The sequence below is a fragment of the uncultured Amnibacterium sp. genome, assembly GCF_964244015.1.
GTDB lineage: Bacteria > Actinomycetota > Actinomycetes > Actinomycetales > Microbacteriaceae > Amnibacterium.
The window spans coordinates 1-80,853 of the sequence record NZ_CAXTHO010000001.1 but is presented as its reverse complement, the minus strand read 5'-3'; the positions used below and the strand labels follow the sequence as shown (position 1 = coordinate 80,853).

Annotated in this window: 72 protein-coding genes, 1 tRNA gene, 1 other RNA gene and 3 pseudogenes; 30 read left to right on the top strand and 47 right to left on the bottom strand. The window is 67.0% G+C overall.

Annotation, left to right across the window (positions count from 1 at the left end; translation table 11 throughout):
* Window positions 1-986 (bottom strand): hemolysin family protein (locus tag ACFE67_RS00385; protein WP_375404887.1); only part of this gene is annotated, 986 nt, incomplete at its 3' end.
* Entirely contained in the window at window positions 983-2,326 is a 1,344-nt protein-coding gene (locus ACFE67_RS00380) for a hemolysin family protein (RefSeq protein WP_375404886.1), read from the bottom strand. The genes ACFE67_RS00380 and ACFE67_RS00385, both read right to left, overlap by 4 nt.
* Window positions 2,327-2,506: 180 nt before the next feature.
* On the opposite strand from ACFE67_RS00380, the gene ACFE67_RS00375 reads away from it, so the two are divergent.
* Window positions 2,507-6,316: a multifunctional oxoglutarate decarboxylase/oxoglutarate dehydrogenase thiamine pyrophosphate-binding subunit/dihydrolipoyllysine-residue succinyltransferase subunit gene (locus ACFE67_RS00375; protein ID WP_375404885.1), complete on the top strand. Its 3,810-nt coding sequence runs from the start codon at window positions 2,507-2,509 to the stop codon at window positions 6,314-6,316.
* Window positions 6,317-6,330: 14 nt separating this feature from the next.
* Here ACFE67_RS00375 and ACFE67_RS00370 read toward each other — a convergent pair whose 3' ends face one another.
* Both ACFE67_RS00370 and ACFE67_RS00365 read right to left on the bottom strand, forming a co-directional pair.
* The gene (locus ACFE67_RS00370; RefSeq protein ID WP_375404884.1) at window positions 6,331-6,570 is read right to left on the bottom strand and encodes a zf-HC2 domain-containing protein; all 240 of its coding nucleotides are present in this window, start codon (window positions 6,568-6,570) and stop codon (window positions 6,331-6,333) included.
* A 5-nt stretch (window positions 6,571-6,575) separates the two neighbouring features.
* Entirely contained in the window at window positions 6,576-7,331 is a 756-nt protein-coding gene (locus tag ACFE67_RS00365; RefSeq protein WP_375404883.1) for a sigma-70 family RNA polymerase sigma factor, read from the bottom strand.
* Between the two features lie 128 nt (window positions 7,332-7,459).
* Here ACFE67_RS00365 and aroA point away from each other — a divergent pair, with 128 nt between their 5' ends.
* The 6 genes from aroA (at window position 7,460) to ACFE67_RS00335 (ending at window position 13,047) form a co-directional block, all read left to right on the top strand.
* Window positions 7,460-8,770 (top strand): 3-phosphoshikimate 1-carboxyvinyltransferase, encoded by a 1,311-nt coding sequence (gene aroA / locus ACFE67_RS00360; RefSeq protein WP_375404882.1) that lies wholly within the window; start codon window positions 7,460-7,462, stop codon window positions 8,768-8,770.
* Window positions 8,767-9,846, top strand: coding sequence for a ribosome small subunit-dependent GTPase A (rsgA, locus tag ACFE67_RS00355; RefSeq protein ID WP_375404881.1), 1,080 nt, complete (start codon window positions 8,767-8,769; stop codon window positions 9,844-9,846). Before aroA ends, rsgA begins: the two co-directional genes overlap by 4 nt.
* 99 nt (window positions 9,847-9,945) lie before the next feature.
* On the top strand, window positions 9,946-10,761 hold the full coding sequence (locus ACFE67_RS00350) for an inositol monophosphatase family protein (protein ID WP_375404880.1): 816 nt from the start codon (window positions 9,946-9,948) through the stop codon (window positions 10,759-10,761).
* Between the two features lie 6 nt (window positions 10,762-10,767).
* Window positions 10,768-11,232, top strand: a complete 465-nt coding sequence (locus ACFE67_RS00345) for an RNA polymerase sigma factor (RefSeq protein ID WP_375404879.1) — start codon at window positions 10,768-10,770, stop codon at window positions 11,230-11,232.
* Window positions 11,229-11,819 (top strand): methylated-DNA--[protein]-cysteine S-methyltransferase, encoded by a 591-nt coding sequence (locus ACFE67_RS00340; protein WP_375404878.1) that lies wholly within the window; start codon window positions 11,229-11,231, stop codon window positions 11,817-11,819. Before ACFE67_RS00345 ends, ACFE67_RS00340 begins: the two co-directional genes overlap by 4 nt.
* Window positions 11,820-11,871: 52 nt before the next feature.
* On the top strand, window positions 11,872-13,047 hold the full coding sequence (locus ACFE67_RS00335; RefSeq protein ID WP_375404877.1) for an alcohol dehydrogenase catalytic domain-containing protein: 1,176 nt from the start codon (window positions 11,872-11,874) through the stop codon (window positions 13,045-13,047).
* A gap of 10 nt (window positions 13,048-13,057) precedes the next feature.
* Here the strand turns inward: ACFE67_RS00335 and ACFE67_RS00330 are convergent, their stop codons facing one another.
* The 6 genes from ACFE67_RS00330 to prfB all read right to left on the bottom strand — a co-directional run bounded on the left by ACFE67_RS00330 (window position 13,058) and on the right by prfB (window position 18,081).
* Window positions 13,058-13,612, bottom strand: coding sequence for an AAA family ATPase (locus ACFE67_RS00330; protein ID WP_375404876.1), 555 nt, complete (start codon window positions 13,610-13,612; stop codon window positions 13,058-13,060).
* Between the two features lie 42 nt (window positions 13,613-13,654).
* Window positions 13,655-14,027, bottom strand: a transfer-messenger RNA (tmRNA) gene (ssrA, locus tag ACFE67_RS00325).
* Window positions 14,028-14,164: 137 nt separating this feature from the next.
* Window positions 14,165-14,641, bottom strand: a complete 477-nt coding sequence (gene smpB / locus ACFE67_RS00320) for an SsrA-binding protein SmpB (protein WP_375404875.1) — start codon at window positions 14,639-14,641, stop codon at window positions 14,165-14,167.
* 77 nt (window positions 14,642-14,718) lie between these two features.
* Window positions 14,719-15,630, bottom strand: a complete 912-nt coding sequence (gene ftsX / locus ACFE67_RS00315; protein ID WP_375404874.1) for a permease-like cell division protein FtsX — start codon at window positions 15,628-15,630, stop codon at window positions 14,719-14,721.
* Window positions 15,627-16,826: a cell division ATP-binding protein FtsE gene (gene ftsE, locus ACFE67_RS00310; RefSeq protein ID WP_375404873.1), complete on the bottom strand. Its 1,200-nt coding sequence runs from the start codon at window positions 16,824-16,826 to the stop codon at window positions 15,627-15,629. The genes ftsX and ftsE overlap by 4 nt, the downstream gene beginning before the upstream one ends.
* Before the next feature lie 139 nt (window positions 16,827-16,965).
* The gene (gene prfB, locus ACFE67_RS00305) at window positions 16,966-18,081 is read right to left on the bottom strand and encodes a peptide chain release factor 2 (RefSeq protein WP_375404872.1); all 1,116 of its coding nucleotides are present in this window, start codon (window positions 18,079-18,081) and stop codon (window positions 16,966-16,968) included.
* A gap of 55 nt (window positions 18,082-18,136) precedes the next feature.
* On the opposite strand from prfB, the gene ACFE67_RS00300 reads away from it, so the two are divergent.
* Window positions 18,137-19,417: an MFS transporter gene (locus ACFE67_RS00300; RefSeq protein WP_375404871.1), complete on the top strand. Its 1,281-nt coding sequence runs from the start codon at window positions 18,137-18,139 to the stop codon at window positions 19,415-19,417.
* A gap of 29 nt (window positions 19,418-19,446) precedes the next feature.
* Here the strand turns inward: ACFE67_RS00300 and ACFE67_RS00295 are convergent, their stop codons facing one another.
* The 4 genes from ACFE67_RS00295 to ACFE67_RS00280 are packed head-to-tail and all read right to left on the bottom strand — an operon-like array spanning window position 19,447 to window position 20,878.
* Window positions 19,447-19,875 carry a hypothetical protein gene (locus ACFE67_RS00295; protein ID WP_375404870.1) on the bottom strand — a complete coding sequence of 143 codons (429 nt, stop codon included), beginning with the start codon at window positions 19,873-19,875 and terminating at the stop codon, window positions 19,447-19,449.
* Complete coding sequence (locus tag ACFE67_RS00290; protein WP_375404869.1) at window positions 19,872-20,321, bottom strand: hypothetical protein; 450 nt, start codon at window positions 20,319-20,321, stop codon at window positions 19,872-19,874. Before ACFE67_RS00290 ends, ACFE67_RS00295 begins: the two co-directional genes overlap by 4 nt.
* Complete coding sequence (locus ACFE67_RS00285) at window positions 20,296-20,679, bottom strand: TadE/TadG family type IV pilus assembly protein (RefSeq protein WP_375404868.1); 384 nt, start codon at window positions 20,677-20,679, stop codon at window positions 20,296-20,298. The genes ACFE67_RS00290 and ACFE67_RS00285 overlap by 26 nt, the downstream gene beginning before the upstream one ends.
* A 10-nt stretch (window positions 20,680-20,689) precedes the next feature.
* Complete coding sequence (locus tag ACFE67_RS00280; protein WP_375404867.1) at window positions 20,690-20,878, bottom strand: hypothetical protein; 189 nt, start codon at window positions 20,876-20,878, stop codon at window positions 20,690-20,692.
* Between the two features lie 97 nt (window positions 20,879-20,975).
* Between ACFE67_RS00280 and ACFE67_RS00275 the strand changes: the two genes are divergently transcribed.
* Window positions 20,976-21,371, top strand: coding sequence for a tautomerase family protein (locus tag ACFE67_RS00275; protein WP_375404866.1), 396 nt, complete (start codon window positions 20,976-20,978; stop codon window positions 21,369-21,371).
* 390 nt (window positions 21,372-21,761) lie between these two features.
* Here ACFE67_RS00275 and ACFE67_RS00270 read toward each other — a convergent pair whose 3' ends face one another.
* The 3 genes and pseudogenes from ACFE67_RS00270 to ACFE67_RS00260 form a co-directional block, all read right to left on the bottom strand.
* Window positions 21,762-22,694, bottom strand: a complete 933-nt coding sequence (locus ACFE67_RS00270) for a type II secretion system F family protein (protein ID WP_375404865.1) — start codon at window positions 22,692-22,694, stop codon at window positions 21,762-21,764.
* Window positions 22,691-23,554, bottom strand: coding sequence for a type II secretion system F family protein (locus ACFE67_RS00265; protein ID WP_375404864.1), 864 nt, complete (start codon window positions 23,552-23,554; stop codon window positions 22,691-22,693). The genes ACFE67_RS00270 and ACFE67_RS00265 overlap by 4 nt, the downstream gene beginning before the upstream one ends.
* Window positions 23,551-24,174 (bottom strand): annotated as a pseudogene (locus ACFE67_RS00260) (ATPase, T2SS/T4P/T4SS family); the annotation flags it as partial. The gene ACFE67_RS00265 and the pseudogene ACFE67_RS00260, both read right to left, overlap by 4 nt.
* Before the next feature lie 582 nt (window positions 24,175-24,756).
* On the opposite strand from ACFE67_RS00260, the gene ACFE67_RS00255 reads away from it, so the two are divergent.
* A complete protein-coding gene (locus ACFE67_RS00255; RefSeq protein WP_375404863.1) occupies window positions 24,757-24,918 on the top strand; it encodes a hypothetical protein in 162 nt (53 codons plus the stop codon).
* 10 nt (window positions 24,919-24,928) lie between these two features.
* Here the strand turns inward: ACFE67_RS00255 and ACFE67_RS00250 are convergent, their stop codons facing one another.
* The 8 genes from ACFE67_RS00250 to ACFE67_RS00215 all read right to left on the bottom strand — a co-directional run bounded on the left by ACFE67_RS00250 (window position 24,929) and on the right by ACFE67_RS00215 (window position 34,543).
* On the bottom strand, window positions 24,929-25,489 hold the full coding sequence (locus ACFE67_RS00250) for a hypothetical protein (RefSeq protein ID WP_375404862.1): 561 nt from the start codon (window positions 25,487-25,489) through the stop codon (window positions 24,929-24,931).
* Window positions 25,486-26,535, bottom strand: coding sequence for a hypothetical protein (locus ACFE67_RS00245; protein ID WP_375404861.1), 1,050 nt, complete (start codon window positions 26,533-26,535; stop codon window positions 25,486-25,488). Before ACFE67_RS00245 ends, ACFE67_RS00250 begins: the two co-directional genes overlap by 4 nt.
* Window positions 26,536-26,599: 64 nt before the next feature.
* Window positions 26,600-26,731, bottom strand: coding sequence for a hypothetical protein (locus ACFE67_RS00240; protein ID WP_375404860.1), 132 nt, complete (start codon window positions 26,729-26,731; stop codon window positions 26,600-26,602).
* A 687-nt stretch (window positions 26,732-27,418) separates the two neighbouring features.
* Entirely contained in the window at window positions 27,419-29,890 is a 2,472-nt protein-coding gene (locus ACFE67_RS00235; protein ID WP_375404859.1) for a hypothetical protein, read from the bottom strand.
* Between the two features lie 990 nt (window positions 29,891-30,880).
* Window positions 30,881-31,240: a hypothetical protein gene (locus ACFE67_RS00230; protein ID WP_375404858.1), complete on the bottom strand. Its 360-nt coding sequence runs from the start codon at window positions 31,238-31,240 to the stop codon at window positions 30,881-30,883.
* A 279-nt stretch (window positions 31,241-31,519) separates the two neighbouring features.
* Window positions 31,520-32,209 (bottom strand): HNH endonuclease, encoded by a 690-nt coding sequence (locus tag ACFE67_RS00225; protein WP_375404857.1) that lies wholly within the window; start codon window positions 32,207-32,209, stop codon window positions 31,520-31,522.
* A gap of 173 nt (window positions 32,210-32,382) precedes the next feature.
* Window positions 32,383-34,053, bottom strand: a complete 1,671-nt coding sequence (locus tag ACFE67_RS00220) for an AAA family ATPase (protein ID WP_375404856.1) — start codon at window positions 34,051-34,053, stop codon at window positions 32,383-32,385.
* A 49-nt stretch (window positions 34,054-34,102) separates the two neighbouring features.
* A complete protein-coding gene (locus ACFE67_RS00215; protein WP_375404855.1) occupies window positions 34,103-34,543 on the bottom strand; it encodes a hypothetical protein in 441 nt (146 codons plus the stop codon).
* Between the two features lie 29 nt (window positions 34,544-34,572).
* On the opposite strand from ACFE67_RS00215, the gene ACFE67_RS00210 reads away from it, so the two are divergent.
* Together ACFE67_RS00210 and ACFE67_RS00205 are read left to right on the top strand one after the other, a co-directional pair.
* Window positions 34,573-35,025, top strand: a complete 453-nt coding sequence (locus tag ACFE67_RS00210; RefSeq protein WP_375404854.1) for an IS3 family transposase — start codon at window positions 34,573-34,575, stop codon at window positions 35,023-35,025.
* Between the two features lie 715 nt (window positions 35,026-35,740).
* Complete coding sequence (locus ACFE67_RS00205; RefSeq protein ID WP_375404853.1) at window positions 35,741-36,127, top strand: hypothetical protein; 387 nt, start codon at window positions 35,741-35,743, stop codon at window positions 36,125-36,127.
* A gap of 220 nt (window positions 36,128-36,347) precedes the next feature.
* Here ACFE67_RS00205 and ACFE67_RS00200 read toward each other — a convergent pair whose 3' ends face one another.
* Both ACFE67_RS00200 and ACFE67_RS00195 read right to left on the bottom strand, forming a co-directional pair.
* Complete coding sequence (locus tag ACFE67_RS00200; protein ID WP_375404852.1) at window positions 36,348-37,922, bottom strand: deoxyguanosinetriphosphate triphosphohydrolase family protein; 1,575 nt, start codon at window positions 37,920-37,922, stop codon at window positions 36,348-36,350.
* Window positions 37,903-38,289, bottom strand: coding sequence for a hypothetical protein (locus ACFE67_RS00195; protein ID WP_375404851.1), 387 nt, complete (start codon window positions 38,287-38,289; stop codon window positions 37,903-37,905). The genes ACFE67_RS00200 and ACFE67_RS00195 overlap by 20 nt, the downstream gene beginning before the upstream one ends.
* A gap of 898 nt (window positions 38,290-39,187) precedes the next feature.
* Here ACFE67_RS00195 and ACFE67_RS00190 point away from each other — a divergent pair.
* A pseudogene (locus ACFE67_RS00190) lies at window positions 39,188-39,840 on the top strand (IS30 family transposase); the annotation flags it as partial.
* 207 nt (window positions 39,841-40,047) lie between these two features.
* Complete coding sequence (locus ACFE67_RS00185; RefSeq protein ID WP_375404850.1) at window positions 40,048-40,182, top strand: hypothetical protein; 135 nt, start codon at window positions 40,048-40,050, stop codon at window positions 40,180-40,182.
* A 131-nt stretch (window positions 40,183-40,313) separates the two neighbouring features.
* Here the strand turns inward: ACFE67_RS00185 and ACFE67_RS00180 are convergent, their stop codons facing one another.
* From ACFE67_RS00180 to ACFE67_RS00170, 3 genes are all read right to left on the bottom strand, one after another.
* A complete protein-coding gene (locus tag ACFE67_RS00180) occupies window positions 40,314-45,125 on the bottom strand; it encodes a DEAD/DEAH box helicase (protein ID WP_375404849.1) in 4,812 nt (1,603 codons plus the stop codon).
* Window positions 45,126-45,448: 323 nt separating this feature from the next.
* Window positions 45,449-46,396 carry a hypothetical protein gene (locus ACFE67_RS00175; protein WP_375404848.1) on the bottom strand — a complete coding sequence of 316 codons (948 nt, stop codon included), beginning with the start codon at window positions 46,394-46,396 and terminating at the stop codon, window positions 45,449-45,451.
* Complete coding sequence (locus tag ACFE67_RS00170) at window positions 46,393-47,835, bottom strand: hypothetical protein (RefSeq protein WP_375404847.1); 1,443 nt, start codon at window positions 47,833-47,835, stop codon at window positions 46,393-46,395. Before ACFE67_RS00170 ends, ACFE67_RS00175 begins: the two co-directional genes overlap by 4 nt.
* Window positions 47,836-48,088: 253 nt before the next feature.
* Here ACFE67_RS00170 and ACFE67_RS00165 point away from each other — a divergent pair, with 253 nt between their 5' ends.
* The gene (locus ACFE67_RS00165) at window positions 48,089-48,433 is read left to right on the top strand and encodes a hypothetical protein (protein ID WP_375404846.1); all 345 of its coding nucleotides are present in this window, start codon (window positions 48,089-48,091) and stop codon (window positions 48,431-48,433) included.
* A gap of 44 nt (window positions 48,434-48,477) precedes the next feature.
* Here the strand turns inward: ACFE67_RS00165 and ACFE67_RS00160 are convergent, their stop codons facing one another.
* Window positions 48,478-48,813, bottom strand: coding sequence for a hypothetical protein (locus ACFE67_RS00160; protein WP_375404845.1), 336 nt, complete (start codon window positions 48,811-48,813; stop codon window positions 48,478-48,480).
* A 374-nt stretch (window positions 48,814-49,187) separates the two neighbouring features.
* On the opposite strand from ACFE67_RS00160, the gene ACFE67_RS00155 reads away from it, so the two are divergent.
* Window positions 49,188-52,901 (top strand): DUF4365 domain-containing protein, encoded by a 3,714-nt coding sequence (locus tag ACFE67_RS00155; protein ID WP_375404844.1) that lies wholly within the window; start codon window positions 49,188-49,190, stop codon window positions 52,899-52,901.
* Window positions 52,902-53,456: 555 nt separating this feature from the next.
* Here the strand turns inward: ACFE67_RS00155 and ACFE67_RS00150 are convergent.
* Window positions 53,457-53,801 carry an Lsr2 family protein gene (locus tag ACFE67_RS00150; protein ID WP_375404843.1) on the bottom strand — a complete coding sequence of 115 codons (345 nt, stop codon included), beginning with the start codon at window positions 53,799-53,801 and terminating at the stop codon, window positions 53,457-53,459.
* A 540-nt stretch (window positions 53,802-54,341) separates the two neighbouring features.
* Here ACFE67_RS00150 and ACFE67_RS00145 point away from each other — a divergent pair.
* Window positions 54,342-55,526, top strand: a complete 1,185-nt coding sequence (locus ACFE67_RS00145; protein ID WP_375404842.1) for an HNH endonuclease family protein — start codon at window positions 54,342-54,344, stop codon at window positions 55,524-55,526.
* Window positions 55,527-56,290: 764 nt separating this feature from the next.
* On the top strand, window positions 56,291-56,611 hold the full coding sequence (locus tag ACFE67_RS00140) for a helix-turn-helix transcriptional regulator (protein ID WP_375404841.1): 321 nt from the start codon (window positions 56,291-56,293) through the stop codon (window positions 56,609-56,611).
* Window positions 56,612-57,431: 820 nt separating this feature from the next.
* Here the strand turns inward: ACFE67_RS00140 and ACFE67_RS00135 are convergent.
* Complete coding sequence (locus ACFE67_RS00135; protein ID WP_375404840.1) at window positions 57,432-58,082, bottom strand: hypothetical protein; 651 nt, start codon at window positions 58,080-58,082, stop codon at window positions 57,432-57,434.
* 405 nt (window positions 58,083-58,487) lie between these two features.
* Between ACFE67_RS00135 and ACFE67_RS00130 the strand changes: the two genes are divergently transcribed.
* The 5 genes from ACFE67_RS00130 (at window position 58,488) to ACFE67_RS00110 (ending at window position 63,760) form a co-directional block, all read left to right on the top strand.
* Entirely contained in the window at window positions 58,488-58,745 is a 258-nt protein-coding gene (locus tag ACFE67_RS00130) for a hypothetical protein (RefSeq protein WP_375404839.1), read from the top strand.
* Window positions 58,745-59,704, top strand: a complete 960-nt coding sequence (locus tag ACFE67_RS00125) for a hypothetical protein (protein ID WP_375404838.1) — start codon at window positions 58,745-58,747, stop codon at window positions 59,702-59,704. Before ACFE67_RS00130 ends, ACFE67_RS00125 begins: the two co-directional genes overlap by 1 nt.
* Before the next feature lie 349 nt (window positions 59,705-60,053).
* Entirely contained in the window at window positions 60,054-61,565 is a 1,512-nt protein-coding gene (locus ACFE67_RS00120) for a Dyp-type peroxidase (protein ID WP_375404837.1), read from the top strand.
* Window positions 61,566-61,646: 81 nt separating this feature from the next.
* Window positions 61,647-62,243, top strand: a complete 597-nt coding sequence (locus ACFE67_RS00115) for a hypothetical protein (protein ID WP_375404836.1) — start codon at window positions 61,647-61,649, stop codon at window positions 62,241-62,243.
* Between the two features lie 299 nt (window positions 62,244-62,542).
* A complete protein-coding gene (locus ACFE67_RS00110; protein WP_375404835.1) occupies window positions 62,543-63,760 on the top strand; it encodes a hypothetical protein in 1,218 nt (405 codons plus the stop codon).
* A 712-nt stretch (window positions 63,761-64,472) separates the two neighbouring features.
* On the opposite strand, the gene ACFE67_RS00105 is transcribed toward ACFE67_RS00110, so the two are convergent.
* From ACFE67_RS00105 to ACFE67_RS00095, 3 genes and pseudogenes are all read right to left on the bottom strand, one after another.
* Entirely contained in the window at window positions 64,473-65,543 is a 1,071-nt protein-coding gene (locus tag ACFE67_RS00105; RefSeq protein ID WP_375404890.1) for a recombinase family protein, read from the bottom strand.
* Window positions 65,520-65,843 (bottom strand): annotated as a pseudogene (locus ACFE67_RS00100) (recombinase family protein); the annotation flags it as partial. The pseudogene ACFE67_RS00100 and the gene ACFE67_RS00105, both read right to left, overlap by 24 nt.
* Entirely contained in the window at window positions 65,755-66,597 is an 843-nt protein-coding gene (locus tag ACFE67_RS00095; protein WP_375404834.1) for an ATPase, T2SS/T4P/T4SS family, read from the bottom strand. The pseudogene ACFE67_RS00100 and the gene ACFE67_RS00095, both read right to left, overlap by 89 nt.
* Before the next feature lie 209 nt (window positions 66,598-66,806).
* On the opposite strand from ACFE67_RS00095, the gene ACFE67_RS00090 reads away from it, so the two are divergent.
* Window positions 66,807-66,886: transfer RNA gene (locus ACFE67_RS00090), tRNA-Leu, on the top strand.
* 28 nt (window positions 66,887-66,914) lie between these two features.
* On the top strand, window positions 66,915-67,589 hold the full coding sequence (locus tag ACFE67_RS00085) for a DedA family protein (protein ID WP_375404833.1): 675 nt from the start codon (window positions 66,915-66,917) through the stop codon (window positions 67,587-67,589).
* A 4-nt stretch (window positions 67,590-67,593) separates the two neighbouring features.
* Here the strand turns inward: ACFE67_RS00085 and rdgB are convergent, their stop codons facing one another.
* Genes rdgB through ACFE67_RS00065 form a run of 4 tightly spaced genes read right to left on the bottom strand, consistent with a single transcriptional unit; the run spans window position 67,594 to window position 69,956 of the window.
* Complete coding sequence (gene rdgB / locus ACFE67_RS00080) at window positions 67,594-68,181, bottom strand: RdgB/HAM1 family non-canonical purine NTP pyrophosphatase (RefSeq protein ID WP_375404832.1); 588 nt, start codon at window positions 68,179-68,181, stop codon at window positions 67,594-67,596.
* Window positions 68,178-68,912 (bottom strand): ribonuclease PH, encoded by a 735-nt coding sequence (gene rph / locus ACFE67_RS00075; RefSeq protein ID WP_375404831.1) that lies wholly within the window; start codon window positions 68,910-68,912, stop codon window positions 68,178-68,180. The genes rdgB and rph overlap by 4 nt, the downstream gene beginning before the upstream one ends.
* Window positions 68,909-69,769: a glutamate racemase gene (murI, locus tag ACFE67_RS00070; protein ID WP_375404830.1), complete on the bottom strand. Its 861-nt coding sequence runs from the start codon at window positions 69,767-69,769 to the stop codon at window positions 68,909-68,911. Before murI ends, rph begins: the two co-directional genes overlap by 4 nt.
* A 34-nt stretch (window positions 69,770-69,803) precedes the next feature.
* Window positions 69,804-69,956 (bottom strand): hypothetical protein, encoded by a 153-nt coding sequence (locus ACFE67_RS00065; RefSeq protein WP_375404829.1) that lies wholly within the window; start codon window positions 69,954-69,956, stop codon window positions 69,804-69,806.
* A 242-nt stretch (window positions 69,957-70,198) separates the two neighbouring features.
* On the opposite strand from ACFE67_RS00065, the gene ACFE67_RS00060 reads away from it, so the two are divergent.
* On the top strand, window positions 70,199-71,452 hold the full coding sequence (locus tag ACFE67_RS00060; RefSeq protein ID WP_375404889.1) for a nicotinate phosphoribosyltransferase: 1,254 nt from the start codon (window positions 70,199-70,201) through the stop codon (window positions 71,450-71,452).
* Between the two features lie 67 nt (window positions 71,453-71,519).
* Here ACFE67_RS00060 and ACFE67_RS00055 read toward each other — a convergent pair whose 3' ends face one another.
* Genes ACFE67_RS00055 through ACFE67_RS00045 form a run of 3 tightly spaced genes read right to left on the bottom strand, consistent with a single transcriptional unit; the run spans window position 71,520 to window position 74,277 of the window.
* Window positions 71,520-71,783: a DUF3039 domain-containing protein gene (locus ACFE67_RS00055; RefSeq protein ID WP_375404828.1), complete on the bottom strand. Its 264-nt coding sequence runs from the start codon at window positions 71,781-71,783 to the stop codon at window positions 71,520-71,522.
* 51 nt (window positions 71,784-71,834) lie between these two features.
* Complete coding sequence (locus tag ACFE67_RS00050; protein ID WP_375404827.1) at window positions 71,835-73,403, bottom strand: ABC transporter permease; 1,569 nt, start codon at window positions 73,401-73,403, stop codon at window positions 71,835-71,837.
* A gap of 19 nt (window positions 73,404-73,422) precedes the next feature.
* The gene (locus ACFE67_RS00045; RefSeq protein ID WP_375404888.1) at window positions 73,423-74,277 is read right to left on the bottom strand and encodes an ABC transporter ATP-binding protein; all 855 of its coding nucleotides are present in this window, start codon (window positions 74,275-74,277) and stop codon (window positions 73,423-73,425) included.
* 164 nt (window positions 74,278-74,441) lie between these two features.
* On the opposite strand from ACFE67_RS00045, the gene ACFE67_RS00040 reads away from it, so the two are divergent.
* Together ACFE67_RS00040 and ACFE67_RS00035 are read left to right on the top strand one after the other, a co-directional pair.
* A complete protein-coding gene (locus tag ACFE67_RS00040; RefSeq protein ID WP_375404826.1) occupies window positions 74,442-75,263 on the top strand; it encodes an ABC transporter permease in 822 nt (273 codons plus the stop codon).
* The gene (locus tag ACFE67_RS00035; protein WP_375404825.1) at window positions 75,263-75,997 is read left to right on the top strand and encodes an ABC transporter ATP-binding protein; all 735 of its coding nucleotides are present in this window, start codon (window positions 75,263-75,265) and stop codon (window positions 75,995-75,997) included. The genes ACFE67_RS00040 and ACFE67_RS00035 overlap by 1 nt, the downstream gene beginning before the upstream one ends.
* A gap of 10 nt (window positions 75,998-76,007) precedes the next feature.
* Here the strand turns inward: ACFE67_RS00035 and ACFE67_RS00030 are convergent, their stop codons facing one another.
* Window positions 76,008-76,457, bottom strand: a complete 450-nt coding sequence (locus ACFE67_RS00030; RefSeq protein WP_375404824.1) for a hypothetical protein — start codon at window positions 76,455-76,457, stop codon at window positions 76,008-76,010.
* Between the two features lie 93 nt (window positions 76,458-76,550).
* On the opposite strand from ACFE67_RS00030, the gene ACFE67_RS00025 reads away from it, so the two are divergent.
* On the top strand, window positions 76,551-77,285 hold the full coding sequence (locus ACFE67_RS00025; RefSeq protein WP_375404823.1) for a hypothetical protein: 735 nt from the start codon (window positions 76,551-76,553) through the stop codon (window positions 77,283-77,285).
* Window positions 77,286-77,314: 29 nt separating this feature from the next.
* Here ACFE67_RS00025 and ACFE67_RS00020 read toward each other — a convergent pair whose 3' ends face one another.
* Together ACFE67_RS00020 and ACFE67_RS00015 are read right to left on the bottom strand one after the other, a co-directional pair.
* On the bottom strand, window positions 77,315-77,485 hold the full coding sequence (locus tag ACFE67_RS00020; RefSeq protein WP_375404822.1) for a hypothetical protein: 171 nt from the start codon (window positions 77,483-77,485) through the stop codon (window positions 77,315-77,317).
* Window positions 77,485-78,879, bottom strand: a complete 1,395-nt coding sequence (locus ACFE67_RS00015) for a S1C family serine protease (protein WP_375404821.1) — start codon at window positions 78,877-78,879, stop codon at window positions 77,485-77,487. Before ACFE67_RS00015 ends, ACFE67_RS00020 begins: the two co-directional genes overlap by 1 nt.
* 103 nt (window positions 78,880-78,982) lie before the next feature.
* On the opposite strand from ACFE67_RS00015, the gene ACFE67_RS00010 reads away from it, so the two are divergent.
* A complete protein-coding gene (locus ACFE67_RS00010) occupies window positions 78,983-80,185 on the top strand; it encodes an aminotransferase class I/II-fold pyridoxal phosphate-dependent enzyme (RefSeq protein ID WP_375404820.1) in 1,203 nt (400 codons plus the stop codon).
* A 21-nt stretch (window positions 80,186-80,206) separates the two neighbouring features.
* Here the strand turns inward: ACFE67_RS00010 and ACFE67_RS00005 are convergent.
* Window positions 80,207-80,853: nitrilase-related carbon-nitrogen hydrolase (locus tag ACFE67_RS00005; RefSeq protein ID WP_375404819.1), on the bottom strand; the 647-nt coding region annotated here is incomplete at its 5' end.

Here is an 80,853-nt window from a genome sequence, read left to right as displayed (position 1 = left end):
TCCTCGAGGAACAGGATGCCGCGCACCTCGCCGTCCTCGCCGATCACCCTCGCCAGGTGCTGGCGGCTGCGGCGCAGCACGGCGAGCGCGTCCTCGAGCTCGGTGCCGGCCGAGACGCTCGCCAGCCGGCGGATGAACTTCGCGGGGATGGGCTCCTCGACCTCGTCGTCGTCGAGCTCGAGCACGTCCTTCAGGTGCAGGTAGCCCGTCGGGTTCCCGTCCGCGTCGACCAGCAGGTAGCGCGAGAAGCCGCTCTGCGCGACCGCGCGCTCGAGGTCGGCCGGGGTCGCACCCTCCTGCAGGGAGACGATCTCCCGCAGCGGCACGGTCACGTCGGCGACCTGCTTCTCCGTGAACTCGAACGCCGCGGTGAGGGTCCCGGAGGCGTCGTCGAGCGTGCCCTCGCGCCGCGAGGTCGCCACGATCGTCTCGACCTCGTCAAGGGTGAACGAGCTGTTCGCCTCGTCCTTCGGCTCGACACCGACGAGGCGCACGAGCGCGTTCGTCGTGCCGTTCAGGGCGAAGATCAGCGGCCGGAACACGCGCTCCACGAACACCAGCGGGGTCGCGAGCAGCAGCACGGCGCGGTCCGGCACGGAGAACGCGACGTTCTTCGGCACCATCTCGCCGAACACCACGTGCAGGAACGTGACGATCAGCAACGTCATCACGAACCCGACGATCTCGAGCGCCTCGGCCGAGAGCCCGGCGAGGTGCAGCGGCCCCTCGAGCAGGTCGTGGATCGCCGGCTCGCTGACGTTCAGGATCAGCAGCGACGCGACCGTGATGCCCAGCTGCGTCGTGGAGAGCATCAGGGTCGCGTGCTCCATGGCGCCGAGCGCGACGCGCGCGGAACGCCTCCCGTCCTCCGCCAGCGGCTCGATCTGCGAGCGCCGCGCGGAGATGACGGCGAACTCGCTCGCCACGAAGAACCCGTTGACCGCCAGCAGCACGATCAGCCAGCCGATACCCGCCCAGTCGTTCACGGTGTCACCACCGACGTCTCGACGCGGTTCGCGGGCGCCTCGGGATCGGCACGGAACCGGAGGCGGTCGATGCGGCGGCCGTCGAGCCGCAGCACCTCGAGGGTCCCCTGCTCGGTCCGCACGCTGTCCCCCACCCTCGGCAGCCGGCCGAGCTCGCTGACGACGAAGCCGGCGACCGTCTCGTAGAGCCCCGACTCCGGCACACGGAGGCCCGCCTGACGGCGCAGCTCGTCGGGCCGGAGGATGCCGGGGAACGTGAGCGAGTCGGTGCCGCGCACCACACCGGCGCGGGTGCGGTCGTGCTCGTCGACGAGATCGCCGACCAGCTCCTCCACGCAGTCCTCCAGCGTGGCGACGCCCGCCGTCCCGCCGTACTCGTCGAGCACGACCGCCATCTGGTAGCCGCGCCCGCGCAGCTCGCCGAGCAGGGCGTCGAGGGTCATGGTCTCCGGCACGCGCAGCGCCTCCGACTCCAGGGCGCCGACGGGCACGTCCGCCCGCCTGCCGCGCGGCACCGCCATCGCCTGCTTCACGTGCACGAGCCCCACGACGTCGTCGACCCCGTCGTCACCCGTGACGGGGAACCGCGAGAAGCCGGTGCGACGGGCCATCGTCAGCACGTCGTCGGCGGAGGCGGACCGCGCGATGGTGCTGAGGCGGGGCCGCGGCGTCATCACGTCGGCCGCGGTGTGGCCGGAGAAGGTGAGGGTGCGCTCGAGCAGGGTCGCGGTCTTGCTGTCGAGCGCGCCCTCGAGCGCGCTGCGCCGCACCAGCGAGGAGAGCTCCTGCGCGGTCCGCGCACCCGACAGCTCCTCCTTCGGCTCGATCCCGATCACGCGCATGACGCCGTTCGCCGAACCGTTCAGCACCCGGACCGCCGGCCGGAACACCGTCGTGAAGCCGGTCTGGAACGGCATCACGAACCGCGCGACCCGCATCGGGCCGGCGAGCGCGAGGTTCTTCGGCAGCAGCTCGCCGAGGATCATGCTGATCACGGTCGCGATCAGCAGGCCGAGGATCACGCCGATCGGGCCGAGCACCCCCTCCGGCACCCCGACCGCTCGCAGCGGCACGTCGATGAACGCGGACAGCGCCGGCTCGAACGTGTAGCCGGCCAGCAAGGTCGTCAGCGTGATGCCGAGCTGGGCGCTGGACAGGTGCGTCGAGGTGATCTTCAGGGCCGAGATCGTGAGGTCGAGGCCCTTCTCGCCGCCGCGCTGCCGCGACTCCAGGTCGGCGCGGTCGAGGTTGACGAGCGCGAACTCGGCCGCGACGAAGAGACCCGTGCCGAAGGTGAGCACGACACCGAGGCCGAGCAGGAGGAGGTCGATCCAGAGCATCTAGCGGACCGGAGGGCAGGGCGAATGATCGTCCATCAGGCGGGCGAGTCTACCGGCCGCCCCGTCGGCATCGACGCGTGCGGCATCCGTCCCACCCATCCGCATGGACGGCGGGCGTACCCTCGGTCCTGCGACTGCAGGGAGCGAAACGACGTGGGCGAAGAATCGGTAGCGAACCAAGTGACGGGTACCGAGGAGGGCGCCGCGACCGAGTTCGGCGCCAACGAGTGGCTGGTGGACGAGCTCTACGAGCGCTTCATGGCCGACAAGGACTCGGTCGACAAGTCCTGGTGGCCGGTGCTGCAGAGCTACCACCCCGTCGACTCGGACGCGGTGATCCACCCGCATCCGGAGGTCCAGGCGCCCGGGAGCGACGCGCCGGGCAACCTCCCCGAGGACACGACGCCGCGGGAGGCGCCCGCGGTCCCCGCTCCGGTCGCACCGGCACCCGCCGCCCAGGCGCCCGTCACTCAGGCGCCCGCCGCACCGCCGGCCGCGAAGCCCGCGCCGCAGGTGACCCCGGCGACGTCGACGAAGCCCGGTTCCGCCAGGCCGATCCCCGCCGACGCGCCCGCCCAGCGGGTGCAGTCCGGCGCGGCGAACGACGACACCGTCACGACGCTGCGCGGGATGGCGAAGGCCCTCGCGACGAACATGGACCTGTCGCTGTCGATCCCGACCGCGACGAGCGTCCGCACGATCCCGGCGAAGCTGATGATCGACAACCGGATCGTCATCAACAACAGCCTCCGCCGCGCTCGCGGCGGCAAGGTCAGCTTCACGCACCTGATCGGCTGGGCGCTGGTCAAGGCGCTGATGGAGTTCCCGAGCCAGAACGTGCACTACGCGGAGATCGACGGCAAGCCGTCCGTCGTGCAGCCCGGCCACATCAACCTCGGCCTCGCGATCGACATCCCGAAGCCGGACGGCACCCGCGCCCTGCTCGTGCCGTCGATCAAGCGCGCGGAGACGATGCACTTCGCGGAGTTCGTCGCCGCCTACGACGACCTCGTCGCGAAGGCGCGCGCGAACAAGCTCACCGTCGACGACTTCGGCGGCACCACCATCTCGCTGACCAACCCGGGCGGGATCGGCACGGTGCACTCCGTGCCGCGCCTCACGGTCGGCCAGGGCGCGATCATCGGCGCCGGCGCGCTCGAGTACCCCGCGCAGTTCCAGGGCGCGAGCGAGAAGACGCTGATCGACCTCGGCATCTCGAAGACGATCACGCTCACCTCCACCTACGACCACCGCGTCATCCAGGGCGCCGGGTCGGGCGAGTTCCTCCGGATCGTGCACCAGCTGCTGATCGGCGAGCAGCACTTCTACGAGGAGGTCTTCGCCGCGCTGCGGATCCCCTCCGACCCGATCCACTGGGCGCAGGACATCAACGTCGACCTCGCCGACCACGTGTCGAAGACGTCGCGGGTGCAGGAGCTGATCAACGCCTACCGGGTCCGCGGCCACCTGCTCGCCGACACCGATCCGCTCGTCTACCAGCAGCGGATGCACCCGGATCTCGACGTCCGCACGCACGGCCTGACCTTCTGGGACCTCGACCGCGACTTCGTGGTCGGCGGATTCGCCGGCAAGCGGTCCATGCACCTCCGCGACGTGCTCGGGCAGCTGCGCGACAGCTACTGCCGCACCGTCGGCATCGAGTACATGCACATCCAGGACCGCGATCAACGGACCTGGTTCCAGGAGGCGCTCGAGCGTCCCTACGCGAAGCCGACGCACTCCGAGCAGATGCGCATCCTGGGCAAGCTGAACCAGGCGGAGGCGTTCGAGACCTTCCTGCAGACGAAGTACGTCGGGCAGAAGCGGTTCAGCCTGGAGGGCTCCGAGAGCCTGATCTCGCTGCTCGACACCGTGCTGCAGCGGGCGACGGAGGAGGACGCGCTCGACTCCGCCGCGATCGGCATGGCGCACCGCGGGCGCCTCAACGTGCTCACGAACATCTGCGGCAAGACCTACGGCCAGATCTTCCGCGAGTTCGAGGGGACGCAGGACCCGAAGCTCGTGCAGGGCTCCGGCGACGTGAAGTATCACCTCGGCACCGAGGGCGAGTACGTGTCGGCCGTCGGCCACACGCTGCCCGTGACCCTCGCGGCGAACCCGTCTCACCTCGAGACCGTCGACGGCGTGCTCGAGGGCATCGTGCGCGCGAAGCAGGACCGCGACCCGATCGCGACGTATCGCGTGCTGCCGATCCTGATCCACGGCGACGCGGCGATGGCCGGTCAGGGCATCGTCGTCGAGACGCTGCAGATGTCGCAGCTGCGGGCGTACCGCACGGGCGGCACGGTGCACATCGTCGTGAACAACCAGATCGGGTTCACCACGCCGCCGTCCGACGGCCGCAGCTCGATCTACGCGACCGACGTCGCGAAGACGATCCAGGCGCCGATCTTCCACGTGAACGGCGACGACCCTGAGGCGGTCGCCCGGGTCGCCGAGCTGGCATTCGCGTACCGGCAGCGCTTCCACCGCGATGTCGTCGTCGACCTCGTCACCTACCGCCGCCGCGGGCACAACGAGGGCGACGACCCATCGATGACGCAGCCGGTGATGTACAACCTGGTCGAGGCGAAGCGCAGCGTCCGGAAGCTGTACACGGAGGCGCTCGTCGGCCGCGGCGACATCACGCAGGAGCTGTACGACGAGGCGCACCGCGACTTCCAGTCCCGCCTCGAGCAGGCGTTCCTCGAGACCCACGAGGCGCAGACCTCGAGCGTCCCGGTGATCGCGCCCGAGCCGGACGCGGACTCCGACCAGGTCGCCGACCTCGAGATGCCGTCCGCGCAGCGCGACGAGGGCAGCCCGGAGCAGCGTCCCGTCGACGCCGCGGTGCTGCAGCGCATCGGCGACCGGTTCGCGAACCCGCCGGAGGGCTTCACGGTCCACCCGAAGCTGCAGCCGCTGCTCGCGAAGCGCGCCGAGATGACCCGCACGGGCGGAATCGACTGGGCCTGGGGTGAGCTGCTCGCGTTCGGGACGCTGCTGCTCGACGGCACCCCCGTGCGCCTCGCCGGCCAGGACTCGGGCCGCGGCACGTTCGTGCAGCGCCACGCGGTGCTGCACGACCGGGAGACCGGTGCGGAGTGGACACCGCTGGCGCACCTCGACGACGAGCAGGCGAAGCTCTGGATCTACGACTCCCTGCTCAGCGAGTACGCGGCGCTCGGGTTCGAGTACGGGTACTCCGTCGAGCGTCCCGAGGTGCTCGTGGCGTGGGAGGCGCAGTTCGGCGACTTCGTCAACGGCGCGCAGATCATCATCGACGAGTACATCTCCGCGTCGGAGCAGAAGTGGGGTCAGCGCTCGAGCGTCGTGCTGCTGCTGCCCCACGGCTTCGACGGGCAGGGCCCCGACCACTCGTCGGCGCGGATCGAGCGCTTCCTGCAGCTCGCCGCGCAGGACAACATGACGATCGCGCAGCCGTCGACACCCGCGTCCTACTTCCACCTCCTGCGCCGCCAGGCCGTCGCCCGGCCGCGTCGCCCGCTGATCGTCTTCACGCCGAAGTCGATGCTGCGGCTGCGCAGCGCGACGAGCGCCGTGGAGGACTTCACCGAGGGCTCGTTCCGGCCCGTGATCGACGACGTCCGCATCGAGGACCCGTCGGCGGTGACCCGGGTCGTGCTGCACGCCGGCAAGATCCACTACGACCTGCTGGCGGAGGCGGACAAGCGGAACGATCTGACGACCGCGCTCGTGCGGGTGGAGCAGTACTACCCGGTGCCGCGGGCCGAGATCGCCGAGGTGCTCGGGCGGTACCCGACCGCCGAGGTCGTCTGGGCCCAGGACGAGCCGCTGAACCAGGGAGCGGCCCCGTTCGTGCAGCTCGAGATGCTGCGCGGCCGGTCCACCGACGGCCGGGACGTGCGCGTGGTCTCCCGCCCGTCGACCGCCTCACCGGCGGCCGGCTCGGCGAAGCGGCACCAGGCGGAGCAGGCCGATCTGGTCGAGCGCGTCTTCCAGCGCTGAGTCCCGACCGGTGGTCAGTGGGTGATCGCGAGTCGGAGGCTCGTGATCACCTGAAGGCGCAGCTCCTCCGGCGCGGCGTCCTTGCAGGCCCGCTGCACGGCTTCTGTCAGCACCATGCCGATGTGCGCCTCGTCTGAGCAGTCCCTGCACGTCGCCAGGTGCTCGGCGATGTCCACGTACTCGGAGGGGTCCAGTTCGTGGTGCAGGTACTCCTCGAGATCCTGCTTGGCCTTCGCGCAGCCGCAGTCCGTCATCGGTCTCAGACCCCTTTTCCGGCGGGGGTGGTGCGACGCGACACTGCGCCCATCGCGATCCCGCGTTCCTGTGCGTACTCGGTCAGCCGTTCGCGAAGCAGGCGGCGGCCGCGATGGAGGCGGCTCATCACCGTCCCGACGGGCGTGTGCATGATGTCGGCGATCTCCTGGTAGGAGAACCCCTCGACGTCGGCGAGGTACACGGCCATCCTGAAGTCCTCGGAGATCGACTGGAGCGCGTCCTTGACCGTCGAGTCCGGGAGGTGGTCGATCGCCTCCGCCTCGGCCGAGCGGGAGGTGCGCGATGTGGAGGTCGTGGACTGGGCATCGCCCAGCTGCCACTCCTCGAGATCGTCGGTGCTCGACTTGTAGGGGTCGCGCTGCTTCTTGCGATAGGTGTTGATGTAGGTGTTGGTCAGAATCCGGTAGAGCCAGGCCTTCAGGTTCGTGCCCTGCTGGTAGGACCGGAACGCGCCGAACGCCTTCCCGAACGTCTCCTGCACCAGATCCTGCGCATCGGCGGGGTTGCGAGTCATCCGCATCGCGGCGCCGTACAGCTGGTCGAGGAAGGGCAGCGCCTGCTCCTCGAACAGCGCCCGCAGCTGAGCCTGGTCGAGCGGGGCTGCCTCGACGGTTTCCTCCTCCGCGGTGGTCTGCTCCTCCGCGGCGTCGTCGGTCGCCTCGGCCTGCACCTCGTCGGCCTGCACCTCGGCCTCGACCTCGTCGGCTTCGGGGCGGACCGGCTCGGGCAGGGAGGACATGCCGCAGGAGTGTAGACGGGCCCGTGATCGGGACCCCCGGGACCGAGTGGGCAGGTCGGCGGCCAGGGCGGTCGGTGCGGTCACGGCTGCCCCTCTCTGACTCGTGGCTCGGACCTAGGCTGAAACCTGTGGCGCCCGCGACCTATTCCGCCGACGTCTGGCCGGCGCCGACCGCGCAGCGACCGCTCGAGGCGACGGTGCACCTGCCGGGCTCGAAGAGCATGACGAACCGCGAGCTGGTGCTCTCCGCACTCGCCGACGGCCCGTCCCGCCTGCGCGGAGCGCTCATCGCGCGCGACACCGAGCTGATGATCGCGGCGCTCGAAGCCCTCGGCGTCGGGATCGAGCGGCGCGACGACGCGGTGCTGGTGACGCCGGCGCCGCTCACCGGGGGGACCGCCGTCGATGTCGGGCTCGCAGGCACGCTGATGCGGTTCCTGCCGCCGGTCGCCGCGCTGGCGCAGGGCGACGTGCGGTTCGACGGCGACGAGCGCGCTCGGCTGCGCCCGATGGCCACGACGATCCTGTCCCTCCGGTCGCTCGGCGTGACGGTCGACGACGACGCTCGCGGCGCGCTGCCGTTCACGGTCCGCGGTGCGGGCGGCGTGCAGGGCGGCTCCGTGCAGCTCGACGCGTCCGGGTCGAGCCAGTTCGTGTCCGGCCTCCTGCTCTCCGGCGCGCGGTTCGACGACGGGTTGGAGGTGGAGCACCTCGGCGCCCGCCTGCCGTCGCTCCCCCACATCGGCATGACGGTCGATGCGCTCGTGCGTCGCGGGGTCGCAGCCGAGGCCGACGTCACGGACATGCACGCCCGGTGGCGGGTGCCGGCGCACCCGATCGCGGGCCGCGACCTCGTGCTCGAGCCGGACCTCTCCAACGCGGCACCGTTCCTCGCGGCCGCGCTGGTGGCAGGCGGGCGGGTGAGCGTGCCCGACTGGCCCGAGCAGACGACGCAGGTGGGCGACCGCCTCCGGGCGTGGCTGGCCGCGTTCGGCGGAGAGGTCGAGCTGCGCCGCGGCACGCTGACCGTCGCCGGGCGGGGTGTCGCGGCCGGCCCGCTCCACCCGGTCGATCTCGACCTCGGCGAGGGCGGCGAGCTCGCGCCGACGCTCGTGGGGCTCGCCGCGTTCGCGGGCGGCACCTCCACGTTCACCGGCATCGGCCACCTCCGAGGTCACGAGACCGACCGCCTGGCCGCCCTCGTGAGCGAGCTCGGCGCGGTCGGGATCGCGGCGGAGGAGACGGAGGACGGGCTCGTCGTGCACGGCGGGCGTCCTGGTGCCGGCGATCGGCCCTGGCGGAGCTACGCCGATCACCGCATGGCGACGACGGGTGCGCTGCTCGGGCTCGCGACGCCGGGGCTGGCGGTCGAGGACGTCGCGACGACGGCGAAGACCCTGCCCGGGTTCGTCGAGCTGTGGACGCGGATGCTCCCGTGAGCTGGATGACGGAGGAGGACGAGCCGTACGAGGACTACGACGAGTCCGACGTCCGGGTGCGCCCGAACCGGAAGGGCACGAGGGCGCGCACGAAGCAGCGGCCCGCTCACGAGGCGGCCGTGTCGGGCCGCGTGTTCGCGGTGGACCGCGGCCGGATGCAGGTCCTCGTCGACGAGGACGGCGACGACGAGCGCGCCGTGCTCGCGACCCGCGCCCGCGAGCTCGGCAAGGAGGGCGTCGTCGTCGGGGATCGGGTCGACATCGTCGGCGACCTGACCGGCGAGACGGGCTCCCTCGCCCGCATCGTGCGGATCACGCCGCGCGAGACGGTGCTGCGGCGCAGCGCGGACGACACCGACGAGGTCGAGCGGGTCATCGTCGCGAACGCGGACCAGCTGCTCACCGTCGTCGCGGCCGCGAACCCGGAGCCGCGGCCGGCGCTCATCGACCGGTACCTCGTGGCGGCGTTCGACGCGGACATCGCGCCGATCCTGCTGATCACGAAGACCGACCTCGCCGACCCGGCCGCGCTGATCGCCGAGTTCGCGCCGATCGACCTCGCGATCCTGACCACGGCGTTGGGCTCCGGGCTCGACGAGATCCGGGCAGCGCTGCTCGGCCACACGACCGTCGCCGTCGGGCACTCCGGCGTCGGCAAGTCGACGCTCGTCAACGCGCTCGTCCCCGACGCGCTGCGCGCCGTCGGCGACGTGAACGCGGTCACGGGGCGCGGGCGCCACACCTCCTCCTCCTCGGTCGCGCTGCGGCTCTACGCGACGGAGGAGGAGCGCGCGGCGGGCCTGCCGGCGGCGGGCTGGGTCATCGACACCCCGGGGATCCGCTCGTTCGGGCTCGGGCACGTCGACCCGGCCAACATCCTCCGGTCGTTCGCGGCGCGATCCCATCCGATCGCCGAGCCGCCGGGCGGCATCCGGCTCGCCGACGCGCACGACTGGGAGATCGTCGACCGCGTCGCCGCGGGCGAGCTCGGCGAGGCGGGCAAGCGCCGCCTGGAATCCCTCCAGAAGCTGCTCGACGCCCAGGGCGGCCGGATCATCGGCGCCGACGAGGCCTGACCGGACTCTCCGTTTTGTAGGCAGAACCTGCCTACAAAACGAAGAGTCGGGCGGAGACGGCGCGCAGGGCCGCGGCACCCGCGCCAGAACTCCTGAAAGATGAAGCTCGTGCTGGACCTCGCCGACGACCTCGCCCTCGCGCTCCGCCTCGCGGACGCCGCCGACGTGCAGAGCAGCGCTCGGTTCCGCGCCGCGGATCTGGCGGTCGAGACGAAACCGGATCGGACGCCCGTCACCGACGGGGACCAGGCGGTGGAGCGCGCGATCCGCGACATCCTGGCCACCGAGCGGCCGGACGACGCGATCCTCGGCGAGGAGTACGGCGGCGAGCGCGCCGACGGCCGGCAGTGGATCGTCGACCCGATCGACGGCACCACGAACTTCCTCCGCGGCCAGAGCGTCTGGGGCTCGCTGATCGCGCTCGCGATCGACGGGGAGCCCGTGATCGGTGTCGCCTCCGCGCCCGCACTCGGCCGCCGGTGGTGGGGTGCGATCGGGCAGGGCGCGTGGGCCGCGGCGCTGCCGGCGGGCGAGCCGGAGGCGATCGAGGTGTCCGGCGTCCGGCGTCTCGAGGACGCGTTCATCAGCTACAACGCGATCCAGGGCTGGGACGACGCCGGCTGGCTGGACCCGCTGCTGGCACTCACCCGAGCGTCGTGGCGGGCGCGGGCGCTCGGCGACTTCTGGGCCTACATGCTCGTCGCGGAGGGGCAGCTCGACATGGCGGGCGAGCACGACCTGAAGGTCTACGACATCGCGGCGCTGATCCCGATCGTCACGGAGGCGGGCGGGCGCTTCACCGCCCTCGACGGGACGGCCGGACCCTGGAGCGGCACCGCCCTCGCGACGAACGCGCTCGTGCACGACGAGGTGCTGCAGATCCTCTCCTCACATCTGCCCCCCTCCGCCCGTTGACCTGATGTGAGGGAACCCTTCGAGCGGATCGTCGCCGAGCACGGCGACGTCGTCTGGCGCGTCTGCCGCGGCCTGCTGCCAGAGCACGACGCGGAGGACGCGTGGAGCGAGACGTTCCTCGCCGCGTTGCACGCCTGGGACCGCTTCGAGGGCGACCGGGTGCGCGGCTGGCTCGCGACGATCGCGCACCGGAAGGCGCTCGACGTGCTGCGCGCCTCCGCCCGCATCGTGATCCCGGAGGAGGGCGTGCCCGACTCCCCGGTCCCCGAGCGCGGACGCGATCTCGACCTCTGGGCGGCACTGGCACGCCTGCCGGACGGTCAGCGCGCCGCGGTCGTCCACCATCACCTCGCCGGCCTGCCGTTCGACGAGGTCGCGCTCGTCACCGGGACCACCCCGGCCGCCGCGAGGAAGGCCGGCTCCGACGGCATCCGCACGCTCCGCACGCTGCTCGTCCTGGAGGACCGATGACCCTGCTCACGCCCCCGACCGACCCGGCCCTGCTGACCCGCCTCCACGAACGGCTCGAGTCCCGAGCGACGGAGCTCGACGTGCACTACCGGACCGTCGACTCCCCCGTCGGCACGCTGCTGATCGCGGCCACCGAGGTCGGGGTCGCGCGCGTCGCGTTCGAGCGGGAGGGGCTGGAGGCGGTGCTGCAGTCCCTCGCGGATCGGATCGGACCCCGGATCCTCCGCACGCCCGCGCGGCTGGACGACGCCGCCCGCTGGTTCGACGCCTACTTCGCCGGCGCGCACGACGCCTTCGGACTGCCGGTCGACACCCGTCTCGCCCGGGGGTTCCGGCTGGAGGTACTGGGCCGCCTCCGCGCCGTCCCCTACGGCGAGCGCGTCAGCTACGCGGCGCTCGCGGCGCGGACGTCCTCTCCGAACGCGGTCCGCGCGGTCGGCACGGCCTGCGCGACGAACCCGCTGCCGCTCGTGATCCCGTGCCACCGGGTCACCCGCTCCGACGGCACGGTCGGCGCCTACCTCGGCGGCCCGGAGACGAAGGTCCGCCTCCTCGCCCTCGAATCGACCGGCTCGCTCCCGGGCTGAGCACACAGCGGACGCCGGTCTCGCGTCCAGACGCGACCGCTGTGATGTCGGCATGCGCGCACTCACCTGGCAGGCCACCACGACCGTCTCGGTGGAGGAGGTACCGGATCCGACGATCCTGAAGCCGACCGACGCGATCATCCGTGTCACCTCCGCCGCGATCTGCGGCTCCGACATCCACCTCTTCGACCTGTTCGGCCCGTTCCTGAACAAGGGGGACGTGCTGGGCCACGAGACGATGGGCATCGTGGAGGAGGTCGGCGCCGGCGTGAACCGGGTCAAGGTCGGCGACCGGGTGGTCATCCCCTTCGTGATCGCGTGCGGCGCCTGCTTCATGTGCGACCGCGGGCTCCACTCCCAGTGCGAGACGACGCAGGTGCACGAGCACGGGACCGCTGCGGCGCTCTACGGCTACACCGAGCTCTACGGCGAGATCCCCGGCGGCCAGGCCGAGCGGCTGCGGGTGCCGCTCGCGGACTTCAACGCGACGGTGATCGGCACGGACCTGCCCGACCTGCGCTACCTCTTCCTGTCCGACATCCTCCCGACGGCATGGCAGGGCGTGCAGTACGCGGCGGTACCGGAGGGCGGGACGCTCGGCGTGCTCGGGCTCGGCCCGGTCGGCCAGTTCGCCGCCCGGATCGGCCGGTACCTCGGCTACCGCGTCGTCGCGACGGACCCGGTGCCCGAGCGCCGCGCGCTCGCGGCGAAGTGGGGCGCGGAGGTGTTCGACATCGACGGCGACGTCGTCGCGAAGCTGAAGGACGCCACAGACGGCCGCGGACCGGACGGCATCGTCGACGCGGTCGGCATGGAGTCGCACGGCCAGGGCGCGGTCGGCCTCGTGCAGAAGGCGGTCGGCCTGCTGCCCGATCCGATCGCGCAGGCGGCCATGACCACGGTCGGCGTCGACAAGCTCGTCGCGCTGAACACCGCCTACGACGCGGTCCGCCGAGGCGGGACGGTCTCTCTGTCCGGCGTCTACGTCGGGACGGCGGACCCGACGCCGCTGATGACGCTCTTCGACAAGCAGGTCAGCATCCGGATGGGCCAGTGCAACGTGCAGCGCTGGCTCGGCGACCTGCTGCCCCTGGTCGAGGACGACACCGACCCGCTTGGCACCATGGACCTCGTCACCCACGAGGTCGGGCTGAACGCGGCGCCCGAGATGTACGAGACCTTCCGCGACAAGAAGGACGGCTGCATCAAGGTGGTTCTCCACCCGTAACCGACGTCGCTCACGCTTCGTGCCGCCCGGCAGCGGGTCGGGCGGCACCAGGCGTGAGCACGTCGAGCTCGGCGAGCAGGGAGGTCGCGAGGTCGGCCGGGGTGCGGGTGGCGTCGAGGCGCAGCACCTCTGGGCCCCACGGCTCGGTCTGACGGATCAGCGCCTGCACCGCTGGCCACTCCGGCTCGGGGATGCGGGAGAACGGCCTCGTCCTCCCCTCCAGCCGTGCGCGGTGCAATTCGGGGTCGGCGATCGCGAGCACCGCCATCAGCAATCGGGCGCCGGTCGCATGCGCCGCTCGGGACCAGGTCTCGCGTGCCGGCGCGGAGTCGTTCACCGCATCTACGATCACGTCCTGCCCGATCGCGAGGTTCTGCTCCGCGGCGGCGCGGACGACCTCGTAGGCGGCGACGCCGGTGTCGGCGAACGCGATGCCGGAGGCGCGCATCGCCTCCTCGACGTCGTCGATGGACAGCCGCGCAGCCGGGTGGACCGCTGCAAGCGCGTCGCCCGCGCTGGATTTGCCGACGCCCGGAGGACCGGACAGCACGATGAGGACCGTCATAGTGCGGATCCTGCTCCTGCAGTGCGACAGTGACTCGGCGATTCGTGGAGATGGGGGGAATCGAACCCCCGTCCACTGCTGTGGAACCACGTTTTCTCCGGGCGCAGTCTGCGTGTGTCGTTCTACTCGGCCCCGATCCTTACCGCAGACGGACTGCGATCGACAGGCCCAGCCCTGGTTGAAGTCCCACGGTGCCCCAAGGCGGAGCATCCGCAGCAAGCCCCCTAGCTGACGCCGGCTACCGGGTCGGAGGCGACACCCGGGCCGACGGCGTCACACTGGCTTAGGCAGCGAGCGTGAACGCGGTGCGAGACTTACTGGCACCTGTTGTTTGCGTGCGTCGTTAACGAGATAAGCACGCATCCTCGGCCCGCTTTCCGTCGTTGAACAGGCAATGTCGAAACCGATCATCCCCTGGCGGAAACACGAAGCCACTGTCGCACTGTGGAGTTGTCACCCCTCTCGGGGCTCGACGAGTGTAACCACGACCGCCGACGTCGTGTTCCGATCCGATCGGTCGTGTCGGGTGCGAAGGGTCGCAGTGCGCGACCTTCACTCGCCGAGGTGCCGCCGCGACGACATCGCGCGCTGGGCCTCGCGGTTGTCCTGCCGCTCGCGGAGCGTCTGCCGCTTGTCGTACTCGCGCTTGCCCTTCGCGAGCGCGAGCTCGACCTTCGCGTTCCCGTCCGAGAAGTACAGCGACAGCGGCACGAGCGTGTAGCCGCCCTCCCGCACCTCGGAGTACAGCTTCAGGATCTGCTGCTTGTGCAGCAGCAGCTTCCTGGTCCGCCGCGGCGGGTGGTTCGTCCAGGTGCCCTGGTTGTACTCCGGGATGTGCACCGAGTCGAGGTACGCCTGCCCGTTGTCGATGTAGGCGTAGCCGTCGACGAGGGAGGCACGGCCCTGCCGCAGCGACTTCACCTCGGTGCCAGTCAGCACGAGGCCGGCCTCGTACGTGTCCTCGATGGTGTAGTCGTGGCGCGCGCGACGATTCGTGGCGACGACCTTGCGACCCTGCTCCCTGGGCATGCGACACCTCCTGAAGACCGTTCGACCTGCGATTCGCAGCCCGTCAGCCTACCGCCGCTCAGACCCGCAGATACCGCCTACACCCGGAGGTAGCGACTGATCGCGACGTTCGCGGAGACCGCGGCGAGCACGACCCCGGCGCCGATCAGGATCGGGACGACGACGATCGCCTCCGAGATCGTCACGAAGTTGATGTCGCGCTGCGCCGTCTGCAGGTAGCCCTGGATGAAGAACTGCACGATCCCGATCGTCGCGGCGGCGGCGAGCACCGATCCGATGAGCGACGCCAACACGCCCTCCAGGATGAACGGCGTCTGGATGAACCGGTTCGAGGCGCCGACCAGCCGCATGATGCCGATCTCCCGCCGTCGAGAGAACGCGGAGAGCCGGATCGTCGTCGAGATGAGCAGCGCCGCGGCGACGAGCATCAGCGCCGCGATGGTCGCAGCGGTGATGGAGGCGGTGTTCAGCACCGCGAAGATCTGGTCCAGCAGCCGTCGCTGGTCGGTGACCGCGTCGACCCCGGGCATGCCGCTGATCGCCTCGGAGATCACCGCAGACTGGTTCGGATCGTTGAGATTCACCCAGAACGCCTCGTTCAGGATGTCCGGCGTCACGTAATCGGCGACCGGATTGCCTTTGAACTGCTTCTTGAAGTTCGTGTAGGCGAGCTGGTGGTCCTCGAAGCGGAACGACTTCACGAAGGTCTTCACCGGGGCGCTGGAGAGCGCCGTCTTCACAGCCGCGATCTCGTCCGTCGTCGCGGCACTCGGGCAGTTCGAGTTCTGCACCGCGTCATTGCAGAGGTAGACCGCGACCTGCGCCTTGTCGTACCAGAAGCCCTTCATCTGGCCGATCTGCAGCTGCATCAGCGCCGCGACGCCGACGAAGGTGAGCGACACGAAGGTGACGAGCACGATCGAGACGACCATCGAGAAGTTGCGGCGGAGGCCGCTGCCGGCCTCGCTCAGCACCAGACCCAGCCTCATGAGGACGGCCCCACCTCGTCGTCGTGACCCGTCCTGCCGCGCAGGCCGAGCCCGGTGATGAAGTCGAGGTGATCGGGCAGCTGGTCGCGGTGCCGCGCGACACCGCGGAGGTCGCCGTCCCCCGTGGCGGCGAGATCCTCGTCGGTCAGGCCAGGCTCGGTCTGCGCGATCGGCACGGCGCCCGTCCCGGCGTGCTGCGCGGCGACCGGCGCGGCGAAGAACAGGGAGCGGCCGTCGGCGTCCGGCTGCTCGGCGGGCGGCGCGACGGGAGCGGCCCGCCATGGCGCGTGCTCGCCGGGCAGCAGCACCGGGCCGGTCTCGGCCCGCACCCAGATCGGAGCGGGCTGAGCGGCAGGAGCGGGCGGCGCGACGGGAGCCGGTGCGGACTCGACGGCGGGCTGCGCACCGGTCGCGGCAGCGGAGGACTGCTGCCCGCGCCTGGCCCAGAGCGGCACCGCGCCGTCGCGCTGCACCGGCGTCGCCGCGGTCGACAGCTTCGGCAGCTTGATCGAGCTGGTGACGTAGGTCGCCTCGTGCTCGTCGCGGATGATCCTGCCCTGCACCAGCTCGACGACGCGCTTCTGCGCCCGGTCGACGATGGTGACATCGTGGGTCGCCATCACGACGGTGGTGCCCTGCTGGTTGATGCGCTCGAGCACCTGCATGATGCCCTCGCTGGTGCGGGGGTCGAGGTTGCCGGTGGGCTCGTCGGCGAGCACGATCGACGGCCTGTTCACGACGGCGCGCGCGATCGCGACGCGCTGCTGCTCGCCTCCGGAGAGCTCGTTCGGGAAGTTCGCCGACTTCTCCGCGAGCCCGACCGTCTCGAGCACGTCCGGCACGGTGGTCTGGATGAAGCCCTTGGACTTGCCGATGACCTGCAGGGTGAACGCGACGTTGTCGTAGACCGTCTTGTTCGGCAGCAGCCGGAAGTCCTGGAAGACCACGCCGAGACTGCGCCGGAAGTACGGCACCTTGCGGGTGGAGATGGAGGTGAGGCGCTGGCCCAGCACGTGGATCTCGCCGGACGTCGGCTTCTCCTCCCGCAGCATCAGGCGCAGCAGGCTCGACTTGCCGCTGCCCGACGCACCCACCAGGAAGATGAACTCTCCGGCGCCGATCTCGAGCGTCACATCGTCCAGCGCGGGGCGCGGGGCGCCCCGGTATCGCTTGGTGACGGACTCGAATCGGATCATGACGGCAGCCACCATAGGTGCCCGACTCGCAGCCCCGGCTCCGACAGGCGAAGTCCATCGCCGACGTTCATGTTCCGCAGCGGCGTCCCTGCGACGTCGGAGGAACCCGCCGGAGCCCGCCCGCGCGGACCGATCCGGGTCAGGCCGTGCTCCGCTTCCGCCAGCGGATGCCGGCCGACAGGAAGCCGTCGAGCGCGCCGTCGAACACGCTCGAGGGGTTGCCCTCCTCGTGCTCGCTGCGCAGATCCTTGACCATCTGGTACGGCGCGAGCACGTAATTGCGGATCTGATCGCCCCAGCTCGCGGTGATGACCCCGGCGAGCTCCTTCTTCTTCGCCGCCTCCTCCTCCCGCTTCTGGATCAGGAGGCGGGACTGCAGCACCCGCATCGCGGCCGCCCGGTTCTGGATCTGGCTCTTCTCGTTCTGCATCGAGACGACGAGACCGGTCGGCAGGTGGGTGATGCGGACGGCGGAGTCGGTCGTGTTGACGCTCTGCCCGCCGGGACCGGAGGAGCGGAACACGTCGACGCGGATGTCGCTCTCCGGCACCTCGATCTCGCCGCTCTCCTCGAGCAGCGGGATCACCTCGACCGCCGCGAAGCTGGTCTGCCGCTTGCCCGCGGAGTTGAACGGGCTCATCCGCACGAGGCGGTGCGTCCCCGCCTCCACGGAGAGGTTGCCGAACGCGTACGGGGCGTCGATCTCGAAGGTCGCGGACTTGATGCCCGCCTCCTCCGCGTAGGAGGTGTCCATGACCGTGGCCGTGAACCCGTGCTGCTCCGCCCAGCGCAGGTACATCCGCATCAGCATCTCGGCGAAATCCGCGGCGTCGACACCGCCGGCGCCGGCGCGGATGGTGACGACCGCCGGCAGCGGGTCGTACTCGCCGTTCAGCAGCGTCTGCACCTCGAGCTCGCCGACGGTCCGCTCGACCGCCTTGAGCTCGGCCTCCACCTCCGTGGCGGACTCGGCGGCCTGCTCTTCGTCCGTCTCCGCGTCGACGAGCTCGGCCAGCACCTCGAGGTCGTCGAGCCTGGCCTCGACCCCGATGACGCGCGCGAGGTCCGACTGCGCATGGCTGAGCTCGCTCGTCACCTTCTGCGCGGCGTCCGTGTCGTCCCAGAGGTCGGGGGCGGATGCCTGCGCCTCGAGTTCGACGATGCGAGTGCGGAGCGCGTCCACGTCCACCACCGCGACCACGTCGCCGAGGGTGGAGCGGAGGGCCGCGATGCGGGGGCCGACGTCGAGTTGCACGGGCCGACAGCGTACTCGGCGGACGCGCGGAAGCGCGGGCGTACCGTGCTGGGCGATGACGACCGCCGGCAGCTTCCGTCTCGGATCGGTCGCGCTGCCCGTCTACCTCCCGAGCCTGCTGTTCGCGATCGGCGAGGGCGCGATCATCCCGATCATCCCCGTGGACGCCGTTCGGCTCGGCGGATCGCTCGCGCTGGCGGGCTTCGTATCGGCGCTGATCATGATCGGCACCCTGATCGGCGACATCCCGAGCGGCTGGATCGTGGCCAAGGTCGGTGAGCGCACCGCGATGCTCGGGTCCGCCGTCGCCGCGCTCGCCGGTCTGGTGCTCTGCCTCCTCGCGACCACACCGGCGGTGCTCGGACTCGGGGTGCTGCTGATCGGCATCGCGACCGCATCGTTCGCGCTCGCCCGCCAGGCGTTCATGACCACCTTCGTCCCCGTCTCCCACCGGGCGAGGGCGCTGTCGCTGCTCGGCGGGATGTTCCGCGCCGGCTACTTCCTCGGCCCGTTCCTCGCCGCGCTGGTGATCGGCATCACCGGGAGCACGCGGGCCGTCTTCCTGGTCGACGTCGTCGCCTGCGTGCTGGTCGCGATCATCCTGCTGGTGCTGCCCGACCCCGCCGCGGCGCTGGCCGAGCGCCGCTCCGCCCTGCAGACACCGACCGCGGCGATCCGCATCGTGGAGGGGGATGTGGTGCGGGAGGGGCTGTTCCGGACGATCGGCCGGCACCGGAAGGTGCTGGCGCGGATGGGGCTCGGCGCAGCACTGATCGGCGGGCTGCGATCGAGCCGGCAGGTGATCCTGCCGCTGGCCGGGGTGAGCCTCGGCCTGCAGGAGGGCTCGATCGCGCTGATCATCGGCATTGCCGGCGCCGTGGACCTCGCGCTGTTCTTCACCAGCGGGCAGATCATGGACCGGTTCGGCCGGCTGTGGAGCGCTGTGCCATCGATGATCGGGCTGGGACTCGGGCACATCGCGCTCGCGGTCGTCGTCGGGCTCGCGCTCGCCACAGGCGGATCCGGCGCGGCCACCTGGTTCGTCGCCGTCGCGATCGCGATGTCGCTCGCGAACGGTATCGGCAGCGGCATCCTGATGACCTTCGGCGCTGATCTCGCACCGCGGCACGACCCGGCACCGTTCCTGGGCGCCTACCGGTTCACGGGCGACGTCGGCAACGCCTCCGCGCCGCTGGCGCTCTCCGCGCTCACGGCCGTGTTCTCGCTCTCCGTCGCGGCCGCGACGCTCGGCGTGGTCGGGCTGCTCGGCGCCGGCCTGCTCGCCCGCTGGGTGCCCCGCTTCATCCCGCGCCCGGCCCGACCCTCCGTTTTGTAGGAAGGACCTTCCTACACAACGGAGCGTCGTCAGCGGAAGCGGGCTGCCGCGGTCGAGGTGACCGTGACCGGGAGGCCGTCCGGCAGCAGCGGGCCGACCAGCGGAGGGCGCCAGGTCGCCCGCAGCTCGACCGTGGCGCCGCGGCCGTCGGCGGTGGCGGCCTGGACGACCGTCAGGTCCTCGAGTCCAGGAGCCGCCGCGTCCGCGACGTAGGCGTCGACCGCCTCCCGGACCGCGGAGGAGGTCAGCGCCGGGATCACCTCGTTCCCGCTGACCGAGACGTCGGCGACGCGGAACGACTCCGCGCCCGCGAGCGCCGCGCCGTCCGCGACGGTCAGCAGCCGGAGGCGGTCGAGGTGCAGGCTCGTCGCTCCAGCGGCGATCACGACGAACGCGAGGGCGATCGCGAACAGGCCGACGATCAACGGGACCGCTGCGCCCTCCTCCTGCCGCCTCATCGGGCGATCGCGAACATCGAGACGCGCTGGACGGACCGCGCCTCGATCGGGATCGCGCCGGGTGCGCCCAGCCCGAGCGCCGGCGGCAGCAGCGGAAGCGCCACGGCGACCCGCACCCGCACGTCGACCGTGCCGCGCGCCGTGATGCAGTCGCCGGGGTCGGGCACGCAGCGCACCTCGACGCCGGCCGCGGAGGGGTCGACGTGCCAGTCGGCGAGCGCCACGGTCGCCGCCGCGTCGGCCGCGCGCCGTCCCTCGGCGTCGGTCGCCGCGAGCGCGATGCTCCTGGCAACCTGTCGCGCAGCGCCCTCCGCGGCGAACGACGCGCCCTGGAGGGCCGCGATGGTCAGCACGAGGTAGACGAGCGGGACGAGCAGCAGCACGCCGAGCACGAGCACCTCGACCGCTGCGGATCCGTCGTCAGGGCTCGGGTTCGAGTGCGGCATGCCCGGTCACCTCGATCGCGGCCGGCGGCCCGAACAGGCCGATGACGGGCAGCGGGATCCGCGCGCTGACCACGGTCGCGGGCTGCTGCTGCCACACGGTCCTCGACGCCATGACGCCGGACGCGTACGCAGGACCGAGGCTGTCCGTGAGCACCTGCTGCGCCCGGGCGACGCCGTCCGCATCCGAGTTGCCGACGATCGCGGACCACCTCGCCCCCTCCGCGACGGCGTCGAGCGCGGTGTTCCGGACGAGCAGGACCGCGCCGACCTGCAGCACGCCGAGCACCAGCGCGAGCAGGAGGACCGTCGTCATCACGAACTCGGCGGGCGCGCTGCCGCGCTCCGCCGCGTCGTTCACAGGCCGGGGTTCACAAGCCACTGACGCTCGTGATCGCCTGGTTGAACAGCCCGGTGAGCGCCGGCCCTGCGACACCCCAGAGCAGCACGACGAGACCGGCGGTCATCATCGTGACGAGCACCCAGCCGGGCACGTCGCCGCGCTCGGGGTCGTCATCGACGACCAGGTCGGTTCGGGGAAACGTGGGCTGCGTCCGCATCGGGGCCTCCATGGGTAGCGACGTCGCGCCAGTGTGACGATTTCGCAGCTATGGCGTCGAAAGTTGTCCACAGGGGTCAGCGGACCAGACTGGGCATGTGCCGAGTTCCCTCGTCGAAGTTCGCCGTCAGTACAGCCCAGCGGACGAAGCCGCGATCATCGACGCGGTCCATAACGCGCTCGTCGCGAGCTTCAGAATTCCTCCAGGCGACAAGCATGTTCGCCTCGTCGCGCACGAGCCGCACCGCTTTGCGACTGCCCCGCATCTGACTCAGCCCGAGTTCTACACGCTCGTGACCATCGACTGCTTCATCGGCCGCTCGATCGATGCCAAGCGGAACCTCTACCGCGAGATCGTGAGTCGGCTCGATCGGTTCGGTGTGCCGAAGGACCACGTCACGATTGTGTTGCGCGAGAGCCCAGCAGAGAACTGGGGCATCGGAGGCGGGCAGGCCGCATCCGACACCGATCTTGGTTTCGACGTCAACGTCTGATCGTGTCCTGCGTGAGGCCTCGGACCAGCTGTCGTGATGCTCGCCTGCGACCGGACCGCACTGCACCGATCCTGATCGGCCGAGTACGCCTCAGAGGTCATCGAGACCGAGGCCGCCCGTTTACCCGACCGTGCAGGCGATCGCCGAGGGTCTCGGCGGCGAGGTCGACGTGACCTCGCTCCCGCTCCACTGGAGCGACGGATTCTCCGAGGCGTACTCGTCGAGGAGTCGCGGGCACGAGGGGTGACGGAATTGCAGTTCTTCGCAGCCCGCGAGCGGCGAGCAGTTGACGAACGGAACGGATTTCAGGCACGGTCCTCCGACGGCCCAGACAAGGACCTCGCCTGATCGGACCGATGACCTTCCTGCGTCAGGCCCAAGGCTGGAAGCTCAGAGCTGCGTCTGCAGCACCAGGATCCCCGGGAACACCGCGAAGGCCACGGTCACCGGGAGGATCAGGAAGACGAGCGGGACCATCATCCCGATCTCCTTCTTCCCCGCCGCCTCGAGCAGGCCGCGGCGGGCGTGATCGCGGGCGTCGGAGGCCTGGACACGCAGCACCTCAGCGAGCGGTGAGCCGCGCTCGAGGGCCGCGACCAGGTGGGTCAGGCTCCGCGTGAGCGAGGGGATCTGCAGCTCGTCGGCCAGCGCCGTCAGCGCGACCGGGAGGGATACCCCGACCGCGGACTCGTCGACGACGCGTTGCATCAGGTCCGCCAGCGTGCCCGAGCCGACGCGCGCGACCCGGCGCAGCGCGTCGCGGACCCCCTCCCCCGCGCTCAGGCTCAGCGCGAGGAACTCGAGCACCGTCGGCAGCTCGCTATCGATCCGCGCGGCGCGACGCGTGCCCTCCGCGATCAGGAGGCGGTCCCTCAGGAGCGGGCCGAGCATCACCCCGACGACCGGTGCCGCGACGAGTGCCGCGGGGCTGCCGTTCGCGGCCGCCAGCGCACCGAGCGCGGTACCGGCGAGTCCGCCGCCGACTGCCCAGAGCAGCTGCCGCAGCCGGTACCCCTCCACGGTCCAGGTCCTGCCCGCCCGGGCGATGCGCACCGCGGCGCCGCCCGAGCTGCCGAGCAGAGCGCCGAACGCGCGTTGGAACACCTCGAGCGCCGGTGTGGCCATCAGGCCGAGCACGGGGACGGGATCGACGACCGTGGGTCGCTGCAGGCGGCGCGCCTCGGCGGACACGTCGAGGAGGTAGGGCGCGATCCGGGTCGCGAGGCGCGGCCGGCCGAGCGCCGGGAGGCGGGTGCTGACGCTCCAGAATCCGACGCCCGCGGTGAGGCCGAGCGCGAGGGCGAGCCACAGCTCGGGCGTCACCGGAACCACCGTCGGTCCTCGGGCAGCCGCCCGATGGCGAGCATGACCCGGTAGGCGACGAGCGTGACGACGGCCGCGGCCAGCAGCAGCAGCGTGCCCTGCGGCGTCGCGTACGCCTGCGCCGCCTCCGGTCTGGTGCAGAGCAGCCCGAGCACGATCCACGGCGCCGCGAGCCCGAGCTTGCCGGCGTTCGTGACCCAGCTCTGCCGCGCCTCCACCTCCGCGCGCAGGGCGAGATCCTGCCGGAGGTGGATCGCCAGGTCCCGCAGCACGCTCGGCAGCTCGGTGCCGCCGACCTCCCGCGCCATCCGCAGCACCTCGATCAGGCGGTCGGAGGTGGGGTCGGCGAAGTGCTGCTTCAGGTCGTCGAGCGCAGGGCCGACCGTGCCCGTTCGCCGCCACCGGTCCTCGAAGCGGCGGAACCCGGGCCGCAGCGGGGCGGGGCCGCGCTCCGACAGCGATGCGAGCGCGTCGGGCAGCGGCATGCCGGCGCGGATGGCGGCGACGAGGTGGTCGACGACCTCGGGCCAGAGGCCGCGGGCCGCATGCTGCCGGCTCCGGGCGCGCCATCCGGCCACCGTCCACGGGGCGAGGGCGCCGACGATCAGCGTCAGCACGGCGACCGCGGTCAAACCGGTGAGTGCGAGCACCACTGCGGCGCCGGCCAGCCCGATCACGAACGACATCGCGACGAAGACGCCGGGCGCCGTGCCGGGGAACCCCGCGCGCCCGAGGCGGTCCTCGACGGACGACGACCAGCGGTTCGAAGCGGGGACCACCCGGGTGCGCCGCGGCCACAGCCACGGCGATGCCACGAGTACGACCCCGGTGCCGCCGACCGCGCCGAGCAGCGGGATCACGCGGCGCTCCCGACCAGCCGAGCCGGGTCGAGCCCCACGGCGAGGAACTTCTCCTGCTTCGGCGGCAAGCCGCCCGTCGCCCGGAGGACGTCGCCGTCGAGCGCGAACAGCCGCGTCGCCTCGATCACCCCGCCCTCGACGGCGGGAGCGCTGAGGGCCCCGGTCGGCGCAAGGATCTCCTTCACCCGCCGCCGCCCGCTGCGCTGCAGCTCGCAGTGCACGACGAGGTCGACCGCGGACGCCACCGTCGGCACGACGAACCCGGCGTCGATGTTCCTGCCCGCCAGCAGCGGCAGCGTGCAGAGCTTCACGAGCGCGTCCCGCGCCGAGTTCGCATGGATGCTGCACGCCCCCGGGACACCGCTGTTCAGCGCGATCAGCAGGTCCAGCGCCTCCGCCTCCCGCACCTCGCCGACGACGATGCGGTCCGGCCGCATGCGCAGCGCCTCCTTGATCAGGCGCCGCAGGGTGATCTCGCCCGTCCCTTCGAGGCTCGGCTGCCGGCACTGCATCGCGACCGCGTCGCGGCCGGGCAGCTTCAGCTCGAAGGTCTCCTCCACCGTCACGACCCGGTCCGTCGGCCTGCCGGCGGCGAGCAGCGCGTTCAGCATCGTGGTCTTTACCACCTGTCGCGTTTGACACCAGTGGCAGCGAAGCTGACGCTCTGAAGACCAGACAGACAGAAGCTTGCGGAACTACTGATCATTGCGGAATTTGGGGTCCGTGCAGTCGCCACGACACACGGTGGTTGCAAACCCCAGACCTCTCGAAATTTCAATCCGCGGGTCGTGGGTTAGAGCCCCACGGGGCCCACCCGTAACTACGCGGATCGCGGCCGATCGGCCTAGGCGCTGGCACGACAGATCCCAGCCAAACCCCGCGGCTCCGGCTTGACGATGTCCCCCGCCTGACGGACAATCGGGGTACAGCAGCAGCAAAACCCCTAATGCGTCGAGAGCCTCTGAGTGCCGGTACGCGCTGCAGGAGCCGATTCAAACGAACAGAGCGACAGTGGCCACCGAACGGCTGCTCCTCCGGCCCGAGCGGAATCAGGAGCAGAACGCGGTGACCCCTCCACCAGTCGCCATCAGCGCCGTACCCGCGGTGCTGCTGAACGATGGTGGAAACAAGTGGCTTCGGAACCTCCGGCTTTTCGCCGACCGCAGAACCCTCACTCGCTCAAGACGCGCCGTGCGACATGGATGCACCGCCTGCTCCGCTACATGTGGCGCGCGTCGAGCAGTGACTGGGCGACGACCGTACGTTTCGGCTTTCTGATGGTGCTCGCGGCGATACTCGTCGCCACTGCCGTCGGCGGCACGGTATTGGTAGGCGTCGTCGTCAGATCCCTGCTGCTTCGCTGAACGGCTTGCGTCAGCGTCGGCCGCGATGCGTCCCGCTCAGCTCCTTGCGGACGCCGTTGGTGTGGGCGTAGGCGTTGTAGAGGCGCGGAATCGCGATAGCGAACACGATCAGCACGTGCAGCCCGGTGGCGACAGCGAGCGCACCCCACCAGCCGACGACGCCACCGTGCTTGTCCTCGGAAACGTTCGTCGCGATCACGAGGACGAGCGCCGTGATACCCGACATGTACGCGGCGACGAGCAGATGCGCGGCGGTCTCATCCAGGGAGTCGCGGTCGGCCCGCTCGGCATCGGGCATCATCTCGGCGCGCTCAGTCAGCCGAGCACGGAACGTGGCGACCTGGCTGAACGCCGCCAAGAAGCCGCCTGCCAGCAGCGACACGGCAGCCAGGAGCGCGTCTGGCGCTCCGAGCCGACCGCCGAGCAATCCGAACAGCACGCCAGCCACGACAGGCATCGCGACGACCAGGGTGCGCGTGGTGCGGTCCGGCACGATCTTGTCGCCGCGGTAGTCGCTCAGCGCCTTCCAGTGCGCGCGGAACACCTGCGTGGGGACGAGGCGACTGCTCATGCGCCCTCCTCCTCGGCATCCGTCGCGACCTGCGAGTTCAGGTTCGCTGCGATCCGTTCGATGATGGGCCCTGCCACCGACTTCAACTTGCTCGCGCTTGGACGGTCGGAGCCCAACGGGTAGATGAACAGCTCGTCCACGGTCTCTGACGTCACGGTCTGCTTCTTGCCGTTCTCATCGAACGACATCTCGGCGTCAGTGAACTCGACCTTCGTGATATCGGGCTCCACGAGCGTCAGCACATCCGCCGCCGCCGCGACGCGTCGCTGCGCCTCCGTTCCGGAATGTTTGCGCGATGACAGCTTCATCAAGACGTTGAGCACCGCCTCGACCGGAGTCTTCTTGAGCCCGTACTGAACCACCTCGATGTCGTAGCTCTTGCGCTCTCCGGTCGAGCTCACAGCCTCACGTCGAAGGGTGAAGGAGAAGTTTGACGAGCGTTCCAGAATGCCGTCGAGCCGCTCGCCATCGATTCGCGGGGTGGGCTTCCAGTTGAGCCATGGCAGTTCGGTCCGTATGCCACCTTCGTCGTACGACACGGCCGCGCGCTGCGCCAGCCGAGTGACCCAGTCCATCAGCAGGACCCCAGCAGAGCCGCGCCCGCGGACCTCTGAAACCATGAACGCGTGCTCCCCTGCGGTCGGGAACACGAGCAACACAGTGCTAGTGCGGATCGCCGCCCGACCACGGGCGTCCTCCAGGGAACCGTCGCGACGACGAATGCCGTCATGGTCGGACTCCCTGCCCGTCTCCACCAGTACCTCGATCGTTCGGCCGAGCCGCGAGACATCCAGCACCGTGAAGTACGCCAGATTCTCCGCCGCTTCCTGCGCAGCGAGCCGGACAGCTTCCTCCGGAGGCGTCGTCATGTAGGTCGGGGTGCCGAACTTCGTGTCGCCGCGCATCGCGATCAGCTGGTTGTAAACCTGATTGAGCGAGTCCGGCTCGCCGCCCGCCCTCGACACGTCCTCCACGTTCAGCAGCGTCTTGTAATGCCGCTGTAGGTAAGGCGTCAGGGTGTGGATGCGGAAGCCGTAGGTCGCCATGAGGCACAGCCGTTCAGAGAGGGATGGCTGAACGTAGCAGCGCCCTCCGACGCGGCTGAAACCTTTACCCGGACAGCCCCGGGCGCGCCTCGAACACCTCGAACCGGGCCAGATCGTTGCTGTAGTCGCACGGGCACAGGTGCGCGTAGATCGCGGCCGTGGTGTCGGTGTTCGCGTGGCCGAGGCGGCGGGACACCGGGAACGTCGAGAACCGCCCGGTCGGTGTCGGTCAGGGCTGCCGGAGCTCGTTCTCGCTCAACTGCTCCTCGATCCGCTTGGCCCTCGAGTTGTCGTCGGCCTGCACAATTTAGACGGGAGTCGTGGCGACCTGCGCCTACCGAGCGCCGAGGGTGCGGCGCTGGCCGCACGAACGAGCACCACCCCGTCGGTCTCGCGCCAGCCCAGAACCGGGACGACCGCGCCATGGATGTAGACGCAGTCGACGAAATCGGCGCCGAGGACGAGGCCCTCGGTGCGGACATTGGTCTCAACGACCAGCGCGGCGGGGTCGAGGTGTTGCAGTAAGCCCGCCTCGTGCTGAACGGGTGCGGTGCTGGTGGGGTGGTGTCGGTCATGGTCTCCCTCTCTCGTCGCTTTGCCGTGAAGGCACGAAGTGTCATCAAGGAGACGCAGCGGAGCACAACTCGAAAGGCGGCAGAGGAGAGAAGGTCGACGCGGAACAAGGGAGCGCAGCGACCGCGCGCGGCGGCTTGTCGGAGGAGCCGGCCGCGCAGCTGCTTATACGCAGCAGCGCCGACCGTACGACGCCGCGCACTTCGCCGCGCAGAAACGAACAACCGCGAGGGCGTGGGCACAGCCGGCCACCGGCCGACCTCATGACCCCGCAACTCGAGCGACTGGCCAGAGATCGAAGACCAGAGCGCTACTCGGCGGTGTCGTCGCTCAGAAACCTCAGCAGACTTGCCGACACATCGCTTCCCGCTATCCGCTCGATCTGTCGACTAGTTTCCGCAAGGAGCTCGGTGCGAGTCTCGTCAGAGAACTCGTCAATAAGCTGGACAGCAAAAAGACCGGCCAAACCCTCGGCCAAACTCTGCATTCCGGCCCGCGAGAGAGCCGCATAATTCGCCGCAGAGTAGCTCCGCCGGCGCTGACCCCACGCCTCGGCGCCGAGAAGCGCGGCCACAGCAAGTACTTCAGCGGCACGCTTTATCCGCCCAGCACGCAACCATGTCAGCGCCGGGCGCCACAAGTTTCCTACCAGTCCATCACGAGTATCGGTCCTCTGAGCACGACGAACAGCTCGGCTCAACTCCCGGTCAAAACGCTTGTACTCAGGAATACGCGCCAGCGCTTCTAATATGAACGCCTCTCGTTCTCCGGGGTCGGCCGTCGCATCAGCCGCCATACTGCGCCGCCAGAGATCCGCCGCTCGCCCGAACTCTCCTTGGGCGAAGTTCACGCTGGCTTGAAGGGACAGCGCGTCGCCCACGAGGCGATCGTCCCTCAATTCAATCGCGGACTTCTCAGCGTTGCTCCCTATCTCGTAGGCACCTTTTAAATCTTTCTCTTCGATCAAATCACAAATGCCAAGCTCAATCTCACACTCAATTGCCTGCTCGCGTATCCCCACACTTAGTGACATTTGAGCTGCGTCGGAAAAGCCGCGCCGCGCCTCCGCAATGCGACCCTCGCGACGATCAAGATGAGCAAGATTGAACACTACGAGGGCCCCAAGCACGCGGTCACTTTGCTCCTCAGCAAGAACTCGCGCTCGCTCTAGGCGCGATCGCGCATTGACTGGGTCCATTGCACGTTCCGCCATCAGCGCCGAGTCATTTAGCGCGTTGCCGAGCGACGTCAGCGCACGCGTCTCAGCGAACAAGTCGATTGCCCGATCTGCCAGAGCCATCGCCTCGCGAGGGCGACCGAGGCGGCCATCGACTTCCAGCGCGAGTTGCCATAGGTCCTCTGCGATAAACTGCGCGTCGTCCTCCTCCAATTGAGCGGATTCTTCAAGGCGAGCCACACCCTGGGATGCCTGCTCGTCTTGTATTAGCAGCAGGCCCGCACCGCGGAGTAGCGCCTTTCGGTACTCGGGTTCGAGCGCGGCGGCGGCACCGTTCGCGCGCTCACCAAGCAGAGCCGCTCCTTCCCCCTGCGCCTCCTTGAAAATCCAGGCAACTTGCAGATTCCTGACGATGCGAGCCGCCCACACCACGTCGCGTCGGGCCTCGAGCAAGTCGAGCGTTCCCAGCAGAGGCGAAATAACCTTAGTGTCGAACTCCGCGCGAACCTCCTCCGCGGAAGTAGCACCAGCGCGCTGCAGTTCTGCGCCGAGCAGAGCAGCAAGAGCATCTGCGCGGTCGTGCAGCGCGCCTGCTGTGTCGCCCGACCGGGCACTGAGTTCCGATGCTTCGCCGAACAATTGCTCAGCCTGTTCAAGATTGTCCTCTTCGACCGCCAGAAACGCGAAGCTGCGCAGAACTTCGGCTTCGTCTTCTTGAAGTCTGGCGCTTTGAGCCATCTCCCGCGCGCGCTGCCACCAGTGCCTTGCCCACCGGCGCTGACCCCGATTTGCGTAGAAGGTTCCCAGATCTCGGCGGATGAGAATCCGCAATTCCTCGTCGTACGATAGATCAGCTAGACGGAGTGCTCGACGAAAATATTCACGGGCCTCACTCGAACCAGGCTCGGTGGTCTGCCAAAGCGCTTCGAAGCGAGCCATCACGGCAGCGCCATAGGCAGGCAGATTGATGTCAGAAAGTTCATCGAGACGAGATCGTAAGATACCTGGCTCGCCGGAGGAGTAGGCATACTGGAGCCGATTTAGCGCGACGCCGAGTGCATCCTCGGTCTGACCGTGGGCAGCGTATAGATCTCGCGCGTGCGCGCTTAGCCGATCCGCTTCTCCAAGGTCTTTCTTCTCGAAGGCTATGATAGCCGCTAGTTTCAGCGAATCTGCAACCCTTAGGTGCTCATCGAGGGCTAAGAAGATTTCGACTGCTCGCCTCAGCGCATCTAGCGCTTGGTCACGTTCGCTGCGCGCGCGCTCTAGTTCCGCTAGTGAGAAGAGAAGCTCAGCCTTGAGCTGAGACGGATCGACATCGTTTTGGGTCAGAGTACGCCTGACGCCCTCAACCGACACGTTTGCATCGTCGAATCCCTTCAAGTCGCCGCGCCAGCGAGCCGTCCCTAAGCCGATGATAGAGAGCGCAAAGCCTTCAAGATTACCTCGTGCAAATTCGGCGGCGAGATGAATAAATCCGATAAGTTCCGAGGGATCATCCCTTAGTGCCGCTTCAACGAGATCTTGGCCAAAGCTCTCAAAGTCGCGGTCGGCTACTTCCCCAGAGCCGAACAGCTCGTCCCACTGGGTTGCACTTCGGTTCATTTCGACCTCTTCCGCGAGCGTCTGCGGACGAGCTGCTCTCGAGCGTTTCGTACGAGTATTAGCGTCAATGCTCGGTAGAGGTGGGTCTCGAGTTCAGCAGTGTTCTCAAATTCGCGATAGACTACGTGGTCCCGTTCGCGAGCCAGAAAGTCGACTACGTCCGGTGGCCTGTGAATGTTCCCCCGTGCGAATAAGTATCGCTCGGCTCCGCCTTGTGATGCGGCCTCGTACTCGGCGAGCACGATCGCAGACAATTCGTCTCCCACTATGAGCACGATGCTGTCGCTCGATCGTGCGTAACTTGTGCATTCGCGCTCGGAGTGAAGAACCCCCATAGGCGCGTCGCGCTCCCAGTACCACGCGCGGTGCCCATGTAGCGCTTCTATTGCTTTAGCTGCAACGACGCGTTCAGCGTCCAAAGTGCCGTTCATTTTTGAGCTGACGAAGACGCGCAAGTGACTCGAATCGCGTCCATAAACGATCTCATCCTGAAGGCTACGAAGCGTGGTCACTTCGGAAGTCCGTTTGTTGGACGGATGGAGGATGGCGCGGCGCTGCGATGCGCACAGCGGCCGTGCTTGCCGCGCCCCTCGTGGTTCACGTGCTCATCCTGCCGTCTTCGCCCCGAATGCAGCGGACCGAAGGCTATCCTTGTTGAACTTCATAGTCGAGGTGCCCAGTGAGACGACTGCGGGGTCAGAAGCGCCCTGATCGAGCGCCCCGCGATCCTGTCTCGCAACCGATGCTTTCGCCGAAATTCGCGATGCATAACCGGACGGTACAGCTGACATCGGACGTCCGAGCGCCAGCTCTTGCCCCCCGACTTGCGTGGAGCGCAGCCTCCTCGCGATCAGCACACCCTCCGGCGCGTCAGATCGACGCCGCAGGGACGACGAGATGCGCGGCCGCACCTCGTCCGACACTGAAACAGGCGCCCGCGAAGCGGGCGCTCGGTCGGTGGGCGCAGCGCCAACGAAGCGAGGGTCGGGGCTATTCCTTCGCCCATCGCATGACGTCGTTGGCGGCGCGCGCGGCACGGAGGGCCTCGCCGGCATGGTCGAGCGCGTCCGCGGCTGCTTCGAGCTGCGCGGCAGCTTCAAGGGTGCCGGTGACGCCGTCGCCGTTCTCGTCCTCCCCGCGGTACTCCCGCCCGTCGACGACCCGGCCGTGCCAGGCGCTCGGTTGCCGGACCGTCTGCTGCAAGTGGTCCGCGACCCGGCCGAGCTCGGCGAGGAGCAGGGAGGAGTCCGTCGGCGTCAGGACGTCCCGGGTCGAGTGCGCGAGCGTGCGGGCGGTTTCCTCGAGCTCGATGGCGACCTCGACCTGGCGACGCTCCTCGTTGCGAGCCACCGATTGCTCCGTTCCACCGCGACGATGTCGCTCCTCATCGCTGCACGAAGCGTGCCCACATTTTGCCCACATTCCGGTGAGAAACCGTGCGATCCGCCGCAGTCCAGTGATCAGGAAAGTCCTGGTCAGAAGGGTCTCTCGAGGCCCCCTTCGATCTCCTGATTTGCCTCTGATTTATTTCGAGCCCCAAGGGGCCCACCCGGAACTACGCGGATCGTGGCCGAGTGACATCAGCGGTCCGGCGGCCGATCCCCGCTAAAACCCCGCTCTCCGCTTGGTTCAGTAATCATCGTCGAGCAGTAATTCCAGCTCGACCATGATCAGACCCCGCCACCTGCACTCACAGAACCACTCGCTCTCAGCCCAGGCCATCAACAGGGCAAACTTCCACGGCTCGGCATGGCCCTCGACTACGAGCTCGGCCTCCTCTAGCAGGTAGTCCTGCACTGCGAAGACTCCGCTAGCCCGGTATATGCGCAGCAGACGCGCCCACACCGTTGAGAAGTAGACCGCAGCGCTTCCGGACCAAAATTGGCCGAGCTTCATCACTTCGAAGTGGTTCTCAACCCTCTTTCGAGTGTCCTCATCCCACGGCGCAGGGACATTGACATAAAACGTAGTGACGAAGTTGTCCTCGTCGAGCGAGCTTCCGATCCATTGCTCGGACTCAGCGAAGTCGAAGTAGGGATGCAGCAGCGGAGGACGACTAGGGGACGGAGCGTAATTGAGCTTCTGCTTATTGCAGCCGTGACAAAGGGGCACGAGATTGAGAGGAACAACTGCCAAGCGCGCAAAGGAACTCCTGGGAAGGTAATGATCTATCTCTGACACTTGACGGTCGTAGCAGTACGGGCAACGCCGGAGGAGCGGAGCCTTCATCAGGCGGTTGTAGTAGCGCCTTGCACCGCCTTCCTTGCGCCGGAGCTTCGCGTAGCCGGACTTGAAGTCGTCCTCCTGCTGCGCCGTCATCCCCGGGAAGCGTGGTACCACAGTCGCGATCGCCTCAGCAGCGCCCGCGTTTGCGAGATCCCGTTCCGCTTGCACAGCCTGTGCACTCATACCCTGCAGACGCACCGTCTTCGTCGACGTCCGCAAGGAGCTGAGAATGTCGACTACGCCGAAGTCTGGGGCAGGAAGCCTCCTCAACCTTCTGCACGGTCATTGTGCGACCGCCGCTGGCGAAAAGGAATTCTCGGCTCGATCCGCCCTGGGAGAATGGACTTAAGCAAAGCCCTTCCCTCAAACCCGACCTGCGAGTCGAATCGTTGTAGAACTTCAGCGTAGACCCCGAGTTCTTTTGCAGCATCCACTAGGAGGGTATAGAAACCGGAACTCGTTACTTCCAATCCAAATACGGAGTGAGTAAGAACTCCGACATTCTCGGCGAACGTTTCAATGTCGACCCGGTCAGCGCTCTGCTCGTCGCCCTCACGATTGATTACGTAGACCGAACGTCGAGGGACCTCCTGCAGAACAACCGGCGAATGGGTTGCAACTACGGCTAAACCATTACGTTCCTTCATCAAGTAGGACAGCGCCCTCATCCACGCCGACAGCAGAGGCGGGTGAAGATGACCTTCAGGTTCATCAATGAGTACCAGGGTGCGCTCGGTTACCGTCTGAACCAGGCGAGTCATAGCAAGAAGGACTATTTTGTGCCCAGAGCTAAGGTTACGACGGAATAGGTTCTCCGCCCTATTCTTGTACGTTTCCTCATCCTCACCTTCGAGAGATGGCCGCGCTAGATCCGCCACTTCGGCAGACTTGAAGTTCTGGTCTGATTCGAGCAGCTCGAGTGCGACTTGCCATAGTTCGAGAGATGAGGGCTGCTGTCGCACCACCCATGCACTTCGGGCGAACTCGCCGCCTAGCTCACCGGCCGCGCGCGTCACCTTCTTCGCATCTGGCTTTTCAGGGGTCCGTGGATCTGGGGTCTCTGGCTCCCAGGACCAACTGTTGTCACCCTCGTCTTCACTCAGGTATTGAAGCCCGATGTAGGAGTACGGCCGGTCATACGCGACCGAGTTATCAAGCACAGGCACATCTACTTCATCAAATGCACTGAACGAGACATATACAAGACTCGCGATCGAAAGGCCAGAACCCGCATCCGCCAACTCGAAACTGCCGTCTCCTGGCCGCACAAAAGGCTTGCCAATAATAGATCGCGCCATCGCCTTCAACAGAGTCGTTTTACCGGACCCGTTTCGACCAATCAACGCATGTACGTTCGTCGGTGGCATCGATTCGGGGTCAACTTCAAAATCAAGAAGCGGAGCAGTTGACGAGTGCCAGGGGTCCGAGGGTTTTGCCTGGAACTTGAGATGGAAATTAGCCGACTCGACCAAGTCCCCCTGGGCTAGACGCGCGAAGGACCCCCTAACCACCGCGACATTCAAGTCTCGAAACAGTGATTTTCGTACGAGTGGGATTCCACGCAACTCTTCAAAGCGCGACGGATTGATAGCGAGATCGCCTAGCGCGCGGAGCACGGCACGCATCTGACTGCCACCGAGCACTTCGAGCAGCCGCTCATAGTAGGAATCGCCCTGCCCAATAGAGATAAACCGAGGGGGCAACTCATCGAACGCAGGCGGTAGTGGCGTCTCAGCGCCATCAACGTTCTTGTACTCATGTTCGAGATCGCCAATTTTCACACTGCCAATGTTCACTTCGACGCCGCGTTCGTCGACGTAGACCAATTCGAAGAGGGTCCGAAACTCGAACCAGTCATTCCAGTTGAGCGAACGGAGAAGCAGGCTGCCCGCCTGTCTGACAGCTTTGGTACCTGGTGCCGCGTAGAAAATCTTCATCGGATGACCTCCTTGCCGCTCGTCAGTATGACCGGGCGGGACCAAACGGTCACCCCCTACTTCTGAGCGCATCGAAATTTGCGATGTCGTCGCTGTAGTCGCTCGGGTACAGGTGCGCGTAGATCGCGTCCGTGGCGTTGGTGTTCGCGTGGCCGAGGCGGCGGGACACCTGCCACGTGCTGAACCCGGCTGCGAGCCACAGCGACGCCGCGGTGTGGTCGGAGGTCGTGGAACCGCATGTCGGGCAGGCCGAGCTCGCGCAGTGCGGGCCGGAAGTAGTTGCGGCGGAAGCTGCCGACGTCGAGGACGCCGCCATAGTCGAGCGCGTGCGACCCCACTCCCCTACCCGGCCAGAACAGCGCGTCGGGTCGCCGGAGTTCGGATGAGTGAGCAGGTAGCGGCGCAGCTCGGCAATCAGCCCGCGGTCCACGAGCGGCACGTTGCGGGTGGAGTGGCCTCGATTTTCTTCGCGAGGGAACTCGACCCTCACCAGCGCTGCTCGTCCGCTTAATCGATCAGATGCGCGAGGCCGGCCATGGCGTCGAGTCGACGAGCGATGTCCTGCGATCGCAGGGCGTCGCCGTCGCTCCAAGGTCATACCGCGCGCGGCGCCGCCGCGCACCGTCGGGACGGGCGGTCGACGATGCCGCGATCATCGACGTGTTCCGGCAGCTGCGGCAACGCGACGCCCGAGGTCTGCAACGTCCCGAGGTGCTCTACGGGCGCCGGAAGATGACCGCCTCGCTGGCCCGCAAGGGGTTCCCGGATGTGTCGAAGCACACCGTCGACCGATTGATGCGGGACGAGGGCATGGCCAGCGTGATCCGGGGCCGGAAGACCACGACCACGATCCCGGCCAAGGACGGCAAGCGCGCCCGTGACCTCCTGAACCGGGACTTAACCGCACCGTTCGCGAACCACTTCTGGGTCACCAACTTCACCTACGTCGCGACGTGGTCCGGGTTCGTCTAGGTCGCGTTCGCGATCGACCTGTACTCCAGAATGATCGTCGGTTGGGAGGTCTCAACGGTCAAGGACACCGCGTTCGTCGAGGCCTGCTTGAAGGTGGCGCGCTGGTGACGCGACCACTCCGGACGCCCTGTCGCGGCCGGATTGATACGTCACGCCGGATCGCAATACACATCCATTCGCTTCACTGAGACAGTCGCCCTCGCAGGGCTTGTCGCGTCGATCGGATAGGTCAGTGACGCATATGACAACGCCGCCGCGGAGACGGTCATGGGGCTGTTCAAGGACGAGGCGATCCGCACGGGATCACCGTTCCGCCCGGCCGCCTTGAAGGGCCCTTTCCGACGTCGAAGCAGTGACCTTCGGCTGAGTCGATTGGTACAACACGTCCCGGCTGCACTCGACCCTCGGCAACATCCCGCCAACCGAGTTCGAGGCCAACTATTACGCTCAAGAAACCGGCCCGTCAGCCGACGAAGCCGCCAGCAACGAAGCGGCCTGAAACCCGGGACGGTTCAGTCATACGGTCGGCGCGCTTCCGCGGCCGCATGGCTAGGACCCTTCGAACGGACAGTCGATCGCTTTTGGCCAAGGCGCTCCAACAAAATCAACGCCGCCTCCGCGAGCGCAGTGCTGGAAACGTCAACTCAGGATCCCGCCACACCTCGTTTTGGGATGTTTCAATGAGCTGGCGAGCGACCAAAATGAGCGTATGAAAATGCTCATATTCGGACCCGCAAGTCCACCGGTCGATCGTGTCCTCCGCATCGTGAGGGCGGTCATCGGCGTCGCCATCGCGGTAGTGACAATTGTGCTTAGCGCCAGTCCCGCGTTTTTACCTGGTGAGGCCGGAACATTCCTCGCCTCGGTTGCCCCCGTGCTGGCGGTCTACGTCACATTCGTTCTCGTACGGAAGACGAGCTGGTGGACGGTGTTTGAAGTCGGACTCGTCGTCCTAAACATTTGGCTCTTACAACAGGCGTTTCTATTCATCGACACCCCCTTCTGGCCAATCTCGGCCGCCGTGTGCGGCGTCACCGTTGTGGTCGTACCGTTTCTTGTGGGCATCGACGTTACGCCCATCTGGCGCAGGACGACGAGCTGAAAAGCTACTGCGACGAATCGACTGCACGCAGGCACATTTGAAACTCTTCCGCTCTCAGCTGAGGCCGCTCTCGCTATTCGCGCAGCCCACTTCAGGGCCGACATACTCGTCGAACGCATTACCTGACGTCGCATGAGAACTTGCGCAGCCTCGACAGCTCACCAAAGCGAACAAGTGGAATACGAAACGGCGACGCTACGTTCTAGTCAAATCTGCGGTGTCAGAATTGAACCCAGTTGTCGAGTATCGCCACACTCGAAGCGCCATTCAAACGAATGTGCAGGTCCAGAGCTTGCTTCTCAGTAAGACTTGAGATGTAGTCGCAGACAGCACGAGCAACTCTCTCTCGTTCAGATCTGTACCCGCCGGTGTCGGGCTGTTGCCAACTCGTGACATCTAGGTAGTCAATCAGTCGAGGCGGAAGCCCGCCAACATTATATTGAGTACGCGACACGCCCGAGGTCTTGTACTGGGGGCCGGGATACTCCCTCTCAGACCACTCGCACAACCATACGAAAAGCTCACGAATCATTTTCGCTTGACCACGTTGCGTCGATCCGAGCGCGGGCCGCTCTATAACGAAGTACCACGTCAGCTTCTTCAGGATCTCGACCTCGACGAGAGGCCGCAATGCAATATCTAGAAATCCTGTGTCGGGTAGAACCTGGATGCCCTGGGGTCGCGGGGACGTGTAGAACTCGATACGCTCCGAAGACCACTTGCGAAATTCTTCACGTTCAAGCCTCGTCGCCTGAGTAGACCCAGGAAGTCCACGAAGTACACCTAAGAAGATAGCTCGCAAAGCCGGCTCAATCGAGTCCTGACCGCCATCAATTTTCGACAAGATAAGGGAATTGTCTAACAGGCGGGCGAGACAATACTGCCAAAACCCTTGAATCAATGGAGCATCGAATTCAGAGAGGCTGAGCAAATCGGCTGGAATCAGCCTTGCCCTGCAGAAGTCTTCGACATCATGCACGGCATACGTGATGTCATCTGCCCAATCCATCGCTTGCGCCGTCACCGACCGCCACTCAAGCGAACCGTCCGGCCTCTCGCGTCGTACTGAATCGTCGATGGCGTCAGTTGCCCACTCCAAGACGTCCGCTTCAGAGTCGTACGCACCCCACTTTTCCTTCCTGAGGTCAACCTCGGAGGGACGCGCGTTTCGGCGCCACGGGTATTTGAGCACAGCTGATGTCGTTGCTCGGGTCAGATTTAGGCCGGCACCTGACTGCAGAACTCCTGAAAGGCGGCCAAATGCCAGACGAGTCACTATTCGAAGACTCTGCGCATTTCCTTCGAAAGAGTCGTCTAGCGAAAACCCTTCAGGTACCGGAAGCAGTTCGTTTTGGTTAGGAGTTTTGCCGAGCGCTTTTTGGAGAACCTGCTCAGCTATGTGACCGAAGGGGGGATGCCCCAGGTCGTGCGCCATCCCTGCGGCTTCAAGAACCCACGGGTCAATCGCCTCTCGACGGTCTGCGTTGAAAGGAACTCCAGTAAATTTTCGGATTGCTTGCCGTACGGGCTCACTCTTGTTTGCCTGGAAATTTATGGAGGCCGCAATTTTCCGACCAACCTGTCCGACTTTTAAGGAGTGCGTGAGCCTGTTGTGCAGCAGAGCAACTTCGCCTGCGGATGCAACCTGCGTCACTCCGTCAAGTCGACGGAACGCGGTTGAGTAAAGCAGACGATCGGCGTCACGCTCCGCCTCGGATCTCCAGACGAGCTCCGCATCCTCCGCATAGAACCGTGTCTTCAGGGCGTCCTGATCATCACTGGCTGATGAGTTCACGCTGGAGCTGCTCTTCGTCCGGTGCCTTGGCGTATCCGCTTCCAACGTACGCAGCCGTGCCATCCTCGATGAGAATGCCGACTACGCGATTAAGTTGCCCTTTTGTCAAAGCATGCAATTTCCGTATCTCGTCGAGCTCATCAAAAGAGACAACCTCTTTCGCGTCGAGCGCACTTGATATATCGAGACTTGCTTGCTCTTGTGATTCAAGGATGCGAGCCGTTTCGGCAGCTCGAACATCATCAAGCTCTATGCCCATGATCGCGATTGCGCGTTCAGCGAGACGGCGACGAGAAGAGGGTGGCGGAAGATTCAATATCTCTCCGCGCATTTGCAGCAGGGCCAGTGTTTTGAGTTCTGTGTTCATTTCTGGCCTTATTGAACAAAATATCCCCGATCATGTCAATAGCGCCTGCCGGACGGGAAGGTCGCGCTGGATGAGCGCAGGGTAGCGGAGCGAGGCGTCGTTGTCACGCAACTCACAGGCTCACTCAGCATGTCGCTTCATCACAATCTTGTTGCGAAGCGCAGCGTGCTTGGTGCCGCTCTCCCGAAGGACACGGGGTAGCTCATGAGTTGGGCCTTCACGCGTGCCGACGACGCACTCGATGCGCATCGGCGCGAGCCAACGTCTAGCTGATCACGTAGCAGCGTTATTCTCCAAACGACCGGGTCGCGATGAAGCGAGGCACCATGACACTGTTCGTATACGTCGACAATTCGAATCTCTGGATCGAGGGGATGCGCATCAGTGCGGTGCGCAAGGCCTCTCGGGCGAGGAGTACGACGAAATTTAACCCCTGCGCCAGGACCGGCTTTGCATGCAGCCTGAGTGGAGCCTGAAAAGACGTCATTCCGCCAGTCGATTTGCTCCACTGGCCCGGCGCACTAGCACTTTGGATGTAAGCGGTGCGCGCGGCTCAGGGAGCTTCCAGACTCAATGACGACTGGGACCAGGCGCTAGAACGTCCGGAAGGCGGTCACCCATCAGTGAACACTGAGTGTCTCGTAGCCAAGCCGGCTGGGACCAATCCTGAGCGACGCTGAGTCAGTGCCTTGGTCGGGCAGCCCTGGCCTCGAGCGGCAGGACGACTTGCGCAGCCGCTTGAGCTCCCACATGAGTGCCCTGCATCGTCGGCAGCTCCTGGCAGCATGAACGGTCCCTGTTTTCAGGCCGCTGTTTTCCTTGGAAGGATGCAGCATGCCGAAGCAGTACCCGAGCGAGGTTCGGGAGCGCGCGGTCAGGATGGTGCTCGATCGGCTCGACGGGTCGAGCGCTGCGGATCCCACGCACCCGATCCCGGAACCAGCCACAAGGTCACGTCACCGCCGCGGTCGTTATCAGCGAGCGTCCCGCTGAGGCCGACGACGGAGCCCTGCCCGGCCATTGGGAAGGCGACCTGATCGTCGGCACCGAACGGTCCGCGATTGGGACCCTCGTACCGGAACACGCGATCCACGATCGCTCGTCCACCTACCTCGGCTCGACGGCTGGCTCGAGACTGCGCCAGTGAAGGGCGGGCCGCCGTTGGCTGGTTACGGGGTCGAAGCAATGACAAGGGCGCTGATCGCCTCGCTCGGCCAGCTGCCGCTGCAACTGCGCAAGACTCTGACCTGGGACCGGGGCGAGGAACTCCCCGGGCACGCCGCGTTCACCCTCGCGACGGGCACGAAGGTGTTCTTCGCAGACCCGCACTCGCCCTGGCAGCGCCGCACGAACGAGAACACGAACGGGCTCCTGCGGCAGCACTTCCCGAAGGGCACCGGCCTCTCCAGATGGTCAGCCGGTGACCTCGCTGCGATCGCCGCGACCCTAAACAACCGACCACGCAGGACGCTCGGATGGAAGACACCCGCCGAAGCCCTCGCCGACCATCTAGCCTCGCCACAAGAGCCCGGTGTTGCGACGACCGGTTGATTTCGCCCAGTACACATCGATCCGCTTCACCGAGACCGTCGCGCTGGCGGGCCTGGTGGCATCGATCGGGTCCGTCGGTGACGCGTAGGACAAAGCGGCCGCGGAGACCGTCATGGGGCTGTTCAATACCGACGCGATCCGCAAGGGCTCACCGTTCCGACCCGGGCCACTGAAGGGCCTGCCGGACGTCGAGGCGGTCACCTTCGCGTGGTCGATTGGTACAACACGTCCCGCCTGCATTCGACCCTGGGGAACATCCCGCCCGCCGAATACGAGGCTGACTATTACGCCCAAGAAACCGGCCCGTCAAACGACGAAGCCCCCAGCAACGAAGCGGCCTGAAAACAGGGACGGTTCACAAGTCGGATGCGAAACTGATGGCGATCATCGGGTCGAGCTTCCCATCGGATCGTCGGGGCAAGGGGCAAGGGGCAAGCGGCGGATCGTCGATGTGGAGAGCCAGGGACGCACGTCTAGGGAAGCCACATCCAGATGTCTCCGCCGCCGTGCGCGTCGATGTGCCGCTCGGTTCCCCGGTACTCGTGTTCCCGCTCAGCGACCGGTCTGAGCTCTGCGCGATGGGCGCCCGCGGCGACGCGGAGGCGATCGTTCTGAAGGTCGATGTCAGCGGACCAGCTCTCTCGATTGTCACGAGCAGCATCGAGGGCTGCGCACTCTCTCGCAGCCCCGGCGTCGAAGGTAAGCACGAAGGAACTCCCTGAGGAGACCACCTTCACTATCCGCGTAACCTGCCCGGCGCCGAGAGGGACGGCGACGGCCCTCCGCGGCTCGCCCGACCAGGTGACGGTGACTGCCGACGGCTCGCCGCCGACCGGGCGCGTTAAGTGAAAGGCCCCGAATTCGAGAACGTTGCCGTCGCTGCCGAGGCACCGCCACGTCGAGCCGTCCAGGGGGTCGCGTGCGACGAAGTCGCCGCGCGCCGCCTCCTCTACCAATAATCGCCGCCCGCCGTCGACGACTACGAAAAACGGTGTCGCGGTGCGGTTTGACCCGTGCGGGGTGGCGTATCCGACCTGGAGCTCGTGCGAGGTCGTCTGCTCGATCGCGGTGACCTCGACGCGCTCACCGCGACCGACGGAGAATTGCACGGAAGACGCCGCACGCCGGAACCGGGCGACCACCTCGTTCAGCACCGAACCGTCGTCTGCACGGATCAGCCAGGTCGATCCATCCGCGAGAACCTGGCGGGTCACCGCGAGGCCGGCGCTGACCTGCTCCCAGCGCTCCTTCTTCTTGAACGCGTAGAAGCCCCGCGGTTCCGCGAAGGTCAGCACGTCGTAAAGCCCGTCGTTCTGGGCCCTCAGGGCAGACTCGATGACAGAAGCGTCGGCATACCAACCCGGCACCCACACGTTGCGGCCCCGAACCCAGGATGCGACCTGGCCCGGCTGGAGCGACGCATCGGCAGCAACGAGGGCGGCGACGACCTCCTGAGCAGCGGGCCACCGGCCACCGGGAGCGGGGAGTTCGAAACCTCGCCGCGTGAAGGACAACTCGTCGTTGATCGCCGCCATCGCTCGCTCGACGGCCTCGCCGGAGCCCGCCATCTGAAGCCTGCCCCCGGGCCGCCGCACGATCCCCACACCAAACTGCTTGCGGAAACGCGACAACTTCTCGTCAGTGATGCTACGCCGTGCAGAAGCCGGCAGCTCGGCGTCGACGATCCCCTGGACGCCCAGCGGTCGCAGCCAGCGGGTGGTCGACCAGAGGCGCCAGATGTTCGCTTCGCTATCCGGGTCGCCACGGACGGAGGCCAAAAGATCGTCACGCTCGGCACCCGTGAGCGCGACGCGAGGCTCGAACCGCAGCCTGCGTCCACCTTGCGACGAGAACAGGTGCGGATAGCGGGTCACGAGCCGCTCGATCTTCCCCTCGCGCCATGCGCCCGTCCTCCGCGCCCCGAGGTTAAATCCGACGGAGAGCTGCACACGCGCGCCCTCTTCCATCGCGATCCCTGCCTCGTCAATCAGCGTGCGCGGCACGAGGATGCCGGGGCGCACGGGGCTGGACGGAAGGTCGAGGTGGGCGAGCACCGACTCCGTGCCCTGGTAGTTGCGGAACACCCGACTAGTGAGGGTCGCCGGGACACCGCGCTGACCCGTCATCTGCTCGGCGACAAAGCCCGCCAGGGTCGGCACGACGGCCTGCCCCTGCCCCTGTACCGGCACTGCGACAAGATCGAGCTCCGCCCCGATTGGCAGGCTGTCGGCGTCCGCGCGGAGGGCCGCGTCGGCCATAGGTTCGAACGAGATGACTTCGTCGCCAACGATTCCTCCTGCGCCGTCGATGCGTCGCAGGACGACTCCGCGTCCGAGGTGCGTCCGCACCTCGGAAGTCACGGCGACTCGGACCCTGGCGCCCGGTTCGAGGTCGTCCACCATCGCCGGGCGCGCTATCACGCGGACGGCGACCCCGTCTGCGGTGGACTGGTATCCGGTCACAAGGGCGCGAGCCGCGATACCGTCAGCGATTCGACCCCCTTCGAGTATGAACGAGAGCTCGACCATCGGATCGTCTTGCGGCCGGGATTCCAGTTCGACGTTGTCGAAGGCCTCAATCTCCGGGTTCTCAAGCTCGCGGATCGGCACCGGAGTGAGGTGCAACTCTTCTTCCGGGATCTCTGCGACCCCCAGCACGACATCGCCGGCGAGGTCCCACTCGACCTCGTCTGCGCCATCCGTCCCGTCCCCGGAATCGGACGCTCCCTCAAAATCCGCCGACCCGGCCGGAGTCGTCGTTCCGACTGAGGTCGAGGTCGAGGTCGAGGTCGAGGTCGAGGTCGAGGTCGAGGTCGAGGTCGAGTAGACCAGCGGGTCACCGGGCGCGCCAGGCTCCTGCTCGGCGACCTCCCTGCGACCAGGTAGCTGAAGGCCATCGGAGAGTTTCGTCACAGTCAAGCGCGGCCCCAGGGACCAGTTATCGAAGTCGAGGAGCGCTCCCACCGGGAATCGTTCGCGCGCCGTCCGGAACGGGTCGATCGGAGTCTCGACGGCCTCGACGCGAGCGCGGAGGATGAGGTCGAGCTCGTCGAGTTCGCCCTCCGCTGCCCACGCGCGCACGGCGACGATCCCGAACGCCTGACCCACGGCGGAGACCCAACCGCGCGTCGTCGGCCGAAGTCGCCCGAGCGCGATCACGTCGCCCGTGGGCTGCACGAGGTGAAGCGGTGACACGGCCAGCGGCGCGATGGCTCCGGTCGTGGGTTCCCAGACGACCTTGCCGTCCTCGAGCGAGCGACGTGAGTAACGCAGACCTGGGAGCGCGCGGGACACTGCCGCGCGCGCGCGTTCGAGCAGTCTCAGATCGAGGGCGCGGTCCGCCTCGTGAGCCATCCCAGGCGCGAGCGACTCGATGAGCTTCAGCGCCTTCTGTCGAGCCCTCTCTAGCGCCGGAAGATCGATCCACCACTGACGTGCCCAGCGCTCGGGATCGGACTGTGCCCTCCATTCCGCGAAAATCCGCACCATGAGCTCTAGGTCGTCGTCACACCCCTCGGCGAACGCCTCGTGGCAGCGGCGGGCGTGCACCGCCCATTCGTCCGGCCACGACTTCTCAGTCGCGAGGATCCCGCCAGGGCCCGCTAAAGGAGAAGTCAGGACGACGAGCGCTGTCGCTACCTCGGGCACGCATGCCAACCGGTCGGCGAACATGAGCGCCGTCGCTTGGTCGGCGGGGAGCCGGGACCTCGCCAGCTCCGCGCCACGCGCGCTCAGGCTCTCACCCCCGGCGGTGAGGGCTCCCGCCGCCTGCAATGCCGCGAGCGCGCGTGCACGCTCACGCGTGAATCCCGCCGCGACCTCCTGACCCTGCGCGTCGCGCGAGATGTCCTCGGACGCGAAATCCACTGGGAAGTCGAGGTTCCGTGGGTCCTCACCGGCAGCGAAGAGCTTGAGCATCATGCTCTCGAGGTTCACCTGCGTCGACCCAGCCGGGGTGTCTCTCGGCATCGCCCGGAACTGAGCGAGGGTGTAGAGCGGAAACACCCAACCATGCGTCTTGCGCCCCACGCGGCCCCAGCGCTGCCTGACGCCGGACTGGCTGTGCGGCACGCATGCCCCGTAGGAGGTGACGTGATCGGGATCCCACCTCGACTGTTGAACGAGTCCGCCGTCGATTACGTAGCGAAGATCTGAAATGGTGAGCGACGTCTCGGCGATATTGCTAGCGATGACTACTTTGCGACGACCTGGGGGCACGGAACCCACCGCGAGTTCCTGCTCGACGGGCGGGGTCGCGCGCATCAACCAGTAGACGTCAACGTTCTCGCCGAACTTCTCGTTCTCGAGGCGTGCGATCAGGTCGGCACGCGCCGCCTGCACGGAGTTGAACGTTGGAAGAAAGATAAGGATCCCGCCCTCGTTCGTCGTTCGCAGCAAGTCGAGGGCTAGGTCCACCGCCACCGGCTCGATGCGCTTAGGCCACTCGGGTGCGGTGCGCCGCAGGCTGGCGATCGCGTCGCGCGTCCGTTCACGGAGGCTGCGACCGCCTTCCTCGAGGTTCGGCGCGTCCGGCCACCCGGGAAGGACGAATCCGCTCGAGTCGTCCGTAACATGCATACCCCCGGCGAGCACGGTCTCGTCGAACTCGACGTCTGCGAAGAGCGGCACGCCGTAGCCGACGGTCTTCGGCGCCTCCGCGCTGAACGCGGCCACGCGCACCGTCGGGACCTTCGAGAAGAACGACATGAAGTACCCGCGCTCGATCGTCGCGGACGCGATGATGACCCGGAGGTGCGGGTACCGCGGCAGCTGCGCCGCCAGGATTGTGAGGATGCCGTCAATGTTGCCGCTACGTTCGTGCGCCTCGTCGACAACAACCACTGAAAATCGCGCGAGGTCGCCGTTAACGAGCCAGTTGATCACCGTGCCGTCCGTGGCATAGATCAGGTTGCAGGCGTCGTCCCACACCTTCTGTCCCTCGCACTGGTACCCAACCGGATGCCCTGGACCGATGTGCTGACGGCACTGCTTGGGATCGTGGCCGAAGCACATCGTCTCGCCCACGAAAGCCGCGATGTCCTTCGTGGCTCGCACGCGCGGCTCAGTGACAACGATCGGTCCGGTGTCGAGGGGGCGGTACGCCGCGCCATCGGGCGGGTTCATGAGACGAAAGGGCGCAAGCGTCGATTTCCCCGTCCCTGTTCCAGCCTCGAGCACGACGACTTGGTTCTCAGCCATGAGCTCGATCAGGCGGAGGACGTCCGCGTCGGTGAGCCCGAGCTCGAATTGTGCGAGGTTGACACGCTCGGTACGTTTCCGATGCACGCGCGGCAGAGGGCCGAGTCCCCCCAACGGACCTGTCGGCCCCACGCTTGGATCGGCTGAGTCCGCAGCCTCCCCGATCGCGGCCACATCTATGTAGGCGACTGGAAACGCCCTTATCTCCCTGCGGTGCCGACGTCGACACTCCGGGCAACGATCGGACCGGGACTGGCCGCGTTCGCGGAGTCGCCTGGCGTGCTCCTCGGAGTATTCGAACTGCTCCTGCCGCTGGGCGTCTCCGGCTCGCTTAGGCAGCTTGCCCTGCGCGATCCGTATATTTCGACAGTCCTTGCAAAGGGCACTCCAGGTGGAGAGCTCCGACTCACTCACGACTTGAAGTTCGCCCACGGTGTCCCCTCGTGGAACCGGTCCTTGCCGCGCACAACGCCGGCGAAGTAGTGCGGGACAACGCACACCGATACCCTGTTGTCCATTAAATGATCGACCAGCGCGCGGTAGAAGCCGGTGACCGCCGCCTCCAGCCCGGTCTGGAATAAGTGGAGGATCAGCGGCTCGTCCCCGAGTCGCTCTAGCTGATCGCGGGTTGCGACGTAGACGATTTCGTCGGTGTCCGCTCGCGGCCTCGGCAGGCTGATCTCGCGGTTACGCAGCCAGGCACCGTCGATCGTCGCGTCCATCGAGAAGTGCCGCACGGACAGCAGGGTGAACCGGAGCACACGGCCCTCGTCGGGCACCGTCGAGAAAAGCTCAACCGAGTGGAGGGGGAATCGGCGCGCGCTCGATCCGTCGATGTACGTCACCGGAACTGTTTGTGGCCGTCGGCCCGGCTCGCCTGCCGCGAACTGCCGGAATGCCTCCGTGAGGGCGCGGTTTTGAATGCCGCTCGGGCGAAGCGGTGGAGGCTCCGGTCCCTCTACGTGGCAGCTCCACCGCTCCAGCTGTGTGAGGAAGCGTTCATAGGTCGCCGCGGTGCGGCTTGCTCGCGGGTCGGCCGCGCGCCACGCCTCTCGCGGCGGGCTGGCTGCGCCGTCGAAGGCTGGCGCAGGGGTCCGGCCCTGCGCGAACGGCCACTCGAGCTGGATCGAGAACTCGGAGGGCGTGCCGTCGATCGGCGCGCCCGCAGACCAGGCGGCGTAGGCGATGCGTTCCAGCTCGCCCGTGATCTGACGGTATTTCACGAGGGCGGTCCGGTCGCCGACCTGCGCATTCTCCATGGCACGTTCGGCGCCCTCTCGGTGTGTGAGAAGGTTTCGCGCGCGCTCCCAATCGTCAGGTTCCAGCCGGACGAAACCGACCGCCATCTCCCGGCTCACGCGCGGCCGAGCCTCGCCGCGACGATGTTGCGCTCGATGCGGGCGTCGAATTCGGACTGTCGGGCGGGCGCGCGTAGTACTGCCTCGGGGTGGGGCCCGACCACCGCATCCTGCGGGACGATGACGCGAGCCGGCGCATCGTGGACTCGCTCGAGTTCCGCGAGGAGGTCGACGTCGGGTGGCGCGACGTGAGCACGAGGTAGGACCACGATCCGGCCGTCACTCTCCGAACCCGAACTCCACGGGAGCGCTCCCGCGGGATACCCCTCGATGAGTACCGCACCTGACTCGTCGAGGACGGTCCAGCTGACACCGTGTCGGGTGTCCTCGAACACTCGCTCGCTTTCACCGTCGTCACCAGCGGCACCGTCCCGGGCATCCAGGCGCCTTAGGAAGGTCTCGAACACGAGTGCCGCCCGCATTAGGGCGTACTCGAATCCCGAACCCCTCCGCCGAGGATCGGTCTCACCGCTCAGGATGGACCCGAGACGATTCGGCGCCGCGACCGCCACGAGGAAGTCCAGCGCCTCCGGTGTCCATACCGGGGCGAGCACGGAGTAGCAGAGGCGCTCAACCGTTAGCAGTCCACCGTCGATCAGGAACTGCGCGCGGTACCGCAGCGAGTCCGGCATCGGCGTGACCTTCCAGAAGAGCTGGCGCGACTCAGATGGCGAGATGCTGACTCCGCCGGGCATCTCTGCTCCAAGCTCGATGCCAACGGTGCGCCCGTAGCGCCGCAGGGACGCGGGCACGCCCCGCTCAGGATGCTCCGAAAAGTCGATCTCCATGGTGCCACCCGACTGGAATGCATCGCAGAGGATGAGCGCCGCAAGCGCCCGGACCCCCTCGAATGTTGCGACGTGCGGCACATCGCTTGTGAGCCAGTGCACGACCGAAGAGCCGTCGAAGCGAGCGTCGTACCGGACTGCCGCGAGGCCGATGACGACGTTCTGCGACGCAAGCTGGAACGGCCGCAGGTCGTACGACTTCGGCGTGATGCCGGGCACGACAAACTCCGACTGGTACCTCGCAGAGACCTCCCTCATCCCGTCGAGTCCGACCTGCCAGCCCGGTCCCGTTTCTTCGGAGAGGGACTGCATGAACTCACCGAGACTGCGATCGAGGGGGCGGCCCTGACGGAGTGCAGGTATCTCGTCGAGGTGCCAGCGCAGGACCCAACCAGCCTTCCAGCCGAAGTCGACGTCGTCCGTGACCGCGAGGCACGCGAGCGAGCGATCATCTACATAGGTCAGCGGGATGAGGCCGTCTGGTGCCTCCATGGCCGACTGCGCGAGCGCCGACGCTGCCGCCGCGAGCGTCGTTGGACCGTCGTCTTCCGACGGACGATAGAGGCGGTCGGGCAGTACATCGGCGCGGTCCCAGATCTCCCACAATTCGGGTGGCGCGGAAGCAGCAAGCAGCAGCCAGTGTTCCTTCATGACACCTCCGCTTTGCACTTCGGAAGCGGTAGTATATGAGTTTCCATGCCGCAGACGAGGTCCCCCCATGGCCTGTATTAAGCCTCCAGCGCAGCTCACGTCGCCGCAAGCGCCCGTGGGCCCTACACGCGCCCCGACTAAGCCGGTTCAAGACGCTCCCCCGACGGTCGACCCTATTCAATTCGAGGGCAGGCTGGATGAGAAGGGGGGCAAGCTTGTCGGTCTTCACCACGTCCCGCTCGATAAATTGATCATGCACGTGCGAAACCCTGAGGCGCACAAGTACGACGCGAGAGAGGTGGCCGTCGACGTCAGGACGGGGACGGTCCGCGCCGAACTCCACATCACGAAGGACGGCAAGGATTACTCCAAACGCGGCACTCACACTTTCACGAACCCGGCTCTAAGTCGCATTGAGGCGCAGGCCGAGCTTGTGAGCGCCTACAACGACCCAAATAGAACGCAGAGCGGTAACGCGATAATCGGCGTGTCGCAGTCGGGGACGACCTACAAGATTGTCGTCACGAAAGGCGCGATACACGGATGGCCGCTCGCTCCCAACTTGGCGCCGCCCCCGTCACGGCAGGACGACGTGTGACGTAGCGTCCGGTTGCGCTCAAGGCGCGTTTGGATTGAGACAGGTCACAATTGAAGATCGCGGTGGATACGCGCGAGCAACTCGGCCTCCGTAGCATGCGCCGTACCGATTACGGCGTTACCTAATTCTGCGACGCGATCCAAATCCACTTCGGCGCCGCGCCGGACCAGATAGTCTCTATTCACCCGCATCAGAAGGAGTTCAAGCCGATCTGCGCGATTTTGTCTGGCTCCAAGAAATCGGCGCCCTAAATCCGCCAGAACCGACACGGCTGTAACAATTGCTAGCACGACCCCTATCCAGACGAGGTCTAGCCCGAGTCGTGCAACAGCCGGAATGACGGCCAATGCTCCGCCCGCCGTGAAAAGGCCGAGCATCACGACTGCGAGTACTCGAGTGAGGCGCCCGATGATAGGTGTCCGCGCTCAGTCGAGCGATGCCATAAAGCTCCCTATCCAGCGAGGTCTCGATCGGGAAAGTATCAGACCGCTGGTCTCCAACATCGAAGATTCGGAGCGGCTCGAAGACGGCGAGCGGTACACAGCGCCCACCGCTCCCAATGCTGACTGAGTGTGCCACGCGACATCGGCTCGTGACCCACGCTTGCGCGGACTGCAGTGGAGATGTTGGGGCAGTGCGCCGTTCAACTGACTGAGCGACTTCGAGTATCGCCTCCAAGGCGACCGCGGTCAGCCCCGAGGGTCGGGATGCAACCTCGTCGTACTTACGCTATGGATGCGTTAAGGCGAGAGGGGTGCCGGTGGCGCCAACAGGTCAGACCGGTCAACTCGGGGTATCCCTCTTCTCAGTGATGGTCGCACGCCTCGGGTGGCTGCCTCGCGAACAATTCGTGCACGACTGGGGCATCGATGTCCACGTCGAGCGCACTGAGGGCAGTCGTCCCACAGGAGAGCTGATCGCCGTCCAGGTCAAAGGTGGTCCGAGCTTCTTCCGCCCGCGCGGTCCAGGCGGCTGGTGGTTCTCGTTCGACGAGCCGCACGCCTCCTACTGGTTGCAGCACGCGCTGCCAGTGATCGTCGTGCTCGTCGACATCGAGACTGAGAAGGCGTACTGGCAGGAGATCTCACTTCGGACTGTTGACCGCACCACGAAGCGGTGGCGGGTACTCGTACCGAGAGCCCAGCCGGTTGACCAGGCACTTCCCGACTGGGGCGCGATGCTGGAGCGCCGCGTGCGCGAACACGCGGTGCTGTTCAACGCGGCACTCGATCGTCTTCCGCCCTCCTGCGCAACCCATCTCGAAGCGCTCCAGGAGCTTGACTCAATCCGCGCGGGGCATCTGGCCCAACGGTTAACAGGACCTAACCCGTCGGCGGCGGTCGACCAAGTGTTGGCCAGCTCAGAGTGGCTCGCGGCTGCGGGACGGCACGGGCCACTTGCCGTCGCGAACTTCTGTGCTGAACACGGACTTCACGCCGCCCAGGCTCGCGCGCTGGAGATCGCGGCAAACGTTGATGAGTCTCGTGCAGCTCGACACCTCGCGGTTGCAGCGATGGCGGACCCGGACCGAGATCGCGCGGCCAAACTGCTCGCGGATGCTCGAGCGCGTGATTCCAAAGAAGCTGCGGTCGCAATCGCGGCGACCGTCGTGGGCTGGACGGGCGGAGGCAGCGGATCGGACGAGGACGATCCGGTACTCGATCAGCTCGGGTCGGACAAGGCAGATGTCCTCGTCCACGCACTGCGCGCTACCCGAGCGCTTCGTAAGCATGATTGGGCGGCTGCCATTCCGCCGCTGCAGTCTGCGCTCGAGATCGAACCCGCGTCGTCCGGGCACATGATTGAACTCGCGGTCGCCCTCGCCAACCGAAGTCGAACACCAGCCGGCTCCGTAACCGACCTCAGCGCCGCCGAGCACTACGCGCGCGAGGCAATTCATCAACGACGCAAGTGGGGTGGCTCAACCCGCGACCCGCTCGAGATCCTGGTTCGGGTGCTGGGTATGCAGACGCGGCTCGACGAAGCGCTCAGAGCATGCCTTCCTGCCCCGGAAGGAGAGGCGACCGCCGCTGAGGTCGCAGACCCGTTCATCGCGCACCTCGCAGCTTTCACCGCGAAACGACTTGACCGAAGTGAGCAGGCAGTCCGCGCCATCCTTGGCCGAATTCAGCCTGCAGCAGCAAGACAGGACGCGCTCGATGAGTTCGCGTCCGAAGCGGCGGGAGACGAAGAGCGCCGCGCGGTGCTGCGCCGCGCCATCGAGCGGCCAGACGCGGCGGCATTCGCGGGCTTATTCGTGCAACGCGTCTTCGAACTCGCGCTCCTCGGTGATGACGCGTCCGCCGAGTTCGACCGACTTCGGAACGCGTCAGTCCCGGCCGACTACAAAGCGCTGATCGGTGTGGTGGCTCGACATGCGCGGGAACCAGCTGTGATCGACCAGGAGCTCCGCCGTCTTTCAGCGCGAGACCCGCTTGCAGCTCACATCCTCATCGACGCAATGGCTGAAAACGGCGACCGTGCTGGCGCCGCGGCACTGGCACGGCGCTCGTTCGAGCGGCTACACGACGTCAGCTTCCTCGACCTAGAAGTGCGGTTCGCATTCGCCGCCGCTGACATGTCGAACGTTCGACGTCTGCTTGAGGAGGGACTTGCCTCCGGTCTGCTGAGCGGCCTGCAACTCCTGCAGTACAGAGTGCAGCTTGGCGAGGTGCTCGCAGCTGGCAATGACTACCGAGGAGCCCTGCGCCAGTTCGAAGCCGTGCTCGAGTACCCGGAGGAGTCGTGGCCCGACTCCGCGCTGTGGAACGCGCTCGTCTGCGCCGGCAAGCTCGAGGACTGGCCACGTGCGCGCACAGTGATCGACCGTTTCCCGAAGGTCCCTGTCTCGGTGGGCGAGGCCACGGTCTGGGTTAACGTCCACGTGCTCACTGGCTGGAGTGCCGAGACCGCCATTTCGGCAATCGAGCTCGCGAAGCGACTCGAGGGCGAGGAACCCGAGCTCGCGCAGCACATTGCGCAGACCCTCATTGGCCAGACCCGGGGCGAGGACCCGGCTACAGACGAAGTCAGCATCGACACGGAGGACGATGACGACGAAGTAGATACGCCCGACCTTCGCGTCCAAGTCCCGGGGCAGGTGCACGCGGACGCGTTCGCGATCTTGGCAAGGGCTGCGAGCAGGTCTGGCAGTGGCATCGAACTGCTGACGACAGTTGACCTTCAGGCCAGCCCTCTTGCAGAGCGCCTACGCACCGCGAGCACGAGCGATCATGCGGACGCCGTTCGTCGACTCGGAGACCAAGTAGCCGGCGGTGTTCTGCCGTTGGGCATGCTTGCCACCACGCTGCGCGAGCCGTACGGGTTGACGCTGGCACGACGGATCCTGGGTGTTCGATTCGGCTCCGCCGCCGATGGGGAAGTACACGCGAGCGAGGTGGAGGCGGCGGCCACTGCTCGTGGCGGCGGCGTCGTAATCGACTCCTCCGTGCTCGACCTCCTTCCCGATCTCGATGCGGCGACCGATGCGCTCAACGAATTCGCCCGCGTTGCCCAGCCGGTTTCTGCGAAGCGGGACCTTGCTGTGTCGGCAGTCGCTGCTCGAGCCGATACCGCTTCAGTTGGGCGTCTCAGTTGGGATGCAATGGGCGAACGCCCAATTCTGCGACCCTCCGATCCGGCTCAGCAGATCGCCGTACTCGAGCGGGCGAACCGGATGCTTCGGATCGCGGAATCAGTCGAGGTAGCTCCGGTTGATGTCGCGGACCGGATCGTCAATCTGGATCTCAACGATGACGCAGCGCCCTGGTTGGACCCAATTGACCTCGCACACCAGCTCGGACTCCCCCTCTGGAGTGATGACGCCGCTCAGCGTAGGCTCGCCTCCGCATTCGGCGTCGCAACCTTCGGCACGGTGAATCTGCAGGAAGCTGCTCGGCTTCAACCGCTCAAGTCGCCAGACGTGACCGCGGACGAAGTGGCTCGGATCGCTCGAGAGCAGGAAGACGCTGTGGTCAAGCTCGCTCGGAGCGGCGTGGCCGAGCAGCCAGTGACCATCGACGTGATGATCGAAGACATCGTGCTGAATCGCGGGGAACCTTCGTTGGTCTCTTCAGCGCTCGCTCGTCCCGCATGGTGGGCCGGCAATCACGCTCTAGGGGACTGGTTCTCGATCATGGAGCGCGTCATCCAATTAGGCGGGTCTGTAGACACCTTCCAGGAGATGGCGATGATGGGCGCAGCCAGACGTTTTCACGCCGCGCCCGCCATTGCTGCACGGGTGCTCGCCCTCATGGCAGCACGAGGCCGTGCACCGCTGTTGACCGCAATTGACATCGAGATCGGGTTCCGCGTGGCGCGTAGATGCGCCGAGCTGCGCGACGTCGAGGACCCGGTCGAGCATCTCGAGTGGGCGGTACGGGTCATGGCCCACACCACAGGAGCCGAGACGGACCTTGATGACCTGATCATCGCGGCAACCGCGCGCCTTGAGTCGGCAAACACCTAAGACCCGCCTTCATCCGACCGCGAGGGCCGCGCCTTCATTGAGGCTTACGGTGGAGGTCGATCTCGACGGCCCCTGCGACAGAAACATGTGGGCGGAAGCAGCGCCCCGCCAGTTGATCTCGGCCCATCGCTCTCGGTCTCCTTCACCCGTGGGGGTTCGAGCGATAGGCGCTCAACCATCGAGCTCTGCATCTCGCCGCCGATGACAGGTTCAGTTCAGCGGGCGAAGCAGATGGGCACGGACGTGCTTATGAAGGAAGGGTTCTTGGCGCAAGACGACGTGGACAGAGCGATCGTCAGCGCTCCGTAGGTTTTACCGATAGTCGGGAGATCGCAGAAGAGGCTGCGGACCAGGAAGAACCCTGATTTCTCGGTTTATCGGCATCGCAAGAGTTCGCGGCGTGTCGCAGCAAATTGTGGGGTCTTTGCGGGGCTCGAGCTAGGCAAAGTGTCTGATCGGCGGTCGCCTTGCGCGAGCGACTCAGCGGTTCTGCCGCCCAGTTAAACGACCAGTGGCCCGCGACCGATGAGCCGCGGGCCACTGGTAGGTCCAAGGTCAGTGCGCGGCGGCGTACGCCTGCTGGACATTGCCGGGAATGCGGCCGCGGCTCGATACCTCGAAGCCGTTCTTAGAAGCCCACTCGCGGACGTTCTTGAGATCGCTCTTGGCAGCCGAAGCGGTGCGCGCCGTCGGCCGGCTCTTAGAGGACGCAGCGTCCGCCTTGCGGGCGGCCGAGACGTACTTGCTCAGAGCGCCGCGGAACTCTTCCGCGTGCTCGGTGTTGAGGTCGATCGCGAAGCTGACGCCGTCGAGAGCGAACTGCACGCTCTCCCCCGCGCCGTCCTCGATGGGCTCGTTCGTGAGGTCATCAACGAGCTGGACAATGTACTTCTGGGCCATGGGTTTCCTTCGGCTGGGTAGGTCAACAAAGACAATGGGAATAGTGTTGCAAGTTCTCGCATCAATTGCAAATAAGCAATCCTGTGGCCGCTTGCTCTTATCGCTTTCTCAGCTATCGGCGACCCAACGAGGGCAATCGGCTCGCTGTGTTCGCTCAGAACCCGGGAAAGGACAAGAGTCCGTCGTGGGGGTGCTGCACCATTTCGGGTACCGCGACTGACTCCTCCACGAACTCGCACTCTCTGCATCCAAGGGCCGCCTGCGCATTGCCTACGTCCAGAGCGTCGAGCCTTCCGAGACAGCGCGGGCAGCGATACCGGGCGAGGTTGTCCATGGAACCATCCTGCTCTCGACGTGGAGATCGCCGTGCGACTTATCCACAGGCGGAGCCCCAGACGCCGTCCGACGCGGCGATCAGGGACACGCCGCTGGTGCCGTTCCTGGAACCAAGGGCAGGCGGCCGCGGCGCGCCGTGAGGTAGTCACGCAGACCATTGCTGCGCCCTAGCGTGCAGCTCATCGCCTACACCAAGGAGCCGTGATGAAGCGTCCCCTCGCTGTCCTGACGACCGCCGCCCTCGCCGGGCTCCTGGTGCTCGCGCCTGGACTCGCCGCACACGCCGACTCCGGCGCAACCTCGGAGATCGAGAACGCGTCCGCGTCCTGGCGGGACAACACCCTGACGGCTCAGTACGACTGGGACGCCATCGGCAGCGCCGATGAGGACACGTACCCCGCGAGCGGGAAGTTCGAGACGCTCGTCGACGGCGTTGTCGTCGACACGGTCAACGCGGGCGCGTACGACTCCGATAGCGACTACGTCGTCCGGGTGCCGCGCGCCAAGAGCGCTGGCCCAGCGGCGGTCTCGATCGCGGTGACGTCCTGCGCGCTCGACAGCACCTTCACCGCACTCCCCTGTATGACGAGCACCGACTTCACGAAGACCGTGACGCAGGTCCTCACTCCCCCGACGGGCAAGTCGTCTGCCCTCGCGCTTCTCGGCAAGCTGAAGGTCAAGGCCGAGTCGCACAGCTCGAGCTACAAGCGGACGAAGTTCGAGCTCTGGATCGACGCCAACGGGGACCACGAGAACACCCGCGCGGAGGTGCTGAAGAGCGAGTCGAAGACGAAGGTCACGGAGAACACCCGGCACACCGTGAAGAAGGGCACATGGACCTCGCCCTACGACGGCACGGCGACCACCGTGGCGAGCAAGCTCGACATCGACCACCTCGTGCCGGTCGAGGAAGCATGGACGTCCGGCGCCTACGGCTGGAGCGCCAAGGAGCGCGAGGCGAATGCGAACGACCTTGGGTACGGCGCGTCCCTCACCGCCGTGACAACGCACGCCAACCGGTCCAAGGGCGATCGAGAGCCGAACGCCTACCTCCCGACCCTCACCTCGTATCGCTGCACCTACGTCCGCAACTGGATCGCGGTGAAGTACCGCTGGAAGCTCGCGGTCAACACGGCCGAGAAGTCAGCGCTCACCACCGACATCGCGACCTACTGCGCATCCAACGACTGGGTGAAGACCCCGGGCACACCGAACGTCAAGGCCCTCGTGCCGAAGCCGAAGCCGAAGCCGAAGCTCCCCGCCGGTGGCTCCGGATCAGGATCAGGATCAGGATCATTTGCAAATGCGACCGCGTCACCGGTGTGGTCTTCGCTTAAACATGGACGCAGTTACACGGAGCAGCGAGCGCAGCCACCCGCAATAAAATAACTATTACTGCGTGGCAATGTTAGGACCGCTACCGACCCCGCTTGTAGCGAATCGTGAGATAGGCGAAGACGACGCACTGAATCGCCGCGAGGAAGAGTATAATCGTAAACACCGACCCCGGAGCGGGCACAGGCGGATTAGGAACGCAGAACCCCAGATCCGTACAACGAGCTGTTCGCGGGGACAATTGCGCGCCAGAGAAACCTCGGAGAGCAAGGATCCCTACCCAGGCCAGCGGCCAACCCAGTATTCCCACAACCTTGTCCACCCTGGTCCACCGAGTCGAACGAACCAGACAGACCACGCCAATCACCCAGGCCACGACAGGTAGCACGAAAGATGCGAACGTAACCAAAATAACGGTGACTGCTGCGCCGAGTGGCCGATCTGCAAAATTCGACCGAGTCCGACCGTCCACGGTGACAGGCTTGCCTTGTGCAAGGGTTGCCTCGCGCGTCTCTCCGTTGATCACTGAACCGGTCCCCTTGCGTTGAGCAGCGACATCGCGTACGACACTAGGGGTGACGCGATCACCAGTGCAAGACGCATCTGGGAGGCCGTCCAGACTTCCGTCGCACGCGGAGCTGAAGGATGGTCTGTATCTGCGGAGTGCCGCTAGATCCGCATGACATTGGGGGAATGTTATCAGCTTCAAGCCCGAGACCAAAGCAATCCGATTCAACTTCGAAGTGCAACTACACGAGGGCAGAACCGCCCGTCTTGACTTTGGCAGTACAACTCCGAACGCGTCGTGCACAGTCGAGATGCCGACTTCGGTGCTTGCTCTTATTTTCGAACAGGCCAATGCGGTACCTCTTCGACCAGAAGCTCGAAGCGATATCAATGCGCCGTCGACAACCGAGCTCTCTTCAGGGACTATCAACGAGGCGCGCTTGACAGAGCGCGAGCGCGAAGTGGCGAAGCTCCTAGCGCAAGGACTAACAAATAAGCAGATAAGCGCCGAGCTGAAAATCGCTCTCGGCACAACAAAGCGTCACTTGAGTAACATCTTTCAGAAGACAGGTCAACTTTCGCGCACACAACTTGCTCTCCTGCTGACAACGCCCCGCGTCGAAGTTCAATAATCTTCGACGCGGGGCGTTCTTCTGTCAGTCGAGACTAAAAGTCACCTTCGTAGTACCGCCGCTAGTGAGGCTCATCGATAGAAAAACGGTGTCTGACGACACTGCAGTCGTGACACGCATCTTCCATGTTGTGCCGGCGCTTCCCGAGGGGGTCGCCTGCTTCACGTAATCGGAGTTCACTGGCGTGTCGCACCCATACGGAAAAGTACAACTGTCCGCGGGGCTGCTGCCCTTGCTCGATAGATAGCTATATCCCCCACGCGGAACATAGTAGCCCACAAGGAACGACATTGTGACGTTGCCATTGCTCCCCTGAACCTTGCAGCCGCTATACACGATATAGTCCGGATAGCCGGTGCCTGAACAGCCAGTCTTAGATGACGACTGAGGGGTCACTACGCCCGTGCGCATAGCGTTTGAAGTCGGCGCTTGGACGACCTTGGCGGGCACCTCTTCCGTAGTTACGGCGACGGAACCATCCGCGAAAGTCAGCTTCGTCGTTACGAGGGTCGGCGTCTTTGTTGTCACCTCGGAGGTTGGCTTCGCGCCGGGCGTCTCCGACTCAACTCGCTTCCCGCTCTCGACGCGAGCAACGAGTGCGCCCCGAATGCTTGGGGACACTCCCTGAGCGGTCCAAAATTTGCTCAACTTCGCCACATGCGCCGCCTCGCCAGTTGGAGCGTCGGCTTGCGCTGCTCCCGGGGCCACCGCAACGAGCGCAGCAGTCAGGACCGAAGCAGTGACGATCGACCTCTTCATCTTTGACATAAAACGAGTAGACATTAGTTTCTCTTTTCTAAGTAGTGTTCAGTGGAAAAGTTCACGGCGCCGTGAACTTGCTTGAAGCGGACGTGTCTCCAACTGTCAGTTGGAGGAAACCAGTACCAGTGGATCCCAAAACAGAGTAGTTGAAGCGGTACTTGAGAAAGGCTTTTGCGGACGCCGTCTCGTATTGGCGCCAGCTATCGAAGATCGGGTCCGTGCACTGACCAGGCGCGCACTGCTGGTACGAGTTTTTTCCCTTATTCTCGATGAGGTCGTATCCGCCCTGTACATACGTGAAGCTCGTTTGAAAGCCGACTGTGATGGCCGCATTATTACCCGAGACGTAGCAATTTGAGTAAGTGATGTGACCCGATGTGCCCCCTGTCGAGCAGCCAGAAATGGCCATCGGCTTAACCCTCGAACTCGTTCCGGCGTAGGTCGGCAGAGGGGCTTGGACCTGCGAAACGGAGACCGAGCCATCGGCATAGGTCGACGTGGTGACGACGTAATCTCCGACACGCTTGGTCACGTCGGTGGACGAGGATTTACCAGTCACTGCATCTGGCATTTGTCCCGCGTCATAGGCCTTGAGGAGACTTGCGCGGGTATTTGCCTTCACGCCGTGATCCGTCCAGAACGACTGAAACTTATCGCGCAACGACGGTGTCGTCGCGTTAGCACTCAGGTTCGGGGCGAGCACCAGCACTGTGGCGAGGGCAACTGTGATGGCGACTGGGCGGGATTTCAATCTATGAAAGCGATTCATAGCGGAACATTGGCGGTCCGCGCGGACAGTCGGCAATGGTTCGGAGGTCGTACAACCCAGGCTTCCGCGGGTGGGACCCATCCGCGGCGTGGCTCAATGGATTGCCTGCTCCGGCCTGTTCTCCGCATTCGTTTTACGTACGGTTGGATACCGCTCCGCGAACGTGATCGCGTTGAGTCCACCGTGCCCGCCCCTTGCCCGTTGAGTCCAGGCTGCGCGTCACGAGGTAGAGGCGCTTATGCGCCGCAGCCCCCGGTCTAGGCCCGGGGTGCACCTCGTGGCCGAGTACGCAACGCGGCGGCAGCGCCTTCCTCACGACCCGTTCGTAGCGCCACACTGAACGGTATGGCTGACGGACATGAAGCGACCCCGGTGGAAGGCGCGATACGCGAGGACGCGGGGGCGAAGGAGCTGTACCACGACTGCAAGTGGTACCCATACCGGCGCGTGAGCTGGATGGCCCAAATCAAGATCGACGGCTCCTGGATTCCATACGGGACAGTGCCGGTGGTTCCGTCCACGAGCGACTCGATGGAAGAGGTCGCCCGCCTGCTGCAACCAGGCGACATCATTCGGGTCAATCGACATCGCGGCACACTCTGATGGCTGCGCCGGTAAGCACCGAGCCCACTCCGGCAGAATCGACTTGGATCGAGGCAGACGCGCAGTCGCGAACGGCCGCGAAATGGGTCATCACGACGCTCGCAGCTTTGGGAGTTGGCCTCTTCGGGGCAGCGCCCGCGATCAAGGGCCTTACGCTGTCGTGGACGAGTGACTGGTTTCAACTCACGGTCGCCGGCGTACTGGGCACCATTGGGCTCGTTTCCCTCACGCTTCTCATCCTGGTGATTGGGCGGGTCCTTCTGCCTGTGACCACGAGCCTTACGTCATTGTCGACGGAGACGGTTTCGAAAGCGAACAGCCCGACCACGAGCATGCTCCCAGAGGGCGTGACAACCCTTGCCGAATTCGTTACTCGGCTCAAAGGCTGGCCTGAGATCATCGCGTCGCTGCAGGCAAGTTTGGAGGACGCAGAAAAGTCCGTCCCGCCGAAACCACGAGCCTCGGACCTGAAGCAGGATCTCGCGACGGCGAAACAATCGCAGATCGCTGACCGGAGTTTCGCGCAGCAACTAGTCGAGTACGACGCGCTGGCACAAATTCAAGGCCGATATCTCCGACCTTGGGGGCACAGCTGGCTCGTGCCGCTTCTCGTCTTCGCAGGGTCGATCGGATCTTTCGGATTTCTGCTCGCCCTATCGCAGCCTGCAGCGAGCACAAGCACTGCCACCACTTCCTCGACCTACGGCTACCTCACTGAGATTTCGACAAGTAAGGTGTCTACCGAATACTGGGCAGCACTTCGTCTCGACAACTGCGCCGCCCAAGACGGCACCGTGCCTGTCTTGGTTGTGTCCGATTCGGGTGACACACAGATGGTTCAGACGATGCCGTCGACGACGTGCGTTGAGCAACAGTTCGCCGTACGGCCGGCAGTTGCGCTGATCACAGAGCCAGTCTCGACCGTGATGGCGACGGTTAAGCCCAGTGACGCTCCCTAGCCCTGCTCCGCTCGATCACTCTTCACGGGCGTCCGCGCTGCATACGAGCCATCTACCGATCGATGTCTACTCAAGGCGCAACAACGTTTCCGCCAGCATCGCGTGCGAGTGATTCAAGAGGACCAGTTATGCACGCATGAACATCCCCCGGGGCTGCCTCACCGCGATCACCATCCGGGCCTGCCCCCGGAACTGACGGCTTGCGGCCGCTTCTTCACGGTGGGAGCCTGCCGCGCGACGGCCCCTCTGACCGCCTCTTCGATTGCAACGACGCACGGAGGCACCAATGTCATACTCACCACCCGCACCGCCGGTCGCTCCTGAATCGGACTGGCCGCTCCCTCAACCATTGGCTGACCCAGCCAGCACGCCGCTTCAGGCCAACGCGAACATCCAGGGCAATGTGCTCGCCGGGTTCAACAAGGACCAGCAAGTGCTGCTGTTCGTCTCGTTCCCGACCGCAGACATCGAGCGCGAGTGGCTGAAGGGGCTGCTCCCCCGGATCGCGCACAACGACCAAGTCGCTGGGTTCAACGTGCGTTTCAGCGCGCGCCGGCGACAGAGCGGCTCAGACCCGGCGGACATGCTCGCGGTCTGGACGAACGTGTCCTTCACCGCGGCTGGCATCGCCCAGCTTGACGAAGCCGCGGTCGATTCGATCCGGTCACGCACGGCACTGGACGCTGGGCTCCAGCACTGGCTGGACGGCGCCGCCCACCCAGACGTGCTTGCAGCCGTCGGCGACGACGGACCCGCGAACACCCCGGACAACTGGCTGTTCGGCCACGACAGCGATCAGATCCACGCCGTGGTCTGCGTGGCCGCGGACCGGGTCCAGGATCTCGACCTCGAGCTCGCCCGGCACCGCGAGTCGGCCGCCACGCTCGGCTACCGGATCGTGTTTGAGCAATCCGGGGCGACCCTGCCCGGCGCCGCGGCAGGGCACGAGCACTTCGGCTTCAAAGACGGCATCTCCCAGCCCGGCGTCACCGGCTTCGATGAATCCGACCCCGTTCACACCGAGCAGGTGAAGGGGAAGCTCGGCACCGATCTCGTCGCGCCAGGCGACTTTGTCCTCGGCTACCAGCGCGACCCGCTCAACGGGGCGGACGCACCGGTGGTCGTGCCGCGGTGGATGTGGGACGGCAGCTTCCTCGTTACCCGAAGACTCGCGCAGGATGTGGCCGGCTTCTGGTCCAACGTCGAGGAGCAGTACAAGACCCTCCCCGAAGGCGCGCTCCGCAACGACCCCGGCACCGGCATTCCTTCCTCCGACGCGTTTGCGGCGCGCCTCGTCGGGCGGTGGCGCAGCGGCACCCCCACCGACCGGGAGCCCGTCGCCGATGTCCGATCCGCACAGGACCCGGCACACGACAACGACTTCGACTTCGCCGGCGACCCAAACGGCGACACGACCCCCGCGGTCGCCCACATCCGCAAGGTCTACCCACGCAGCGGAGCAGCAAAGGCTCCGATCACGGTCACCGAGGACGATACGAAAGTCCACCGGATCATCCGCCGCGGCATCCCGTACGGGCTCCCGTTTGCGCCCACCGGTGGGCGCGGCGAGGGTGTCGACGCCGAACGCGGACTGTTGTTCCAGTGCTACCAAGCCAGCCTGCACGACCAGTTCGTCTTCCTGCAGCAAGCCTGGGTCAACAACCCGGGCTTCCCCGCACCCGACACCGGTGACGACCCCGTCATCGGCAAGGACAGCGACATCACCATCCGCGGCGGCGGACAGACTGCCACGGCGCACTTCGCGCAGTGGGTACACACCCGCGGGTCACTGTTCAGCTTCACGCCGTCGATCGCGACCTTGACCTCTCTCGCAGTAGGAACCCCGCTTTCCGATGTGTAGGCGGCTCAGTGGCGTCAAGATCGCCCAACCCATACGGGAAGTCCCCGGCAATCGATCCGTTCAGGGCGTCTAACGATGAGTGTGCTCGCCATCGCGACCGGACGCGCGGCCGCGTGGAAAGCGACGGTGGGACCGCAGACCATCGATGCGCTCACGGCATCCGACACAACTCAGGAGACGGCCGGCAGGCTCCGCAGCGCCGGAATCAGCGTTTCCGGAACGCCAGGCACGAGCGAGACCACGGCCTCACTCGGCGAACAGACGCTCAACGTGCTCGGCGCGCTCACCAGATGGCTCCCAACCGAGATCCTCGCGGGCTACGCCGGGCTTGTGACCGCACTGCAGCCACACGATGCCACCGGTTCCAGCGCGGCGGTCGTGAGCATGCCGGCTTGGCTCATCTCGCTTGCAGCAACCGTCGCGCTCACCATCGCGGCCGTTCTTCTCGACACGACAGGCGACACGTCATCGCGCGTCCTACGGATTGCTCGCAAGACGATCTTGGCGGTGATCGCGTTCGCGCTCTGGAGCTATACCATCCCGTATTCCGCGTGGGCGCTCCTCCCCCATCCGCTCAACCCATCCGCCAATCCGATTGCGCTGTTCGCACTGCTGATTGTCACCGCCCTGTTCACCGCAGCGGCCCAGCGGATCGATCCACCAGATACGACGGCATGACGCCAGGACCTTCGGTCTCGAATCAGACAGAAAAAAAGTCACACCTGATGTAGACGGGAGATCGACGACGAGCCCCTGTCCCAGATGGGGAATACTCCGATCGAAAGCTAATCGACGGTTGCGGCACAGTCCTTGCTACAGCCGTCCTGTCGAATATGCGCCGTGGCGATGGATGCCTGAGCAAATCGACCGCTTCGCCCCGGATTTGCTCAACCCGGGGCGATAAGACCATCAGCGAATAGAGCCGCCAGCTGTTCGAAGACGTCGTCGTGGGCATGCCACCGGACACGATCCGATACATGCACGAAGCGAAGAACGACGCCGACAAAGCCCGCCTCTTCGCCGCAGCCCGCACCGGACACATCGCCGTCCTCATCGGCTCCACCGAGAAGATGGGCGTCGGCACCAACGTCCAAGCCCGGGCCGTCGCGCTGTACCACCTCGACTGCCCCTGGCGACCATCCGACATCGCACAACGCGAGGGCCGGATCCTGCGACAGGGCAACCAGAACAGCGAAGTGGCAATCGTCCGCTTCGTCACCGAACGCTCATTCGACTCCTACATGTGGCAAGGCGTCGAACGGAAAGCGACCTTCATCGCCCAAGTCATGCACGGCAGCCTCGACACCCGCGAGATCGACGAGATCGACACCGCAGCGCTCTCCGCCGCGGAGGCCAAAGCGATCTCCTCCGGCAACCCCCTGCTCTTGGAACACTCGACCCTGCAAGCCGAGGTCGCTCGCCTCCGCCGACTCGAACGGGCGCACTCCCGCAATGAGCACATGCTCATTCACACGCGCGACGGCGCAGCAGACACCATCGCCCGAGCGAACTCCGACGCCGCTTCGCTCGCCGCAGTGCTTCCGCGCGTCAGGGACCTCTCCGGCGACCGGTTCACGATGGACATCCGAGGCGAGCAATTCACGTCCCGCGGCCGAGCCGCGCAAGCATTCGCCATGTGGGCCGCCGACGTCAGACTGCGCTGGGCACCCCGCTCCACCAGGCGCGACTGGGGCACCCTCGGGAAGATCTCTGGTTTCGACATCCACCTTGCGACCCGACCAAGCATGGGGACGCTCGAGATGCGCTTTTCCCTCGAAGACCTCCCGAGGACGAGCATTCTGGTCACTCGAGAGGTGTTCCTAGAGAGCGCCTTCGGCCTCGTCCAACGCCTCGAGAACCGCGTGACCGGACTTGAGGCGCTGGTAGCGCAGGCCCGCGTGGAGATGACCCAAGCGCAGGACATGCAGCTCGACGCGGAGGGTCGCCTGGGACGTCCTTTCCGACACGCGATGACTCTCACAGACGCGGAAGCTCGGCTGCGACATGTCGAAGCACGACTCGCGCAACATCACGACCGATCGCGAGACACCCGCCCCCCACTGTCAGTCGAGACAATTCGAGCACACCAGCCTTCGTTCGGCCTCCGCGACGGCGCCGCCGCACCGAGCGCGTCCTCCAGCGACCTCCGACCGGAGCATCGCGAGCACTCGAGACGAGACACGCTCCATCGCTAGCGTCTTACGCCCTATGTGCTGTCGCGTGAATCAGCCGATGACGCACCGTTCAGTCGACCAGGACGCGAACGCATCACGCACAGAGCAAAATGAGGGTATGAGCGACAACTTTAGCCAAGCGCTCGACGACTCAGCACCTACATGCCCAACTTGCCTTCGCAAGCGCGAACTCGTAGGTGACCCCACGGACCTCTACTGGCTCTGTGACTGCGGAATCACGTCGACTGACTCCGACCCGGATGCTGAGGCGCCGTCTCTCTGAGCGGGTCGCATCTCGCACAAGTGCTATCGCCAACATGTAACTCGGTGCACTCTCGGCACGCCTGGACTAGATAACCAACTCTTCACAATTGAGCGTCTTTCACGGACCGTCCCGTCGTATGGAACACCCGCGCACGTTGTTGGGAGCGGATCCTCATCCGCTATCGAAGTAACACAATTGAGGGCGTGGACTGTCAGGTACGACACGCGTCCGTGGTTACCGCTTCTGTCCCCATGTGCGCACCTCCCAACCACAACTAGATGCGCACATCGGAGGCGATCATTTCAAGCCAGGCAAGCACGATCCGCGACACAACGCCACCCTCAACTCTCCCGAAGGATCTCGACATTGCCGCTTGGACGAAACGCGTCTGCCTAATTTCCGGGGTGCCGCTCGGCGTCGAAGACGCGCTCGCAATTCGCAAGATCGCCGCGATTGCACGATCCAGCACTAAACCTTGAACCTCAACTCGACTCGATCGGGCCGGAAGATAGGACCGCTATCCCTGCGCGGCAAGACAATCAGTGTGTCGACTATTGCGGCGAGAATTGCCCGGCGTTGCGGTATATTCCATCGATCCCAGGCCGCTCTCATGCCACTTTCGCTTCCGATTGGAATCCCGCTAAACACCGTCGATCTAGACTGTCTTGCGATCACCGCCTCTGACTTCACAATCTCTCCCTGCGCCGCCATCCGCGCGGAACTAAACTCACTCCGTGTGAGCAAGCCGCGGACATAGTCGCTCGACAAATCCTCAAGTCGAGCTCGAGTTTCCGCAACACGCTCAAGGGCAGCCGAGAGTTCTGACTGCCCAGTCCCACCTTGGGCTTTCGGCATCCGAGTGTGCGCCAAGCGCAATATAATTGCTTCAGATATGAGATCCTCGAGCGGTTCAGCGACAATCGACAAGCCTCCACGATCAGGCCGACCCGCTTCTTTCTTGCACAAGTAGCGCCGCCGTTTCTGAGCTAGGGCAGCACCGCGATTGCACCCCGACATCAACCCAGCACCACACAGTCCGCAGGTTGCAATAGATGAGAGAAGCCTGATAGACGAAGCGGATGCACGCCTGTCAGGCGAGCCAATAATCACGCGAAGTCGCGCGGTTTCATCCGGAGTAATTATAGCTGGCCAGTTTCCCGGCCCCAGAATTTTCCGCCCAGTCGGAGAATCCCCATTATGACTACCCGGTTCATAGGCACGCTGACCGGAGATCCTTGCCGACGTCAAAATTGACTTGACCGTCGTAGCGTGCCACACGCCTAACGTCCCCTGAGCAGCATGAGTCGGAACCGCACCCGACTCATCGTTTAGCCACTGCGCTATGGACCTTAATGACTGTCCCGCAAGACACCGATTCGCCATTTCTCGAACAATTGCAGCCTCACGCGGAACTAAGGCCCCGTTTAATCCGTATCCAAATCGCGGCCCACCGTGCCAGTCACCTCTCTCCGCTTTCTGGCGGTTGGCACGTCGAATACGATCCGCTTTGTGGCCGGACTCATACGACGCAATAGCCACGAGTTGTCGAGCCATGAGACGGCCCTCATGGGTATTGAGGTCAAACCCTCCACCCATTACCGCTTCAATGGTGATCGGATTCGCTTCCACAAGATCGATTAGATCTTCAAGTTCACGCGGCCGCCGATAAAGACGATCGACATGCCAAACCACGAGACGAGTAGGCGCAAGGCGAACTCTGGATATCAGGGCGTCATATCCCGGCCGGCTCTTATTCAAGAATGCCGAAATATCGTTGTCCATGAAGACCTCGGGGACATCGAGCCCTAGTCGGGCACATAACGCCACGCAATCTTCGCGTTGCCGCCCGACCCCAGCGGCCTCGTCGGCGCGGTCCTCTGAAATCCGTACGTACGCCAGGACCTGCTCCGCAGACCCGTGTTGCCTCTCTCCACGCATGTCCGGTCACCTCCACCCCGTAGGTGCGCCACTCGCACCAGGTGGACTTGCCCGCCTGCGTGGCGCCGGAGACGAGCACGTTCAGCCCCGCGAGCATCGCCGCGGTGAGGAAGGCGGCGGCGGCAGGAGGGACGGAGCCGAGACCGACGAGCGCGTCGAGGGTGGTCACGCGGTCGGAGAACTTCCGGATGTTCACCGACCAGTGCCGCCGCGTGACGTCGGGCACGACGACGTGCAGGCGGGAGCCGTCTGGCAGGGAGGCGTCGACGAACGGCGACGCGAGATCGACTCTGCGGCCGCTCGACACGAGCATCCGCTCGACGAGGTCGCGCACCTCCTGCTCCCCCAGCACGATCGGCGTGAGCTCGCTGATGCCGCCGCGCGCCACGAACACGCGGGTCGGGGCGTTGACCCAGATCTCCTCGATCGTCGGGTCGTCGAGCAGCGGCTGCAGCTGGCCGAATCCGGTCAGATCGGCGACGATCTGCCGCTCCGCCCGGCGCTCGTCCGCGATGAGCGGCGCGTCGGAGGCGAACGCGTGCTCGGCGTACGAGCGCAGCTCCTCCTGCACCGCGGAGCCGGGGCTCGGGCCGAGGGTCCCGCGTCTCGCTCGCGATCGCACGGAATCCGCGATCACCCGCACCGGATCGGTCATGACCTCAGTGTGCCGATCCGGCGCCGACGAGGTCGCCGGTTCTCCACAGGCGCCGTTCCCGAGGGCGTGGCGCGGTGTCCCGACCGCCGCGCGGTAGGTCGACCGACCGCACGTCGGTGACGACTACCAAGCGACGGTCGCCGTCGCTGTCCCTGTGGCCCGAGGTCCCCGCACGGTCGCGCCCGACAGATAGAGTGGGCGCGCTGCCGGCGGGAGTGGTGGAATTGGCAGACACGCAGGATTTAGGTTCCTGTGCTTCGGCGTGAGGGTTCGAGTCCCTCTTCCCGCACTGCCGGGACGGTGGCGGAGGGACACGGATGATGACGACCGTCAGCGCCCTCTTCCCGTTCCTGGACCCGGACAGCCTCAAGTCGGCGGGACCCGTCGGCCTGCTCATCGTGTGCGCCGTGATCTTCGCCGAGACGGGCCTGCTCGTCGGATTCGTGTTCCCCGGCGACACGCTGCTGCTCATCACGGGCATCAGCGCGGAGGAGGGCCTCGGGATCAGCATCTGGATCGCGGCGCCGGCGATCGCGATCTCCGCGTTCCTCGGCGGTGAGCTCGGGTACTACATCGGCAAGAAGACCGGCCCACGCGTCTTCGAACGCCGGGAGTCCGGTTTCTTCAGCAAGACGCAGGTCGTGCGGACGAACCGGTTCTTCGACAAGTACGGGCCCCTCGCCGTGATCCTCGCCCGGTTCGTGCCCATCGTCAGGACGCTCGCCCCGATCGCGGCAGGCGTCGGGAAGATGGACTACCGGCGATACAGCCTGTACAACGCGATCGGCGCCCTCGGCTGGGGCTTCGGCATCACGTTCGTCGGGTACCTGATCGGGTTCATCCCGCCGGTCCGCATGTTCGTCGAGACGTACATCGAGTTCATCCTGCTCGGAGCCGTCGTCGTCACCCTCGTGCCGACGCTCTACCACGTGCTGAAGAACCACCGCGAGGCGAAGCGTGCGGCCGCGGGCGAGGCGCTCTCGCGCGACTGACCGGTCAGCGGGCGTCGAGCGACTCGGCGAGCGCACGGAACGCGAGACCGCGGTGGCTGATCGCGTTCTTCTCGTCGGCGGTCAGCTCCCCCGCGCTGCGGCCGTCTCCGCCATCCGGTACGAAGATCGGGTCGTACCCGAAGCCGCCGCTGCCGCGGGAGGTGCTGAGGATCGCGCCCTCCCAGACGGCGGTCCGCACGATCTCGACGGCGTCGTCGACGTAGACCGCGGCGCAGACGAAGCGCGCCGAACGGTCTGCCGAATCGCCGAGGCGCTCCAGGACCAGGTTCCGGTTGTCCTCGTCCGATCCCGTGCCCGCGTACCGCGCCGAGTGGATGCCCGGCTCGCCGCCGAGCCCGTCGACGACCACGCCGGAGTCGTCGGCGATCGCCGGCAGGCCGGAGATCCGGTGCGCCGCCCGCGCCTTGATCAGCGCGTTCGCCTCGAACGTGTCCCCGTCCTCGACCGGGGAGGGCCCCTCGGATCGGAGGAGGTCGACACCGGGCAGCAGCGGGCCGAGGATCGCGGTCAGCTCGGCGACCTTGTGCGCGTTGCCGGTGCCCAGCACGATGCGGGCCGGCCGAACCGTCACGCCGTCACCTCCAGGGCGGCGCGCTGCAGCGCGGTCAGCTGCTCGGTTCCGGCCAGGGCCAGGTCGAGGAGCCGGTCCAGCTCGCGGCGGTCGAACGGGGCCCCCTCCGCGGTGCCCTGCACCTCCACGAACAGGCCGCGCCCGGTCGCGACGACGTTCATGTCGGTCTCGGCACGCACGTCCTCGGTATATGCCAGATCGAGCATGGGCTCGCCGTCGATGATGCCGACCGAGACCGCGGCGACGGAGTCGAGCAGCGGCACGGCCTTCTGGCCGATGAACCGCTTCTGCCTCCCCCACTCGATCGCATCGTGCATCGCGACGTAGGCGCCGGTGATCGCGGCGGTCCGCGTGCCGCCGTCCGCCTGCAGCACGTCGCAGTCGAGTACGAGGGTGTTCTCGCCCAGCGCCTTCGTGTCGACGACCGCGCGCAGGGACCGGCCGATCAGGCGGGAGATCTCGTGCGTGCGTCCGCCGATCTTCCCCTTCACGCTCTCGCGGTCCATCCGGTCGTTCGTGGAGCGCGGGAGCATCGCGTACTCCGCGGTGACCCAGCCGCGACCCTTGCCCTGCAGCCACCGCGGCACGCCGTTCGTGAAGGAGGCGGTGCACAGCACGCGGGTGTTCCCGAACGAGATCAGGGCGCTGCCCTCCGCCTGCGTGCTCCAGCCGCGCTCGATGGTCACGGGTCGGAGGTCGTCGGTGGCGCGGCCGTCGCGTCGTTCGGTCATCTCGGGTCTCCAGTTGTCGGAAGCGCAGTGATCGGAATGGGGATGGTCCCGGTCTGCACGAGGTCGACGGTCGCGACCTCGGGGCCGAGGAAGCGGCGGGCGAGGCGCAGGAACGCGTCCTCGCTGGTCCCAGTCGCCTCGAAGCGGTAGGTCGGCGGCGTGGTCGCGGTCCGCAGCAGTCCGTGCTCGACGAGCTGCCGGTAGACGTCGGCGGCGGTCTCGTCGGCCGAGGAGACGAGCGAGACACCGGGGCCCATCACCCAGCGGATCGCGGCGGACAGCAGCGGGTAGTGGGTGCACCCGAGCAGCAGGGTGTCGATGTCCGCGGCCCTGAGCGGTGCCAGGTACTCCTCCGCAGCCGCGATCAACTCGGGTCCGGTGGTGACGCCGGCCTCGACGAACTCGACGAATCGGGGGCAGGCCGCCTGCACGACGGTGATGCCGGGGTCGGCCACGAAGGCGTCCACGTAGGCGTGCGAGCGAACGGTGCCTTCGGTGCCGATGACGCCGATCCGCTTCGTGCGGGTGCGGCGACTGGCCGCGCGGACGGCGGGCAGCACGACCTCGACGACGGGGATGCCGGCGCCGAGGGTGAACCGCTCGCGGGCGTCGCGGAACATCGCCGCGGAGGCCGTGTTGCAGGCGATCACGAGCAGCTTGACACCCTGCGCGACCAGGTCGTCCATCACTGCGAGGGCGTACTGACGCACCTCCGCGAGCGGCTTCGGCCCGTACGGGGAATGCGCGGTGTCCCCGACGTAGAGCACCGACTCGTTCGGCAGCTGATCGATGATCGCGCGGGCGACGGTCAGTCCGCCGACCCCGGAATCGAAGACCCCGATCGGCGCGTCCGTCACGGCCGGAGAGCTTACGTGCCCCCGGCGGTGCGCCTCAGTCGGCGTCGCGGCGGCGGACCGAGACGGCGATGAGCGCGACCGCGAAGGCGACGAGCACGACGGCGACGACGCCGGCGGGCAGCAGATCGAACGGGAGCAGGTCGCGCGACTGCGCGACGAGGAGAACGACGTCCTGGGTGCGGACCATCGGAGGGGGACCTTCCGGGCGGGAGGGGAACCGCGTCGGCTGGGTGACCGCGCGGGGGCTCGGCTGGGTGACCGGGCGTCCGATCACCCTACGGACCCGCCTCCGTCCGCTGCAGGCCCCAGAAGGAGGGGGACTCTCCGTTTGTAGGAAGGACCTTCCTACAAAACGGAGAGTTCGGCGGCGGTCCCTAGGCTGCTGCGGTGACGAGCACGGCCCTGCTGACCGACCGGTACGAGCTCACGATGCTGGACGCGGCGCTCCGCGACGGCACCGCGCAGAGGCCGAGCGTGTTCGAGGTGTTCTCGCGCCGGCTCTCGGGTGGCCGCCGCTACGGGGTGCTCGCCGGGACCGGACGCGTGTTGGAGGCGGTCGAGCGCTTCCGCTTCGGCGCGGACGAGCTCGAGTGGCTGGCGGCGGAGCGCGTCGTGTCGCCGACCACGATCGACTGGCTGGCCGACTACCGCTTCGGCGGCTCGATCAGCGGCTACCGGGAGGGCGACGTCTACTTCCCCACCTCCCCCGTGCTCACCGTCGAGGGCACGTTCGCGGAGGCGGTGATCCTCGAGACGCTGATCCTCAGCATCCTGAACGCCGACAGCGCGATCGCGACGGCCGCGGCGCGGATGGTGTCAGCAGCGAACGGACGACCGATCGCGGAGATGGGCTCGCGGCGGACCCAGGAGCACGCCGCGGTCTCGGCCGCGCGGGCTGCGTGGATCGCCGGGTTCGGCGCGACCTCGAATCTGGAGGCGGGCCGGCGCTGGGGCGTGCCCACGATGGGGACCGCCGCGCACGCGTTCACCCTGCTGCACGACACCGAGGAGGGCGCCTTCCGCGCGCAGATCGACGCGATGGGCACGGGCACGACGCTGCTGATCGACACCTACGACGTCATGGCCGCCGTCGAGACGGCGGTCCGCATCGCGGGATCCGAGCTGGGCGCGGTGCGGATCGACTCCGGGGACCTGCCGGTCGTCGTGCAGGCGGTGCGGGACCGTCTGGACGCACTCGGCGCGACCAGCACCACGATCACCGTGACGAACGACCTCGACGAGTACGCGATCGCCGGGCTCGCCGCCTCCCCCGTCGACTCCTTCGGCGCGGGCACCCGGCTCGTCGGGGGCTCCGGCTATCCGACCGCCGGCTTCGTCTACAAGCTCGTGGAGCGGGCCGACGAGGACGGCACGATGCGCGCCGTCGCGAAGAAGTCAGCGGAGAAGGCCGGGAACGGCGGCAGGAAGTGGGCGTTCCGTCGTCTGGAGGAGGGCGTCGCGGTGGAGGAGCGCATCGTCGTGACCGACGAGCAGCCGCACGTGGCCGACGCCCGCGATCTGGTCGTGCCGCTCGTGGTCGGCGGGATCCCGTGGGCCGAGTACCTCGGCGCGGAGGGGGCGCGCGCTGCGCGGGCGCACCATGCCCACGTGATCGCGGAGCTGCCTGCCGACGCGAGGCGTCTCTCGGGCGGCGACCCGGCCATCCCGACCGTCCTGGTCTGAGCTGATTTCATCTTTACGGAGTTTTGGCTGGCTTCGCCCCGCCAAAACTCCGTAAAGGTGAAATCTACTAGCGGAGGCGGTCGTAGATCTTCTTGCAGTCGGGGCAGATCGGGAACTTCTCGGGATCGCGGCCCGGCACCCACACCTTGCCGCAGAGCGCCCGCACCGGCTTGCCGGTGACGGCCGACTCGACGATCTTCTCCTTCTGCACGTAGTGCGAGAAGCGGTCGTGGTCGCCGTCCTCGGTGACCTCGCCGTTCAGCAGCTCTTCGAGCTCGCGGTCGAGGGTGGAGGTGCCACCACCGGGATCCGTCACGGAGTCGCGCGCCATGCGCACAAGGGTAAGGCGCCGAACAGGCGATGGGGGCGCGGTCCGCCAGGATCAGGCGCGCAGCGCCGCCGCGAGCAGCTCGGGCCCGCGTCGTTCGAACACGCGACCTCCGGCGACGGTCCCCCACCAGAACACGACGAGCCCGATCCCCGCACCGGCTCCGAGCGCCGCCCACGCCCAGCTCGACGACCCCTGGTAGGCGAGCACGGCCAGCACGATCGCCGGCGCGGTGACGATCAGCTGCAGCAGGAACAGCAGCGACTGCACGAGCGCGGCGAGCCCGCCGGTGGAGTTCGGCTGCTGGAACGGCGACGACCCGGGCCGCGGCACCGGGTACGGCATCAGCGCGGAGCTGACGCCGCCGATGCCCATCCCGGCGAGCAGGAGGCAGACCGAGACGCCGATCAACGCGGCCGCCAGCACGGGTCGGCCGGCGATCGCGGCGCTCACGAAAGACCCCGCGATCAGGAGCGGCAGCCCGGCGACGAGCACCGGCGCGAGGCGGCCGATGCGGTCGTCGATCCCCCGCACGCCGGCCGCGACGTGCAGCCAGATCGCCGTGTGGTCGTACGCGATGTCGTTGTGGCTCGCCCACCCGATGAACAGCGCCACGATCGGCACCGGGATCAGCGCGAGCAGCGAGCCGGGGACGCCGGCCAGGCCCAGCACCAGGACGAGGACGATCGGTGTGACCGGGATGCTGATCACGCTGACGCGGTAGCGCACGTCGCGCGCCCAGTAGGAGGCGGCGCGGGCCGCGATCGCACCGCGCGGTGTGGCGGGCAGCCGCCCGAACCAGCCGATCCCGGCGAGCGTCTGCGGCTTCGCCCGCCGGCCGGTCGAGACGAGCGCCGTGCCGACGACGGCCCGCCACACGGCCCCGAGCACCACGACCGTGGCGACCGCGATCGCGAGCTGCGCGATCCCGGCGGCCCGCCCGGCCGCGAGGCTCGCCGGCGCGGCCCACGCGGCACCGAGCGGCGTCCAGCCGAGGACGGCGATGACGTCGCCGATCCCCTCCAGCGCCCGGCGCCCGAGGTCGACGTTGGTCAGCAGCACGATGAGCGGTGCCAGGAGGGTGATGCCGATCACGAGCACTGCCGCGACGGCCTCCCTGGCGCGCCGCGTCGAGAGCAGCAGCCCGGCGGTCGCGGCACCGATCCTGGACAGCAGCACGCAGGTGAGCACGATGCACGGCGCGCAGATCAGGGCGACCAGCGCGGCCCCCGGCGTACGGGACCAGGTCGCGACGGCGGCGAACGCGACGAGCAGCAGCGCGAACCCCGGGACCCCGACGATCGCCGCGATCGCGAGGCCGACCGCGAGCCGCGTGCGCTCGACGCCGAGCAGCGCGAACCGGCGCGGATCCAGGGTGTCGTCGATGCCGACGAACACCGGCACGACGAGGAACGCGAGCACGGCGACCGAGCCGAACCCGACCGTGACCGAGGTGGCGAGCTGGAGGGGGGCGAACCGGAGCGCCACCAGCATCGCGACGAGCGCGACCGTGATGCCCGTGCCGTAGAGCAGGGCGAGCACGAGCCCGACCACCTGCCAGGGGCTGCGCCGGAACTGGTTCACCAGCAGGCGCAGCTTCAGCCGCACGAGCACCGCGGTCACGGGGAGCATCCGGCGGCCGTCACTCGGCGAAGGAGTGCAGCCACTCCATGCCGGCCGCGGCACGACGGCCGCCGGCGAGCGAGACGAAGCGCTCCTCCAGCGACTCGCGGCCGCGGACCTCGTCGGTGGTGCCCGCCGCCAGCACCCTGCCGCCGACGATCACGGCGACGTGGTCGCAGACCCGCTGGATCAGGTCCATGCCGTGGCTGGACAGCACGACCGTGCCGCCCGCGGCCACGTAGCGCTGCAGGATCTCGACGATGTTCGCCGCCGATACCGGGTCGACGGACTCGAACGGCTCGTCGAGCACCAGGAGCCGCGGCGAGTGGATCATCGCCGCGGCGAGCGCGATCTTCTTCGTCATGCCCGCCGAGTAGTCGGCGACGAGACGACCGGTCGCGTCCTCCAGGCCGAACGCCGCGACGAGATCCGCGGTGCGCTGGCGCACGGTGGCCGCGTCCAACCCGCGGAGCACGCCCGAGTAGTGCAGGAGCTGCGCGCCGGAGAGCCGGTCGAACAGCCGCAGCGCGTCGGGCAGCACGCCGATCGCGCGCTTCGCGCGGTCCGGCTCCGCCCACACGTCGATGCCGTGCACCAGCACCCGACCGCCGTCGGGACGCAGCAGCCCGGTGACCATCGACAGCGTCGTCGTCTTGCCCGCGCCGTTCGGCCCGACGATGCCGTAGAACGATCCGGCCCGCACCGCCAGGTCGATCCCGTCGACGGCGGTCGTGTCGCCGAATCGTTTCGTGAGGCCCTGCAGATCGAGGACGGTCTCCGGACCGTCCTCCCCATCGGGGACGGGAGCCGGCGCGACCGGGTCGACGGTCGCGGTTCGCGCCTCCGGCCCCGCCTCCGCCTCCGATTGGGTCAGGGGAAGCTTCGGCGCCGTCACGCTGACGACTGTATCGACCGAGTCCCCGCAGTGGCGGTACCGGCCGCGTGGCATCGTGCACCGTTCGGCACGTCGATTAGCATGAACGTCCGGCGCGGCGGCCGCCCGCCCCACCCCGATCCGCCGCCTCGAGGACCGTCTCTGTGACCACCGCCGTCTCCGCGCCACGCGCCGCCCATCCGGCGAAGCGCACGACGTACTGGTTCCGCTACCGCCAGGCGCTGTGGCTGCTGACGACCCGCGACCTGAAGGTCCGCTACACCACGAGCGCGCTCGGCTACGTGTGGTCGATCCTCGACCCCCTGCTGATGGGGCTGATCTACTACGTCGTGTTCGGGCTGATCTTCCAGCGCGGCGGCGTCGAAGAGGATCCGTACATCCTCTTCCTGCTGAGCGCCGTGCTGCCCTGGACCTGGTTCAACGGCAACCTGACGGACGCCACGAAGGCGTTCCGGCAGGAGGGGAAGCTGATCCGTTCGGTGAAGATCCCCCGCAGCATCTGGGTGCTGCGGCAGATCGCCTCCAAGGGCATCGAGTTCCTGATCAGCCTCACGATCATCGTGTTCTTCGCACTGATCAACCTGACGGCCCCGAGCCCGCTGACGGTGATCTACCTGCCCCTCGCGATCGCGCTGCAGATCCTGCTCACCATCGGCTGCAACTTCATCATCGCGCCGCTCGCGGTCATCTACCGCGACCTCGAGCGGGTCGTGAAGCTCGGTGTCCGCCTGCTGTTCTACGGCGCCCCGGTGCTGTACCACCTGAACATCGGCAACCCGGTCCTGCACTTCCTCTACGGCCTGAACCCGATCGCCGGGATCCTCGACCTCTACCGGGGCTGCTTCTTCCCCGACATCGTCGACTGGGTCTACGTCGTCGAGGGCACGGTCGTGTCCGTGATCTTCTTCACGATCGGCTCCGTCGTGTTCCGCCGCGCCATCCCCCGCGTGCTGAAGGAGATCTGATGGCGCTGCCGGTCATCTCCGTCGACGACATCGGGATCCGCTTCGCGAGGGACAAGGGCCGCAAGCTCTCGCTCAAGGACCGCTTCTCCGCCGCCGAGCGCCGCCGCGTCCCGGACCAGTTCTGGGCGTTCCGGAACGTGACGTTCGACGTGCAGGCCGGCGAGTCCATCGGCGTCGTCGGGCGCAACGGGCAGGGCAAGTCGACCCTGCTGAAGATCGTCGCCGAGGTGCTGATCCCCGACGAGGGCTCCGTCGAGGTCCGTAAGGGCGTCGCGCCGCTGATCGAGATCACCGGCGGGTTCGTGGACGACCTGTCGGTGCGCGACAACGTGTACCTCGCCGCCGGTCTGCACGGGGTGTCGAAGGCCCAGGTGGACGACGAGTTCGACGACATCATCGCGTTCGCGGAGGTGAAGGACTTCGTCGACACCCCCTACAAGCACCTGTCGAGCGGGATGCGGGTCCGCGTCGCGTTCGCGGTCGTCTCGCGGCTGGACGAGCCGATCCTGCTCGTGGACGAGGTGCTCGCGGTCGGTGACCGCACGTTCCGGCGCAAGTGCTACGCCCGCATCGAGGAGATGCTCGCCGAGGGCAGGACCCTGTTCTTCGTCTCGCACAGCGACGGCGACCTGCAGCGGTTCTGCACCCGTGGGCTGTACCTCGACAGCGGCAAGCTGCAGTACGACGGCCCGATCGACGAGGCCTTCGAACGGTACTCGAGCGACTACGCCTGAGCGACGCCGGTCAGCTCGCGGGCCACGGCTTCCCGCCGATGGTGAGCACGTAGGTGTCGGTCGTCTCCGGGACGAGCCGCAGCGCCTGGTCCTTCGTCGGGTCGAGTCCCGCGGCCGCGGCCTGCGCGGGCAGCGGCACGAGCGGCCTGCCGCCGTCGACGAGCTCGCCCACCTGTCCCGCGTTCAGCTCGACGTCGTAGCGCTGCTGGATCTGCGCCTGCAGGTCCGCCCGCTCGTCGCCGAGCGTGCGGAACCCGGTCACCGCGAGCAGCGCCGTGCCGACGAGCAGCACGATCACGACCACGCCGTCGACGACCAGGAGGGGCGTGCGGCGCTTCGACCTCCGGAGCCCGGGGCCGAAGATGATCGGCAGGCACGCCAGCACGGTCGCCACGAGCAGCACCAGCAGTGCTGGGACGAACACGAGGTTCTGGTTCGCGGCGAAGTACGGGATCTGCACGGTGTCTCTCGGAGGGGGTCGATCGGCCGCCCGACGCTAGCATCGCCGCTCCATCCGGCCACCGCACGGCACGACTTCCTATGATCGCCCGCGATGAGCGAGCAGCCGAACGACGACCACATCGCGAGCGGGTGGACGAAGCAGGGCTTCGATCGCCTGCTCTCCGTGCACCGGCCGGCGGTGCTGGCCCACATCCGGTCGATCAGGAAGCGCCATCCGACCGCCGCGCCCGACGAGGTGATCCGGGTGCTCGAGCAGCGGTACGTGGCCGCGGTGACCGCGGGCGGTGCCGCGACCGGCGCGGCAGCCGTCGTGCCGGGGGTCGGCACGATCGCCGCGATCGGGATCAGCGGCGCGGAGACGGTCGGGTTCCTGGAGGCGAGCGCGCTGTTCGCGCAGTCCGTCGCCGAGATCCACGGGGTCTCGACGACCGACCCCGAGCGGTCCAGCACGATGGTGATGGCGCTGATGCTCGGGCCGGCCGGCGCGAACCTGGTGCAGCAGTTCGCGGGCGAGGTCAGCGGCACGGCCGGCCCGCGCAGCGCCTACTGGGGCGAGCTGGTCACCAAGCGGCTTCCCTCCACGGTGCTGAAGGCGCTGACCGACCGGGTCAAGAAGAGCTTCGTCCGCCGGTTCGCCACCCGGCAGGGCGCGAACGTCGTGTTCCGCGCGGTGCCGTTCGGCATCGGCGCCGTCGTCGGCGGCGCCGGCAACCGGATCGCGGGCAAGCGGGTCGTGAAGTCGACCCAGGAGGCGTTCGGCCCCGCGCCCTCGACGTTCCCGGACGAGATCCGCCTCCCGGACCCGCCGCAGGCCGTCACCGGCTGATTCGCGAGAACGAGGAGGCCGCGAGCGGCTCAGGTGACGCGGTCCGCCAGCAGGGCGATGCCGACGACCGCGAGGCCGATCACGACCCCTGTCGCGATCAGCCTGCCCGACCCCTCCCCCGAGCGCTTCAGCCGCCGGATGAACACGACGAGGAGCACCGCCGTCATCCCGACGACGGCGATGCCCCAGAGCGGACCCATCAGGCCTTGGCTTGGCCCAGCGTGACCGACACGGTGTGGGCCGTGCCGCTGCGGTAGTAGGTCACGTCGACCGTGCTGCCCGCGGGATAGGCCCGCACCTGGCCGGCGAGGTCCGTGTAGCTGGTCACCGGGACGGTACCGACCGCGGTGATGATGTCGCCCTGCCGGATGCCGGCGTCGGCGGCGGGGCCGCTCGCCGTCGCCTCCGACACCTTCACGCCCGCGACGGTGCCGGTCGTCGCGCTCTCGTTCGCGACGGACTTCACGCCGAGCTGCCCGTGGGACGGCGTCTTCCCGGCGATGATCTCGTCCGCGATGCGCTTCGCGACCGTCGACGGGATCGCGAAGCCGACGCCGATGCTGCCGGACTGCGACGAGGCCGAGCTCGAGCCGGTGCCCGCGATCGCGACGTTCACGCCGATCACGTCCCCCTGCGAGTCGAGCAGCGCACCCCCGGAGTTGCCCGGGTTGATCGCCGCGTCGGTCTGCAGCACGGAGAGGTAGATGCTGCTCGTCTGGGTCGGCGCCTGCGTGCTGCCCGAGCCGCTGCCGTCGCCGAAGTCCCAGAAGTTGAACGGGCTGCCGCTGCCGCCGCCGCTGTCTCCCGACCCGCCGGAGCTGTCCGGCACGGCGGACGATGCGACCGCGATGCTGCGGTTCAGAGCGCTGACGATGCCGGTCGTCACGGTGTTCGGCAGGTCGAGCGGTGCACCGATCGCGACGACCGAGTCGCCGACGTTGAGGTCGGAGGAGCTCGCGAACGTCGCCGCGGTCAGTGCCGACGCGCCGGTGAGCTTGATGACGGCGAGGTCGTTCAGGGGGTCGGTGCCCACGACCTTCGCGGCGTAGATGTGACCGTCCGTCGTCGTGACCGAGATCGTGCCGCCGGCGGTGTCGCCGTCGAGCGTCACCACGTGGTTGTTCGTCAGCACGTACCCGTCGGAGGACAGGACGATGCCGGACCCGGTACCCGACTCGTTGGTCGCGGTGACCGAGATCGTCACGACCGAAGGGGCGGCCTTCGCCGCGACCGCCGACACCGCGGTGGCGGTGGAGGGGTTGTTGATGACGACGCCCTGGCCGCCGGTGCTGGACGCGGCGGTGACGCTGGTCCGCGGGTTGACCGCGAGCGCGATGCCGGCACCGATGCCGCCGCCGATCAGCGCCGCGATGACCGCGGCGGCCGCGACCGGTACCAGGATGCCGCGCCGCTCGCGCCGGCGGAACGACGCCCCGTCGGTGGCGGGCTCCCCCTCGGGCGCAGCCGACGCCTCCTGCACCGGCTCCTGCTGCACCGACGCCATCGGCGTCGTGACGGCGTCGTCGCCGACGTGACCACCGTCTGCGGCGGGGGTCGCCGGTCGGGCGTCGGGGCGGGGCGTGCTGTCGGTCATGATGCTCCTTCCAAAGCCCGTACAGGGTGCGCGACGGATCCATGCGAATGCTATGAATCCGCAGAGCGTCGCCTACGACGGTGCGACCTCTAGGTTGTGTTCGATGATGAGGTCCGGACCGTGGCGCCGCGCTGCGGCGGGAGCAGGACTGCTGACCGCCGACGGCGTGCCGGGCACGACCATCTTCGCCGAGATGAGCGCCCTCGCCGCGGCGACGGGCGCGATCAACCTCGGACAGGGCTTCCCCGACACCGACGGCCCGATCGAGGTGCTGCGTGTAGCGCAGGAGGCGATCGGCGCCGGCCTGAACCAGTACCCGCCCGGCCGCGGCAGCGCGGTGCTGCGGGAGGCGATCGGCCGGCATCAGCAGCGTTGGTACGGCCTCGAGGTCGATCCGGACACGGAGGTGCTGGTGACCGCGGGCGCGACCGAGGCGCTGGCGGCGGTGCTGCTCGCGTTCGTCGACGACGGCGACGAGGTGCTGACGCTCGAGCCCGCCTACGACGCGTACGGCGCGATCATCGCCCTGGCCGGCGGCGTGCACCGGACCGTGCCGGTCGACTGGCCGGACTTGCGCCCGGACGCCGACCGCCTCCGCGACGCCATCACCGATCGCACCCGGGTCATCCTGCTGAACACGCCCCACAACCCGACCGGCGCGGTGCTGGACGAGACGCTGATGCGGGTCGTCGTCGAGGCCGCCGAGCGGCACGACGCGCTGATCGTGACCGACGAGGTCTACGAGCACCTGCTCTTCGACGGCGCGCGGCACGTGCCCGTCGCGACGCTGCCCGGCGCCTGGGACCGCACGATCTCGATCTCCTCCGGCGGCAAGACCTTCAGTACCACCGGCTGGAAGATCGGGTGGCTGACCGGCCCCGCCGAGCTGGTGTCCGCGGCGCTCGCGGTGAAGCAGTTCCTGACCTTCGTGAACGGCGCACCGTTCCAGCCCGCGATCGCGGCGGGTCTGGATCTGCCCGACCCGGTGTTCGCGCGGATCGCCGCCGAGCTGCAGGCGGGTCGCGACATCCTGATCGCGGGGCTGGAGGCGGCGGGCCTGCCGGTCTCGACGCCCGCGGCGGGCTACTTCGCGATCGCGGACGGCGCGGCGCTCGGCTTCCCCGATGGCGCCGACCTGTGCCGGCAGCTGCCGTCGCTCGCCGGCGTGGTCGCCGTGCCGGTCTCGGCCTTCTGCCGCGGCGACCAGGCGGCGAGGATGCGCTCCCTGATCCGCTTCGCCTTCTGCAAGTCCCCGTCGGTCCTGCACGAGGCCTCGGAGCGCCTCGCTGCCCTCCGCCCGCGCTGATCGCATCCGCGTCGCGGACGGTTACTCTGCTGCAGCGGCCCGTCGGCGCTCAGCGATCAGCTCGTCGACAAGAGAGCGCTCGGGCGCTGTGCGGCTCAGGATCCCGTGCACCTCCTCCACGGCGTCCCGCGGGAGGACCTTGTAGCGGCGGAGGCGCAGCGCGGGGTTGGCCGCTCGGACCTCGCGGATACGGGCCGGATCGAGATCCGCGATCGCGATCCCGCGCTCCTCCCCCAGCTCGGCCAGCGTCGTGCCGGCCGGGTCGAGGATCAGGCTCGTGCCCACGCCCTCGGGCGGGATCTGGCCGGCCGCTGCCACGAACGCCGTGTTCTCGATCGCGCGAGCGGTCAGCAGGGTGCGCCAGTGGTGCACCTTGCCGGGGCCGGGCACCCAGTCGGACGGCACCAGGACGAGATCGACCTCGGCGTCCGCCAGCACACGGGTCACCTCCGGGAACCGCAGGTCGTAGCAGGTCTGCAGGCCGACCCGCAGGTCGCCGACGAGGAAGGTCTGCGGCGGCTCGAGCGCGCCGGGCTCGACCCAGGTGCTCTCGTGCGCGCCGAACGCGTCGTACAGGTGCGTCTTCCGGTAGACCGCCACGACGCCGTCGCCCGAGACGGCGACGGCGGTGTTCCGGAAGCGCTGCCCCTCCGCTGTCTCGACGAGCC

Bases quoted from the DNA above. Each gene is read 5' to 3' on its own strand.
- ACFE67_RS00380 (WP_375404886.1), bottom strand. From the start codon at position 2,326: ATGCTCTGGATCGACCTCCTCCTGCTCGGCCTCGGTGTCGTGCTCACC.
- ACFE67_RS00370 (WP_375404884.1), bottom strand. From the start codon at position 6,570: ATGACGGACTGCGGCTGCGCGAAGGCCAAGCAGGATCTCGAGGAGTAC.
- ACFE67_RS00365 (WP_375404883.1), bottom strand. From the start codon at position 7,331: ATGTCCTCCCTGCCCGAGCCGGTCCGCCCCGAAGCCGACGAGGTCGAG.
- ACFE67_RS00350 (WP_375404880.1), top strand. From the start codon at position 9,946: ATGAAGCTCGTGCTGGACCTCGCCGACGACCTCGCCCTCGCGCTCCGC.
- ACFE67_RS00340 (WP_375404878.1), top strand. From the start codon at position 11,229: ATGACCCTGCTCACGCCCCCGACCGACCCGGCCCTGCTGACCCGCCTC.
- ACFE67_RS00335 (WP_375404877.1), top strand. From the start codon at position 11,872: ATGCGCGCACTCACCTGGCAGGCCACCACGACCGTCTCGGTGGAGGAG.
- ACFE67_RS00330 (WP_375404876.1), bottom strand. From the start codon at position 13,612: ATGACGGTCCTCATCGTGCTGTCCGGTCCTCCGGGCGTCGGCAAATCC.
- smpB (WP_375404875.1), bottom strand. From the start codon at position 14,641: ATGCCCAGGGAGCAGGGTCGCAAGGTCGTCGCCACGAATCGTCGCGCG.
- ftsX (WP_375404874.1), bottom strand. From the start codon at position 15,630: ATGAGGCTGGGTCTGGTGCTGAGCGAGGCCGGCAGCGGCCTCCGCCGC.
- ftsE (WP_375404873.1), bottom strand. From the start codon at position 16,826: ATGATCCGATTCGAGTCCGTCACCAAGCGATACCGGGGCGCCCCGCGC.
- ACFE67_RS00300 (WP_375404871.1), top strand. From the start codon at position 18,137: ATGACGACCGCCGGCAGCTTCCGTCTCGGATCGGTCGCGCTGCCCGTC.
- ACFE67_RS00295 (WP_375404870.1), bottom strand. From the start codon at position 19,875: ATGAGGCGGCAGGAGGAGGGCGCAGCGGTCCCGTTGATCGTCGGCCTG.
- ACFE67_RS00290 (WP_375404869.1), bottom strand. From the start codon at position 20,321: ATGCCGCACTCGAACCCGAGCCCTGACGACGGATCCGCAGCGGTCGAG.
- ACFE67_RS00280 (WP_375404867.1), bottom strand. From the start codon at position 20,878: ATGCGGACGCAGCCCACGTTTCCCCGAACCGACCTGGTCGTCGATGAC.
- ACFE67_RS00255 (WP_375404863.1), top strand. From the start codon at position 24,757: ATGCACCGCCTGCTCCGCTACATGTGGCGCGCGTCGAGCAGTGACTGG.
- ACFE67_RS00250 (WP_375404862.1), bottom strand. From the start codon at position 25,489: ATGAGCAGTCGCCTCGTCCCCACGCAGGTGTTCCGCGCGCACTGGAAG.
- ACFE67_RS00245 (WP_375404861.1), bottom strand. From the start codon at position 26,535: ATGGCGACCTACGGCTTCCGCATCCACACCCTGACGCCTTACCTACAG.
- ACFE67_RS00235 (WP_375404859.1), bottom strand. From the start codon at position 29,890: ATGAACCGAAGTGCAACCCAGTGGGACGAGCTGTTCGGCTCTGGGGAA.
- ACFE67_RS00225 (WP_375404857.1), bottom strand. From the start codon at position 32,209: ATGACGGCGCAGCAGGAGGACGACTTCAAGTCCGGCTACGCGAAGCTC.
- ACFE67_RS00220 (WP_375404856.1), bottom strand. From the start codon at position 34,053: ATGAAGATTTTCTACGCGGCACCAGGTACCAAAGCTGTCAGACAGGCG.
- ACFE67_RS00210 (WP_375404854.1), top strand. From the start codon at position 34,573: ATGCGCGAGGCCGGCCATGGCGTCGAGTCGACGAGCGATGTCCTGCGA.
- ACFE67_RS00205 (WP_375404853.1), top strand. From the start codon at position 35,741: ATGCTCATATTCGGACCCGCAAGTCCACCGGTCGATCGTGTCCTCCGC.
- ACFE67_RS00195 (WP_375404851.1), bottom strand. From the start codon at position 38,289: ATGAACACAGAACTCAAAACACTGGCCCTGCTGCAAATGCGCGGAGAG.
- ACFE67_RS00170 (WP_375404847.1), bottom strand. From the start codon at position 47,835: ATGAAGGAACACTGGCTGCTGCTTGCTGCTTCCGCGCCACCCGAATTG.
- ACFE67_RS00165 (WP_375404846.1), top strand. From the start codon at position 48,089: ATGCACGTGCGAAACCCTGAGGCGCACAAGTACGACGCGAGAGAGGTG.
- ACFE67_RS00150 (WP_375404843.1), bottom strand. From the start codon at position 53,801: ATGGCCCAGAAGTACATTGTCCAGCTCGTTGATGACCTCACGAACGAG.
- ACFE67_RS00145 (WP_375404842.1), top strand. From the start codon at position 54,342: ATGAAGCGTCCCCTCGCTGTCCTGACGACCGCCGCCCTCGCCGGGCTC.
- ACFE67_RS00140 (WP_375404841.1), top strand. From the start codon at position 56,291: ATGCCGACTTCGGTGCTTGCTCTTATTTTCGAACAGGCCAATGCGGTA.
- ACFE67_RS00130 (WP_375404839.1), top strand. From the start codon at position 58,488: ATGGCTGACGGACATGAAGCGACCCCGGTGGAAGGCGCGATACGCGAG.
- ACFE67_RS00125 (WP_375404838.1), top strand. From the start codon at position 58,745: ATGGCTGCGCCGGTAAGCACCGAGCCCACTCCGGCAGAATCGACTTGG.
- ACFE67_RS00110 (WP_375404835.1), top strand. From the start codon at position 62,543: ATGCACGAAGCGAAGAACGACGCCGACAAAGCCCGCCTCTTCGCCGCA.
- ACFE67_RS00095 (WP_375404834.1), bottom strand. From the start codon at position 66,597: ATGACCGATCCGGTGCGGGTGATCGCGGATTCCGTGCGATCGCGAGCG.
- ACFE67_RS00085 (WP_375404833.1), top strand. From the start codon at position 66,915: ATGATGACGACCGTCAGCGCCCTCTTCCCGTTCCTGGACCCGGACAGC.
- rph (WP_375404831.1), bottom strand. From the start codon at position 68,912: ATGACCGAACGACGCGACGGCCGCGCCACCGACGACCTCCGACCCGTG.
- ACFE67_RS00065 (WP_375404829.1), bottom strand. From the start codon at position 69,956: ATGGTCCGCACCCAGGACGTCGTTCTCCTCGTCGCGCAGTCGCGCGAC.
- ACFE67_RS00060 (WP_375404889.1), top strand. From the start codon at position 70,199: ATGCTGGACGCGGCGCTCCGCGACGGCACCGCGCAGAGGCCGAGCGTG.
- ACFE67_RS00055 (WP_375404828.1), bottom strand. From the start codon at position 71,783: ATGGCGCGCGACTCCGTGACGGATCCCGGTGGTGGCACCTCCACCCTC.
- ACFE67_RS00035 (WP_375404825.1), top strand. From the start codon at position 75,263: ATGGCGCTGCCGGTCATCTCCGTCGACGACATCGGGATCCGCTTCGCG.
- ACFE67_RS00025 (WP_375404823.1), top strand. From the start codon at position 76,551: ATGAGCGAGCAGCCGAACGACGACCACATCGCGAGCGGGTGGACGAAG.
- ACFE67_RS00020 (WP_375404822.1), bottom strand. From the start codon at position 77,485: ATGGGTCCGCTCTGGGGCATCGCCGTCGTCGGGATGACGGCGGTGCTC.
- ACFE67_RS00015 (WP_375404821.1), bottom strand. From the start codon at position 78,879: ATGACCGACAGCACGCCCCGCCCCGACGCCCGACCGGCGACCCCCGCC.
- ACFE67_RS00010 (WP_375404820.1), top strand. From the start codon at position 78,983: ATGATGAGGTCCGGACCGTGGCGCCGCGCTGCGGCGGGAGCAGGACTG.